This window comes from Streptomyces sp. NPDC016677, assembly GCF_055562815.1.
In genome coordinates, this window is sequence record NZ_JBVHEO010000010.1 from 57,672 (window position 1) to 173,014 (window position 115,343).

76 protein-coding genes and 1 pseudogene (2 of these 77 cut by a window edge) are annotated in these 115,343 nt (G+C 73.4%); 41 read left to right on the top strand and 36 right to left on the bottom strand.

Annotated elements, in window-relative coordinates; all coding sequences use genetic code 11:
- The 4 genes from ACZ3IG_RS24755 to ACZ3IG_RS24770 form a co-directional block, all read right to left on the bottom strand.
- Window positions 1-627, bottom strand: partial view of an SDR family NAD(P)-dependent oxidoreductase gene (locus tag ACZ3IG_RS24755; protein ID WP_467434719.1) — the start only. It extends 5,817 nt beyond the left edge of the window; only the first 627 of its 6,444 coding nucleotides appear in the window; its start codon is at window positions 625-627; its stop codon lies off the left edge, out of view.
- Between the two features lie 18 nt (window positions 628-645).
- The gene (locus tag ACZ3IG_RS24760) at window positions 646-6,168 is read right to left on the bottom strand and encodes a type I polyketide synthase (protein ID WP_467434931.1); all 5,523 of its coding nucleotides are present in this window, start codon (window positions 6,166-6,168) and stop codon (window positions 646-648) included.
- 127 nt (window positions 6,169-6,295) lie between these two features.
- The gene (locus tag ACZ3IG_RS24765; protein ID WP_467434721.1) at window positions 6,296-12,913 is read right to left on the bottom strand and encodes a type I polyketide synthase; all 6,618 of its coding nucleotides are present in this window, start codon (window positions 12,911-12,913) and stop codon (window positions 6,296-6,298) included.
- Window positions 12,914-12,941: 28 nt separating this feature from the next.
- Entirely contained in the window at window positions 12,942-29,087 is a 16,146-nt protein-coding gene (locus ACZ3IG_RS24770) for a type I polyketide synthase (RefSeq protein WP_467434722.1), read from the bottom strand.
- A 199-nt stretch (window positions 29,088-29,286) separates the two neighbouring features.
- On the opposite strand from ACZ3IG_RS24770, the gene mhpA reads away from it, so the two are divergent.
- Window positions 29,287-30,894, top strand: coding sequence for a bifunctional 3-(3-hydroxy-phenyl)propionate/3-hydroxycinnamic acid hydroxylase MhpA (gene mhpA / locus ACZ3IG_RS24775; RefSeq protein ID WP_467434723.1), 1,608 nt, complete (start codon window positions 29,287-29,289; stop codon window positions 30,892-30,894).
- Here mhpA and ACZ3IG_RS24780 read toward each other — a convergent pair.
- Window positions 30,860-33,772, bottom strand: a complete 2,913-nt coding sequence (locus ACZ3IG_RS24780; protein ID WP_467434724.1) for a helix-turn-helix transcriptional regulator — start codon at window positions 33,770-33,772, stop codon at window positions 30,860-30,862. The genes mhpA and ACZ3IG_RS24780 overlap by 35 nt on opposite strands.
- Window positions 33,773-34,217: 445 nt before the next feature.
- Window positions 34,218-34,847: a malonic semialdehyde reductase gene (locus ACZ3IG_RS24785; RefSeq protein ID WP_467434726.1), complete on the bottom strand. Its 630-nt coding sequence runs from the start codon at window positions 34,845-34,847 to the stop codon at window positions 34,218-34,220.
- 262 nt (window positions 34,848-35,109) lie between these two features.
- On the opposite strand from ACZ3IG_RS24785, the gene ACZ3IG_RS24790 reads away from it, so the two are divergent.
- The 3 genes from ACZ3IG_RS24790 to ccrA all read left to right on the top strand — a co-directional run bounded on the left by ACZ3IG_RS24790 (window position 35,110) and on the right by ccrA (window position 38,362).
- Window positions 35,110-36,054, top strand: coding sequence for a zinc-dependent alcohol dehydrogenase (locus ACZ3IG_RS24790; RefSeq protein ID WP_467434727.1), 945 nt, complete (start codon window positions 35,110-35,112; stop codon window positions 36,052-36,054).
- Window positions 36,055-36,114: 60 nt separating this feature from the next.
- Complete coding sequence (locus ACZ3IG_RS24795; RefSeq protein WP_467434728.1) at window positions 36,115-36,918, top strand: thioesterase II family protein; 804 nt, start codon at window positions 36,115-36,117, stop codon at window positions 36,916-36,918.
- A gap of 82 nt (window positions 36,919-37,000) precedes the next feature.
- Window positions 37,001-38,362: a crotonyl-CoA carboxylase/reductase gene (gene ccrA / locus ACZ3IG_RS24800; protein ID WP_467434932.1), complete on the top strand. Its 1,362-nt coding sequence runs from the start codon at window positions 37,001-37,003 to the stop codon at window positions 38,360-38,362.
- Between the two features lie 126 nt (window positions 38,363-38,488).
- On the opposite strand, the gene ACZ3IG_RS24805 is transcribed toward ccrA, so the two are convergent.
- Complete coding sequence (locus ACZ3IG_RS24805; RefSeq protein ID WP_467434729.1) at window positions 38,489-39,415, bottom strand: alpha/beta fold hydrolase; 927 nt, start codon at window positions 39,413-39,415, stop codon at window positions 38,489-38,491.
- A 353-nt stretch (window positions 39,416-39,768) separates the two neighbouring features.
- On the opposite strand from ACZ3IG_RS24805, the gene ACZ3IG_RS24810 reads away from it, so the two are divergent.
- Entirely contained in the window at window positions 39,769-40,374 is a 606-nt protein-coding gene (locus ACZ3IG_RS24810; protein WP_467434730.1) for a TetR/AcrR family transcriptional regulator, read from the top strand.
- 295 nt (window positions 40,375-40,669) lie between these two features.
- Here the strand turns inward: ACZ3IG_RS24810 and ACZ3IG_RS24815 are convergent, their stop codons facing one another.
- A complete protein-coding gene (locus ACZ3IG_RS24815) occupies window positions 40,670-41,236 on the bottom strand; it encodes a DUF2690 domain-containing protein (protein WP_467434731.1) in 567 nt (188 codons plus the stop codon).
- Window positions 41,237-41,676: 440 nt separating this feature from the next.
- On the opposite strand from ACZ3IG_RS24815, the gene ACZ3IG_RS24820 reads away from it, so the two are divergent.
- On the top strand, window positions 41,677-43,416 hold the full coding sequence (locus tag ACZ3IG_RS24820; protein ID WP_467434732.1) for a subtype B tannase: 1,740 nt from the start codon (window positions 41,677-41,679) through the stop codon (window positions 43,414-43,416).
- 66 nt (window positions 43,417-43,482) lie between these two features.
- Here the strand turns inward: ACZ3IG_RS24820 and ACZ3IG_RS24825 are convergent, their stop codons facing one another.
- The gene (locus ACZ3IG_RS24825; RefSeq protein ID WP_467434734.1) at window positions 43,483-44,505 is read right to left on the bottom strand and encodes an SMP-30/gluconolactonase/LRE family protein; all 1,023 of its coding nucleotides are present in this window, start codon (window positions 44,503-44,505) and stop codon (window positions 43,483-43,485) included.
- A 171-nt stretch (window positions 44,506-44,676) separates the two neighbouring features.
- Between ACZ3IG_RS24825 and ACZ3IG_RS24830 the strand changes: the two genes are divergently transcribed.
- The 4 genes from ACZ3IG_RS24830 to ACZ3IG_RS24845 all read left to right on the top strand — a co-directional run bounded on the left by ACZ3IG_RS24830 (window position 44,677) and on the right by ACZ3IG_RS24845 (window position 50,765).
- The gene (locus ACZ3IG_RS24830) at window positions 44,677-46,494 is read left to right on the top strand and encodes a flavin-containing monooxygenase (protein ID WP_467434735.1); all 1,818 of its coding nucleotides are present in this window, start codon (window positions 44,677-44,679) and stop codon (window positions 46,492-46,494) included.
- Window positions 46,495-46,563: 69 nt separating this feature from the next.
- Window positions 46,564-47,718 (top strand): sensor histidine kinase, encoded by a 1,155-nt coding sequence (locus ACZ3IG_RS24835; RefSeq protein ID WP_467434736.1) that lies wholly within the window; start codon window positions 46,564-46,566, stop codon window positions 47,716-47,718.
- Window positions 47,706-48,362, top strand: coding sequence for a LuxR C-terminal-related transcriptional regulator (locus tag ACZ3IG_RS24840; RefSeq protein WP_467434738.1), 657 nt, complete (start codon window positions 47,706-47,708; stop codon window positions 48,360-48,362). The genes ACZ3IG_RS24835 and ACZ3IG_RS24840 overlap by 13 nt, the downstream gene beginning before the upstream one ends.
- Window positions 48,363-48,545: 183 nt before the next feature.
- Window positions 48,546-50,765 carry an MMPL family transporter gene (locus ACZ3IG_RS24845; protein ID WP_467434739.1) on the top strand — a complete coding sequence of 740 codons (2,220 nt, stop codon included), beginning with the start codon at window positions 48,546-48,548 and terminating at the stop codon, window positions 50,763-50,765.
- Window positions 50,766-50,992: 227 nt separating this feature from the next.
- Here the strand turns inward: ACZ3IG_RS24845 and ACZ3IG_RS24850 are convergent, their stop codons facing one another.
- The 3 genes from ACZ3IG_RS24850 to ACZ3IG_RS24860 are packed head-to-tail and all read right to left on the bottom strand — an operon-like array spanning window position 50,993 to window position 54,324.
- The gene (locus ACZ3IG_RS24850; RefSeq protein WP_467434740.1) at window positions 50,993-52,015 is read right to left on the bottom strand and encodes a TolB family protein; all 1,023 of its coding nucleotides are present in this window, start codon (window positions 52,013-52,015) and stop codon (window positions 50,993-50,995) included.
- 43 nt (window positions 52,016-52,058) lie between these two features.
- Complete coding sequence (locus tag ACZ3IG_RS24855) at window positions 52,059-53,414, bottom strand: MFS transporter (RefSeq protein ID WP_467434742.1); 1,356 nt, start codon at window positions 53,412-53,414, stop codon at window positions 52,059-52,061.
- Window positions 53,415-53,439: 25 nt separating this feature from the next.
- Entirely contained in the window at window positions 53,440-54,324 is an 885-nt protein-coding gene (locus ACZ3IG_RS24860; RefSeq protein WP_467434743.1) for a glycosyltransferase family 2 protein, read from the bottom strand.
- Window positions 54,325-54,672: 348 nt separating this feature from the next.
- On the opposite strand from ACZ3IG_RS24860, the gene ACZ3IG_RS24865 reads away from it, so the two are divergent.
- From ACZ3IG_RS24865 to ACZ3IG_RS24900, 8 genes are all read left to right on the top strand, one after another.
- Complete coding sequence (locus tag ACZ3IG_RS24865; RefSeq protein WP_467434744.1) at window positions 54,673-56,112, top strand: sugar transferase; 1,440 nt, start codon at window positions 54,673-54,675, stop codon at window positions 56,110-56,112.
- A 214-nt stretch (window positions 56,113-56,326) separates the two neighbouring features.
- A complete protein-coding gene (locus tag ACZ3IG_RS24870) occupies window positions 56,327-57,376 on the top strand; it encodes a Gfo/Idh/MocA family protein (RefSeq protein ID WP_467434745.1) in 1,050 nt (349 codons plus the stop codon).
- A gap of 37 nt (window positions 57,377-57,413) precedes the next feature.
- Window positions 57,414-58,388 (top strand): NAD-dependent epimerase/dehydratase family protein, encoded by a 975-nt coding sequence (locus ACZ3IG_RS24875; protein WP_467434746.1) that lies wholly within the window; start codon window positions 57,414-57,416, stop codon window positions 58,386-58,388.
- Complete coding sequence (locus ACZ3IG_RS24880) at window positions 58,385-59,527, top strand: DegT/DnrJ/EryC1/StrS family aminotransferase (RefSeq protein ID WP_467434747.1); 1,143 nt, start codon at window positions 58,385-58,387, stop codon at window positions 59,525-59,527. Before ACZ3IG_RS24875 ends, ACZ3IG_RS24880 begins: the two co-directional genes overlap by 4 nt.
- On the top strand, window positions 59,524-60,231 hold the full coding sequence (locus ACZ3IG_RS24885) for an acetyltransferase (protein ID WP_467434749.1): 708 nt from the start codon (window positions 59,524-59,526) through the stop codon (window positions 60,229-60,231). The genes ACZ3IG_RS24880 and ACZ3IG_RS24885 overlap by 4 nt, the downstream gene beginning before the upstream one ends.
- Window positions 60,228-61,346, top strand: a complete 1,119-nt coding sequence (locus ACZ3IG_RS24890; protein WP_467434750.1) for a DegT/DnrJ/EryC1/StrS family aminotransferase — start codon at window positions 60,228-60,230, stop codon at window positions 61,344-61,346. Before ACZ3IG_RS24885 ends, ACZ3IG_RS24890 begins: the two co-directional genes overlap by 4 nt.
- 22 nt (window positions 61,347-61,368) lie before the next feature.
- Window positions 61,369-64,977 carry a DUF4082 domain-containing protein gene (locus tag ACZ3IG_RS24895; protein WP_467434751.1) on the top strand — a complete coding sequence of 1,203 codons (3,609 nt, stop codon included), beginning with the start codon at window positions 61,369-61,371 and terminating at the stop codon, window positions 64,975-64,977.
- A gap of 14 nt (window positions 64,978-64,991) precedes the next feature.
- On the top strand, window positions 64,992-66,038 hold the full coding sequence (locus tag ACZ3IG_RS24900) for a glycosyltransferase (protein WP_467434753.1): 1,047 nt from the start codon (window positions 64,992-64,994) through the stop codon (window positions 66,036-66,038).
- Window positions 66,039-66,067: 29 nt separating this feature from the next.
- Here ACZ3IG_RS24900 and ACZ3IG_RS24905 read toward each other — a convergent pair whose 3' ends face one another.
- The gene (locus ACZ3IG_RS24905; RefSeq protein WP_467434754.1) at window positions 66,068-66,733 is read right to left on the bottom strand and encodes a hypothetical protein; all 666 of its coding nucleotides are present in this window, start codon (window positions 66,731-66,733) and stop codon (window positions 66,068-66,070) included.
- A 74-nt stretch (window positions 66,734-66,807) separates the two neighbouring features.
- On the opposite strand from ACZ3IG_RS24905, the gene ACZ3IG_RS24910 reads away from it, so the two are divergent.
- Complete coding sequence (locus ACZ3IG_RS24910) at window positions 66,808-68,832, top strand: O-antigen ligase family protein (protein WP_467434755.1); 2,025 nt, start codon at window positions 66,808-66,810, stop codon at window positions 68,830-68,832.
- Complete coding sequence (locus ACZ3IG_RS24915) at window positions 68,829-69,728, top strand: glycosyltransferase family 2 protein (protein ID WP_467434757.1); 900 nt, start codon at window positions 68,829-68,831, stop codon at window positions 69,726-69,728. The genes ACZ3IG_RS24910 and ACZ3IG_RS24915 overlap by 4 nt, the downstream gene beginning before the upstream one ends.
- 3 nt (window positions 69,729-69,731) lie before the next feature.
- On the opposite strand, the gene ACZ3IG_RS24920 is transcribed toward ACZ3IG_RS24915, so the two are convergent.
- From ACZ3IG_RS24920 to ACZ3IG_RS24965, 10 genes are all read right to left on the bottom strand, one after another.
- Complete coding sequence (locus ACZ3IG_RS24920; RefSeq protein ID WP_467434758.1) at window positions 69,732-70,523, bottom strand: glycosyltransferase family 2 protein; 792 nt, start codon at window positions 70,521-70,523, stop codon at window positions 69,732-69,734.
- Window positions 70,524-70,534: 11 nt separating this feature from the next.
- Window positions 70,535-71,593, bottom strand: coding sequence for a hypothetical protein (locus tag ACZ3IG_RS24925; RefSeq protein WP_467434759.1), 1,059 nt, complete (start codon window positions 71,591-71,593; stop codon window positions 70,535-70,537).
- Window positions 71,590-73,155 (bottom strand): oligosaccharide flippase family protein, encoded by a 1,566-nt coding sequence (locus tag ACZ3IG_RS24930; RefSeq protein ID WP_467434760.1) that lies wholly within the window; start codon window positions 73,153-73,155, stop codon window positions 71,590-71,592. Before ACZ3IG_RS24930 ends, ACZ3IG_RS24925 begins: the two co-directional genes overlap by 4 nt.
- Window positions 73,115-74,041 (bottom strand): YveK family protein, encoded by a 927-nt coding sequence (locus ACZ3IG_RS24935; protein WP_467434762.1) that lies wholly within the window; start codon window positions 74,039-74,041, stop codon window positions 73,115-73,117. The genes ACZ3IG_RS24930 and ACZ3IG_RS24935 overlap by 41 nt, the downstream gene beginning before the upstream one ends.
- A 51-nt stretch (window positions 74,042-74,092) precedes the next feature.
- Complete coding sequence (wecB, locus tag ACZ3IG_RS24940; RefSeq protein ID WP_467434763.1) at window positions 74,093-75,241, bottom strand: non-hydrolyzing UDP-N-acetylglucosamine 2-epimerase; 1,149 nt, start codon at window positions 75,239-75,241, stop codon at window positions 74,093-74,095.
- Between the two features lie 4 nt (window positions 75,242-75,245).
- Window positions 75,246-76,505 carry a nucleotide sugar dehydrogenase gene (locus ACZ3IG_RS24945; protein ID WP_467434764.1) on the bottom strand — a complete coding sequence of 420 codons (1,260 nt, stop codon included), beginning with the start codon at window positions 76,503-76,505 and terminating at the stop codon, window positions 75,246-75,248.
- Entirely contained in the window at window positions 76,505-77,275 is a 771-nt protein-coding gene (locus ACZ3IG_RS24950; RefSeq protein ID WP_467434766.1) for a WecB/TagA/CpsF family glycosyltransferase, read from the bottom strand. Before ACZ3IG_RS24950 ends, ACZ3IG_RS24945 begins: the two co-directional genes overlap by 1 nt.
- Window positions 77,272-78,438, bottom strand: a complete 1,167-nt coding sequence (locus tag ACZ3IG_RS24955; RefSeq protein ID WP_467434767.1) for a hypothetical protein — start codon at window positions 78,436-78,438, stop codon at window positions 77,272-77,274. The genes ACZ3IG_RS24950 and ACZ3IG_RS24955 overlap by 4 nt, the downstream gene beginning before the upstream one ends.
- 289 nt (window positions 78,439-78,727) lie before the next feature.
- Window positions 78,728-79,327, bottom strand: coding sequence for an acyltransferase (locus tag ACZ3IG_RS24960; protein ID WP_467434768.1), 600 nt, complete (start codon window positions 79,325-79,327; stop codon window positions 78,728-78,730).
- A gap of 78 nt (window positions 79,328-79,405) precedes the next feature.
- On the bottom strand, window positions 79,406-80,473 hold the full coding sequence (locus ACZ3IG_RS24965) for a glucose-1-phosphate thymidylyltransferase (protein WP_467434770.1): 1,068 nt from the start codon (window positions 80,471-80,473) through the stop codon (window positions 79,406-79,408).
- A 218-nt stretch (window positions 80,474-80,691) separates the two neighbouring features.
- Between ACZ3IG_RS24965 and ACZ3IG_RS24970 the strand changes: the two genes are divergently transcribed.
- The gene (locus tag ACZ3IG_RS24970; RefSeq protein ID WP_467434771.1) at window positions 80,692-81,336 is read left to right on the top strand and encodes a YceI family protein; all 645 of its coding nucleotides are present in this window, start codon (window positions 80,692-80,694) and stop codon (window positions 81,334-81,336) included.
- Window positions 81,337-81,456: 120 nt separating this feature from the next.
- Here the strand turns inward: ACZ3IG_RS24970 and ACZ3IG_RS24975 are convergent, their stop codons facing one another.
- Window positions 81,457-82,512, bottom strand: coding sequence for a hypothetical protein (locus tag ACZ3IG_RS24975; RefSeq protein ID WP_467434772.1), 1,056 nt, complete (start codon window positions 82,510-82,512; stop codon window positions 81,457-81,459).
- Between the two features lie 167 nt (window positions 82,513-82,679).
- The gene (locus tag ACZ3IG_RS24980; protein WP_467434773.1) at window positions 82,680-83,204 is read right to left on the bottom strand and encodes a hypothetical protein; all 525 of its coding nucleotides are present in this window, start codon (window positions 83,202-83,204) and stop codon (window positions 82,680-82,682) included.
- Between the two features lie 244 nt (window positions 83,205-83,448).
- On the opposite strand from ACZ3IG_RS24980, the gene ACZ3IG_RS24985 reads away from it, so the two are divergent.
- From ACZ3IG_RS24985 to ACZ3IG_RS25035, 11 genes are all read left to right on the top strand, one after another.
- Window positions 83,449-84,723 (top strand): flavin-containing monooxygenase, encoded by a 1,275-nt coding sequence (locus ACZ3IG_RS24985; RefSeq protein ID WP_467434775.1) that lies wholly within the window; start codon window positions 83,449-83,451, stop codon window positions 84,721-84,723.
- Between the two features lie 10 nt (window positions 84,724-84,733).
- Window positions 84,734-85,213 (top strand): RidA family protein, encoded by a 480-nt coding sequence (locus ACZ3IG_RS24990; protein WP_467434776.1) that lies wholly within the window; start codon window positions 84,734-84,736, stop codon window positions 85,211-85,213.
- Complete coding sequence (locus ACZ3IG_RS24995; protein WP_467434777.1) at window positions 85,210-85,875, top strand: DUF1028 domain-containing protein; 666 nt, start codon at window positions 85,210-85,212, stop codon at window positions 85,873-85,875. Before ACZ3IG_RS24990 ends, ACZ3IG_RS24995 begins: the two co-directional genes overlap by 4 nt.
- Window positions 85,875-87,023, top strand: a complete 1,149-nt coding sequence (locus tag ACZ3IG_RS25000) for a M20 family metallopeptidase (RefSeq protein WP_467434779.1) — start codon at window positions 85,875-85,877, stop codon at window positions 87,021-87,023. Before ACZ3IG_RS24995 ends, ACZ3IG_RS25000 begins: the two co-directional genes overlap by 1 nt.
- Entirely contained in the window at window positions 87,020-87,289 is a 270-nt protein-coding gene (locus ACZ3IG_RS25005; protein ID WP_467434780.1) for a hypothetical protein, read from the top strand. Before ACZ3IG_RS25000 ends, ACZ3IG_RS25005 begins: the two co-directional genes overlap by 4 nt.
- A 67-nt stretch (window positions 87,290-87,356) precedes the next feature.
- Window positions 87,357-88,703 (top strand): MFS transporter, encoded by a 1,347-nt coding sequence (locus tag ACZ3IG_RS25010; protein ID WP_467434781.1) that lies wholly within the window; start codon window positions 87,357-87,359, stop codon window positions 88,701-88,703.
- 53 nt (window positions 88,704-88,756) lie between these two features.
- Entirely contained in the window at window positions 88,757-89,674 is a 918-nt protein-coding gene (locus ACZ3IG_RS25015) for a LysR family transcriptional regulator (protein WP_467434783.1), read from the top strand.
- 52 nt (window positions 89,675-89,726) lie between these two features.
- On the top strand, window positions 89,727-90,371 hold the full coding sequence (locus tag ACZ3IG_RS25020) for an RNA polymerase sigma factor (RefSeq protein ID WP_467434784.1): 645 nt from the start codon (window positions 89,727-89,729) through the stop codon (window positions 90,369-90,371).
- Window positions 90,368-91,468, top strand: a complete 1,101-nt coding sequence (locus ACZ3IG_RS25025) for a CU044_5270 family protein (RefSeq protein WP_467434785.1) — start codon at window positions 90,368-90,370, stop codon at window positions 91,466-91,468. Before ACZ3IG_RS25020 ends, ACZ3IG_RS25025 begins: the two co-directional genes overlap by 4 nt.
- Before the next feature lie 145 nt (window positions 91,469-91,613).
- Complete coding sequence (locus ACZ3IG_RS25030; RefSeq protein WP_467434787.1) at window positions 91,614-92,108, top strand: DUF4396 domain-containing protein; 495 nt, start codon at window positions 91,614-91,616, stop codon at window positions 92,106-92,108.
- 184 nt (window positions 92,109-92,292) lie between these two features.
- A complete protein-coding gene (locus ACZ3IG_RS25035; RefSeq protein WP_467434788.1) occupies window positions 92,293-92,892 on the top strand; it encodes a TetR/AcrR family transcriptional regulator in 600 nt (199 codons plus the stop codon).
- Window positions 92,893-93,038: 146 nt separating this feature from the next.
- On the opposite strand, the gene ACZ3IG_RS25040 is transcribed toward ACZ3IG_RS25035, so the two are convergent.
- The 6 genes from ACZ3IG_RS25040 to ACZ3IG_RS25065 form a co-directional block, all read right to left on the bottom strand.
- Window positions 93,039-94,832 carry an ABC transporter ATP-binding protein gene (locus tag ACZ3IG_RS25040; protein ID WP_467434789.1) on the bottom strand — a complete coding sequence of 598 codons (1,794 nt, stop codon included), beginning with the start codon at window positions 94,830-94,832 and terminating at the stop codon, window positions 93,039-93,041.
- A 9-nt stretch (window positions 94,833-94,841) separates the two neighbouring features.
- A complete protein-coding gene (locus tag ACZ3IG_RS25045; protein ID WP_467434791.1) occupies window positions 94,842-95,915 on the bottom strand; it encodes an LLM class flavin-dependent oxidoreductase in 1,074 nt (357 codons plus the stop codon).
- Window positions 95,912-96,346 carry a lasso peptide biosynthesis B2 protein gene (locus ACZ3IG_RS25050; RefSeq protein ID WP_467434792.1) on the bottom strand — a complete coding sequence of 145 codons (435 nt, stop codon included), beginning with the start codon at window positions 96,344-96,346 and terminating at the stop codon, window positions 95,912-95,914. Before ACZ3IG_RS25050 ends, ACZ3IG_RS25045 begins: the two co-directional genes overlap by 4 nt.
- Complete coding sequence (locus ACZ3IG_RS25055) at window positions 96,343-96,600, bottom strand: lasso peptide biosynthesis PqqD family chaperone (protein WP_467434793.1); 258 nt, start codon at window positions 96,598-96,600, stop codon at window positions 96,343-96,345. The genes ACZ3IG_RS25050 and ACZ3IG_RS25055 overlap by 4 nt, the downstream gene beginning before the upstream one ends.
- A complete protein-coding gene (locus ACZ3IG_RS25060; protein ID WP_467434795.1) occupies window positions 96,597-98,426 on the bottom strand; it encodes an asparagine synthase-related protein in 1,830 nt (609 codons plus the stop codon). The genes ACZ3IG_RS25055 and ACZ3IG_RS25060 overlap by 4 nt, the downstream gene beginning before the upstream one ends.
- Window positions 98,427-98,542: 116 nt before the next feature.
- Window positions 98,543-98,668 (bottom strand): lasso RiPP family leader peptide-containing protein, encoded by a 126-nt coding sequence (locus ACZ3IG_RS25065; protein WP_467434796.1) that lies wholly within the window; start codon window positions 98,666-98,668, stop codon window positions 98,543-98,545.
- Between the two features lie 249 nt (window positions 98,669-98,917).
- On the opposite strand from ACZ3IG_RS25065, the gene ACZ3IG_RS25070 reads away from it, so the two are divergent.
- From ACZ3IG_RS25070 to ACZ3IG_RS25095, 6 genes and pseudogenes are all read left to right on the top strand, one after another.
- Window positions 98,918-99,703, top strand: coding sequence for a hypothetical protein (locus ACZ3IG_RS25070; RefSeq protein WP_467434797.1), 786 nt, complete (start codon window positions 98,918-98,920; stop codon window positions 99,701-99,703).
- A gap of 83 nt (window positions 99,704-99,786) precedes the next feature.
- Window positions 99,787-100,281, top strand: a pseudogene (locus tag ACZ3IG_RS25075) (MFS transporter); the annotation flags it as partial.
- 268 nt (window positions 100,282-100,549) lie between these two features.
- Window positions 100,550-102,013 carry a 4-hydroxyphenylacetate 3-hydroxylase family protein gene (locus ACZ3IG_RS25080; RefSeq protein ID WP_467434799.1) on the top strand — a complete coding sequence of 488 codons (1,464 nt, stop codon included), beginning with the start codon at window positions 100,550-100,552 and terminating at the stop codon, window positions 102,011-102,013.
- Between the two features lie 285 nt (window positions 102,014-102,298).
- A complete protein-coding gene (locus tag ACZ3IG_RS25085) occupies window positions 102,299-103,477 on the top strand; it encodes a glycosyltransferase (RefSeq protein ID WP_467434800.1) in 1,179 nt (392 codons plus the stop codon).
- 148 nt (window positions 103,478-103,625) lie between these two features.
- Window positions 103,626-105,794 (top strand): RNA polymerase recycling motor ATPase HelR, encoded by a 2,169-nt coding sequence (gene helR / locus ACZ3IG_RS25090; protein ID WP_467434801.1) that lies wholly within the window; start codon window positions 103,626-103,628, stop codon window positions 105,792-105,794.
- 177 nt (window positions 105,795-105,971) lie between these two features.
- Entirely contained in the window at window positions 105,972-106,421 is a 450-nt protein-coding gene (locus ACZ3IG_RS25095) for an ATP-binding protein (protein WP_467434803.1), read from the top strand.
- 53 nt (window positions 106,422-106,474) lie between these two features.
- Here ACZ3IG_RS25095 and ACZ3IG_RS25100 read toward each other — a convergent pair whose 3' ends face one another.
- Complete coding sequence (locus ACZ3IG_RS25100; RefSeq protein ID WP_467434804.1) at window positions 106,475-107,650, bottom strand: PP2C family protein-serine/threonine phosphatase; 1,176 nt, start codon at window positions 107,648-107,650, stop codon at window positions 106,475-106,477.
- A gap of 499 nt (window positions 107,651-108,149) precedes the next feature.
- On the opposite strand from ACZ3IG_RS25100, the gene ACZ3IG_RS25105 reads away from it, so the two are divergent.
- The gene (locus ACZ3IG_RS25105) at window positions 108,150-108,647 is read left to right on the top strand and encodes a DUF2975 domain-containing protein (protein WP_467434805.1); all 498 of its coding nucleotides are present in this window, start codon (window positions 108,150-108,152) and stop codon (window positions 108,645-108,647) included.
- Window positions 108,647-108,883 carry a helix-turn-helix domain-containing protein gene (locus tag ACZ3IG_RS25110; protein ID WP_467434806.1) on the top strand — a complete coding sequence of 79 codons (237 nt, stop codon included), beginning with the start codon at window positions 108,647-108,649 and terminating at the stop codon, window positions 108,881-108,883. Before ACZ3IG_RS25105 ends, ACZ3IG_RS25110 begins: the two co-directional genes overlap by 1 nt.
- 706 nt (window positions 108,884-109,589) lie before the next feature.
- Here ACZ3IG_RS25110 and ACZ3IG_RS25115 read toward each other — a convergent pair.
- The 4 genes from ACZ3IG_RS25115 to ACZ3IG_RS25130 form a co-directional block, all read right to left on the bottom strand.
- The gene (locus ACZ3IG_RS25115; RefSeq protein WP_467434807.1) at window positions 109,590-110,276 is read right to left on the bottom strand and encodes a hypothetical protein; all 687 of its coding nucleotides are present in this window, start codon (window positions 110,274-110,276) and stop codon (window positions 109,590-109,592) included.
- A gap of 211 nt (window positions 110,277-110,487) precedes the next feature.
- The gene (locus ACZ3IG_RS25120; RefSeq protein ID WP_467434809.1) at window positions 110,488-110,736 is read right to left on the bottom strand and encodes a hypothetical protein; all 249 of its coding nucleotides are present in this window, start codon (window positions 110,734-110,736) and stop codon (window positions 110,488-110,490) included.
- Window position 110,737: 1 nt separating this feature from the next.
- Entirely contained in the window at window positions 110,738-112,798 is a 2,061-nt protein-coding gene (locus tag ACZ3IG_RS25125) for an FAD/NAD(P)-binding protein (protein WP_467434810.1), read from the bottom strand.
- A complete protein-coding gene (locus tag ACZ3IG_RS25130; protein WP_467434811.1) occupies window positions 112,795-113,844 on the bottom strand; it encodes an amino acid ABC transporter permease in 1,050 nt (349 codons plus the stop codon). The genes ACZ3IG_RS25125 and ACZ3IG_RS25130 overlap by 4 nt, the downstream gene beginning before the upstream one ends.
- Before the next feature lie 703 nt (window positions 113,845-114,547).
- On the opposite strand from ACZ3IG_RS25130, the gene ACZ3IG_RS25135 reads away from it, so the two are divergent.
- On the top strand, window positions 114,548-115,343 hold the 5' portion of the coding sequence (locus ACZ3IG_RS25135) for an LLM class flavin-dependent oxidoreductase (protein WP_467434813.1). Its footprint extends 347 nt past the window's final position; the window shows 796 of its 1,143 coding nt (coding positions 1-796); it begins with the start codon at window positions 114,548-114,550; its stop codon lies beyond the right edge, outside the window.

Sequence of the window (115,343 nt, forward strand, 5' to 3'; positions counted from 1 at the left end):
CGAGGACGAGCACGCCGTGTCCACCGTCACCGCAGGGCCCTCGAAGCCGAGCGCGTACGACACCCGGCCGGTGAGCACGCTCGCCGAACTGCCCGTCATCAGGTAGCCCTCGACGCCGTCGGGAACCGCGTCGACACCGGTGGCGTAATCCTGGTTGAGGGTGCCGAAGTAGACGCCGACGTTCTCGCCGCGCAGGACGGTCGGGTCGATGCCGGCCCGTTCGAACGCCTCCCAGGACGTTTCCAGGAGCAGCCGCTGCTGCGGGTCCATGGCGAGGGCCTCGCGCGGGGAGATGCCGAAGAAACCCGCGTCGAAGTCGCCCGCGTCGCGCAGGAAACCGCCCTCGCGGACGTAACTGGTGCCGGGGTGGTCGGGGTCGGGGTCGAAGAGGTGGTCCAGGTCCCAGCCCCGGTCCTCGGGGAAGGCGCCGACGGCGTCGCCACCGGCCGCCACCAGGTTCCACAGGTCCTCGGGTGACGTCACGCCGCCCGGCAGCCTGCAGGCCATGCCGACGATGGCGACGGGTTCCGTGCGCGCGGCCTCGATCTGGTTGAGCCGCTGCCGGGTCTCGTGCAGGTCGGCGGTCACCCGCTTGAGATACCGGACCAGTTTCTCGTCATTGTCCACCGGGGGTCACCTTCCTCTTCACTCGTGGGCGCGGTCGGGGTCCGAGGGGTCGACGATCCCGAACTCCTCGTCGATGAAGGCCAGGACGTCGTCGACCGACGCTGTGTCGAGCGTCGTCTGGACGCTGTCGGTGCCGCCGGCCGGTCCGGGGGCGACCGTGCTGAGCCGGGCCGCCAGCACCCGGAGCCGGGCGGCGGCGACGGTGTCCTTGGCCCGGTCGGCCGGGCGGGCCGCCACCAGGTCCTCCAGCCGTGCCAGCTCGCTCAGCAGCGGGTCCTCCGCGGTGCCTGTGTCCAGCAGGGTGTTCAGGTGGTCGGCGAGAGCCACGGGTGTCGGGAAGTCGAAGGCGAAGGTGGCGGGGAGGCGCAGCCCGGTGCGGGCGAGGAGCCGGTCGCGCAGTTCGATCACCGTGAGCGAGTCGAAGCCGACGTCGGTGAAGGCCGCCCCGTGGCCGATGCGGCCGGCGGAGGTGTGACCAAGGACGTGGGCCGCTTCCTGCCGGACCAGATCGAGGAGGATCGCCTGCCGGTCGGCGGCGCCCACGCCGGCCAGCCGGGTGCTGAGCGCGTCCGCTCCGTCGGCCGATGCCCGCCCGGCCCGCTGCCGCCCGCGCCGGGGCCGGGGGACCAGACCGCGCAGCAGCGGGGGAACCGGTCCGCCGGCGGCCTGCGCACGCAGGGCGCCCACGTCCAGCTTCATGGGGAGCAGCACCGGTGTGCCGCCGCGCAGCGCGGCGTCGAACAGCTCCATGCCCTCGGCCGCCGACAGGGGTGTCATGCCGTCGCGGGCGAGCCTGCGGTGGTCGGTGGCGTCGAGTCCGGCCGTCATGCCGCCGTCCTGGGCCCACATGCCCCAGCCGAGGGAGAGCGCCGGGAGTCCTCGGGCGGCGCGGTGCTGTGCCAGGGCGTCCAGGTAGGCGTTGGCGGCGGCGTAGTTGCCCTGCCCCGAGCTGCCGAAGGTGCCGGCCGCGGAGGAGAAGAGGACGAAGGCGGAGAGATCCAAGCCGGCGGTCAGCTCGTGGAGGTGGCGGGCGCCGTCCGCCTTCGGGCGCAGCACCGTGTCCATACGGTCCGGTGCCAGCGCCGTCAGTACGCCGTCGTCCAGTACGCCGGCCGTGTGCACCACCGCCGTCAGCGGCGCGTCGGCCGGTACCCCGGCCAGCAGGCCGGCCACGGCCTCCCGGTCCCCGACGTCGCAGGCGAGCACGTGGACGCGAGCCCCGGCCGCCTCCAGTTCCGCCGCCAGGCCGGCCGCGCCGGGCGCCCCGGGTCCGCTCCTGCTGGCCAGGACGAGGCTGCGCGCCCCGTGCGTACGCACCAGGTGCCGGGCCACCACCGCGCCGAGCGACCCCGTGCCGCCCGTGACGAGCACCGTACCGTCGCCGATCGGCGTGCCGCCCGTCACGGGTGCCGCACCCGGAGCCTCGGCGCGCACGAGCCGGCGCAGGAAGCACCGTCCCTCGCGGATCGCGGCCTGTGTCTCGTCGGCGGCGAACAGGGCGGGTACGAGCGTGCTCAGTGCCGTGCGCGAGGACGGCGCGTCGTCGATGTCGACGAGGGCGACGCGTCCGGCGTTCTCCGACTGCGCGGTCCCGGCCAGACCCCACAGGGCGCCGAGCGCGGGGTCGACGTCCTCTCCCGGTGCCACGGCCACCGCGCCTGTGGTGATCACGGCCAGCCGTGTGCTGTCCAGGGCCGGTTCGGCCGACCACGCCTGGACGACGGCCAGCAGGCGGCCGGTCAGGTCGCGCAGGGCGCCGGGTTCCGTCAGCTCGACCGTCAGCGTGCCGGTGGGGCCGCCGCCGCGGGCGGCCAGTGCGCGGACGTCCGCCGCCGTGCCGACCGGCACCGTCACGGACTCCGTGTCGTGGCCCGGGGCGGACGGCGCCGCCGACGTGGTCTCCTCCCAGTCCGGGCGCAGCAGGTGTTCGGCGGCCCGGCCGCCGGCGAACCGCGCGGGCTCGACCGGGCGGGACACCATCGAGCCCACGGACGCGACAGGGGCGCCGGCCTGGTCGGCCAGGTGCAGGGTCATGCTGTCCCCGCCGGTCGGAACCACCCGTACCCGCACGGCCGTGGCACCCGTGGCGTGCAGGGTGACGTCGCGCCACACGTAGGGCAGTGTCGTGTGCGCGCCGGTACGGTCGGCGCGGTGCTGGAAGTCGGCCGCGTGCAGGGCGGCGTCGAGGAGCGCCGGGTGCAGTCCGAAGGCCGCAGCCCGGTCCTCGTGGTCGTCGGGCAGGGCCACCTCGGCGTACACCGCGCCGTCCGCGCGCCAGGCGGCCCGCACCCCCTGGAACACCGGCCCGTAGCGGTACCCGGCCTGCTCCAGACCGTCGTACAGTGCCGCCACCTCCGCCGGGTCCACGGCGACGGCGCCCGCCGGCGGCCACACCGACAGGTCCACCGCCTCCGGCGTCGTACGCGGCGTCGTGCCCGGTGTCGTCTCCGGCGCGGATACCGGACGCAGCGTCCCGGAGACGTGGCGGACCCAGGCGGCGCCCGCGTCCTCGGCCCGCGAGTGCATCCGTACCGTGCGCCGGCCGTCCTCCCCGGCCGCCCCCACGCTCACCCGCAGCCGTACCCCGGTGCCCTCGGCCAGCGGCAGCGGTGTCTCCATGACCAGTTCCTCGACCGCGCCGCAGCCGACCTCGTCACCGGCGCGCAACGCCAGCTCCACGAAGGCAGCACCGGGCAGCAGTACCGCCCCGGCCGCGACGTGGTCGGCCAGCCACGGGTGGGCGGCCAGGGACAGCCGGGACGTGAACAGCACCTCCTCCGACTCCGGCACCTCCACCACCGCGCCCAGCAGCGGGTGACCCGATTCCTCCAAGCCCGCGGCCGTCACGTCGCCGGCCGCCGCGCCGTCCGCCGTCAGCCAGTAGGTCTCCCGCTGGAACCGGTAGGTCGGCAGGTCGACCGGGCCGGCGTCCGTCCGGCCCAGCAGCGCGGACCGGTCGACCGATACACCCCGGGTGTGGCAGACGGCCAGTGCCGTGAGGACGGCGCGCACCTCGTCGCCCTCGCGGCGCAGCGCGGGCACGAACACCGCCTGGCCCTCCGCACCGGAGTCGAGGCAGTCGCGGCCCATCGCGGACAGGGTGCCATCGGGGCCGAGTTCCAGATACGTGGTCACGCCGTATGAGGCCAGTGCCTGGATGCCGTCGGCGAAGCGTACGGTCGCGCGTGCGTGGTGGGTCCAGTAGGCGGGGGTGCGCAGTGTTTCGGGGTCGGCGAGTTGTCCGGTGGTGTTGGAGAGGAGGGGGAGGGTGGGGGTGTGGAAGGTCAGTCCTTCCAGTACGCGTTGGAATTCCTCCAGCATGGGTTCCATGCGGGCGGAGTGGAAGGCGTGGGAGACGGTGAGGCGTCGGGTGCGGATGCCTTGTGCGGCGAGTTCTTGTGCTGCTTTGAGTACGGGTTCTTCGTCGCCGGAGAGGACGGTGGAGGTGGGGCTGTTGACTGCCGCGATGTCCACACCCGGTGATGTGGGGATGTCGTGTTCGGGGGCGGCGACGGCGATCATGGCGCCGCCTTCGGGGAGTGCTTGCATCAGGCGTCCGCGGGTGGTGACCAGGGTTGCGGCGTCTTGCAGGGAGAGGAGGCCTGCTATGTGTGCGGCGGTGATGTCGCCGATGGAGTGTCCGCCGACGATGTCGGGTGTGATGCCCCAGGAGGTGATGAGCCGGTAGAGGGCGACTTCTACGGCGAAGAGTGCGGCCTGGGTGTACCTGGTCTGGTTGAGGCGGTCCGGGTTGTCGTCGAAGACGATGTCGCGTATGTCGTCGCCGAGGGCCGCGCACGCCTCGTCGAACGCCTCGCGGTATGCGGGGAACGCTTCGTACAGTTCACGTCCCATGCCGGCCCGTTGGGAGCCCTGCCCGGTGAAGAGCACAGCCAGTCGTCCGCGTGTCGTCGTGCCCGTCACGACGCCGGGTGCTGTTTCGCCTCGTGCCACCGCCTCCAGGCCCGCCAGCGCCTCGTCCCGGTCGCCGGCCAGGATCACCGCGCGGTCCGGCAGCGCGGCCCGGCCCAGGGCCAGCGCGGCGCCCAGCTCGGGCAGGTCCACCTCCGCGTGTGCCCCGGCGTGGTCCCGTACCAGCCGTGCCTGCGCCCGCAGGGCTGCCGTGCCGTGTCCGGAGAGGAGCAACGGCATCACTGGGAGGGCCGCCGGGCCGGGTGTCCGGGCCGGCTCCCGTTCCGGGGCCTGTTCCAGGATGACGTGGGCGTTGGTGCCGCTGACACCGAAGCCGGAGACGCCCGCCCGGCGCGGACGGTCCGCCTGCGGCCACTCCCGCTCCTCCGTCAGCAGTTCCACCGCGCCGGCCGACCAGTCGACCTGCGGGGTGGGGGCGTCGACGTGCAGGGTGCGCGGCAGGATTCCGTGCTGGAGGGCCAGTACCGTCTTGATGACGCCCGCGACGCCCGCGGCACCCTGGGTGTGCCCGATGTTCGACTTCAGCGAGCCCAGCCACAGCGGCCGGTCCGCGGGGCGGCCCTGTCCGTAGGTGGCCAGCAGGGCCTGCGCCTCGATGGGGTCGCCGAGGGCCGTGCCCGTGCCGTGTGCCTCGACCGCGTCGACGTCGGACGCGGTGAGGCGGGCGTCGGCCAGAGCCTGGCGGATGACGCGCTGCTGGGAAGGACCGTTGGGAGCGGTGAGGCCGTTGGAGGCGCCGTCCTGGTTGACCGCGCTGCCGCGCAGCACCGCCAGCACCCGGTGGCCCAGGCGCTGGGCGTCCGACAGCCGTTCGAGGAGCAGGACGCCCGCGCCCTCGGCGAAGATCGTCCCGTCCGCGGCGGCGGCGAACGCCTTGCAGCGGGCGTCGGCGGCGAGGCCGCGCTGCCGGGAGAAGCCGATGTAGGCGCGGGGGGTGCCGAGGACGGTGACACCCGCGGCGAGGGCCATGGAACAGTCACCCGCGCGCAGGGCCCGCGCCGCGAGGTGGAGGGCCACCAGGGAAGCTGAGCAGGCGGTGTCGACGGTGACGGCGGGACCCTCGAAACCGAAGGTGTAGGAGATCCGGCCGGACAGCACGCTGCCCGCCCCCGAGGTCATCAGATAGCTCTCCAACTCCTCCGGGAGTCCGGTGAGTTCGCTGCCGTAGTCGCTGCCCGCGAAGCCGGCGAAGACCCCGACGTCCGTGCCGCGCCACGCGGTCGGGTCGATGCCCGCGCGTTCGAAGGTCTCCCAGGACAGTTCGAGCAGGACGCGCTGCTGCGGGTCCATGGTGACCGCTTCGCGCGGGGAGATGCCGAAGAAGGCGGCGTCGAAGTCGCCCGCGTCGTGCAGGAAACCGCCCTCGCGGACATAGCTGGTGCCGTGGTGGTCGGGGTCGGAGTGGAAGAGGGAGTCCAGGTCCCAGCCTCGGTCCTCGGGGAAGGGCGTGATGCCGTCGTGGCCGCGGCGCACCAGGTCCCACAGTTCCTCGGGGGAGGTGACGCCGCCCGGGAGGCGGCAGGCCATCGCCACGACGGCGATCGGCTCGGACCGCTCGGCCTCCAGTTCGCGGACCCGCTGCTGGGAACGGCGGGCGTCCGCCAGCACGCGTTTGAGGTAGTCGCGCAGCTTCCCGTCATCTGCCATGAGAGTTCGCTCCTGATGGAAACGCGTCGGAGGTCGGTCGGGCCGGGGCCTGGGCCGAGCGGGGCCTGTGATCGAAGGTCGCGGTCGGTCAGGTGGTGCCGAATTCCCGGTCGATGAGGTCGAACATGTCCTCGTCGGTCGCGGTGTCCACGTCGAACTCCTCGACATCGGTACCGGTACCGGTGCGGGCCGGGTCCGCGGCCGTCCTCCACTGCTCGACGAGCGCGTTCAGACGGGTCAGGACGGTCGCGTGGGTCGACGCGTCGGGGCTGGTCCCGGCCAGCGTCGCGGCTACGGCGTCGAGTTCGGTCAGCAGCAGCTCGGCCGGGTCGGTCTCCTGGCCCAGCTCGGCGAGGAGGAAGCGGGCCAGGGCGGTGGGTGCGGGGTGGTCGAAGACGAGTGTGGCGGGCAGCCGGGTGCCGGCCCGGCGGGAGAGCCGGTTGCGCAGCTCGACCGCGGTGAGCGAGTCGAAGCCGATCTCCTTGAAGGGCTGGTGGGGGTCGATGGCGTCGGCGGAGGAGTGGCCGAGGACGGCGGCGGCTTCCTGCTGGACCAGGTCGAGCAGGATTTTCTCCTGCTGTCCCGCGGTCGCCCTGGCGAGCCGGCCGGCCAGGTCGTCGGTGTCCGCCGCCGTGTTGTCGACGGCCCGGCGCGGGGCCCGGACCAGGGAGGCGAGCAGCGCGGGCAGGGTGCCGGCGCCGGTCAGGCCGCGCAGCGCGGCGAAGTCCATGCGGGCGGGCACCAGGACGGCGGCGGGGGTACGCAGGGCGGCGTCGAACAGCTCCATGCCCTCGGGTACGGACAGGGCGAGCATGCCACCCTTGGCCATGCGCCGCTGGTCGGTGTCGTCGAGGTGGGCGCTCATGTCGGTGACCTGGCCCCACAGCCCCCAGGCGAGGGAGGTGGCGGGCAGCCCGGCGGCGTGCCGGTGACGGGCGAGCGCGTCGAGGAAGGCGTTGGCGGCGGAGTAGTTGCCCTGGCCCGGGGAGTCGAAGGTGCCGGCTCCGGAGGAGAAGAGGACGAAGGCGCTCAGCGGCAGCGTGGCCGTCAGCTCGTGCAGGTTGAGGGCGGCGTCCACCTTGGGCCGGAACGTCGCGGCCAGCCGCTCCGGTGTCAGGGCGGTGATCACACCGTCGTCCAGGAGTCCGGCGGCGTGCACCACGGCGGTCAGCGGGGCGTCCGGCGGGATCGAGGCGATCAGGGCGGCCGCCGCGTCCCGGTCGGCGACGTCGCAGGCGACGGTGCGGACGGTGGCGGCGCCCAGGGCGCGCAGCTCGTCCTCCAGCTCGGGCACGCCGTCGGCGGCCCGGCCGCGCCGTCCGGCCAGGACGACGTGGCGCACACCGTGCTCGGTGACCATGCGCCGGGCCACCAGGCGGCCCAGGGTGCCCGTGCCGCCGGTGACCAGCACGGTGCCGTCGGGGTCGAGGGGGCGCGGCAGAATGAAGACGTTCTTGCCGGTGTGCCGGCCCTGGCTCATGAACCGGAAGGCGGCCGGGGCCTCCCGTACGTCCCAGGTGTGCAGCGGAAGGGGACACAGGACACCCCGCTCGAAGAGGGCGGCCAGGTCCCGCAGCATCTCTCCTATACGGTCGTCGCCCGCCTCGTGGAGGGAGAACGCCCGGTAGGCGACGCCGGGGTGGGCGGCCGCCACCTCGGCGGGGTCGCGCAGGTCGCTCTTGCCCATCTCCAGGAAGCGCCCGCCGCGCGGCAGCAGCCGCAGGGAGGCGTCGACCAGGTCGCCGGCCAGCGAGTCGAGGACGATGTCGGCGCCGCGGCCCCGTGTGACGTCGAGGAAGCGGCGTTCGAACTCCGTGGTGCGGGAGCCGGCGATGCGGTCGGCGGGGACGCCGGTGGCGCGTACGGTGTCCCACTTGGCGGGGGAGGCGGTGGCGAGGACGTCGGCGCCCCAGTGCCGGGCCAGCTGCACGGCTGCCATGCCGACACCGCCGGCTGCGGCGTGCACGAGGACCGTCTCGCCCGCGCGCAGCCCCGCGAGGTCGCGCAGACCGTAGTAGGCGGTGAGGAAGGCCATGGGTACGGAGGCGGCCTGCTGGAAGGTCCAGCCGTCCGGGATCCGGGTGACGGTGCGCTGGTCGGCGACGGCGAGCGGGCCGACGGCATCGGGGAACAGGCCCATCACCCGGTCGCCGACGGCGAGTGCGGTGACGCCGGGGCCGGTCTCGGTGACGATGCCCGCGCCCTCGTTGCCGAGGGTGGCGTCGACCTTGTTCATGCCGAGCGCGACCAGGACGTCCAGGAAGTTCAGGCCCGCGGCCCGTACCTCGACGCGGACCTGCCCGGCGGCGAGCGGTTCGAGCGCGGCGGGGGAGGGGCGCAGCGCCAGTCCTTCGAGGGTGCCGTCACCGCCGGGCTCCAGCCGCCACGCCGCCGCGTCCGCGGGGGCGGTGAGCACGCCGGTGGTGTCGGCACGGGTGAGCCGGCGGGCGAAGCGGACGCCGTCGCGCAGGGCGAGCTGGGGTTCGGTGCCGGTGAGGACGGCGGGCAGCAGGGCGCGGGACGCCTGGGCCGCGTCGGTGTCCACGAGGGTGATCCGGTCGGGGTTCTCGGCCTGCGCGGACCGCAGCAGGCCGAGGGCGGCCGCGGCGGCGGGGTCGGTGAGTTCACGGTCGTGGTGCACGGCGACCGCGCCGTGGGTGAGGACCAGCAGCCGGGTGTCGTCCAGTTCGGGCGCGGCCAGCCAGGTCTGGAGCAGGTCGAGGACCCGGCCCGTGACGTCACGGACGGCGCCGGCGCTCAGCCCGCCGGCCGCCGCCTCCAGTTCGAGGAGCAGCGTCTCGGGGATGCCCAGGTCGGCGGTCTCGGCGAGTTCACGGATGTCCTCGGCGGTCGCCACCGGCACGGGGTGCGGCGCGTCCTCGACGGGGCCGTGCGCGGGGAGTTCGTCCCAGCCGACGCGGAACAGGCGGTCGCGGACGGGGGCGGTACGGGTGGCGGACAGGTCCGTGGTGAGCGGCCGGGACACCACCGAGCCGACGGTGGCGACGGGCGCGCCCGTGCCGTCCGCCAGGTGCAGGGCGACCTCGTCGGCGCCGTGCGGGGTGACGCGGACGCGCAGCGCGCTCGCCCCGGCGGCGTGCAGGGCGACGTCGCGGTAGGCGAAGGGCAGCGCGAGCGCGGCGTCGGCGCCGGCCGGGGCACGGAAGCCGATGGCGTGCATGGCGGAGTCCAGCAGCACCGGGTGCAGTCCGAACCCGTCGGCGGACAGCCCCTGGTCCTCGGCGAGCGCGACCTCGGCGAACACCTCCTCGCCCCGCGTCCACACCGCGCGCAGGCCCCGGAACGCCGGACCGTAGCCGTATCCGGCGGCGGCCATCTCCGCGTACGCCTCCGTCACCCGCTCCGGGTCCACCGGGACCGCCCCGGCCGGCGGCCACGGGGCCAGGGCCTGTGGCGGGGTGCCGGCGGCCGGTGTCAGGAAGCCGCTGACGTGCCGGGTCCAGGCCGCGCCGGGATCGCCGTCCGCGGGGCGGGAGCGTACGGACAGCGGGCGGCGGCCCTGCTCGTCCGCCTCGCCGACGAGGACCTGTACGCGTACGCCGTCGCCCTCGGCCAGCGGCAGCGGCGCCTCGACGACCAGCTCCTCCAGGGTGGGGCAGCCCACCTCGTCCCCGGCGCGCACCGCCAGCTCCACGAAGGCCGCGCCGGGCAGCAGCACCGTGCCCCCCGCCGCGTGGTCGGCCAGCCAGGGGTGGGTGCGCAGCGACAGGCGGGAGGTGAACAGCACGGAGCCGGAGCCGGAGCCGCCGGAACCGGAGCCGGATGCGGAGCCGGTACCGGAGACCTCGGTGACCGCGCCGAGCAGCGGGTGCCCGGCCGGTGTCAGTCCGAGGCTCGCGGCGTCGCCGTGGCCCTGCCCCTGGCCCGACTCCAGCCAGTAGTGCCGGTGCTGGAAGGCGTAGGTGGGCAGGTCGGTGACGGCCGGCAACTCCGGGCCGCCGGAGCCCCCGGTACCCCGTTCGCCCTCGGCGCCCCCGCCGGAGTCCGCCGCACCGGCGAGGACCGCGGACCAGTCGACGGGCAGCCCGCCCACGTGTCCCTCCGCGAGCGAGGCCAGCATCCGGGGCGCGCCGCCCTCGCCGCGCCGCAGCGAACCCACGGCGACCGCCTCGGCCCCGGCGTCCTCGAAGAGCTGCTGCATGGCGGTGACCAGCACGGGGTGGGCGCTGGACTCCACGAAGAACCCGAAGCCGTCGGCGAGCAGTTCGCGCACGGCGGCCTCGAAGTCCACCGGACGGCGGGCGTTGCTGAACCAGTACTCGGCGTCCAGACCGGCGGTGTCGAAGGCGCCGCCGGTGACCGTCGAGTAGAACGGGACGGCCGAGCGGCGCGGACGGACGTCGGCGAACATCGCGAGGATACGGTCGCGCAGCGGATCCACCTGGGCGCAGTGCGAGGCGACCGTGGAGCCGACGACACGGGCCCGCAGGCCGTCGGCCTCGCAGCCGGCCACGAACTCCGCGAGCGCCGCCTCCTCACCGGCGACCGCGGACGCGGCGGGCCCGTTGCGGCCGGCGACGGCCAGCCGCCCGTCCCACGCCGCGAGCCGCTTCTCCACCACGTCGGCGGAGGCGGCGACGGAGGCCACCGCGCCCTTGCCGACCAGCTCCTCGGCGAACAGGGCGCTGCGCAGCACGACGATACGGGCCGCCTCCTGAAGCGTCAGCGCCCCGGCGACGTACGCCGCCGCGATCTCCCCCTGGCTGTGGCCGACCACCGCCGCCGGCGCCACCCCGGCCGCCGTCCACACCGCGGCCAGGGACACGTGCACCGCGAACAGCGCGGGCTGGAGCACCTCGATGCGCTCCATGGACGGCGCCGACGCGGCGCCCCGGACGACGTCGGTGACGGACCAGCCGAGGTGGCGGCGCAGCGCCTGGTCGCACTCGGCGAACCGGGCGGCGAACACGGGCGAGGAGTCGAGGAGTTCGGCCGCCATACCGGGCCACTGGGAGCCCTGACCGGGGAAGACGAAGACGGTGTGCCCGGTGGCCGGGCCGCCGTCGCCCCGCACCACCTCCGGCGCCGGGGTGTTCTCGGCCAGCGCGGCCAGGCCGCGCAGCGCGGCGTCCCGGCCGGCGGCCAGTACGACACCGCGCTGTTCCAGCGCCGCGCGCCCGGTGGCCAGCGACCGGCCCAGATCCGTCAGCGCCACGCCGGGACGGTCCGACACGTACGATCGCAGCCGCTCGGCCTGGGCACGCAGCGCCGCCTCGCCGCGCCCGGAGACCAGCAGCGGCACGGGGGCGCCGGCCAGGAGCGGCTGCTCGGGAACCGCCTTGTCCACTGGACCGGTGGTGGCGGGGGCCTCCTCCAGGATCACGTGGGCGTTGGTGCCGCTGATGCCGAAGCCGGACACCGCGGCCCGGCGCGGCCGTCCCGTCCGCGGCCACGCCCGCTCCTCGGTCAGCAGCTCCACGGCCCCCGCCGACCAGTCCACCTGCGGCGTCGGCGCGTCCACGTGCAGGGTGCGCGGCAGGACACCGTGCCGCATCGCCATCACCATCTTGATGACGCCGGCCGCCCCGGCGGCTGCCTGCGTGTGCCCGATGTTCGACTTGACCGACCCCAGCCACAGCGGCCGTTCGCGGCCTTGGCCGTAGGTGGCCAGCAGCGCCTGCGCCTCGATGGGGTCGCCCAGCGCCGTACCGGTGCCGTGCGCCTCCACCACGTCCACCTCGGCGGCGGTCAGCCGGGCGTTGTTCAGCGCCCGCCGGATGACACGCCGCTGCGAAGGGCCGTTCGGCGCCGTCAGTCCGTTCGACGCGCCGTCCTGGTTGACCGCCGAACCGCGTACCACCGCCAGTACCGGATGGCCCGCCTCCACCGCGTCGGACAGCCGCTCCAGGAGCAGCACCCCGGCGCCCTCGGCGAAACCGGTACCGTCCGCCGCCGCCGCGAACGCCTTGCACCGGCCGTCGGGAGCGAGCCCGCGCTGCCGCGAGAAGCCGACGAACGCGTCGGACTCCGCCATCACCGTGACCCCGCCGGCCAGCGCCAGCGAGCACTCTCCCGCGCGCAGCGCCTGCGCCGCCAGGTGCAGGGTGACCAGCGACGACGAGCACGCCGTGTCCACGGTCACCGCCGGCCCCTCGAAGCCCAGCACGTACGACACCCGGCCCGACAGCACACTGCCCGCCCCGCCCGTGAGGAGGAAGCCCGCGAGTTCGTCGGGGACCTCGGGCAGCCCGGCGCCGTAGTCGTGGAAGGCGATGCCGGAGTACACGCCGACGTCCTTGCCGCGCAGGCTCGTCGGGTCGATGCCGGCCCGCTCCAGCACCTCCCAGGACAGCTCCAGCATGATCCGCTGCTGCGGGTCCATCGCCACCGCCTCGCGCGGCGAGATGCCGAAGAAGCCCGCGTCGAACATCCCGGCGTCGTGCAGGAAGCCGCCCTCACTGGCGTAGCTGGTGCCGGGGTGGTCGGGGTCGGGGTGGAACAGGTTGTCCAGGTCCCAGCCGCGGTCGGCCGGGAACCCGGTGATGCCGTCGCCCCCGCTGGACACCAGCTCCCACAGCTCCTCGGGCGAGGACACCCCGCCCGGCAGGCGGCAGGCCATGCCGACGACGGCGACGGGCGCGGTGGTGGCCGCGACCGCCTTGTCGTACTCGTGCTTCAGCCGGGCGTTGTCCTTCAGCGAGGCGCGCAGCGCTTCGACGATCTGTTCAGTCTGGCCGCTGCTCATGGCTGCTCCCACCGTGTCGAGTGCGCGATCACAACCGGTCCCCGTCCAGTGCTCGTTGGACCAGTTCGGCGACGTCCATTGCGTTGATCAGGTCGAGTTCCTCGGCGGCGGCCGTGGCGGACGGCGGCTGCCCGCCGTCGTCCGGTCCCTCCGCGCCGGCCGCCCGGGCGAGCTGCCGCAGCGCGTCCAGCAGCCCGGCCTCCCGGAACCGGCTGACCGGAACCGAGGCCAGCGTCCGGCGCAGCTCCTCCTCGTCCGCCTCGCTCAGCTCCTCGTCGGCCGCGTCCGCGAGCAGTTCGGTGCGCAGGTGCTCCACCAGCGCGGCGGGCGTGGGGTAGTCGAAGACGAGGGTGGCGGGCAGCTTGGTGCCCAGGGCGGCGCCGAGGGTGTTGCGCAGGCTGACCGCGGCGAGTGAGTCGAAGCCCATCTCCTGGAAGGCGCGCCCCGGCTTCACGGCCTCGGCGCCGCTGTGTCCCAGCGCCAGTGCCGTGTGCTCGCGGACCGCCTTCATCAGCGCGCGTTCCCGCTCGGCGTCGGAGGCCCCGGCGAGCTGCCGCAGGAACTCCGGGGCCGACCCGTCGCCGGAATCGTCCGCCGCCGCCAGACCGTCGACGATCTCCCGCACGCCCGGCAGGTCGCCGATCAGCGGGCTCGGCCGCAGCGAGGTGAAGGCGGGCACGAACGCCGCCCAGTCGACGTCCGCCACGGCCACCCGCGTGTCGCCGCCCCGCACCGCGAGCGTGAGCGCCGCCATGGCCTCCTCGGGTGCCATCGGCAGCACACCACGCCGGCGCAACTGCTCCCGCGCGGTGGCGTCGGACGCCACACCGAACCCGTCGATCACACCCCAGGCCACCGAGGTGGCCGTCAGCCCCCGCGCCCGCCGCCGTTCGATCAGCGCGTCGAGCTGGGCGTTGGCGGCACCGATGAGTCCCTGCCCGCCGCCGCCCCACACACTGGCGACGGAGGAGAAGACGACGAACAGGTCAAGGTCCCGTCCGGTCAGCAGGGCGTCGAGGTGCCACAGCCCGTCGACCTTGGCCGCCAGCGTCTCGGCCAGTTCCTCGGTGGTGGTGACGTCCGCCTGGGCGACGCGCGCGAGGTCGGCGGTGTGCACGACACCGCAGAGTCCGGGCGCGGCGGCGGGCCCGGCAAGCAGCCGCGCGAGCGCCTCCCGGTCGCCGAGGTCGACCTGACGAACGGTGATCTTCGTGCCGTGCGCGCTCAGCTCGTCACACACCTTCCGCACCCGCGGCGCCTCCGGGTCCGACGCGACGGTCAGCACCAGGTGCTCGGCACCGGCCTCGGCGAGCCAGCGCGCGGCGTGCCGGCCCAGGCCCTCGGTGCCGCCGGTGACCAGCACGGTGCCGCGTGGCCGCCACTGCGGTCCCGCCGTCGCGCCCGGGAGCAGCGGACGGCCGCTCATCCTGCGCACCAGCGCGCCCGTGGGCCGGATGGCGAACTGGTCCTCACCGTCCGGGGCGGCCAGCACCCCGAGCAGGGTGCGGGCGGCCCGCTCGTCGAACACCTCGGGCAGGTCGACCAACCCGCCCCAGCGCTCCGGCTGTTCCAGCGCCACGGCGAGCCCGAGCCCCCACACGGCCGCCTGCTCGGGGGCGTCGATGCCGTCCGTGCCGCCGACGGCGACCGCGCCCCGGGTGGCGCAGTACAACCGGCGCCCCGAGCCCAGATCGCCGAGCGCCTGCACCAGCGCCAGGGTCGCCGCGACGCCCTCGGTGAACGTGGCACCGCCCGGCCGCGGACGCCGGTCGAGCGCGAGCAGCGACAGGACGCCGCCGACGTCGTCCACTCCCGCCAGCGCGCCCCGCAGCGTCTCGGCCAGCCCGCCCCGGTCGGCGGCAGCCCCGGCCCGTACGACGACAGTGCGCAGCCCCTGCCGGTCCAGCGCCGGCGCGACCCGCTCGGCGTACTCCTCGGCACCGCCGCTGTCCGGCACCACGACCAGCCAGGTGCCGGACGGCACCCCGGACGCGGCGCCGGGCAGCGGCTTCCACAGCACCTCGTAGCGCAGCCGGTCCGCCGCGGCCCGCTCGTCACGCCGGCGCCGCCACGCCGACAGCACGCCCAGCGCCCCGCCGACGGCGTCCAGCTCCGCACCGTCCCGCACGCCCAGCGCCTCACCCACGGAGCCGAGGTCCTCACGCTCGACGGCATCCCAGAAACGGGCGTCGTCGGCGTCATTGGCGGCACCGGGGCCGCCCTCGCCGGTCAGCCAGTAGTGCGCGCGCTGGAAGGCGTAGGTCGGCAGCTCGGGAAGGTGAACGGGCGGGAGGGACACACCGAGGTCGACGGGGACGCCGGCGGTGTGGAGGTGGGCGAGGGCGGAGGTGAGGGTGCGGGTTTCGTCGCCGTCGCGGCGCAGTGCGGGGATGAGGGTGGTGACGCTGTCGGGGTCCAGGTTCTCGCGGGTCAGGGCGGTGAGGGTGCTGTCGGGGCCGAGTTCGAGGTAGGTGGTGACGCCGTGTGCGGCGAGGGCTTGGATGCCGTCGGCGAAGCGTACGGTGGCGCGTATGTGGCGGGTCCAGTAGTCGGGGGTGCACAGGGTCTCGGGGTCGGCGAGTTGTCCGGTGGTGTTGGAGAGGAGGGGGAGGGTGGGGGTGCTGAAGGTCAGGGTTTCCAGTACGTTCTGGAATTCGGCGAGCATGGGTTCCATGCGGGCGGAGTGGAAGGCGTGGGAGACGGTGAGGCGTCGGGTGCGGATGCCTTGTGCGGCGAGTTCTTGTGCTGCTTTGAGTACGGGTTCTTCGTCGCCGGAGAGGACGGTGGAGGTGGGGCTGTTGACGGCGGCGATGTCGACGCCGGGGTGTGCGGGGATGTCGTGTTCGGGGGCGGCGACGGCGATCATGGCGCCGCCTTCGGGGAGTGCTTGCATCAGGCGTCCGCGAGCGGTGACGAGTGTCGCGGCGTCTTGCAGTGACAGGACGCCTGCTACGTGTGCGGCGGTGACTTCGCCGATGGAGTGTCCGCCGACGGCGTCCGGTGTGATGCCCCAGGATGTCATGAGCCGGTAGAGAGCGACTTCCAGGGCGAACAGCGCGGCCTGTGTGTACATGGTCCGGTCGAGGCGGTCCGGGTTGTCGTCGAAGACGATGTCGCGTATCTCGTCGCCGAGGGCGGCGCACACTTCGTCGAACGCCTCGCGGTAGGCGGGGAACGCTTCGTACAGTTCACGTCCCATGCCGGCCCGTTGGGAGCCCTGCCCGGTGAACAGTACAGCCAGTCGCCCACGCCGCACCGATCCCGAGTGCACACCGGCCGCCGTCTCGCCCCGCGCCACCGCGCCCAGGCCCGCCAGCGCCTCGTCCCGGTCAGCGGCGACCACGACCGCCCGCTCCGGCAGCCCCGCCCGGCTCGCGGCCAGCGCGCTGCCCACCGCGGTGAGGTCGAGTTCGGGTCGCTGTCCCAGGTAGGACAGCAGTCGCTGTGCCTGCGCGCGCAGGGCGTCCTCGCCCCGTGCGGAGAGGGGGAGGAGCGTCAGGCCACCGTCCGGGCGTGCCGTCGTGACCGGCGCTGCACCGGCCTCCGGGGCCTGTTCCAGGATGATGTGGGCGTTGGTGCCGCTGACGCCGAACGCGGAGACGCCGGCGCGGCGCGGCCGTTCGACCTCGGGCCAGGGCTGCTGTTCCGTCAGCAGGTCCACCGCGCCGGCCGACCAGTCGACCTGCGGGGTGGGGGCGTCGACGTGCAGGGTGCGCGGCAGGATTCCGTGCTGGAGGGCCAGTACCGTCTTGATGACGCCGGCCACCCCTGCGGCGGCCTGGGCGTGTCCGATGTTGGACTTCAGCGATCCGAGCAGCAGCGGGCGTTCGCGGTCCTGGCCGTAGGTGGCCAGCAGGGCCTGGGCCTCGATGGGGTCGCCCAGTGCCGTACCCGTCCCGTGTGCCTCGACCGCGTCCACGTCACCCGGCTTCAGCCCCGCCTCCGCCAACGCCCGCCGGATCACCCGCTGTTGGGAGGGTCCGTTGGGAGCGGTCAGGCCATTGGAGGCGCCGTCCTGGTTGACGGCGCTGCCGCGCAGCACCGCCAGCACCCGGTGACCCAGGCGTTCGGCGTCCGACAGCCGCTCGACCAGGACCACGCCCGCGCCCTCGGCCCATCCGGTGCCGTCCGCCGAGGCGGCGAAGGACTTGCAGCGGCCGTCCGCCGACAGGCCCCGCTGGCGGGAGAACTCCACGAACGCCTCGGGCCCGGCCATCACCGTCACGCCACCCGCGAGGGCCATCGAGCACTCGCCGGAGCGCAGTGCCTGCGCAGCCAGGTGCAGGGCCACCAGCGACGACGAGCACGCCGTGTCGATGGTCACCGCGGGTCCCTCGAAGCCCAGCGCGTACGACACCCGGCCCGACAGCACACTGCCCGCCCCGCCGGTCATGAGGTACCCCTCGGAGCCGTCGGGGGCCGTGCGCAGGCGGCTGGTGTAGTCGTGGTTGACCATGCCGGCGAAGACACCGACGTCCGTGCCGCGCAGGGCGGTGGGATCGAGGCCGGCCCGCTCCAGCGCCTCCCAGGACGTTTCGAGGAGCAGCCGCTGCTGCGGGTCCATCGCCAGGGCCTCGCGCGGGGAGATGCCGAAGAACTCCGCGTCGAACTCGCCCGCGTCGTACAGGAAACCGCCGCGCCGCGTGTAGCTGGTGCCGGCGTGGTCGGGGTCCGGGTCGAAGAGCGAGTCCAGGTCCCAGCCGCGGTTCGTCGGGAACTCGCCGATGCCCTCCTCCCCGGCCCGCAGCAGCCGCCACAGGTCCTCCGGGGACGCCACGCCGCCCGGCAGCCGGCACGCCATGCCGACGATGGCGACCGGCTCGCCGGGACCGGCCGCCCGCCGGGCCGGGTCGTCGCGTCCGGCGGTGTCGTCGCCGAGCAGCCGGGCGCGCAGGAACGACGCGAGCGCGGCCGGTGTCGGGTGGTCGAAGGCGAGGGTGGTGGGCAGGTCGGCGCCGGTCAGGTCGTGCAGGCGGTTGCGGAGCCGGACCGCGTTCAAGGAGTCGAAGCCGAGGTCCTGGAAGGGCCGTTCGGGGTCGATCGCCGACGCGTCGTCGTGTCCGAGCACGGCGGCGGCGCTGGTCAGCACCAGGTCCAGCGGTGTGTCGCCGGCCGATCCGGGCACCGGCCGCGGCTCGGGCACCGGCCGCGGTACGGGCACGGGCACCGGCTGCGACGTGGGTGCCGGGTGGGCCGTCGGGTGCGGGGCGTCCGGCCAGTACCGGCGGTGCTGGAAGGCGTAGGTGGGCAGGTCGTGGAGCGCGCGGTGCGGGGCCGCCGGGAGCAGGGCGGAGAAGTCGACGGGGACGCCGCGGACGTGCAGCCGGGCCAGCGCGGTGACGGCGCCGATCCGCTCGTCCTCGGCGTCATCGTGCAGCGTGGGCACGAACATCGTCGGCTCGGCGCCGGGGCCGGACGCCTCCTGGGCCATCGCGGTGAGGACGCCGCCGGGGCCCAGTTCGAGGAAGGTGGTGACGTGTTGCGTGTGCAGCGTGCCGATGACGTCGTGGAAGCGGACGGTGCGGCGGACGTGGTCGACCCAGTAGTGCGGGGAGCACAGTTGCTCTGGGGCGGCCGGCTCGCCGGTGACGCCGGAGACGACGGGAATCGCCGGGAGCGAGTACGACAGTCTGGCGACGACCTCGCGGAACGCGTCGAGCATGCCGTCCATGTGCGGGGAGTGGAAGGCGTGGCTGACCCGGAGGTGCTTGGTGCGGTGGCCGCGGGCCGCGCACGCCTCGGCGACGGCCGTCACGGCGTCCCGGTCGCCGGAGACCACGACGGAGGCGGGCCCGTTGACCGCCGCCATACCGACGGTGCCCGGCGCGTCGGCGAGCAGGGGCCGCACGACGGACTCGGGGGCGTTGAGCGCGGCCATCGCCCCGCCCGGCAGGGCCTGCATCAGCCGTCCGCGCGCCGCCAGCAGCGTCGCGGCGTCGGGGAGGGACAGCACACCCGCCACGTGCGCCGCCGTCACCTCGCCGACGGAGTGCCCGGCGAGCCGGTCGGGGCGGACGCCCCAGGACTCGTAGAGCCGGAACAAGGCTACTTCCACGGCGAACAGACCGGCCTGCGCGAACACCGTCCGCTCCAGCTCGGCCGGGTCGTCGCCGAACACCACGTCCCGGACGGACCGGGTGACGTGCCCGGCGTCCAGCAGGTGCCGGTCCAGTTCGCCGCAGGCGGCGTCGAAGGCGTCACGGAACACCGGGTAGTGCTCGTGCAGGCGGCGGCCCATGCCGGTGTACTGGCTGCCCTGGCCGGTGAAGAGCACCGCGAGCTTGCCGGGACGCGCCACTCCGCGGGCGTGCCGGGGGTGGGCGAAGGCGTCCAGACCGTCGAGCAGCGCGGTGCGTCCCGCGCCCACGACGACGGCACGGTGTTCGAACGCCGCCCGGGTGGCGAGCAGCGCGTGGGCGATGTCGGCGGGGTCGGCGTCCGGGTGCCGTCCGGCCCACTCCGCGAGCCGGTCCGCCTGCCCCCGCAGCGCCTCGGGGCTGCGGGCCGAGAGGACCCAGGGGACGACGGCGGGCACGGCCGCGGGCGTGGGCGTGTTTTCCGCACCGGTGTCCGTACTGGTGCCCGCACCGGTGTCCGTACTGATGTCCGCACCGGTGTCCGTACTGGTGTCCGGGCCAGGTGCCTGCTCGACGATGACGTGGGCGTTGGTGCCGCTGACGCCGAACGCGGAGACACCCGCCCGGCGCGGTCGCCCGGTCTCGGGCCAGGGCCGCTGCTCCGTCAGCAGTTCCACCGCGCCCGCCGACCAGTCCACCTGCGGGGTGGGGGCGTCGACGTGCAGCGTGCGCGGCAGAAGGCCGTGCCGGATGGCCATGACCGTCTTGATGACGCCGGCCACGCCCGCGGCGGCCTGCGCGTGCCCGATGTTGGACTTCACCGAGCCCAGCCACAGCGGGCGGTCCGCGGGCCGGTCCTGACCGTAGGTGGCGAGGACGGCCTGCGCCTCGATGGGGTCGCCCAGCGCCGTGCCGGTGCCGTGCGCCTCGACCACGTCCACGTCGGCACCGGTCAGCCCGGCGCTGCTCAGCGCCTGCCGGATGACGCGCTGCTGGGAGGGGCCGTTGGGAGCGGTGAGGCCGTTGGACGCGCCGTCCTGGTTCACCGCGCTGCCGCTGACGAGGGCCAGCACCTGGTGGCCGTTGCGCCGGGCGTCCGACAGCCGCTCCACGAGCAGTACGCCCACACCTTCGGCCCACCCGGTGCCGTCCGCCGACGCGGCGAACGCCTTGCACCGGCCGTCGGCCGACAGGCCCCGCTGCCGGGAGAAGTCGACGAAGGCATCCGGCGCGGCCATCACCGTGACCCCGCCGGCCAGCGCCATCGAGCACTCGCCCGCCCGCAGTGCCTGCGCCGCCAGGTGCAGGGCCACCAGCGACGACGAGCACGCCGTGTCGATGGTCACCGCGGGCCCTTCGAGACCGAGGGTATAGGCCACCCGGCCGGACAGCACGGCCGAGGAGATTCCCGTGATGCGGTGCCCCTCGACCTCCTCGGCCACCTCGCGCAGGCGCAGCGCGTAGTCCTGGGTGTTCATGCCGGTGAACACACCGATGTCGCGGCCCGCCAGGGTCGTCGGGTCGATGCCGGCCCGCTCGAACACCTCCCAGGACGTTTCCAGGAACAGCCGCTGCTGCGGGTCCATCGCCAGGGCCTCGCGCGGCGAGATGCCGAAGAAGCCCGCGTCGAACCCGGCGGCGTCCGTCAGGAACGCACCGTGCCGGGCGTACGACGTGCCGGGGTGGTCGGGGTCGCTGTCGTAGAGCGCGGACAGGTCCCAGCCGCGGTCGTCCGGGAAGTCGCCGACCGCGTCACCGCCCTCGCTGATGAGCCGCCAGAAGTCCTCCGGGCTCTCCACGCCACCGGGGAAGCGGCAGCTCATCGCGACGATGGCAATGGGGTCGTCGGACGTCCCGCGCGGGGTGGCGGACGGTGCCGCGGGGGCGTCGGCCTCCGTCAGGAGTTCCGCGAGCAGGTGCCGGGTGAGGGCGTCCGGGCTCGGGTGGTCGTAGACCAGGGTGGCGGGGAGCCGGAGTCCGGTGTCCGTGGCGAGCCGGTTGCGCAGTTCTACGGAGGTCAGCGAGTCGAAGCCCGCTTCACGGAACGCCCGGCCGGGGGCGACGGCGTCGGCGGACGGGTGCCCGAGGACGTGCGCGGCACGGTTCCTGACCAGGTCGAGCAGCGTCTCGTGCCGCTCGTCGGGCGTCAGTGGTGCCAGCCGTCGTACCAGGTCCGTGCCGCCGGCCGCCGCCCGGCTCGCGGCCCGGCGCCGTACCGGCCCCACCAGCGCGCGCAGCAGCGGAGCGACCGGGCCGCCGTCCGGCTCGGCACGCAGCCGCCCGAGGTCGAGCCGGGCCGCCACCAGCGCCGGGACGGTGCTGCGCAGCCCGGCGTCGAACAGCGCGAGGCCGGTCTCCTCGTCCAGCGCCGCCATCCCGAACCGCCGGGAGTGCTGCCGCAGGTCGGAGTCGGTGAGGTGGGCGGTCAGCTCGCTGGTGGCCGCCCAGTGGCCCCAGGCGAGCGAGGTGGCGGGCAGCCCCGCCGCCCGGCGCCGCGCGGCCAGCGCGTCCAGGAAGGCGTTGGCCGCGGCGTAGTTGGCCTGCCCGGGGTTGCCGAGGACGCCGGCCGCCGAGGAGTACAGCACGAACGCCGCGAGGCCGGTGCCCCGGGTCAGCTCGTCCAGCAGGAGCGCCGCGTCCGCCTTGGGCCGCAGGACGGCGTTCAGCCGCTCCGGGGTGAGGGCGGTGACCACGCCGTCGTCCAGCACACCGGCGGTGTGGACGACCGCGGTGAGCGGTGTCTCGCCGGGGATCGACGCCAGCAGGCCGGCCAGCGCGGCACGGTCGGTGACGTCACAGGCGACGGTGCGCACGGTGGCGCCCAGCGCGCCGAGGTCGCGCTCCAGCTCGGGCACGCCGTCGGCGGCAGCACCGCGCCGGCTGACCAGCAGCAGGTGGCGTACGCCGTGCTCGGCCACGAGATGCCGGGCGAGCAGGCGGCCCAGGGTGCCGGTGCCGCCGGTGATCAGAACGGTGCCGTCGGGGTCGAGCGGCTCTACGGCGTCGACGGTGCCGTCGGGGTCGAGCGGTCGAATGGCGCCGGCGTCCGCCGCCCGCACCAGCCTCGGTACGGTGACCCGGCCGGCGGTGAGGGCGAACTGTGGCTCACCGGTGGCGACGGCGGCGGGCAGCAGCGCCTCGGAGGCGGCGTCCCCGTCCACGGCGGCCAGGACCAGCCGCTCCGGTGCCTCCGACTGCGCCGAGCGGACGAGCCCCCAGACAGCCGCGGTGACCGGGTCGCCGACGTCCCCCGTCACGACGACCAGCCGCGCATCCGTCACCGGCAGCGCGAGCCACGCCTGGACCCACGCCAACGCCCGCGAGGCCAGCGCCCGCACCCCCTGGGCGGTGTCCGTCAGATCCACGCGCACATCACTCCGAGCGGCCGACGCCGACAGCTCATCGGGGTCGGCAACGGTGACCAGTTGCCGCGCCCGGTCCGCCACGGCCTCGACGGCAACCGGCACCCAGTCGACGCGGAACAACGCGTCCAGCGGGTCCACGCCGCCCTGAGCAGCCGCCGACACCAGCTCATCCGCGGTGACCTCGCGCGAGACGACCGACCCGAAGCTGCCGACCGCGCGGCCGGAGGCGTCCGCGAGTTCCAGCGCAGTACCGCCACTGCCGTCCGCAGCGACACGCGCCCGCACGGAGGTGGCCCCGGCCGCTGCCAGGGACACGGCACGGTAGGCGACGGACAGCGCGGAGGTACCACCGCCGGCCCGGCCCACGGCTTCGAGCAGCGCGGGATGCAGCCCGAACCGCTCGGCGTCGTCCCGCTGCTCCTCGTCCACCTCGGCCTCGGCGAACACCTCCTCGCCACGCCGCCACGCCGCGCGCAGCCCCGGCACCGCCGGATCCACCTCGACGGGTACCGCCCCGGCCGGCGGCCACACCGACAGGTCCATGCCGGGGACGGCGTCCGGACGGCCGGCCAGTGTGCCGGTGGCGTGCCGGGTCCAGTCGGGGGCACCCTGACGCCGGGAGTGGACGGTCAGCCGGCGCCGTCCGGAGCCGTCCGCCGCGCCGACGGCCACCTGGAGCCGCACGCCCGGCCCCTCACCGAGCACGAGCGGCGTCTCGATCAGCAGTTCCTCGACGACACCGCAGCCGACCTCGTCCCCGGCACGCACCGCCATCTCCACGAACGCCGCCCCGGGCACCACCGCGACTCCGTGCACCGTGTGTTCGGCCAGCCAGGGGTGGCTGCTCGACGACAGCCGGGCGGTGAACAACACCCCGCCCTCGTCGGGCAGTTCAACCCAGGCGTCGAGCAGGGGGTGCCGGGCGTCCGTGAGCCCGGCGGCGGCCACGGCACCTGCGGAGGGCACGCTTGTGAGCCAGTAGTGCTGGTGTTGGAAGGGGTAGGTGGGGAGATTCCAGGCGGTGCCTCGGCCGAGGTGGGTGGTCCAGTTGATGGGGAGGCCGCGGGTCCATGCGTGGCCGAGGGAGGTGAGGAGTTGTCGGGTGTTGCCGTGTTCTCGGCGGAGGGTGCCGGTGATGAGGACGGGTCCCGATTCGGTGTGTTCGGCTGTGGCTTCGATGCTTGGGGTGAGGACGGGGTGGGGGCTGATTTCGATGTAAGTGGTGAAGCCTTGGGTGAGGAGGTGGTGGATGGCGGGGGCGAATTGGACGGTGTTGCGGAGGTTGCGGTACCAGTAGGTGGCGTCGAGGTGGGTGGTGTCGAGCCAGTCGGCTGTGACGGTGGAGTAGAAGGGGGTGTGGGAGGTGGTGGGGGTGATGTCGGCGAGGATGTGTATGAGTTCGTCTTTGACGGTTTCGACGTGGGTGGTGTGTGAGGCGTAGTCGACGTCGATGGTGCGGGCGCGGATGCCGGCTTGGTTGCAGGTGGTGGCGAGTTCGGTGAGGGCTTGTGGTTCGCCTGCGACGACGACGGAGGCTGGTCCGTTGAGGGCGGCTGTCTGGATGCGGTGGCCGTAGGGGGCGGTGAGTTCCTGGGCTTGGGGTGGGGTGAGGGCGAGGGACATCATGGCGCCGTGTCCGGAGAGGTGGGCGGCGATGGCCCGGCTGCGGCGGACGACGATTTTGGTGGCGTCCGTGAGGGACAGCCCGCCGGCCACGTGTGCTGCCGCGATCTCGCCTTGGGAGTGTCCGATGACGGCTGATGGTTTGATGCCTGCGCTTTGCCACATGCGTGCCAGGCTGACCATGACGGCGAAGGAGACGGGCTGGATGATGTCGACGCGGTCGAGGGGGAGGTGTCCGTGGATGGTGTCGAGGAGGGACCAGCCGGTCAGTTGGTCCATGATCGCCGCGCATTCGTTCAGTGCTTGGGCGAATACGGGGGAGGTGTCGGCGAGTTCGGCGCCCATGCCCTGCCAGTGGGTGCCCTGGCCGGGGAAGACGAACGCCACCCGTCCTTGTACGTCGGCCCGGTTGCTTCCGGTGCCTTCGGCTATGGCTTGGAGTCCGGCGAGTGCTTCGGGCCGGTTGTCGGCCACCACAACCGCACGGTCAGGCAACCCCGCCCGACCGGTCACCAGCCCTGCGGCGATCGCGCCCAGATCCAGTTCAGGACGTGTGCGTATGTACTCGGCCAGTTGTCGTGCCTGGGCGCGGGTGGCCTGGTCGTCGGCTCCGGAGAACAGCAGGGGGTGGGGGCCGTGGGAGGACGGTTCGGGGGTGGGGGAGGGTTCGGGGACGTGTTCGAGGATCACGTGGGCGTTGGTGCCGCTGACGCCGAAGCCCGACACCCCCGCCCGCCTGGGGCGTCCCGTCTCCGGCCACTCCCGTTCCTCGGTGAGCAGTTCCACCGCGCCCGCCGACCAGTCCACCTGGGACGACGGCGCATCCACGTGCAACGTTCGCGGCAGGAGGCCGTGCCGCATCGCCATGACCATCTTGATGATGCCGGCCACTCCGGCGGCGGCCTGCGCGTGCCCGATGTTCGACTTCAGCGAGCCGAGCCACAGGGGTTGTTCACGATTCTGACCGTACGTGGCCAGCAGGGCCTGCGCCTCGATCGGGTCGCCCAGTGCCGTGCCCGTGCCGTGCGCCTCCACCGCGTCCACGTCACCCGGCGTCAGCCCGGCCTGCGTCAACGCCCGCCGGATCACCCGCTGCTGGGACGGTCCGTTGGGGGCGGTGAGGCCGTTGGAGGCGCCGTCCTGGTTGACGGCGCTGCCGCGCACCACCGCCAGTACCCGGTGCCCCAGCCGTTCCGCGTCCGACAGGCGCTCCACCAGCAGCACGCCCACGCCCTCCGCCCAGCCCGTGCCGTCCGCCGAGGCGGCGAAGGACTTGCAGCGGCCGTCCGGAGCCAGGCCCCGTTGCCGGGAGAACTCCACGAACGACTCGGGCCCGGACATCACCGTCACGCCGCCGGCGAGCGCCAACGAGCACTCCCCGGCCCGCAGCGCCTGGGCGGCCAGGTGCAGGGCGACCAGCGACGACGAGCACGCCGTGTCCACCGTCACCGCGGGGCCCTCGAAGCCGAGTACGTAGGACACGCGGCCCGACGCCACGCTGGCCGTCGTCCCGGTCATGAGGTGGCCTTCGAGATCGCCGGTGGCGCCGGCACCGTACCCCTGGTGCATCATTCCGGTGAAGACGCCGATGTCCTCGCCGCGCAGGGCGGTCGGGTCGATGCCGGCCCGTTCGAACGCCTCCCAGGACGTCTCCAGGAGCAGCCGCTGCTGCGGGTCCATCGCCAGAGCCTCGCGTGGGGAGATGCCGAAGAAGGCCGCGTCGAAGTCGCCCGCGTCGTGGAGGAAGCCGCCCTGGCGGACGTAGCTGGTGCCGGGGTGGTCGGGGTCCGGGTCGAAGAGGTGGTCCAGGTCCCAGCCCCGGTCCGTCGGGAAGGGACCTGTGCCCTCGCCGCCGGCCCGTACCAGCTCCCACAGGTCCTCCGGGGAGGCGACACCGCCCGGCAGGCGGCAGGCCATGCCCACGATGACGACGGGGTCGTCGGCCGCGCGCGGGAGCGGGGCGGCGCCGGCCGGGGCGATGTCGGCCGGGGTGGTGGTGCCGGACAGTTCACGGCGCAGCAAGCCGGCCAGGGTCTGCGGGGTGGGGTGGTCGAAGGCGGAGGTGGCGGGGAGGCGGAGTCCGGTGGCCTCGGTGAGGCGGTTGCGCAGTTCGACCACGGTGACCGAGGTCAGGCCCAGGTCGGTGAAGGGGCGCCCTGGCTGGACGGCCTGCCTGCCGGTCAGGCCGAGCAGGTCGGCGACCTGGTCGCGGACCACGTCGGTGAGGAGCCGGTCGCGGTCGGCGTCCGGAACGTCGGCGAGGCGCTCGCGCAGGACGTTCGTGACGGCCTCGTCCGCGGTGGCGGTCCGGGCCGGCGCGTCGATCAGGTCGTGCAGGAGCGGTGAGCCGGGAGCGGCGGACGGGTCGAGTCTCACCACGACGAGCTGGGCGTCGTCCACGGTGAGGGCGGCGTCCAGGGCGGCCATCGCCTGCCGCTCGGTGAGCGCACCGCTCGTCGCACCGCTCGCCGTGTCACCCTCACCCTCCCAGGGGCCCCAGGCGAGGGACCGGGCCGGGACACCCTGGAGGCGCAGGTTCTGGGCGTAGGCGTCGAGGAAGGCGGCCGAAGCGGCCTCGGTGGTCTCGCCGGCCGCGCCCAGCAGGCCCTTGGTCGAAGAGGACAGCACGAAGGCGGTGAGGGCGGCGTCGCGGGTGAGGTCGTGCAGGGTGCGGACCTCGGCGGCCACGCGGGTCTCGGAGGGCTCGTCCACGGCGTCCCAGGCGTGGACGACCAGGGTCAGGGGAGAGGGAGCCTTGGCCAGCGCTCGCTTGAGTTTCGCGCGGTCGTCGAGGTCGGCCTCCGCGAGCCGGACCTCCGTGCCCTGCCGGGTGAGGCGGGCGCGCAGGCCGGCCGCCGCGGCGCCCTGTCCGGGCGGGGTGATCAGCAGCAGGCTGCGGGCGCCGTGGGCGGTGGCGAGGTGGCGGGCGATCGCCGTGCCGCGCCGGGTGTCGGCTCCGGTGACGACGACGGTGCCCGCGCGGTCGAAGGCTTGGTCCGGCTGGGCGACCGTGTCCGTCGCGGTGTCGAGGGTCACGCGTTCCAGCCGGGGCAGCAGGACGACACCGTCGCGGACGGCGCTCTGCGGTGCGCCGGACGCCACCGTGGCGGCCAGGGCGGCCGCGGCCGCGTCGTCGTCCCCGTCGGCCGCGTCGGCCGCGTCGTCCAGGTCCACGACGGCGACGCGGCCGGGACGGGCGGCCTGGAGGGAGCGGACCAGGCCCCACAGCGCCGCCTGGCCGAGGTCCCGCACCGCCTCGTCCGGGTGGGTGGCCACGGCGCCGCGGGTGAGCACGACCAGCCGGGGGCCGGCCGGGCCGGCGGACGTCAGCCAGGGTTCGGCCGTACGCAGGAAGTCGTCGACGCTCGTGCCCGCGGGGACCGGCAGCAGCGCCACGGAGGGCGTGTCGCCGCTCAGGTCGGTGCCCAAGGCCCGGAGACGGTCGGCGAGGGCGGTGCCGGGGTCACCGAGGAGCGTCCAGTGGCCGCTGGCCGGCGCGGGCGCGGACGGCTGGGGAACCCAGTGGGTGCGGAAAAGGGTGTCATGGTGGGCGTTGCCGACCGCGCGGAGCCGGGCGGGACCGTCCAGGAGCCGGTGCCGGGTGACCTTGCCGGTGGCCGTGCGCGGGATGCGCTCGATCTCGTACAGCTCCTCGGGGACCTTGAAGTACGAGAGCCTCTCGCGGCACAGGGAGAGCGCCTGCGCCGGGTCGAAGCCGCCGGGATCGGGGACGACGAAGGCGACCGGCACCTCGCCGAAGACGTCGTGCGGCTTGCCGGCCACGGCGGCGTCGGCGACGCCGGGGACCTGGCGCAGCACGTCCTCCACCTCGCCGGGGTGGATGTTCTCCCCGGCGCGGATGATGAGTTCCTTGAGCCGTCCGGTGACGGTCAGGTAGCCGGCGCGGTCGCGGACGGCGAGGTCACCGGTGTGGAACCAGCCGTCGCGCAGCGCCTCGGCGGTGGCGTCGGGCTGGTCGTGGTAGCCGGCCATGATGTTCGGGCCGCGCACCCAGACCTCGCCCTCGGTGCCGTCGGGCACGTCGAGGCCGGTGCGGTGGTCGACGATCCGCAGCGCGAGGCCTGGCACGGGAAGGCCGCAGGACCCTTCGACGCGGGCGCCGGTCGGCCAGTTGATGGCGATGGAACCAGAGGTCTCGGTGGAGCCGTAGGCGTCGATGAGGGGGGCGTCGAAGGTCTCCTCGACCGAGCGGCGCAGCGCGGCGCCGAAGACGGCGCCGCCGACCAGGCCGACCCGCAGTGGGGGCACGGTGGAACCCGGGGCCCGCGCGGCGCGGACGAGATAGTGGTAGAGCGTGGGGACACCGGCGAGGACCGTGGACCGGTCCTGTTCCCACAGGTCGAGCACGTCGTCGGCGGAGTGGCCGTCGGTGATGCGGGCAGTGGCTCCGACGGCTGTCACGGCCAGCACGCAGACGATGTGGGACAGACTGTGGAACAGCGGCAGCGGCCACAGCACCCGGTCCTCGGCGGTGAGGCCGAGCGCGGGGACGTAGGCGGCGGCGACCGACCACAGACAGTTGCGCTGGGTGGCGAGGACGCCTTTGGGGCTGCTGGTGGTGCCGGAGGTGAAGAGCATCCAGGCGACGTCGTCGAGCCCCTGGTCGTCGCGGGCCGGAGTGGCGGGGTCGGTGGTGGCGAAGTGCTCGTAGGCGAGGCACCCGGCGGGGACGGGTCCGTCACCGTCCACCACGATCACGGTCAGCGGGCCGGTGCGGGGGGCCAGCCGGCGCACCGCGGGCACGTGGGCGGCGTCGGTGATGACGACGCGGCTGCCGCTGACGGTGAGCAGGTGCTCCAGCTCCGCGGCGGCCAGGTGCGGGTTGACCGGGACGCCGACGCCGCCGGCGCGGACGACCGCGAAGTAGCTCTCCACCGTCTCGACCCGGTTGCCGAGGAACATCGCCACCCGGTCGCCGGGCAGCAGGCCCAGTCCGGCGAGGTGCCCGGCGAGGCGGCGGGTACGGGCCTCCAGACCGGCGTAGCTGACGGCGCGCCGGGCGTCGAGGTAGGCGGTCCGGTCGCCGAAGCGCCTGCTCTGTTCGGCGAGGAGTTCGTGGACCGGACGGATCAACTCGGCACGCAGCATGCTGACTCCACACTCCTGTTTGCTGAGGCACGCGTGCCGCTGCGGCGGCTTCGGCCACGTCCAGCTTCACCCGTGCCGGGCGTCGGCGATCCCCTGAATCACCCCCTCAACGCCCCTTACTTGTGACCGGCGCGGCTTCCTCCGCGGTGTGCGGCGGAACGCCGTTGGTAGGTTCGCCGCACGTCCGGAGGGAGGGCCGATGCGCACGTCGCAGGCGGATGTCCTGATCGTCGGGTACGGGCCCGTGGGTCAGGTGTTGTCGGTGCTGCTGGCCGAGCGGGGCCGGCGCGTGACAGTGGTCGAGCGGTGGGAAGCCCCCTACACGCTGCCACGGGCGACCAGTTTCGACGGCGAGACGGCGAGGACGCTGGCGGCGCTGGGGGTGGGTGACGCGTTCGCGGAGATCGGACTGCCGGCCGACGCCTACGACTGGCGCAACGCCGACGGCGCGTCGCTGCTCCGCGTCGAGCTGGCGCGGCGGGGCGCGCACGGCTGGCCGGAGACGACGACCATGCACCAGCCCGCCCTGGAGGAGGCACTGTCCGCCCGCGCGCGGCGGCTGCCCGGGATCGAGGTGGTGCGCGGGTGCACGGTGACGGAACTGTCCGACGACGGGGACCGGGTGGAGGTGACGGCGGCCGACGCGGCGGGGCGGGAGCGGCGGTGGACGGCGTCCTGGGTCGTCGGGTGCGACGGCGCGAACAGCTTCGTACGGGAGCGGCTGGGGGTGCGGTGGAACGACCTGGGCTTCTCCTACGACTGGCTGCTGTGTGACGTGACGCTGGACGTGCCGAGGGAGTTCTCACCGCTCAACGTGCAGTTCTGCGATCCGGCGCGGCCGACGACGGCGGTGGGCAGCGGACCCGGCCGCAGGCGCTGGGAGTTCATGCGGCTGCCAGGGGAGAGCGTGGCCGAGCTGAACCGGGAGGAGACGGCGTGGCGGCTGCTGGCGCCGTTCGACGTGACCCCGGCCAACGCCACACTGCGGCGGCACAGCGTCTACCGCTTCCAGGCGGCCTGGGCCGAACAGTGGCGGCGCGGCCGGGTGCTGCTCGCGGGAGACGCGGCCCACCTGATGCCGCCCTTCACCGGCCAGGGCATGTGCGCGGGCGTCCGGGACGTGCTGAACCTGTCGTGGAAACTGGAGCTGGTGCTGAGCGGTGACGCCGGTGAGGAACTGCTGGACACCTACGGCCCCGAGCGCGCCGGACACGTGCGGGAGGCGATCGGCACGGCGGTGCGGCTGGGCAAGGTGCTCTGCGTGACCGACGCGGCCGCGGCGGCGGCCAGGGACGCCGCGCTGCTGGCGGGCGCGGACACCGGCCGGGGCGGCGGCGCCGGCGCGCCGCTGCGGACCGGGCTGCTGTACACCGGGGCCGGCGCGGAACCGGTGCCGCCGGCCGGGGAGGTGGTGCCGCAGGGCCGGGTGCGGCTGGGAGGTGTGACCGGGTACTTCGACGAGGTGGTCGGCGCCGGTCCGGTGCTGCTGGGGTCGGCCGCCCCGGCGGCGGCGCTCGACGGACCGCGGCTCGCCTTCCTCACCGGGCTCGGCACCCGGATCGTGCACCTGGTGGCGGACGGGGCGCCGGACGCCGGGGCCGCGCCGGACGCCGCCGTGGACGTCGACGGCGTGTATCTGCCGCTGCTGCGGGCGGCTCGGGCGCGGTACCTGCTGGTGCGCCCGGACCACCACGTCTACGGCCCGGCCCGTACCTCACGTGAACTGGCGGCGCTGGTCGACGCGTTCCGTTCGGGGCTGACCGGCCGGCCGGTCACAGCAGGTAGGGCAGGTCCTGGCGCCGTTTGACGTTGACCTTGCGGAAGACGCGGGTGAGGTGCTGCTCGACGGTACTGGCGGTGATGTACAGCTTGGCGGCGATCTCCCGGTTGGTGTACCCCTTGGAGGCCAGTGCCGCGATCTTGCGTTCCTGCCGGGTCAGCGAGGAGACGCCGTCGGGGCGTTCCTCCGCGTCGGCGGCGGGCGCGGCCTCGGAGCCGGCCGGGTCGAGGGCGGCCTTGCGGCACAGGTGTTGGGTGCCGGTCTGCTTGGCGAGGTGCCAGGCGCGGTGGGCCACCCGGCGGGCGTTGCGCTGGTCGCCGGCGTCGTGGAAGGCGGCGCTGAGGTCGATGAGGGCGCGGGTGAGTTCGTAGTCGTCGCCGCTCTCCTTGAGCATGTCGACGGCCTCGGTGAGCAGTTGCGGGCGGCGGGTGACCCGGCTCACCGCGGCCAGGGTGCGCAGGCTCTGCCCACGTTCCCGGGAGGGGCCGGGGAGCAGCCGGGCGAGCTGTTCGCGTACCAGGCGTTTGGCCTGTTCCTGGTCGTTCTGCGCGAGCCAGGCCTCGGCCGCGCTCAGGCGCCAGGGGACCACGTCGGCACCGGGCCTGCCCCAGGTCTCGGCGAAGCGGCCGCAGGCGAGGAAGTCGGCGAGCGCGGCCTGCGGATGGTGGGTGGCGAGCCGGAAGTGGCCGCGGGCGTGCAGGTAGGCGGCGCCGTGGCGGCTGTGCAGGGCGTGTTCGGGCAGCGGCAGCGCCACGTACTTCTCGGCCGCCACCAGGTCCCCTGAGCGGGTGGCGGCCAGAATGGCGCAGGCCAGAACGCCGGCGAGGCCGACCCCCCAGCCCTGCGGCGGGACGAGGGACAGGGCGTGGGCGGCCAGGTCGCGGGCGCGGGTGAGGTCGCCGCGCCGCAGATGGGCCTCGACGCGCACGGCGAGGAACCGGGCCTGCGAGGCGACGGCGTGGTGGGCGGCGGTCTCGGCCTCCAGTTTCTCGCACCAGGCGACCACCTCGTCCAGCCGGCCCGCGTGGCAGAGGCCGCGCAGGGCCAGCACCCCCGACTCCACGTTCCACAACGAGTCGTGGTCGAGGTGGTAGGTGCTCAGCAGGAGTTCGGCACGCTGGACCAGCTGGTCGTCGCGCCCGTCGACGTAGTCGTCGGACAGGGCGACCGCGGAGGGCAGCCACGGGTCGTGGCAGGGGACGGCCGCGGGGGTGGCCGCGGCGACGGAGTGGGCGAGTCTGCGCAGGCCGGTGTGGAGGGGGTAGGCCATCGCCGCCCAGCTCGTCAGGGAACGGATGTCCTCGGTGCCGGGGCCGGGCCCGGTGTCCTGCCGGTACCGGGTGCGCAGGACGTCGAGCAGGGCGGTCAGGTCGTGCAGGGCGCCGGTGTCGGCGAGACCGAGGACGAGGTCGGAGACGCCCCGCCGGTCCAGGCGGCCGGCATGGAAGTCGTCGAGCTGGGGGCGGAGGTGGCGGACGGCCGCCTGCGGTTTCAACTGCCGTTCCAGGCGGCTGAGCCGGGTCCGGACGTGGGCGGCGGTGGTGCCGTCGGTCCGGGTGCGCCGGGCGAGGCCGAGACACCCGAGGGCGGTGCCGACGTCGCCGGCCGCCAGTGCCTCCTGGGAGGCGGTGAGCAGTATGTCGATGCCGTCGTCGATGCCCGCGTCCCCGGCGCTCGTGAGCTGCCGGGCGACCGTCAGCGCGGAGGCGCCGTTGTCCCGCAGCAGTTCCGCGGCGGTGTGGTGCAGCGCGGTCCGGTCGGCGGCGGGCAGGTCGTCCAGGACGGCGGCGGCACCCGCCGGATGCCGGAACGCGTACCGCTCGGCGCGCGCCGGTGCCGCGACCTGGGCCGCCGGCACCATGGCGCCGTCACCGGGCAGGCCCGCGTGGGCGCTCGGCACGGGGGCGTGGGCGCTCAGCATGCCCGCGTCGGCCAGGGCCCGCAGGGCCCAGCGGGTGGTCTTGGTGTCCTGCCCGGCCAGCGGCGCCACGTCGGCCGGCTCCGGGGCGCCGCCGAGCACCGCGAGGGAGCGGACCACGGCCGGTATCGGCGGCCGGGCGTGGGCCACGAGGTCGAGGAGCGCCTGTCCGTACCCTTCCGGGTGGCCGGTGCCGCCCGCCTGCTGATCGACGATCAGAGCACGTACGGCCAGCGGGTTGCCGCCGCTGACGGCGTACAGGTCGGCGGTCAGCCGGGGGGTGGCGGTGTGCGGTCCGAGGAGCCGGGTGGCGAGGCTGTGCACGGAGGCTCGGCTGAGCGGGGCCACAGGGACGCGGCGGACGTGCGGGCTCGGTGCGAGCCCGCCCAGCAGCGGTGAGCGCGGCCGGCGCATGGTCGGGTCGTCGGTGACCAGCACCAGGATGCGGGTGGAGTGCAGCCAGGCGACGACGCCCGCGAGGAAGTGCAAGGAGGGGGCGTCCACGTAGTGGGCGTTGTCGACGCAGATCACCAGGGGGGTGTTTTCGGCCAAGTGAGCCAGTTCCACGGTGAGTTTCTGGAACGCGTCCGCGATCCGGGGGTCCGCGGCGTCCTGGGAGCCAGGGGCGGTGCCGCCGTGGAGGAGGGCGTGCTCGACCGCCGCGGCGAGCAGGGCGCGGAACGTCTCCCGGCGGGCCGGCGGGATGGCCAGGCCGTGCGAGAGCTGGGTCAGCACTCCGAACGGCAGCGCCTCTTCGCGCAGCGACGCGGTGGCCCGCAGGACGCGCGCGGCGCCGGGTTCCAGGGTTTCGAGGAACTCGTGGAGCAGTCTGCTCTTGCCGCTGCCGAGCGGTCCCTCGACGACGACCAGCCGTCCTTTGCCGCCGACGGCGTCCGTCAACGACGCGCGCAGCGCGGTCAGTGCGGCGTCGCGCTCGACCAGATCACGTCGTCCGGTGACGGCGGCCGTGGAATCGCGGCATTCCAAAAAACTTAATGACATGCCAGCTCCCGACATTGCCTAGTGTTGTGCGGCCGGGCGAAGGGAACACCGCCGCTCGAACTGCTTGACGTACGGGCAGACGACAGCCGTGACGTTTCACGTCACGGCGAGAATGATGAAGGGAAAAAAGACACCGTTTCAAAAGAACAGGTAAAACCGAAGTCTTTTGTGGTGACGGTGTGTGGTCAAGGCGCGGAGGGGCGCGCACCGAATGTGTGGGGGCTTCGAGCGGGTGGGGGAGCCGAATGGGTGGGGGCAACTCTCCGCATCATGCATAAATCGCCGCGCACCGCAATGTCAAGCGATTGAGTCGTACGTCACGGAGTGCTCCGGCTTCGCGCGCGGGCCGGGCGTGGCGAGGGAACGGGGCACTCGCTCCGAGCGCCCCGTTCCCCCCGGAATGTCGGAGTCGTGCCGAGCCGATCCGCTGTCAGGCCAGTCGTACGGCCTGCTCGTAGGAGAGCCGCGCCCCCCGCTCGCGGAACGCGTTTTCGGCCGGGTGGCCGATGTTGACCAGCAGGACCGACTTCCACCGGCCGTCGGGGAAGAACTCCTCGTCGACGGCGCGCGCGTTGAAGCCGCCCATCGGGCCCGCCGCCAGGCCGGCGGCCCGCACGGCCAGCACGAAGTAACCGGCCTGGAGCCTGGCGTTGAGGTCCATCTGGGTCACCCGCAGGGCCTCGTTGGACTCCAGCATCTCCCGGAGCTGGGGGTTGGACGGGGCCAGGAAGGGAACGTACTCCGCGAACTGCGTGTCCGCCGCCAGTACCGCGGTGACCGGGGCCGACGCGGTCTGCTCACGGTTGGGCGGTGCCACGCCGTCGAGGAGCCGGCGCTTGCCGTCCTCGGTACGGACGTAGAGGATCCGCAGCGGGTTGATATTCGCCGAGGTCGGGGCCCACTTGAAGAGTTCGTAGATGGCCTGCAGACGGTCGTCGCCGACCGGCTCGTCACGGAAGCCGTAGGCCGTCTTCGCCTCGGTGAACAGCAATGCCTGTCCCTCGGGGGAAAGCGCGTACAAGCTCTGGTCCACTTCGGAGACCAGGGTGCTGTCCGACATATCGAAATACTCCTCTTTCGCGGTACACGCGGTGCCTGATTGCCTGGCACAGCGTACGCGTTCCAGGAGCCCGCCCACAGGCCGAAACCGCTGTTGTGGAGGGATATTTGACCACCGCCGGAAGAGAATGGCGCAAGGGCGTCGGTGCGGTCTACCGCCGGGCTGAGCACATGTGGCAGGCTTCACGCATGCGCCCGCCGACGATCCGCCGCCGCGACGAATGGGCGGTCCTTTGAGGGCCGCCGTGCTGACGGAGCCCGGCGTGCTGTCCGTGACCTCCGTACCGGACCCCGCGTGCGGTACCGGAGAGGTACTGATCAGGATGCGCGGCACCGGCCTGTGCGGCTCCGACCTCGCGGTGTACGCGGGACGGCGGCCCGCGCCGCGCCGGCCGTGGATCCTGGGCCACGAGGGCGCCGGCCGCGTCGCCGGGATCGGTGCCGGGGTCGAGGGCCTGACGATCGGTCAGGACGTGGTCGTCGAGCCGGACTACTGCTGTCTGTCGTGCCCGCCGTGCCGGAAGGGGCGGACGTCGGCCTGTGCCGGCCGGGCCGCGGTCGGGCTGACCGTGCCGGGGCTGCTGAGCGAGTACGCGGTGGCGCCGGCCAAGTTCGTGTGGCCGGTCGCGCCGGACGTGCCGCTGGAGGACCTGGTCTGCGTGGAGCCGGCGACCGTGGCATGGGCGGCGCTGCGCCGCTCGGGCATCGCGCCCGGCCTCTCCTGCCTCGTGACCGGTGCCGGCTCGCAGGGCCTGCTGCTGTGCCGGGCACTGGTCGAGCACGGGGTGACGGTGTACGTCCAGGAGCCCAACGCGGCCCGCCTGGAACGGGCTTGTTCCCTGGGCGCGCTTCCGGCGCCGCCGGGCGGTGAGTCGTTCCCGTACCTCTTCGAGACCTCCGGCGCCCCCGGAGCCGTCGAGCAGGGGCTGCGGCGCCTCGCCCCGCACGGCACCGCCGTACTGATCGGCCTCGGCACCGCGCCGCTCGACCTTTCTCCCCGCGACCTGGTGGCCGGGCAGGTCACCCTCATCGGCAGCATGGTCTACGACCACCCCGGGGACTTCGCCCGCACCGTCGGCGCGCTGCGCTCACCGTCATCGTCCCCCCTGGGTGCGGTGGTCAGCGACGGCTACCCCCTGGACGACGTCGAGGAGGCGTTCGCCGCGGCGGCCACCGCGTCCGGCAAGGTGTGGGTCGACCTCCGGTAAGTGTGACGCAAGTGTTCCCAGCGTGCTCCGTGGTGTCCGTGGAAGGGACTTCTCAGCGACATGACCGGCAAGACCGAGCGGAACAGCGCGTGGATCCGCCGCTACCACCCCCGCCCCGACAGTGACGTCAGGCTGGTCTGCCTGCCCCACGCCGGCGGCTCCGCCTCCTTCTACCACCCGGTCTCGGCGGCGATGCCGCCCTTTGTCGACGTCCTGGCCCTGCAGTACCCGGGCCGGCAGGACCGGCGCGCCGAGCCCTGTGCGACCAGCATCGCCGAGCTGGCCGACGCGGCGGTGGCGGAACTGCTGCCCTGGGCGGACCGGCCACTGCTCGTCTTCGGGCACAGCCTCGGAGCGACCCTCGGCTTCGAGATCGCGCGCCGGCTGGAGAACGACCACGGCATCGTCCTGGCCGGCCTGTTCGTCTCCGCCCGGCGCGCACCGTCCCGCGTCCGGGTGGAGACCGTGCACCTGCGGGACGACCAGGGCGTCCTCGCGGAGATACGCCGGCTGAACGGCACGGACGCGGGAATCCTCGCCGATCCGGAGGTGCTGCGGATGGTGCTGCCGGCGATCCGCGCCGACTACCGGGCCATCGAGACCTACCGGTACGGGCCGGGGCCGAGGCTGCGGTGCCCGGTGGTGTGCCTGATCGGTGACGACGATCCCAAGGTGACCCCGGAGGAGGCGCGGGCCTGGGCCGAGCACACCGAAGGGCCGTTCGCACTCCGGGTCTTCGACGGCGGCCACTTCTACCTGTCGGCGCACCAGGCGCCGATCATCGGACTGATCGCGGGGCACGCCGCGACGGCCGTACTCCCGGACACCCCTCACTCCGCGGGGCGGGGCCCGACGACGGTGTAAGGGGGGTCCCCCTGCACGAGGGCCCGAGAATCTGGGGTTCCCGCGCTGACCTCGTCACTTTAGGGTGCGGTACGTGGAAGACATGACCAGCGCGCTCCTTTCCGAGGACGTCACCCGGCAGGACTGGGCCGGTGTCCGGATTCCCGATTCCTTCCGCGGCATCGTCACCCGCAAGGACGAGACCGACCTCTTCGAGGGGGTGGACTCGGCCGACAAGGACCCGCGGAAGTCGCTCCATCTGGCGGAAGTGCCGACCCCGTCGCCCGGCCCCGGCGAGGCGCTGGTGGCCGTGATGGCCTCCTCGGTCAACTACAACACCGTGTGGTCGGCCGTCTTCGAACCGCTGCCGACGTTCCGCTTCCTGGAGCGCTACGGCAGGCTCAGCGCGTCGGCCCGCCGGCACGACCTGCCCTACCACGTCCTGGGATCGGACCTGGCGGGCGTGGTGCTGCGCACCGGTCCGGGCGTCAACGCCTGGAAGCCCGGCGACGAGGTCGTCGCGCACTGCCTCAGCGTGGAACTGGAGTCCGCCGACGGCCACGGCGACACCATGCTCGACCCCGAGCAGCGCATCTGGGGCTTCGAGACCAACTTCGGCGGCCTGGCGGAGATCGCGCTGGTCAAGTCCAACCAGCTGATGCCCAAGCCCGCGCACCTGAGCTGGGAGGAGGCCGCCGCTCCCGGCCTGGTCAACTCCACGGCGTACCGGCAGCTGGTCTCCCGCAACGGCGCTCAGATGAAGCAGGGCGACAACGTGCTGGTCTGGGGGGCGAGCGGTGGCCTCGGCTCGTACGCCACGCAACTCGTGCTCGCCGGCGGCGCCACACCGGTCTGCGTGGTCTCCTCGCCGCAGAAGGCCGAGATATGCAGGAGGATGGGCGCCGAGGCCGTCATCGACCGCGACGCCGAGGACTACCGCTTCTGGCGGGACGCCCACACCCAGGACCCGAAGGAATGGAAGCGGTTCGGCGGGCGCATCCGTGAGCTGACCGGCGGCGAGGACGTCGACATCGTCTTCGAGCACCCCGGCCGTGAGACGTTCGGCGCCAGTGTGTACGTCACGCGCAAGGGCGGCACCGTGGTCACCTGCGCGTCGACCTCCGGCTACGAGCACGTCTACGACAACCGGTACCTGTGGATGTCGCTGAAGCGGATCATCGGCTCCCACTTCGCCAACTACCGCGAGGCGTGGGAGGCCAACCGGCTGATCGTCAAGGGAAAGATCCATCCCACCCTGTCCAAGGTCTACTCCCTCCAGGACACCGGTCAGGCCGCCTACGACGTCCACCGCAACCTGCACCAGGGCAAGGTCGGCGTGCTCTGCCTGGCGCCCGAGGAGGGCCTGGGCGTGCGCGACGAGGAGACGCGGGCCCGGCACATCGAGGCCATCAACCGCTTCCGGGTCGCACAGGACCCGCCGCCGGAGGAGACGGCCATCCCCTGACGACGGGTGCCCGCTGACCCGGCGATCGCCCTCGGAGGGGCGCCGTCGCAGACGGCTTGGCCGTTCAGGTGGTCGGAGGCGGCGTGGTCCCGCAGGCCGTGGACGAGGGGCACTTCAGTGGCGGCGTCAGTCGCCGTCGGCGATGAAGCCGGCCAGCGCGGCAGCGACGGCTTCGGGCTGCTCGTCGGGGATGAAGTGCCCGGCGCCGGGCACGATCACTCCGGTGGTGTGGTCGGCCCAGGGGCTGAGGGAGGCCGCCATGTCCGGGATGGAGCCGTGGCTGCCGGATATCCCGAGGACGGGCAGGGTCAGGCGCCGCCGTTCCAGTGCCTGGTGGTTCCCGCGGGCCGACTCGGCGGCGTCCCGGTAGTAGGCGAGGGAGGCGCGGAGGCCGCCGTCGGCGGCGAGGGCCGCTGCGTAGTGGTCGATGTCGGCGTCGTCGAAGGTGCCGGGAGTGCGGGCCTTCGCCTTCAGGAACCAGTCGACGTACTCCCGTTCGCGGCCGGTGAGCAGGGTCTCGGGCAGGTCGGGCACGAGGTGGAACGCGAAGTGCCAGGTCTTCCACGCCCGCGCCGGGTCGGTGGGAATCGTCTCCGGGAGGGTGATGCCGGGGATTCCGGCGTCGAGCAGGGCGACCCCGCGCAGTTGACTCTCGTGGCCGAGGGCGAGGGAGAAGGCGACCCAGGCGCCGATGTCGTGGGCGGCCAGCCAGTAGGCCGGCACTCCGAGCGCCTCGACGGCGGCGTGGACGTGGGCGGCGACCGTGTGGGTGTCGTAGCCGCGTTCCGGGCGCTCGGAGTGGCCCTGGCCCGGCAGGTCGATCGCGATGACCCGGAACCGGCCGGCGAGCGCGGGCATGACCTTGCGCCAGGCCCACCAGGTTTGTGGGAACCCGGCGAGCAGGACGACAGCCGGTCCGGCCGGCCGGCCGCCTTCGACGGCATGGAGGCGGATGCCGTCCGCGTCGACCCAGCGGTGGGTGAATCCGGCCAGGTCGTGCAGGGGCAGGTGACGGACGGGGTTGCTTGCGGAGACGGTCATGGGGTCCTCCATCGGTGTTGGGGTGCGCCGGCCCGGCGGTTCGCCCGGGGGCCGGGCCCGCGAGGGCGACGCGGATGACGAGGGCGGCCGACGCGGTGCTCGGGATCCGGGTCGCAGGATGGCCGGCGGTGCGATGAACCGAGCCGGCAGTGCGCTGATGAACGGGATCCGGGCGATTGCGCGGATGCGGGCCGGATCGATGTGCCCACGGCAGGGTTGCGTGGTGCGTCTGCCGCGCCGTCCCGGTTCGCGGGGACGCCCGGTCACGATCATGCCTGGAGGCTAACACATCTTGAAACGGTCAGTTCAAGATAGGATGGCGGGGCAGTGACCGGAACACCGACACACCGGCAAGGAAGTGCCACGTGGCAGGCAAGAAGCAGTTCGACATGGACACGGTGCTCGACGCCGCGATGATCCAGTTCTGGCGGGCCGGCTACGCCGACACCTCGGTCGACGACTTGTCCCGGGCCACCGGCCTGAACCGCAGCTCGATCTACTCCTCGCTCGGCGACAAGGACACGTTGTTCCTGCGCTGCCTGGATCGCTACGCCGCGCGCTACGGCGACAAGTACGACGCCGCCCTGTCGTGCGCGGTCTCCGAGCCCGTTGCGGCTGTCCGCGCGTTCTTCGACGTCACCCTTGAGCGCATCGCCGATCCCGAACTGCCCGACGGATGCCTGATCGCCCAGTCGGCCATGGCGATCCCCGTGCTCAGCCCGGCCGTCGCGGCGCACACCAGGCAGGCGCTCGGCTTCCAGAGCCTGCGCCTGCGCGCCGCGCTGAAGGCCGGCCGCATGACCGACCAGGACGCCGAGGCCTTCGCTGTACACCTGGCGGCCGTGAACCAGTCTCTGGCTGTCATGAGCAGGGCCGGGGCAAGCCCGGAACAGCTCCTGGCCATAGTGGACGTGACCGTCGACGCGCTCTCGCGGGCGTTGCGCGCGCGCAACCGGGCCGGGGGACTGTGAAGCGGGCCCTCGCCACCCCACCGGAGGGGGGTCATGCCGCCTTGTTCTCCGTGTGCACGGGCGGTGCGGGCGGGCGCGTCCCAGGGGGCAGATCCTGCTCCGCTCCCTGGACGACGGGTCCGGCGCCGCCGCGGAGCCGGCGATGGCGGCCCCGGCCGTCGCCGCCGCCGCGCTGGTGGAACTCGCCGATCGTCACGGGCCGACGCCCCGGGAGCTGCGCCGGGGCGTCGGCTCCGGTGTCAGGGGCGGCGTGCTCCTGCTCGTCACAGGCCCGCTGGTCGTCCTCGGCGTGCGCTCACTGCCACGCGGTCGCCTCGGTTCCGTGCACGCAGTAGTAGTCGTACGTGCTCGCGCCGCCGGCCTTGGGGACCGCGCAGGCGGTGACCTCGAACTCGCCGTCGCCCACCCGCACCATGTGGGTGTACTGGTCGTCGCCGTAGTCGATCTCGGCGGTCCGCTTGGCGCCCCCGGTCGCCTCGACCGTGACGAGGTCCCCCTTGCTGCCGCGCTCGATCTTCGCCCACACCGCCTGGCACTCCTCGCTGTAACGGAGTTGCAGCTCGGCGGGGTTTCCGGCGGTCGGCTCGAAGGTGCGCGCGTCGCCGTCGCAGCCCTGCTTGCCGGGGTTCTTCCCGTCGCATGCCTCACCCGGGCAGGCCGGTTCCTCCAGGAACGTGTTGATGACGTGCTCCCCCAGCGGGGACAGGAGGGCAGCCGCCACGGCGCTGACGATCGCCACGGCGTAGGCCACGGTGGTCGCGCTGTTCCACCTGCGCCCGCCCTCGGGTCGGCGGTCGGACGGCTGGGTGGCCGGCTCGGGGGGCGTTGCGGAGGAGTTGTCGTCGGTGCTGCTCGTCGTCATGGGACCGCCTTGTTGCTCTGGACGGGGGGAGAGGATCACCCCGCGGTGTCACGGGGGCGGCGCGGATCGGGATGCGCGGCATGCGTGGCTCGCGCGTTCCCCCTGCTCACGCGCCTCTTGTCTGGGCAACGACCCTCGCCGTACCGGGTAACGGGGCGCGCGGTCGCCCCGCGAGGTGTGAAGCAGGGCCATGACCCCCGGGCACGACACCCTGGACGCCCGGCGCACGGCCCGTCCGCTCACCCCGTTCGGCCGCCAGAAAAAGTCTGGGATATTGCTGTGCATATTGTTAACAATCTTGTAGCGTGCGTCTCGCCTCGACCCCGAGGCATCGGCGAGGCACTTGGTGCTCGATGAGGGGAGACTCCATGCAGCCGCACTCCGTGTCCACCGGACACGAGGCACTCACCCACCCGAGAGGGCCGCGGGAAGGACGCCCCGTGGCCCGCACCCCTCTCCTGAGGGGCATGGCACTCGCGGGCGCTCTCGCGCTCACGGCCGCCGTGGTGCCGGGCTCCGTCGCGGCGGCCGCCACCGGCGCGTCCGCCGCGCGGCACCGCGGCCACGCCGCGGACCCCGAGGACGCCGCGCTGGACTTCGACTCCGCCGCCTACACCACGATCACCGTCACGGTCGACGGCCGGCCGATGAGTGTGCGCTGGTACAAGGAGATCTGCTACGTCGCCGACCCGGTCGCGGCGGCGGCCCGGCAGCCCGGCGGTCCCGGTGGCGGCGGCACCACGATCCCCAACACCGCGTGCGGCTACCAGAGCATGAACGTGTTCGTTCCCGAGAGTGCCTTCGAGGACCAGCGGGCGCCGGTCTACTTCGCCGTCAACAACAGCGGCTGGAAGGCCAGCTACGTGCGGGCCGGCGTCACCGCCGGCGCCTCTTACAACAGCTCGACCAGCAATGCCGGCGCCGCCCTGAAGGCGGGTTACGTCTTCGTCGACGTCGCCAACCGCAGTCGCGGGCTGGCCGGTGCCGACGGCTCGGCCCCCGGCAAGGCCCCCGCGGCGGTGGTCGACGCCAAGGCCGCCGTGCGCTACCTGCGCCTCAACGACGCCGCGATGCCCGGCAGTGCGGAGCGGATCGTCATCAACGGGACCAGCGGCGGCGGGGCGCTGGTGTCGATCCTGGGCGCCTCCGGCAACAGCGCCGAGTACAACTCCTACCTCGCCGCGATCGGCGCCGCCGGCATCGACGCCAAGGGGCGCAGTACCCTGCGCGACGACGTCTTCGCCGTCAACGCGTACTGCCCGATCACCGACCTCGGCAACGCCGACATCGCCTACGAGTGGCTGTACAACACCCTCGGTACCCGCGACGCCACCGGCTCCAACGCCTCGCCCGAGGCGGCCACGGAGTTGGCGGCCCGGTTCGCGGCGTACGAGAGGAGCCTCGGGCTGCGCAACCCGGACGGCTCCCGGCTCACCGCCGCGACCCTGCTCGACACCATCGAGCAGGAGGTCGTCCGGTCCGCCGAGACCTACCTGAAGGCCGACCCCGCCCACACCATCCCGCCGCTGGGCGGCACGTTCGAGATCACGTCCGGCGCCCCCGGCGGCTCGCCCACCACGAAGTCGTACGTCAACGACTGGATCGACGTCGACACCGCCACCCGCACGGTGCGCTCCGTCGACATGGAGAAGTACCTCTCCTTCGTCGCCACCCAGGCCACGCTCAAGACGACCCCCGCCTTCGACGCCGTCGGCGTCGACGGGAACACCACCAGCGGCACCGAGACCGACCTCTTCGGCCCGCCGACGCAGAAGTACATGAACTACACCGAGTACAGCTGGAACCACAACGACGTCACCGGCGACGGCAGCGGTCTCGACGACACCGGCCTCACCTGGGATCAGTACACCGCCGAGAAGAGCACCGCCGTCGACGACCAGGTCCACCTCGTCAACCCGATGGACTTCGTCGGTACCAGCGCCGACACCGCGCCGAACTGGTACGTGCGTCACGGCACCCGCGACCGGGACACCGCGTTCACCGTCTCGGTCAACCTCGACCGCGCGCTCGCCTCCGACCGGCAGGTCAAGAACCTGGACTACCTGCTGGCCTGGGACCAGCCGCACGCGGGCAACTACGACGTGCCCGAGGCCATGGCCTGGATCGCCGGCGTCGTCCGTGCGGCCGGTGACCCGCTTTCCTCCGGCCACCGCCCGTAGCCGGCACGACCGCCGAGGACCGGTGCGGCGGGGCGGTCGGCCGGGGAGCGGGCGCGGACGGTGGCGTCAGCCGCCGTTGGACTGCCGGACCCCTTCCGCGAGGGCGTCGAAGGTGTACAGATAACCGCCGTCCGGCCCGCTGACGGTCATGTACGCTTTCCGCCCGCCGGGGACGATGGCGACGTTGGTCGCCGACTCCAGGCCCTCGGCGGCGCGGGCCGGCACCTCCACGGTGGCCAGGCGGTCGCCGTTCTCGCTGTAGACCGCCATCGCGGGGCGGCCGTGCAGCCCTTGGTAGAGGTTGCCGTCCGCGTCCACCGCGATGGAGTCGGTCTGGGCGACCCCGCCGTCGACCCGGACGGCGGTGTGCCGCGACGCCACCGCGCTCTCGCCGTCGAGGAGCAGGTAGGAGATGCGGTTCTGGGTCAGTTCGCTGAACCAGAGCCCGCGGTAGTCCGCGTCGAAGGAGATGCCGTTCGGGGCGGCGAGTCCGTCGGCGAGGACGGTGGCGTTCTGCCCCGCGCGGTCGATCCGCACCACGCGGCCCTTCGCCTCCCCCTCGGGCATGCCGCGCGAGTCGCTGACGTACAGGTTGCCCTCCTGGTCGAAGGCGAGGTCGTCGGGGTTCATGCGCGCGCCGTCGACCTCGCCGGAGAAGAACGTCCGAGGATCACCGCCGTCCGGGGCCAGGCTCACGATGTCGCCGTGCGCGAAGTCGGTCAGGTAGATCCGTCCGTCGTACGGGCTGAACTGGGCCGAGGTGTAGGCGCCGCGGTCGTCGGTGTGCACCTGCTCCGAGGTCTTCTTCCGGACGTCGACGCGCAGCAGCTTCGGCTCGCCGGCCGGCGCGGTGACGTCGACGACGAGCAGCTTCCCGTCCTCGTCGAAGACCGGGCCCTCCAGCAAGGTCATCCCGGTCTGCTGGTGCGTCTGCGTCAGCCGCATGACCTGCTGCGCGCGAAGGGTGCGGTCCGCCCCGGCGCCGCCCGGGTCCGCCGTGGACCCGCTCGTCTGCGTACCGCAGCCCGTGAGGGTCAGCGCACCGGCCGCGGTGAGACCGGCGAGAGACCGGATCGGAAACCGTCGCATGCGAATCACTCTTCCTGTCCGAAAGTGTGCGGAAGCAGCCACAAGCCCACCGGACAACACTGTCCGGTTGTTGTTACGGTAGTGCATGGCTGCTCAAGTCATGCGACTCCGTGCCCAGTTCATGGGCGAGGCGACTCCTCGGCAGCGAACCGGACGGAATGAGGCCCCCACATGGAACAGTCACCCGCCCTCTCCGGCGAGGAGCTCGCCGCGCTGCGGGAGCGGTACCGGCTCGAACGGGAGCGACGTGTGCGCCCCGACGGCGTACGCCAGTACCTCGGCGCCGACGCGGAGTTCGGCTACTACGCCGCCGACCCGTACGCGGGAGAGCCCGCCGAGCGCGAGCCGGTGCGGGACCGGGTGGACGTCGCGGTCGTCGGCGGCGGCTTCGGCGGCATCCTCGCCGGCGCGCGACTGCGCCAGAAGGGCGTGCGGCGGGTCCGCGTCATCGAGAAGGGCGGTGACTTCGGCGGGACCTGGTACTGGAACCGGTACCCGGGGATCCACTGCGACATCGAGTCGCACGTGTACCTGCCGATGCTCGACGAGACCGGCTACGTGCCCGAGTGGAAGTACGCGCCAGGTGAGGAGATACGCCGGCACGCGGTGCGGATCGCCGAGAAGTCCGACCTTCGCGCCGACGCGCTGTTCTCCACGGCGGTCACCTCACTGACCTGGGACGACACCTCCGAGACGTGGATCGTCACGACCGACCGGGGCGACGAGTTCCAGGCCACGTACGTCGTCACGGCCACCGGCACCCTCTCCGAGCTGAAGCTGCCCGGCATCCCCGGCATCGAGACGTACCGGGGCCACACCTTCCACACGTCGCGCTGGGACTACGGCTACACCGGCGGCACCCCGGACGGCGGACTGACCGGCCTCGCGGACAAGCGCGTGGGCGTGGTCGGCACCGGCGCCACCGGCATCCAGGTCGTCCCGAAGCTCGCCGAGGACGCCGGACACCTCTACGTCTTCCAGCGCACCCCCTCCACGGTGGACGTGCGCGCCAACCGCCGCACCACCGCCCGGGACGTCGGGGCCGACCGACCGGGCTGGGCGAGCGAGCGCCGGGACAACTTCCTCAGGATCGTCTCCGGCGAACGGGCCGACCGGGACCTGGTGGCGGACCGCTGGACGTCCTCGGCCGGCCTGCTGGAAAAGCTCGTGCCGAGCTTCCGCCGCCAGGGCGACCGGGAGGCGTTCGAGGCGGCCTACGAGGCGGTGGACGCCACCAAGATGAACGAGATCCGCGCCCGGGTCGACGAGACGGTCACCGACCCGGAGACGGCGGAGAAACTCAAGCCCTGGTACCGGTACGCGTGCAAGCGCCCGACCTTCTCCGACCTGTACCTCCAGGCGTTCAACCGGGACAACGTCACCCTCGTCGACACCGCCGACACCCACGGCATCGAGCGGATGACGGAGCGCGGCGTGGTCGTCGGCGACACCGAGTACGAGCTGGACTGCCTTATCTTCGCCACCGGCTTCTCCGTCGGCGTCTCCGGCGTCTTCTCCGGCCGGCTGCCCGTCACCGGACGGGGCGGCGTCCGGCTCCAGGACGCCTGGCGCGCCCACGGCCCGCGCACCCTGCACGGGTGCACCAGCAACGGCTTCCCCAACCTGATCCAGCTCGGCGGCACGCAGAGCGCCCCCAGCGTCAACTACACCCACGTCCTGGACGAACACGCCGTCCACGCCGCCGCGTTGATCTCCGCGGCCGAGGCCAGGGGCGCCCTCGTCGAACCGTCCCGCGAGGCCGAGGACGCCTGGCTCGCCGTGTGCGCCCAGGACGCCCCCGACCACGAGTGGTTCCACGCCGAGTGCACCCCCGGCTACTACAACGCGGAAGGACGCGGCCGGCCGAACGGCCCGACCGCCTACCCGCACGGCGCGGCCGCCTTCCACGACCTGCTCGAGCGGTGGCGGAACGAGTCCCTGGACGAGGTGCTCCGCGCCAGGGCCGCCACGGAGGACGGGAAGGTGTAGCCCGCTGCACCCCGCGCGGTGGAGCGGACTCTCCCGCCCGGCGTGTCCCGTCCGCCTAATGTGAGCGGCATGGGGAAAGCGATCGTGCGGGCCGCACGGGCCACCGTCCACCTGTGCAGGTCGATGGCGCTGGTCTTCGCCATGTGCCTGTTCATCAGCGTGATCTGCGTCGCCGTGGCAGGGACACTGATCGGCGCGGGTGTCTGGCTGATCCCCGAGACGGTGCTCCTGATCCGCCGTGTCGCAGGCGCCGAACGGTACTTGACCGGCCTGTGGACGGGCGACGAGGTCGCTCAGGCCTACCAGCCGATCACCGGCCCTCTCCGGCAGCGCCTGCGCGCCGCGCTGCGCGACCCCGGTACCCGCTCCGACCTGATCTGGGCGGCGGCCTTCTACGTCTACGGCTGGATGGGCCTGCTGGCCCTCCCGCTGTGGCCGCTCGGTCTGCTCGTCGACGGAGTCTGGTGCGGCCTGCTGCGCCGGCACCCGGTCGTCCTGCCGCTGATCAGCCGGCTCGCGGACCTGGAGGCCGCCTGGTCGACGGCCCTGCTGGAGCCATCCCCGCAGGCACGGCTGGCGGCCCGGGTCGACGAACTCACCCAGACCCGAGCGGGTGCCGTCGCCGCGCATGCGGCGGAACTGCGGCGCATCGAACGCGATCTGCACGACGGCACACAGGCCCACCTGGTGTCCCTGTCCATGCGGCTGGGACTCGCCCTGCGCGCCTACGACAGCGCCCCCGGGACGGCACGCGAACTCCTCGTCCAGGCGCGGGACCAGGCAGAGCGGGCCCTGACCGAACTGCGCCACGTGGTACGCACCATCCAGCCCCCGATCCTGTCGGACCGGGGGCTGGCCGGGGCGGTCCGGGCCCTGGCGGCCGGCAGCGGACTCGACGTGGCCGTCGACATCGAGGGCCTGGCCGACGACGGCCCCCGCGCACCCGCCGCCGTGGAGGCGGCCGCGTACTTCGCCGTGGCCGAGGCCCTGACCAACGCCGCGAAGCACAGCGGCTCGTCCCGTGCCCGCGTCCGGCTGGCGCGGGTGCCCACCGGCCTGCGGCTGACCGTACGGGACGACGGCGCGGGCGGCGCGGACGAGACCGGCGGCACCGGGCTGCTCGGCATCCGCCGCCGGGTGGCCGCGCTGGACGGTACGGTGACGGTGAGCAGTCCTGCAGGAGGACCGACCGTCGTTGCCGTGGAGCTGCCGTGCGTGTGGTGATCGCCGAAGACAACGCGCTGCTGCGAGAAGGTCTCGTCCTCCTGCTCACGTCCTGCGGACACGAGGTCGCCGCCGTCGTCGGCACCGGCCCGGAGATCCTGCCCGCCCTGCTGGAACACCGGCCCGACGCCGCCGTACTCGACGTACGCATGCCGCCCGCTTTCCGCGACGAGGGACTGCGCGCGGCACTCGCGGCCCGCGAACACCTCCCGGACCTGCCCGTACTGGTGCTCTCCCAGTACGTCGAGGAGTCCTACGCCGCCGAACTGCTCAGCGGCGGCGGCAGCGGTGTCGGCTATCTGCTCAAGGACCGCGTCGGACGCGTCGACGAGTTCCTCGACGCACTGGAGCGGGTCGCCGCCGGCGGCACGGCCCTGGACCCCGAGGTCGTCACCGAGTTGCTGACCCGCCGCCGAGACTCACCGCTCGACGCGCTGACACCGCGCGAACGCGAGGTGCTGAAGCTGATGGCGGAGGGGCACGACAACGGCACCATCGCCAGGACCCTGGTGGTGACGGAACGTTCGGTGAGCAAGCACATCGGCAACGTCTTCCTCAAGCTCGGGCTGCCGCCCGGCGACAGCGGCCACCGCAGGGTGCTCGCGGTCCTGACGTATCTGAAGGACCCGCGCTCGGCCGTGTGACCTGCTCGACGGTGTAGGCAGCTGCACCATCGGTCCGGGAGGGCACTCCCTCGTCGCGGCGCTCGCCGGACGGGATCGTGGAGAGCACACCAGGACACGCCGCCCCCGGCGTCCGCCACGCCGGACGCCGGGCGCCGCTCTGTCCGGTGCTCCGTTCCGCTGATGTGGAGGCGTCTTTCCGCCATGGCAACTTTCCTGTACCGAACCGGCCGTTGGGCCTTCCGGTGGCGCCGGCTCGTCACCTTCCTGTGGCTGGCCGTCCTGGCCGGCACCGGCTTCGCCGCCGCCCAGGCGCCGGCCGCTCCTGACGACGGGTTCGCCCTGCCGGGCCTGGAGTCCCAACGGGCGTACGACCTGATGGACGAGCGCTTCCCGGGCTCGGGCGCGGACGGCGCGAGCGCCCGGCTGGTCCTCGTCGCCCCCGACGGGCAGAAGGTCACCGCCACGCGGCACAAGGCGGCCATCGAGAAGCTGGTCGACGAAGCCGGTGACGGTACGCAAGTGGTCCAAGCCGTCGACCCGTTCCGGGCGAAGGCCGTCAGCGCGGACGGCTCCACCGCGTACTCCACCGTGACCTTCGAGGCGGAGGCCACGGACCTGACCGAGGCGAGCAAGGAACACCTGGAGCGGGCCGTCGCCCGGGCCCGGGACACCGGCCTGACCGTCGAGACCGGCGGTGACGCCCTGGCCACCCAGCCCGCGGAGGGCCGGTCGGCCGAGGTGGCCGGGCTCCTGGTGGCCTCGGTGGTCCTGCTGGTCACCTTCGGCTCCATCGCCGCGGCGGGACTGCCGCTGCTCACCGCGGTCATCGGTGTCGGCATCGGCATGACCGGCGTCATGGCCCTCGGCAGCACCTTCGGCCTCTCGCCGACCACCGGCACGCTCGCGTCCATGCTCGGACTGGCGTGCGGCATCGACTACGCGCTGTTCGTCGTCTCCCGCTACCGCGAGGAGCGCGGCAGGGGACACGTCCCACAGGAGGCCGCCGCTCTCGCCACCGGCACCGCCGGTTCGGCCGTGCTCTTCGCCGGGCTGACCGTGGTCATCGCCCTCGCCGGGCTGACCGTGGCGGGCATCCCGATGCTCACCAAGATGGGCCTCACCGCCGCGGGGGCGGTCGTCGTGGCCGTCCTGATCTGCCTCACCCTGGTGCCGGCCCTGCTGGGCTTCTGGCCCGACGCGGTCCTCGCCCGCCGGACACGGAGGAAGGCGCGAGGCGCGAAGGGCGTCGAGCGGAACCACGGCGGAGCGGGGGACGACCGCGGCAGCCGCTGGGCCCGCCTCGTGGTGCGCCGCCCCCTTCCCGTGCTGCTGCTGGGGGTGATCGGCCTGGGCGCGCTGGCCGTCCCGGCGACCGGTCTGCGGCTGGGCATGCCCGGTGCCGAGGCCAAGCCCACGTCCACCACCGAACGCCGCGCCCACGACGCCCTGGCCGACGGCTTCGGCCCCGGCTTCAACGGCCCGCTCTCCATCGTCGTGGACACCGAGGGCACCGACGATCCCGAAGCCGCCGTGGAGTTGATCTCCCGGAGGATCGCCGCCACCGACGGGATCGTGTCCGTCTCCCCGGCCCGGTTCAACGAGGCCCGCGACGCGGCCGTCGTCACCGCCGTCCCGTCCACCGCTCCCACCGACGCGGCCACGATCGACCTGGTGAACACCCTCCGCGGCGACCGTCCGGCCGTGGAGAGGCGGGCGGGCGCCACGTACCGGATCACCGGCAGCACCGCGGTGAACATCGACTTCGCGGAGAAGTGCCGGTCGGCGCTGGTGCCCTACCTGACCGTCGTGGTGGGCCTGGCCGTCGTGCTCCTGCTGCTGGTCTTCCGCTCCCTCCTCGTCCCGCTCAAGGCGGCGCTGGGCTATCTGCTCTCGGTCCTGGCCGCGCTGGGCGCCGTGGTCATGGTCTTCCAGCACGGGTACGGCGCCGAACTGATCGGCCTGGAACAGACCGGCCCCATCATGAGCATGATGCCGGTCTTCCTGGTGGGCATCGTCTTCGGACTGGCCATGGACTACGAGGTGTTCCTGGTCTCCCGGATCCGTGAGGCGTACGTCCACGGAGAGCGGCCCGGTCAGGCCGTCGTGTCCGGCTTCCGCTCCAGTTCCCGGGTGGTGGTCGCCGCCGCGCTGATCATGACCGCGGTGTTCTCGGGCTTCATCGGATCGGCCGAGTCCATGATCAAGGTGATCGGCTTCGGTCTCGCCGTCGCGATCCTCTTCGACGCCTTCGTCGTCCGGATGGCCATCGTTCCCGCGGTGCTCGCCCTGCTGGGCGACCGGGCGTGGCGCCTGCCGCGCCGGCTGGAGCGGCTCCTGCCCGACCTCGACGTGGAGGGCGAGCGGCTCACCCGGCAGCACCCCAGCGCGGTGCCGTCGCCCGATCTGACCCCGGTGAGGTGAGGACGTTCCCGCGCACGGCCGAGTACTTCCCGGGCAGCACCACCATCGAGGCGGAACCCGGGAAGACCGCGGCGGCCGTCCTGGTCACCACCGACCTGGCCGCCCGGGTACTGGTGCCGCCGGCCGGAGATCCCGGCCGGCGCGCGACCGCGCCGGCCGGCGGACCGTACCCGCTGTGGCTGCTCGGCCGCGGGGCGGGCAGCCGACGGGCAGCCGGGCACGGGCGCCTACAGCGGGGCGGGCGACGAGGCCCCGGTGATCAGCCGCCGGGGGCTCCCCGTGCCGTCCGCGGGCACGCTCCACAGGTCGCTGCTGCCGACCTCGCCGTCGGTGGGCAGCGCGTAGGCGAGGGTGTCGTCGTCCAGCCAGGTGGCCTGGTCGTCGACGCTGTGGCGTTCGGCGAGCGGTGTCTCGCGCAGGGTGCGCAGATCGAGGACGTACTCGCGCCACAGGTCGGTACGGGACAGCACCCGCTTCTTGAAGGCGACCCGGGTCCCGTCGGGGGAGAGGGAGGGGCACTCCACGTTCTCGGTCAGGGTGGTGACCGACTGCCCGGAGACCGAACCGCGCACCAGGTACGTCTTGTCGGCGGTGTTGAGGGTGGCGTAGAACGTGTCGTCGTCGGCCGCGAAGGTGACGCCCCAGAAGTTGACGTCCGCGGCGCGGTAGGACTCGCCGTCCAGCGTGATGGCGAACGTCTCCAGGCTCGGGATCAGCCGCCCGGTACGGGTGTCCAGGATCGAGGTCCGGGTGGAGAAGAAGGTGGACGCGTAGGACTCGCCGGAGACGAAGACGGTCCAGGCGGCGAAGCGGCCGCTGGGTGACACCCGGGCCCGGCTGGGCGTCCCCGCCAGCGCGAACGTGCGCCGGGTGCGCAGCCGCGAGTCGAGCAGCAGGGCGCGGTTGCCCTGCTTGAGCACACCGGGGTCCGACTGGAGGCAGACGCCGGTACCGGCCGCCGCGTAGAAGCGCACGCAGTCGAGGTCCGAGGCGGTCCGCTCACCTCCGGGGTCCGTGGACGGCACCGAGGCGACCGCCGAGCGGTGCGGGCCGGCGGTCTGGTTGACGAAGGCCAGCCGGTCCTTCTGCCCGAGTGTCACCGTGCCGGCGCGCACGGCGGGGTCGCCCGACCGCGGCCGGTCCGCGCGGTCGGCGCGGTCGGCGGCGCGCAGCACCATGCCGGTCGCCGTGCCCGCGAGCACCAGGACCGCCGCGGCGAGTATGAACAGGCGGCGGCGCAGGGATGTCATCGGTGTCTGTGTCCTTCTCGCGTCTCGGGTGTCGCGGTGGTGGTCAGCGCGGCCGGCGGGCGGGCCGCAGCACCAGGCCGGTGACGGCCGCACAGCACAGCAGGCCGATCGCCGAGCCGGCCAGCGCCGGGCCGTCGCCCCACATCGTCCAGGCGGCGCCGAAGCCCAGCGAGCAGCAGAACCGGGCCAGGGCCTGGCTGGTGCCGACGATGGCCAGGCCGCTGGCGCGCAAATGCTCGGGCACGATTCCGGCCAGCGCGGCCGGAAGCACCCCGTCGGTGGCGGCGTAGAACGCGCCGTGCAGGGCGAGGACGAGCGGGACGAGCAGCCCGGTGTCCGGGGCCCACAGCAGCAGGGCGTAGGCGGTGAGCAGGCCCAGGTGCCCGGCGACGAACACGCGGTGGCGGCCGATCCGGTCGGCCAGCGCGCCCATGGGCACGGCGAGCAGCAGGAACACCACGGCGGTGCCCAGCGGCAGCAGGGTGAACCACTCCTCGCCGACGCCCGCGCGGCGTTGCAGGAGGAGGTGGACGAACGCGTCGCTGACGGTGGTCAGTCCGAGCAGCGCCGCACAGCCGGCGAGGGCCCGCAGGCGCGGCAGGCGCAGCAGGGCCAGTGCCTCGCGGACGCGGACGGGAGGCCGGGCGGCGCCGGCACCCGGCGCGCTCGGGCCGGCGGTCGCGCCTGCCCCTTGCGGCGCGCTGGTCCCGGATGCCTCACCGGGCCCGCTGGTCCTCTCCGCCCCATCAGTACCAGCCCTCGTACCCGCACCTCGCCCGGGCACGAACAGCACCAGCACGAGCACCCCGAGCACGGCCACGCACGCGCTCACCCCGAACACGGCGTCGTAGCCGTCGGCCGCCGCGCTCAGGATGAGGAACGCGGCCAGCGGGCCGAGCATCGCGCCGGTGGTGTCCATCGCCCGGTGCACACCGAACGCCCGGCCCTGGTGCGCGACCGGCGTGGACAGGGAGATCAGCGCGTCGCGCGGCGCGGTGCGCAGCCCCTTGCCGGTGCGCTCCAGCGCCAGCACCGTGCCGAGCGTGCCGACGCTGCCGGCGAGCAGCAGCAGTGGCTTGCACAGCGCGGACAGCCCGTATCCGAGGCCCGCGAGGAGTTTGTGGTCGCGTACGCGGTCGGCGAGGTGGCCGCCGGTGAGCTGGACCAGCGCGCCGACGCCGTTGTAGACGCCGTCGAGGGTGCCGAACGCCAAAGGGCTGAAGCCGAGCGTGGTGACGAGGTAGAGCGGGAGGACGGCGGTGACCATCTCCGAGGAGACGTCGGTGATCAGGCTGACCGTGCCGAGGACGAGGACGACCGGCGCGACCCGGGGCCGGGGGCCGCGTCTTCGGCCCGGCCCGGTGTCCGCCGGCGGGGCGGAACGGTCGGTGAGGTACATGCGCGTGACTCCCGGTGCGGTGGGCTCAGTCCTGCCGGCTGCTGTCGTCCCGCAGCCAGGTGCCGAAGTCCTGGGCCCGGACGGCCTTCCGGGCCCTGCGGCGGGCGACGACCGCCGCCGCGACGAAGACGGCGACGCTCACGAGCAGCTTCGGCTCCGCGCGGACGAGGGCCCGCAGATCGGCGACGCTGGTGCGCGCCGAGGCGTCCTGTGGCCCCTGCCGCTGTTCGACCTGGGCGGTGGACACCGCCGCCCGCACCCGCCGTTTCAACAAGTCCGCCCAGGTGCGCGGCGGTTGGACCACGACCTCGGCCGCGCCGACCACGAGCCGCTCGCGCGGGGTGAACGCCAGGGACGCCGCCAGGTCGTCCGCCATCAGCGGGGGCAGTGCGGCGACGCGGGCGTGCCCGGCCCTGGAGACCGCGATGACGCCCCGGCCGAACAGCCCCTCGCGCACGGCCGGCAGGCGTTGCCACACCCGGTAGTACGCCCGTACCGGCCAGGCGCAGGAGGCCAGTGGGATCCGCCGCTCGGGAGCGGTGGCCAGGACGCCGGAGCCGTCGTCGGCCAGGGGCTCGGTCAGGGCGCGTACCCCGGCGCGCGTGATCACGACATCGGCGTCCACGTAGAGCCGGGGGAAGCCGAGGGCGTGGTCGTCGCCGGCGCGCAGGGCGGCGTGCTTGGAGGGGACGGGGATCTCCACGACCCGGACGCGGGGGCCGCGTCGGGCGGCGATCCGCGCGGTGTCGTCGGTGCAGCCGTTGCACACGACCACGATGTCGGTCTCGTCGTCGGTGAAGTCCTCGGCGGGGTTCTCGGCGGAGTTCTCGGCGGGGCCGGCCAGCAGTGAATCGAGGAGCCGGCCGATCACACGCGCCTCGTTGTGTGCCGGGATCACGATGCTCGTCACCTGGGCAGTATGCCGTCGGTGTCACCCTTGTGAGGCGTGTTTCGTCCAACTGTTCCCGTGGCTGTGTTCCATGGTCTAGATTGACGTCCGCCGGGTCGGTGATGAGGGAGGGGAACGTGTCGCTGAGGGCATGGCGGACACGACCATGAACTCCGGTCCGGTGGCAGAGCAGTGACCAACGAGCAGGCGCTATGAAGCGGTTGGGGAACCGCTGACGGCTTTTCGAACGTCCGGTGCCACCGTGTGAGGAGACACGTCGGCGCCGATTCAGCCCTGGCCGCGGACCAGTGACCGTACAACCCGTGTGTGCGCGGTCGGGGACAGTTGCGCGTGTGGTGGTGGGGGGCCATGGCCATTGAGGTCACGCACGAGCCGGTGGATGTGGAACGTGGGCGTCCGCGGGCTCGCCGAAGACCCTGGGACCGTAAGTACCGGACGGTCCTGCTGATCACGGACGCTCTGGCGGCCGCCGTCGCGGCGTTGGCGGTCCACGGTGCGTACGGCCGGTGGGCGGTGGCCCTGGTGCTGCCGCCGGCCTGGATCGCGATCATGCTCGCCCACCGGTCCTACGACCGAGGTGCCCTGGGGCTGGGTACCGAGGAGTACCGGCGGGTGGTGCGCGGCGCCGTGGCGCTCCCGGCCCTGTCCGCGGCCGTCTACTGGCTGTTCACCCATGACGCGGACCTTCTTCATGACATGATCATGTCCGCTGTGCCGGTGGCCGTGACCGGCACGGCGGCCCGGTACGCGCTGCGCCGCCGGCTGCACCGGCGCTGGGCGCGGGACCGGGGCCGCAGCCAGGCGCTGCTGGTCGGGCCGGCGCGCGACATCCTGGAGCTGGTCACCGTGCTGCGGCGCGAGGGCGTCCAGGAACTGCGGGTCGCCGGGGTGTGCCTGAGCGACCCGGAGAACGCCACGGAGATCCGCCGAACGGGACTGCCCGTGCTCGGCGGTGTCGACGACATGAACGACGCGGTCGGCGCCCTGGGCGTCGGCACCGTGGTGGTGCTCCCCACACCCGGTCTGCACGCCTCCGTCCTGCGCCGGATGTCCTGGACGGCGGCCGCGCGGGGCGTCGACTTCCTGCTGGTCCCGATGGTCTCCGACATCTCGGCGGCCCGGCTGGCGGTCCGGCCCGTGGGCGGAGTGCCGCTGGTGCGGATCCAGGCGCCCAACCTCTCGCGGACCGCCCGGCTGCCCAAGGAACTGCTGGACCGTTCCCTCGCCGCCGTGCTCCTGCTGCTGCTCGCGCTGCCCATGCTGGTCGTCGCTCTCGTGGTCCGTCTCGACAGTCCCGGGCCGGCGTTCTTCCGCCAGCAGCGCGTGGGCCGCTACGGCGACCACTTCACCATGCTCAAGTTCCGCACCATGCGGCCGGATTCGGAGGCCCTGCGGGCGGAGCTGCGCCATCTCAACCAGAACAGCGACGGGCTGCTGTTCAAGGTGAAGCAGGACCCGCGCGTCACCCGCGTCGGCTCGTTCCTGCGCCGCAGCTCCCTCGACGAACTCCCGCAGCTGCTCAACGTCGTACGGGGCCACATGTCACTGGTCGGCCCCCGCCCCTCGCTGCCGGAGGAGGTCGAGGAGTACTCGCCGGACATCAAACGCCGGCTGCTCGTCAAACCGGGCCTCACCGGACTGTGGCAGGTCAGCGGCCGCTCCGACCTGCCCTGGGAGGAGGCCGTCCGGCTCGATCTCGGATACGTGGACAACTGGTCGATGAGCCTCGACCTGTCGATCCTGCTGCGGACCGGGTCCGCGGTGGTGCGGGGGACGGGGGCCTACTGATGGACGGGGCCCCGGGGAGAGGGCGGGCGGCCCGCGGCCGGACCGGGAACCACGAACCACGGAACGACCGCGGGTCCGCGGACAGATCGAGGCCCGTGGACGGATGGGGCCCGTCACCGGACCCGCGTCCGCGGACGGAGCGGGAATCACTGATGGACCGGGCACTACGGACGGACCGGGGGGTCTGCTGATGGACCGAGGAAAGAAGACAGCCGTGCCACGGCAGCCGCTGGGGGTCGCCGTCGTCGGCGCCGGCTACTGGGGGCCCAACCTCGTACGCAACTTCCAGGCCAGCGACCGCTTCCGGCTGCGCTGGCTGTGCGACCTCGACGTGGAGCGCGCCCGGCGGGTCCTCGGCGGCTACTCGACCGTCCAGGCCACCGCGGACTACGCGGCCGTCCTCGCCGACCCCGAGGTGGCCGCCGTGGCCGTCGCCACGCCCGCCGGCACCCACCTCGACATCGCGCTGGCCGCCCTGCGCGCGGGCAAGCACGTCCTCGTCGAGAAACCCCTCGCCGCGACCTACGCCGACGGGACACGCCTGGTGGCCGAGGCGCGGGAGCGCGATCTGACCCTGATGTGCGACCACACCTACTGCTACACCCCCGCCGTGGGCCGCATCCGGGAGGCGGTCCGTTCCGGCGAACTCGGCGAGATCCACTTCGTCGACTCGGTCCGCATCAACCTCGGCCTCGTCCAGAAGGACATCGACGTCCTGTGGGACCTCGCCCCGCACGACCTGTCGATCCTCGACTTCATCCTGCCCGACAACGTCGAGCCGGTCGCCGTCGCCGCCCACGGCGCCGACCCGATCGGTGCCGGACAGGCCTGCGTCGCCTATCTGACGCTCCAGCTCAACACGGGGGCCATCGCCCACGTGCACGTCAACTGGCTGTCGCCGACCAAGGTCCGCACCACCATGGTGGGTGGCGCCAAACGCACCCTCCTGTGGGACGACCTCAACCCCCTGCAGCGGGTGGCGATCTACGACCGCGGTGTGGACCTCGCCTCGCCCCAGGAGATCGGCGCGGACGAGCGGCGCGACATGCTCGTCTCCTACCGCTCCGGGGACATGGTCGCGCCCGCCCTCACCGAGAAGGAGGCGCTGCGCTCCATGGTCGACGAGTTCGCCGACGCGATCCGCGATCGCCGGGCGCCGCTGACCGACGGCCGGGCGGGGCTGCGGGTGCTGGACATCCTTGAGGCGGCGTCCCGGAGCCTGGAGTTCAAGGGCGCCGTCGTCGGCCTGCGCGCCGGGCGCTGACCGGCCGTTGTTCCACCACACTGAGAGGGCACAGCAGTTGAGCACCGTACGCGGCAAGAAGATCCTGGTCACCGGGGGAGCGGGCACCATCGGCTCGCACCTCGTCGACCTCCTGGCTGAGGGCGGCGCCCGCGAGATCGTGGTCCTGGACAACTTCGTCCGGGGCCGGCGGGCCAATCTCGCCCGGGCCCTGACCGGCGGCGTCGTGGAGATCGTCGAAGGCGACGTCCGGGACGCCACCACCGTACGGAAGGCCACCGAGGGCGCCGACCTGGTGTTCCACCTCGCCGCCATCCGCATCACCCAGTGCGCGGAAGAACCCCGGCTGGCCAACGAGGTCCTGGTCGACGGCACCTTCAACGTCCTGGAGGCGGCGGCCGAGGCCGGCGTCTCCAAGGTCGTCGCCTCCTCCTCGGCCTCCGTCTACGGCATGGCCGAGACCTTCCCCACCACCGAGCGCCACCACCCCTACAACAACGACACCTTCTACGGCGCCGCCAAGGCCTTCAACGAGGGCATGCTGCGCAGCTTCCACGCCATGTACGGCCTGGACTACGTGGCGCTGCGCTACTTCAACGTCTACGGCCCCCGGATGGACATCCACGGCCTCTACACCGAGGTCCTCATCCGCTGGATGGAACGGATCGAGGCGGGCGAGCCGCCCCTGATCCTCGGCGACGGCACCCAGACCATGGACTTCGTCGACGTCCGTGACATCGCCAGGGCCAACGTGCTGGCCGCCGAGTCGGACGTCACCGACGAGGTGTTCAACATCGCCAGCGGTACCGAGACCTCCCTGAAGGAGCTGGCCCAGGGCCTGCTGGAGGCGATGGGCGCCCAGGGCCTCGATCCGGTGCACGGGCCCGCCCGCTCGGTGAACGGCGTCGAGCGGCGCCTCGCGGACACCTCCCGGGCCGCCGAACGGCTCGGGTTCACCGCCCGGATCGACCTGCGCACCGGCCTCGGCGACCTGGTGCAGTGGTGGCGCGCCGAGCGGGAGGCGGCCCAGTGAGCGGCACCGACCGTATCCCGGTGATGATCCCGTGGCTCGGCGAGGAGGAGGCCAGGGCCGCCTCCGAGGCCGTCCTGTCCGGCTGGGTCGCCCAGGGACCCCGGGTCGCGGCCTTCGAGCGGGCCTTCGCCGAGCGGGTGGGCGCCGAGCACGCCGTCGCGGTCAGCTCCTGCACCACCGCCCTGCACCTGTCCCTCGTCGTCCTCGGCATCGGACCGGGCGACGAGGTGGTGGTCCCCTCGCTGTCCTTCATCGCCACCGCCAACGCCGTGCGCCACACGGGCGCGGAACCCGTGTTCGCCGACGTCGACCTCGCCACCGGCAACCTCACCCCGGCCACCGTGGACGCGGTCCGCACCCCGCGTACGAAGGCGGTCCTGGCGGTCCACCAGGGCGGCGTACCGGCCGACGTACCCGCCCTGCGCGCCGCCTGCGCCGACTGGGACCTGCCCCTGGTGGAGGACGCGGCCTGCGCCATCGGCTCCACCGTCGGCGGCAAACCCGTCGGCCACGGCGCGCTGCTCGCCGCCTGGTCCTTCCACCCCCGCAAGCTGGTCACCACCGGTGAGGGCGGCATGGTCACCACCGACGACGCCGAGTGGGCGGCCCGGCTGCGCCGACTGCGCGAACACGGCATGAACGCCTCGGCGGCCGAACGCCACGCGAGCGGCCGGCCCGTACTGGAGAGCTACCTGGAGGTCGGCTTCAACTACCGGATGACCGACATCCAGGCCGCGGTCGGCCTCGTCCAGCTCGGCCGGCTCGACGCGCTGATCGCCCGCCGCCGCGAACTGGCCGCCCGCTACGGACAGCTGCTGCGCGACGTCCCCGGTCTGACCCCCGTGAGCGACCCCGGGCACGGACAGGGCAACTTCCAGTCCTACTGGGTCCTCCTCGACGAGGACTTCCCCGGCGGCCGGGACGGCCTGCTCGGCGCGCTCGCCGACGCCGGCGTCTCCGCCCGGCGCGGCATCATGGCCGCCCACCTCGAACCCGCCTACGCCGGCCACCCGGCCGCCCCCCTGCCGGTCACCGAACGGATCAGCCGCGACTCGCTGATCCTGCCGCTGTTCCACACCATGACCGAGGACCAGCAGGACCGGGTCGTGGCGGTACTGCGCGAACGGGCGCCGGCATGACCACCCCACTGGTGATCGTCGGCGCGGGGGGATTCGCCCGGGAGACCGCCCAGGCGGTGCTGGCCGCGGGCGAGTTCGAGCTGCTCGGACACCTCGACGACGACCCGGCCCTGCACGGCACCGAGACGGACGGCGTGCCCGTCCTCGGCGGCTGCGACCTCGTCCACGGCCTGCCCGAGGCCCGGGTGGTGATCTGCGTGGGCAACCCCCGCGACTACGCGGCCCGCGCCCGCCTGGTCCGCCGCCTCGGCCTGCCCGAGGAGCGCTACGCGACCGTCGTCCATCCGACGGCGGCGGTCTCCGCCACCTCGACCATCGGGTCTGGCTCGGTCCTGCTCGCGCACTGCGCGCTGACCGCCGCGGTACGGGTGGGCGCGCACGTCGCGGTGATGCCGCAGGTGGTGCTCACCCACGACGACGTGGTCGAGGACTTCGCCACGCTCGCCTCCGGCGTGCGGCTCGGCGGCGGCGCACGCCTGGCGAGGGGCGCCTACGCGGGGTCCGGCGCCCTGGTCAGGGAAGGCACGACGGTCGGCGCCTGGTCGCTGATCGGCATGGGGAGCGGTGTGCTCGGTGACGTGCCGCCGGGCGAGGTCTGGGTGGGGAGCCCGGCCCGACGGCTGCGCGCCGCGCCGCCGCCCGCGCTCGCCGAAGCCGCACTCGACACACGGACCGAGCCCGCACAGGGGGGACCTGTCAGATGAACCGGATACCGCTGGTGGACCTCAAGGCGGCCCACGAGGAGGTCGCCGACGAGGTACGGGCCGGATTCGACCGCGTCCTCGCGCAGACCGCCTTCGTCGGCGGCGAGGAGGTCCGCCTCTTCGAGCGCGAGTACGCCGGCTTCGGCGGCGTCGCGCACTGCGTGGGCGCCGCCAACGGCACCGACGCCCTCGAACTGGCCCTGCGCGCCGTCGGCGTCGGCCCGGGCGACGAGGTCGTGGTGCCCGCCAACACCTTCATCGCCACGGCCGGAGCGGTGGCCCGCGTCGGAGCCCGCCCGGTCCTCGCGGACTGCCTGCCCGACAGCCACCTCCTCGACCCCGGGGCGGCGCTCGCGGCGGTCGGCCCGGCCACCCGCGCGGTCGTCCCCGTCCACCTGTACGGGCAGATGGCCGACGTCACCGCGCTGGCGGACCGGCTGCCCGCGCACGTCCGGATCGTCGAGGACGCCGCGCAGTGCCAGGGCGCGGCCCGCGACGGCCGTACCCCGGGCAGCGGCCACATCGCCGCCACCAGCTTCTACCCGGGCAAGAACCTGGGCGCCTACGGCGACGCGGGCGCCGTCCTCACCGACGACGCGGAGACCGCCGGCCTGGTGCGCGCCCTCGCCAACCACGGCGGCGTCGCCAAGTACCGCCACGACGTGCCCGGCTTCAACAGCCGCCTCGACGGTCTCCAGGCCGTCGTCCTGCGTGCCAAACTGGCCCGCCTCGCCGACGGCAACGCGGCCCGCCGCACCGCCGCCGCCCGCTACGACACCCTCCTCGCCGGCCTCGCGGCGGCCGGCCGCGTCGTCCTCCCCGTGACGGAACCCGGCAACACCCACGTGTGGCACCTGTACGTCGTCCAGATCACCGGCGCCGACCGCGACGACGTCGTCGGCAAGCTGAACGCCGAGGGCATCGGCGCCGGGGTGCACTACCCCACCCCGGTCCACCTCACCCCGGCCTACCGCCACCTCGGCCACGCCCGCGGCGCCTTCCCGAACGCCGAGCGGGCGGCGGACCGGATCCTGTCCCTGCCGCTCTACCCGCAGATCACCCCCGACCAGCAGCAACGTGTCGTGGACGCGCTCGCCCACGCGCTCGACGGCTGACGCGGCACGCTGAGAGGTGCACATGAACAGATGGAGCAGACGGGTCCGGGGCGTCCGCCTCGCCGTCGTGGCGGCGTTGATCTGGGCGGCGCTCCCGCAGGCCGGGGCCGCGCAGGCGGCCGCGGACCCGTGCGGCGCGGACTCGAACCCGGTCGTGTGCGAGAACTCCAAGGCGGGCACCCCGAAGTCCGAGTGGTTCGCGCCCAACGCATACGGCGACATCAAGGGCTTCTCCACCAAGGAGAGCGTGCGGGCCGGTGACACCGTCCAGTTCAAGATCCAGTCGCCGGTCCCGTACCAGGTGCAGATCTACCGCCTGGGCTGGTACGGCGGCGACGGCGCCCGGCTGATCTCGACCGAGGCCGAGGCGTCGGCCGTCCACCCGGCCAACTACACCACCGAGCCCGCCGACTGCGCCACCAGGAGCGCCACCGGCCTGGTCGACTGCGGCAACTGGCCCGTGAACGTGACCTGGACCGTGCCCGCCGACGCCGTCTCCGGCCTGTACATCGCCAACCTCGCGCAGACCGACGGCGACGGCCTGATGCCGTACCCGTTCGTCGTCCGCGACGACGACTCCACCTCCGACATCGTCGTGCAGACCAGCGACCAGACCTGGCAGGCGTACAACGACTACGGCGGCCAGGACCTCTACGGCGGCGCCGGACCCGCGCCCGACGGGCGTGCCTACGAGGTCAGCTACAACCGGCCGCTGGACATCGGCGGCGACAACGGCATCTACGGTTCCGAGTTCATGATGCTGGCGTGGCTGGAACGCAACGGCTACGACGTCAGCTACCTCTCCGGCGTCGACGTGTCCGTCAACGGCGACACCCTGCTGAAGAAGCACCGGGTGTACCTGTCCTCCGGCCACGACGAGTACTGGACGCAGAGCCAGTACACCAACGTCCTCGACGCCCGCAAGACCGGCGTCCAGCAGGGCTTCTTCAGCGGCAACGAGGTGTTCTGGCAGACCCGGCTCACCCCGAGCATCGACGGCACCGGCACCGACAACCGCACCCTGGTCTGCTACAAGATGACCAAGATGGCCCAGGACAACGGCGTCGCCGACCCCAGCGGCACCTGGACCGGCACCTGGATGGACCCGGCCAGCACCCGGTACGGCCAGGACTACCAGCCGCCCAACATCCTCACCGGCTCCATGTTCACGGTGAACGGCTACCGCGCCGACGCCATCACCGTCCCCGGCTCGTACGGCAAGAACCGCATCTGGCGGGACACCTCGATCGCGGACCTCAACGCCGGCCAGACCGCCACCTTCCCCACCGGCACCCTCGGCTACGAGTGGGACAGCGACATCGACAACAGCACCCGGCCCGCCGGCGCGATCAACCTGTCGTCGACGACCGTGGACATCGACGACGGCAAACTCCGCCTGGACTGGGGCAACACGTACGGCAACGGCACGGCCACCCACAGCCTCGTCGCGTTCCGCGACCAGGACTCCGGGGCCCTGGTCTTCGGGGCCGGTACCGTGCAGTGGTCGTGGGGGCTGACCGACGTACCCACGTACCACCCCGAGGACACCGTGGTGACCGAGGACGCCCGGATGCAGCAGGCGACCGTGAACGTCCTCGCCGACATGGGCGTCCAGCCGCTGACTCTCCAGAGCGACCTGGTCACCGCCACGGCCTCCACCGACACCACCGGCCCGGCCGTCACCGCGACCGCCCCCGTCGCCGGGGCCACCGTCCCGGCGCTGAAGCCGGTCACCGTCAAGGGCACCGCCACCGACTCCGGCGGCGGTGTGGTGGCCCGCGTGGAGGTCTCCACCGACGACGGAGCGACCTGGCAGGCCGCCACCGGACTGACGTCCTGGACCTACGGCTGGACCCCGACCACGCCGGGGCCCGCGACCCTCAAGGTCCGCGCCGTCGACGACAGCGTCAACATCGGCACCGTCACCACCATCCCGGTGACCGTCGGCCCCCAGACCTGCCCCTGCACCGTCTGGCCGGCCTCGGCCGTACCCGGCACCGTCAACGCGGGCGACGGCAGCGCGGTCGAGCTGGGCGTGAAGTTCCGCACCACCACCGCCGGTTCGGTCACCGCCGTCCGCTTCTACAAGTCACCCGCCAACACCGGCACCCACACCGGCAGCCTGTGGACCGCCTCCGGCACCCGCCTGGCCACCGGCACCTTCGGCAACGAGACGGCCTCCGGCTGGCAGCAGCTCAACTTCGCCACCCCGGTCAGCGTCAAGGCCGGCACCACTTATGTCGCCTCCTACTTCGCACCCAACGGCGGATACTCCTACGACGCCGGCTACTTCGCCGGCCAGGACGCGGGCCTGGCGCCGCTGACCGCCCCGAAGTCCGGCACCTACGGCGGCAACGGCGTCTACCGGTACACCTCCGCCAGCGCCTTCCCGTCCACCCAGTCCGACGGCAGCAACTACTGGGTCGACGTGGTGCTGGACACCTCGACGGCCACCACCGTCCCGCCCACCGTCACCTCCACCTCCCCGACCTCCGGGGCGGCCGACACCTCGATCACCGCCTCGGTGTCGGCCGTGCTCAGCGCGTCCGTCGACCCCGACGAGGTGTCGTTCACCGTGCGGGACCCGAGCGGCGCCACGGTCCCGGGGACGGTGACCGTGCCCGCCGCGGACAAGGTGACCTTCACCCCGTCGAGCCAGCTCTCCCTGCGCACCACCTACACCGCCTCCGTACAGGCTTCCGACGTCTGGGGCAACGCGATGACGGAGCCCGTGACCTGGTCGTTCACCACCAGCTCCACCCCGCCCCCGGTCACCTGCCCCTGCACCCTGTGGGGCCCCTCCGCCACGCCGGCCGTCACCGACATGACCTCCGACACCAACTCCGTGGAGCTGGGCACCCGGTTCACCTCGTCGGCCGACGGCTGGATCACCGGCGTCACCTTCTACAAGGGCGCCGGCAACACGGGCACCCACACCGGCAGCCTCTGGTCCGACGACGGCACGCTGCTCGCCGCCGGCACCTTCACGGGCGAGACGGCCTCCGGCTGGCAGACACTGGTCTTCGCCACCCCGGTGAAGGTCACCGCCGGCACCGCGTACGTCGCCTCGTACCACGCGCCGGACGGCCGGTACGCCGTGGACGGCGGCTACTTCGCCTCCGCCCACCAGTCCTATCCGCTGACCGCCACCGCCGACACCACGGCCCACCCCAACGGGCTCTACAAGTACGGCTCCGACCCGGCCTTCCCCACCGCCTCCCACGGCTCCGCCACCTACTGGGTGGGCCCCGTCTTCACCGCCGACGACCCCAGCGCCTCGATCACGGCGGAGGGCTCCGCCGAGCCGACCACGTCCACGGTGACGTACACCGCCGACGCGGTGGACCCGCTCACGGTGACCCTGCCGGACGACGCGCGCCCGTCGTCCGTCCGGGCCACCCTGGAGGTCCTGTCCGGCGCCGGCGACGAGGCCGCCGCCGAGCGGCTCGGCGTCCGGCCCGTCACCCACTACGACGGGGCCACCGGCAAGGCGTCCGTCCACCTGACCGCGCCCCTGCCGGACGGCACCCGGTTCCGGATCACGGTCACGGCCGTGGACGAGGACCGCCGGACGGCCGGCTCCCGGAGCTGGACCCTGACCGCCGACTCCGTCCGCCGCCCGAAGAACTGATTGGCTTCCCCACGATGAGCAGCGTCAGTGTTGTCATTCCCTGCTACAAATACGGCCACTTCCTCGCCGACTGCGTGAGCAGCGTCCTCGACGAGCAGGACGGCGTCGACGTCCGGGTGCTCATCATCGACGACGCCTCGCCCGACGACTCGGCGCAGGCGGCGCGGAAACTGGCCGCCGCCGACCCGCGGATCGAGGTCCGGGTCCACGAGACCAACAAGGGCCACATCGCCACCTACAACGAGGGCCTCCTGGAGTGGGCCGACGGCGACTACGTGGCCCTGCTGTCCGCCGACGACCGGCTGGTGCCGGGCGCCCTGGTCCGCGCCGCGGCCCTGCTCGACGCCCACCCGGAGGCCGGGTTCGCCTACGGCCGGCCCCTGCGCTTCCGACACGGTGGTCCGCTGCCGAAGGCCCGCACCCGCAGCACCGGTTCGGCCGTCTACCCCGGGCGGTGGTGGCTGGAGCGCCGGTTCAGCGAGGGCACCGGCTGCATCACCTCACCCGAGGTCGTCGTCCGCACCAGCCTCCAGCGGACGGTCGGCGGCTACGATCCGGCCCTGCCGCACGCCGGCGACATCGAGATGTGGATGCGGCTCGCCGCCCACGCCGACGTCGGCTACGTACGCGGCGCCGACCAGGCCTTCTACCGGGTCCACGGCGACAACATGTCCACCACCGACTTCGGCGGCCAGCTCGACGACCTGCGCCAGCGGCTGGTCGCCTTCGACTCGGTGCTCGCCAAGTGCGGCGACCGGCTGCCGCACGCCGACCGCCTCGCCGACCAGGTGCACACCCGCCTCGCCCGCTTCGCCCTGCGCCGCGCCTACCGGGCCTACGACCGGGGACGCACCGGGGTCGTACCGGTCGAGGAGTGCGTGGCCTTCGCCGGGCAGTGCCTGCCGGGCTACCGGGCGCTGCCCGAGTACCGCGCGCTGCGGCTGCGCCGGCGGATCGGCCCGGCCGTGATGCCGTACCTCCAGCCGCTGGTGTGGTCGGCCGTGGCCGAACGCGCCCGGGAACGGCTGTGGTGGGAGTCGTGGAAGCGGCGCGGAATCTGATGGGGCGCCGGTTCCACCCGGTGCGCGTCTCAGTGGGCCGTGGCCACCGGAGCGGCGTGCGGACGGCGGCCGTGCGCGGCGGCCGGCCGGCGGCCCGTCAGCAGGCGGTCCAGCCACAGCGCGCCGAGCACCCCGCCGGCCGTGCCCAGCAAGGCCGTGCCCGCCAGGCCGCGGACCCTGTCACCCTGGACCGGGGCGGCGCTCGGGGACGTCAGCACGGACGGGGTGATCCGCGCCCCGGCCGGAACGCCCTGCGCGGTCTGGAGCCGTTCGACATGGGCGGCGTACACGTCGATGACCCGGCGCACCGTCGTCACCGCGGTGTCCCGGTCCGACGCCTGCGACTGCACCTGCAGGGACGGAATCAGATACTGGGGCATCGCGCTGGTGCCGCTGTTGCGCGGCACCAGCTGGTAGCCGCCCCGGACGCCCGCCGCCCGCAACTCGTCCTTCCCGGACGGGGAGCGCAGCTGCCGGACGACCGCGTAGGAGACCGCGGCGAGCGGCGGCTGGAGATTGGTGAGCTGGTTGGGCTGGTTCCGGGTCACCGGCGGCTTCAGGACGACCACCGCGGACCCCGTGTACCGGGCGTCGGGGCGGACCACCTGGTAGGCTCCGGCGGCCGTCAGCAGCAGCGCCACCACCACGACGTACCAGCGGCGCAGCAGCGCGTCGGCGACGTTCCCAGGCGACATCACGCATTCCTTCCGTCCCTCCCGATACTGGCAGGGCGCGCCGGGCGACGCCACCGAATCGAGGGGGACGGTACGTGAGCCTTGGCGAGATATGGGCCATTCTGCGCAGGCGGTGGTACTTCATGGTGCCGCTCACCCTGCTCAGTCTGCTCGGCGGCACCTACCTGTACGCGACCGTCCCCGTCTCCTACCAGTCGCAGAGTTCGGTCGCGCTCCTCGACTCCTCGGCCGTGGCCCGGCTGGCCCCCACCTTCGGCAACCCCATCTCGAACGCGGGCGGTTCGCTCATCGTCACGGCCGACGTCCTGATCAGGACCCTCGAATCCGGCGACGCCGCCGCGGAGTTGTACAGCCGGGGCGTCACCGACCCCTACACGGCCGGGTTCGCCCCGGGCAGCGAGAGCCCGCTGCTCCAGCTCAGCGTCACCGGCACCGACCGCGAGAAGGTCCTGGAGGAGACCGACACCCTGACCGCCTTCGCCGGTGAGCAGCTCACCGCTCTCCAGGAGGCCGCCGAGGTCCCGCCCGCCTACCTGGTGGAGACCGCGCCCGTCGTCCTCCCGCAGACGCCGGTGGCGCAGTCGAAGAGCCGCTACCAGGGCGTCGCGGCCGTGGTCATCCTCGGCGTCGTCAGCGCCTTCCTGCTGTCCATCCTGATGGAAGGCGTCGCGGTGGTACGCCGCCGCGCGCCGGCCGGGCCGCGACAGCACCGGCAGCGCGCCCCGAAGCCGGTCCGGGCGGGACCGCCGGGCCGCCGGATCGACGCCACCGCGATCCTCACCGTCTACCTCGTGCTGGCCTTCTTCGTCCCGTCCAACCTGGCGCTGCCCGCCCTCGGCGGCGTCGGCACCCCCGCCAACGTCTTCGCCCTGCTCGGACTGTTGTGGTACCTCGCGACCTGGCTGGGCGGCCGGATCCTGCCCGCGCCGGGCACCCGGCCCGTACGGATCGTGATGTGCCTGCTGGGCCTGGCCGTCCTCGCCGCCTACCTCGCCAACAGCGTGCGCGGCAGCTCCCACCAGGAGGTCCTGGGAGCCGACCGCGGCCTCATCGGCTTCCTGGTGTGGGTCGCCCTGGTCGTCCTGGTCTCCGCGGGAGTGCGGGAACGCGGCCGGCTCGACGTACTGATGCGCCGCATGGTCGTCATGGGGTCCGTGGTCGCCGCGATCGGCTTCTACGACTTCTTCGCCGCCACCAACATCGCCGACTCCATCCACATACCCGGCCTGCGGACCAGCGTCGCCCAGGTCTCCGTCATGGACCGCGGCTCCTTCACCCGGCCCCGGTCCACCACCGCCCAGCCGCTGGAGTTCGGCGGCATGCTGGCGATCCTCCTGCCCTTCGCGATCCAGCAGGCCCTCGACCCGGTCCGCCGCCACCTGCCCGCCCCGCGCCGCTGGGGGCCGGTGCTGCTCATCGGCGGCGCGCTGCCCCTGACGGTGTCGCGGACCTCGGTGCTCGGCCTGCTGCTGGTCGCCCTCGTGATGGTGCCCCGCTGGCAGCCGGCCCGCCGCTGGGCCGCCATCGGGATCATGGCGGCCTCCGTCGCCGTCTTCAAGGTGCTCGTGCCCGGACTGATCGGCACCATCACGGAGCTGTTCGCCTCCTTCCTGTCCAACTCCGACAGCAGCACCCAGGCCCGGACCGTCAAGTACAGCGCGATCGTGCCGTACCTGAAGGAACACCCGCTGTTCGGCCGGGGCTTCGGCACCTTCACCCCGGACCTGTACTTCTTCACCGACAACCAGTACATGCTGACCGCCGCCGAGACGGGACTGCTCGGCATCGTCGCCCTGTCCGCCCTGTTCCTCACCGGCATCCACCACGGCGGCGCCGTGCGGCGGCTGGCCCGCACCGACAGCGACCGCGAACTGGGGCAGGCGTTCTTCGCCTCGGCGCTGGTCGCCCTCGTCATCAGCGCCACCTTCGACTCGCTCAGCTTCCCGATGTTCGCCGGCATCTTCTTCCTGACCCTGGGCGCGGGAAGCGGCTACCTGGGATTCGTCCGGCGCGCGGCGGCGGGCGCCGCCGGCCCGGAGCCCCGCAGGACCGCAGAGACCGCAGAGACCGAGCTTCCCCGACCCGCGGAGTCCCGATGAGCACCGTCGCCGTCATCGTCGTCACCTGGAACAGCGCCCCGGTGCTCCCCGGGTTCCTCGCCGCGCTGGAGGACGGCATGGCCGGACTCGACTGGCGGCTGGTCGTCGCCGACAACGACTCCGCCGACGACACCGTCGAGGTCCTGCGGACGCTGGCCCCCGCCGCCACCGTCGTGCGGACCGGCCGCAACGCCGGGTACGCCGCCGGCATCAACGCGGCCGTCGCCGCCGCCGGTGACTTCGGCGCCGCCCTCGTCTGCAACCCGGACGTGCGGATGCGGCAGGGCTGCGCGAAACGGCTCGTGGACCGCCTCGGGGACGGCACCGGGATCGCCGTCCCCCTGCTGTACGAGGAGGGCCGGGACACGCCCCACCACTCGCTGCGCCGCGAGTCCAGCGTCACCCGGGCCCTCGGCGAGGCCCTCATCGGCAACCGCAGGGCCGGGCGGTTCCCGGGGCTGAGCGAGATCGTCACCGACCCGGCCGCCTACCGCCGGCCCACCCGCGCCGACTGGGCCACCGGCGCGCTGATGGCCGTGTCGGCGGACTGCCGGGCCGCCTGCGGCGCGTGGGACGAGTCGTTCTTCCTCTACTCGGAGGAGACCGAGTACTGCCTGCGCGCCCGGGACCGGGGATACGCCACGCGGCTGGAGCCGACCGCCGAGGCGGTGCACCTGGGCGGCGACTCCCGGGTGTCGCCCCGGCTGTGGACCCTGCTCACCCTCAACCGGGTACGGCTGTACGGGCGGCGCAACGGGCCCCTCGCCACGGCCTGTTTCCGGGCCGCCGTGTTCCTGCGCGAGGCGTCCCGGGCCGCCCTCGGCCGCGAGGCCAGCCGCGCCGCCGCCGCGGCCCTGCTGCGGCCGGGCGCGCTGAAGGCCACGCCCGGACCGTGACGCTCACCCGGACCACGTCGTGTAGAAGCTGCCCGGGTTCACCAGGTACCGCACGGTGGGGTGCGGGACATGGCGCACCCGGTGCCCCCGGCCGTACCGGCGGATCAGCTCCCAGTCCTCCCGCGGCAGCACCCGCGGTGTCCGGCGCAGCCGGCTGAAGTACAGGGAGCCGTCGCGCCGGGCGACGAACGCGTTGGTGTCGAGGAAGGACTCCCGGGCCGCCCGGCGCCGGTCGAACGGCACGGACAGCACGTCCCGTTCGGTGCCGTCCGGCAGCACGCGGCGCAGCGCCGTGTACACGCCGTCGGGCCCGCCGGGCGCCTCCAGCACGGCCAGCGCCCGCTCCAGGTGGTCGGGCTCCCACAGGTTGTCGTCGTCCAGGAACGCCACGTACCGCGACCGCGTCAGCCGGATGCCCACGTTGCGCACCACCCCGGCCACGCCGGTGTTGCGGGACAGCGACACGGCGAACAGACGGGGGTCGTCGGGAAGCTCGGGGAGCCCGGCGCCGTCGTCGACCACGACGACGACCTGGTCCCGCACGGTCTGTGCCAGCGCCGAACGGACCGCCGCCCGCAGTTGCCCGGGCCGGCGGTGGGTGGCGATGACCGTCGCCACCAGGGCGGCCGGCGGAGGAGCGAGGGCCGCCGCCAGCCGACGGGTCTCGGCGTTCTCCAGACGGCGCAGGCGCAGCGCGGAGGGCAGCAGCAGGACCTTGTTGCGCAGCTCGAACAGGACGATCCAGCCGAAGGCGTGCTTGAGCAGCTCCCACGGGGCGCGGACGATACGTCGCATGATCCTCTTCCTCAGCCGGACGGCTCGGGGACGACCGGGGTCCCGTCGGAGAACCGGTTCCCGCGCCAGACATTGCCCGCGCCGCCCGCGTTCCAGGCGGTGACCGGTCCGTAGAAGCCGCTGTGCGGGTGGTAGCGGGTGGAGAAGACGTTGTCGGTGACCGTGATGCCGGTGGCGCCCTCGCCGCCGCCGTACAGGGCGTACGCCCCGCCCGCCAGGAGGTTGCCGTCGATCACCGTGTCGGAGACCTGGCCGGTGTCGGCGAACAGGCCCACGGCGGCCGACGCCCCGCGGTCCACGGGCACGGGGTTGAGCAGCGTGTTGTGCCGGATCACCAGCTCGCCGTCGTTGCCGCCGCCGCTGATCACCGCGTCGAGGTGCTGCCACTCGCCGCCGTTGTTGCGGAAGGGGACGAGGTCGTGGACGTAGCTGTCGTGGATGTGCCCCTGCCCCATGGACAGGGCGTTGCCGAACACGGAGATGTCGCACCAGCCGACCTCGATGGAGCTGGTGCCCATGTTGGACACGGCGTAGTTCACCCCGCCGTTGTCGGGGCCCTCGCCGGGGACCGCGGTGATGGTGCTGTGCAGGATCCGCAGCCCGTGGTGGCCGGGGCGCAGGTTGACGCCCCACCAGTTGGTGGAGGTGATCCGGGAGTCGACGATGGTGACGTCGTCCGCGTAGATGTCGAGCGAACCGGTGATGTCCTGCCCCCTGATGACCGCCCCGTCGGTCCGCACGCTCAGGTCGCCCGTGGACTTCGGCGTGAGCCGGACGCGGGGCCCGGTGCTGCGCGCGTTAGGGAACGCGGCCTCCACGGGTGCCGCCGAGGTGGAGGGCGGGGGGACCGGTGACGAGGGACCGCGCGTGGCCGCCGGCGGGGAACCGGTCGCCGAGGGGGCCGCGGAGACGGCGGACGGCGCGGTGGAGGAAGGGGCGCGGGCGGGGGGCGGGGAACCGGTCACGGCCGGTCCGCTCGCCGCGGGGCCGTCCGTCCGCTCGGGCCCCGAGGAGCAGGCGGCGGTCAGCAGCAGAGCCAGGCAGGCCGTCGGACGGCGGCGCCTCGTCATACGGTCTCCGGGGTCTTGGAGCCGAGCAGGAAGCGTCGGCCGGGCAGCACGCACACCACGTAGCAGGCCAGGGCGCTCGTGCCGATGACGAACAGGGCGAGGGTGCCGTCGCCGAGCAGCCGCCGCCCGGCGAGGACCACCAGGGTCATCACCGCCCCCGCGAGGAACGGCCAGGCACAGGCCCGGCCGACGGCGGCGAGCCCGACCCCGGCACGGCCGAGGGCGTACAGGAAGACGGGGACGATCAGCCCGGCGGCGACCAGGACGTGCCCCTGCGCGACACCGACGATGCCGTCCAGCCGCGCACCCGCGATGAGGACGGGAACGAGCGCGGCCACCCACAGTCCCTGTACGAGGATGAGGGAACGGCGCTGTCCGGCGGCGACCAGGCAGTCGTAGGCGAGTTCGCAGCCGATGCGGATCAGGCCCAGGGCCATCAGCCACGGCAGCGCGGCGGCGGCCGGCACCCAGGTGCTGCCGTAGACCAGCTCGACGACGGGCGCGGCGAGGCCGCCGAGCAGCACGCACAGCGGCACGGTGCCGGCCACCAGGACGCCCAGCGCCCGGCTGAAGCCGTCGGCGAGGGCCCCCGGGGAGTCGGCGAGCCGGGAGAACCCGGCGAAGGAGACCCGCCGGGCCGCCTCGGAGATGACCCGGACCGGCCACCCGGACATGTTGAACGCCAGTACGTAGAAACCGAGCCAGACCCCGCCGAGCGTGGAGCCGACGACCATGGTGTCCATGTTGACGACGGCCAGGGCGAGCAGGCTGGCACCGGCCAGCGGCAGCCCGAACCGCAGGAGGGCGCGCGCCTGTACGGGGTCCCAGCCGAACCGCAGCGTGCCGGGCGCGGCCACGGCGCAGCCGACGAGAGCGGCGACGTTGCCCGCCACCGCGCCCCACGCGAAACTCATCGCGCCCCAGCCGGCGAAGGCCAGCAGCAGGGTCACCGCGGTGCTCAGGACGAAGTTCAGCGCGTCGACGACCATGCGCTTGCCCTGGGCGAACTCCCGCGTCAGGAAGTTGGCCGGCACCTGTGCCACCCCGTCGATCACCAGACACAGGCACATCACCCGCAGCACGCCGGTGGCGTCCGGCGAGTCCAGTAGTCCGGCCACCGTCGGCGCCGTGACGAACAGGCCCGCGTAGAGCAGCACGCTGGACGCGGTGGCCAGGGTGAGCACGGTCGGCGCGAAGCGGCGCGGATCGCCGTCCCAGCGGACGACGGCCAGGCTGACGCCGAGTTCGTTCGCGGAGAGCAGGACCAGCAGGACCGTCTGGGCGATGCCGTAGACACCCCACTCCGCCGGGCCGAGCGCGAAGCGCGCCAGCACGATGCCGGTGGCGAAGTTGCCCAGGCGCATGACCACGGTGTTGGCCAGGCTCCAGCCCGCCGCGGAACGCACCTTCCGGCTGAGGGAGCCGACGCCCGGGGTGTCCGCGGCGGGGGTGTCCGCGTCGGGAGTGCCCGCGGTGCGGGTGTGCGGGCCGGCCGTGTCCACGGCGGGGGTGCCGCTCGGGTCAGCGGCGGTCCCGCTGTCCGGTGGGCGAACGCTGTCCATGGGTCGGCTCCTCGTCGAGCGGCTCGGCGGCGGGCGTCACGGCCGCGCGTCCCGCCTTCGGCTCCGGGGTCCGGCGATCGGTGGCCCGGGACCAGGCGGGCGGACGCCTCAGGGCGATGGTCCGGTCCGCGACCGGCTCACCGGGCCGGTGGGTGCTGTCCGGTTCCGGGGCGTCGTCCCGCTCCGGCGTGTCCCGGTCCGAAACGTCCCGCTCCGGCTCCGGTGTTTCCCGGTCCGGTCGCGCGGTGTGGTCGGGTTCCGGGGCGCGGTCCGGTCGCTGCGGCGCGTGCGGCCGGCGGCGCGCCTCGACCCAGAACACGGCGACCAGGCTCAGCACCAGGCCCAGCCCCCCGGCCATCACCAGGTACTGGAGCCGCGTTTTGGTCTGCGCCACCGGCTGCTGCGGGGCCACGACCGTGGTCATCCGGATCATGGCCTTCGGGTCGACCGACTGCTGCTGCTGGAACTCCTTCAGCCGCTCCCCGGCGTACGCCGTCAACAGCTTGTCGGAGGCCAGTACGGCCTTCTCGTCCGTGCCCGTGACGGTCAGCCACATCAGCGGCCCCTGGGCGTTGTCGGCCAGCTTGGCCTCGAACGTGCCCGTGGCACCACGGGACTTCAGCTCCCGCACGGAGCTGTCGGAGTTGAGGTTGCGGGCCAGGCCGTCGGCCATACCGGTGAGCGAGGTCTGGGTGCTCAGGAACGGGTTGCCGTCGTAAGCGACCGTGGCCTTCTGGGAGTTGAGGAGCACCACCGTGCTCTGCGACTGGTAGGTCACCGGGACCAGCAGGGCCACGGCGGCCAGCAGTACGGCGGTCAGCAACAGCCCGGGCAGCAGGACGTACCAGCGCCTGCGCATGACCCGGAAGATCTCCGCGAGATCCATGGTGGTACCCCCTGGCGACCCGGCGTTCGACGAACGTATGCGGCAAGCGGATCATATGGGGAACATCGGTCCCGTGGGCCCTGGCTGGTCGGTGGCGGGCCGGTCGGTGGGCCGTGGCCGGGTGCGCGCGGTGCCGCCGCTCAGCAGCACCTCGGCGATACGGTCGCTCGCCCGGCCGTCCCACAGTGCGGGCCGGCGCGGCGCGGGAGGAGCGTCCAGCACCCCGTGCACGGTGCTCACGACGCGCGCCGGGTCCCGCCCGGCGAGCACGTTGGTGCCCTCCTCGACGGTGACGGGCCGCTCGGTGTTGTCCCGCAGTGTCACGCACGGCACGCCCAGGGCGGTGGTCTCCTCCTGCACCCCGCCCGAGTCGGTCAGCACGACCCGTGCCGCGTCCTGGAGCGCGATGAAGTCCAGGTAACCGGCGGGCGGTACGAGCCGGACGCCCGCCGGGACCCCCAGCTCGGCCAGCCGGCCGGACGCGCGCGGGTGGGCCGGCAGTACCAGCGGGCAGCGGCCGGCGATCTCGCCCAGCGCCTTCAGCAGCCCGGCGAGCACCTCCGGGTCGTCCACATTGGCGGGCCGGTGCAGCGTGACCAGGCCGTACCCGCCCCTGGTCAGCCCGAACCGGTCGAGGACGTCCGAGGCCCGGGCCCGCTCCAGGTTGGCCAGCAGCGTATCGATCATGACGTTGCCGACCAGGTGGATCTGGTCCTCCCGGTACCCCTCGGCGCGCAGGTTGCCGGCCGCGTCCGGGGAGGGGGCCAGCAGATAGTCGCTGACCCGGTCGGTGGCGACCCGGTTGACCTCCTCCGGCATGCTCCAGTCCCGGCTGCGCAGTCCGGCCTCGACGTGTGCCAGCAGCGGGCCGGCCTTCGCGGTGACCAGGGCGCAGGCCAGCGTGGAGTTGATGTCGCCGACCACGACGACGAGGTCCGGGGACACCTCGCCGAGCAGTGGCTCGAACGCGGTCATCACCCGGCCGGTCTGCTCGGCGTGGCTGCCGGAGCCGACGCCGAGGAAGCGGTCCGGCGGGCGGATGCCGAGGTCGGTGAAGAACACGTCGTTCATGGCCGGGTCGTAGTGCTGGCCGGTGTGGACGAGGAGCACCTCGGCGCCCCGGCGCTCCAGTGCGTCCATCACCGGTTTGATCTTCATGTAGTTGGGGCGTGCCCCGGCGACACAGATGATGCGCGGCATTGCTTCAGAGCACCTCGATCGTGGGTCCGGACGGCAGCCGTCGGCGGCAGTCGAGGACGAAGGGGGCGTGTTCGGCGACGAGTCCGTAGTCGAAGGAGTCGTGGTCGGTGAGCAGGACCACCACGTCGGCGGCCTTCAGTTCCTCCGGTTCGAGATCGACCCGCACCAGCCGGGAGTCCATCGGCAGGCTCTCCACGACATGCGGGTCCGCCGCCCTGACCTGCGCCCCCATGTCGAGCAGGAGTTGGGAGATGCGCAGCGCGGGCGACTCGCGGGCGTCGCCGGTGTTCTTCTTGTAGGCGAGCCCGAGCAGCAGGACGCGGGAACCGTTGACGGACATGCGTCGGGTGTTGAACAGGTCGGTGATCCGCCGTGTCACGTACTCGGGCATGTGGTTGTTGACGTCGTTGGCCAGTTCCACGAAGCGGAAGTTCTGGCCGAGTTCGCGCTGCACCCGCCAGGACAGGTAGGAGGGGTCGATCGGCAGGCAGTGCCCGCCGACCCCCGGTCCGGGCGTGAACTTCATGAACCCGAAGGGCTTGCTGGACGCGGCGTCGATGGCCTGCCAGACGTCGATGTCCAGGTGGTGGGCGAACATCGCGATCTCGTTGACCAGCGCGATGTTCACGTGCCGGAAGGTGTTCTCCAGGAGCTTGGCCAGTTCCGCTTCCTTGGGCGACCTCACCGGCACGGTGGTGTCGACGAGTCGGCCGTAGAAGTCCTGGACCGCCTTCAGCGAGGCCGCGTCGACGCCGGAGACGACCTTCGGGGTCTCCTTGAAGCCCCACACCGCGTTGCCGGGGTCGATCCGCTCCGGGCTGTAGCCGAGCCGGAAGTCGCTGCCCGCGGTGAGGCCCGACCCCTCCTCCAGCAGCGGCCCGAACAGCTCCTGGGTGGTGCCGGGATAGGTGGTCGACTCCAGGACGACCGTGGCCCCGGGGCGCAGATAGCGGGCGAGGGTGACCGCCGACTCCCTGATGTACCGCAGGTCGGGGGTGCCCTCGTGGAGCGGGGTCGGTACGGTCACGACGGCGACGTCGAAGCCGCCGCAGTCCCGCGCCGACTCGCTCGGCCGGTAGGTGCCGTTGTCCAGGGCCGCGCGGACCCGCTCGGAGGAGACGTCCTCCACGAAGGACTCGCCCGAGCCGAGGCTCTTGATCCGCCGGGTGTCGACGTCGTAGCCGATCACCTCGTGTCCGACCTCGGCGGCCCGGATGGCCAGCGGCAGGCCGACGTATCCCTGTCCGACCACGACGACACGCATCAGTGACTCCTGTTCGCGGGAGCGGTCGACGGGGTGAGCCGGATGCGCTCGCGGACCGTCATGAGGACGAAGGCGGCATTGGTGGTGAGGTAGCGCCGGCCCAGGCGGCGCGGTTCCTGCAGGACCCGGTAGAGCCACTCCAGTCCCCGCCGCTGCCAGGACTCGGGGGCCCGCCGGGTGATGCCGGCCAGGATGTCGAAGGAGCCGCCGACCCCGTGCACGACCCGGGCGCCGGTGCGCGCGCCGTGGGCGGCGGTGAAGATCTCCTTCTTTGGTGAGGTCATGCCAAGGAAAAGCATGTGGGCGCCGCTCTCGGCAATGGATTTCGCGATCGTCTCCTGCTCGGAGTCGTCGAAGTAGCCGTTCCGGTGGCCCGCCACCTTCAGTCCGGGGAACCGGACGGCGACCCTTCGCAGCATCTCCTGGAGCACCTCCTGCCGGGCACCGAGGAAGTACACCGGGATGCCGGCCTTCTCCGCCTCCGCCAGCAGCCTCAGGAACAGGTCGATCCCGGCCACCCGCTCCGGCAGCGGGGCGCGCAGCACCCGCGCGGCCCAGACCACCGCCTGCCCGTCGGCGAGGACCAGGTCGCAGCCGGTCACCGCCTCGGCGAGCCGCGGGTCGCGCCGCATGTTGACCAGCTTCGCCGCGTTGACCACGCCGATCTCCAGCTGCCGGCCCTCCCGTACCGCGGCGAGGCAGCGCTCGACGGTCTGGTCCATGGTCAGCGGGTCCAGCTCGATCCCGAACAACGACCTGCGCCCGCTCATATCCGGCCCCCCTGCCAGGCGTAGAGCATCCAGCCGAACTCGTACGGCCGGCATTCGCGGTCCACGGACAGCGGGCGGTACACCCGGTCCAGGGTCCTCAGCCGCAGCCCCGCGGCGGCCCGCGTGGACAGTCCGCGCACCGCCCGTACGGCCTTCTTCGGGTCGCCCCGGTAGACCTTGCGCCAGGTCACGCCCAGCTCGTCGAGGATCAACGGCTCCTGGGCGGAGGGGTGTCCGGCCAGCTCCGGTACGTCCGTCATCCAGCGCAGGCCCTTGCGGAGGGCCGGGCCGAAGTCGTCGCCCCCCGCCTCGGTCAGGTCGAACAGGGCGGTCGGCGCCATCGCGTGCTGGTGGACGCTGTAGACCGGGTACCCCTCCACGACACCGCCGGTGCGCGCGTCGTAGTGCCACCACCACTGTCCGCCCTCGCCCTGGAGTTCGCAGATACGGGCCGCACACGCCTGGGCCGCGGCCAGCGCCTCGGGATCGCCGGGGCCGCTGGCGTGGGCGCGGGCCAGGGCCTGGAGCGGGTACGTCTGGTCGGCGAAGCAGCTCACGTGCGCCCGGTACCAGGGGAGCAGTCCGGGGCCGGTGGCGTGCGGGAAAAGCGGGCCGCCGGCGGTCCGGGAGCGCAGCAGACGGTCGCGGGCCGCGGTGAGGTGCTCCTCCACATCGGCCGCGTCGCGGGCCGCGGCCAGCGCGGACAGCACCCACGCCGCCTCGACGGTGTACTGCGGCCGGCGGTGGTCGTCCAGCGCCGTCACCCGGGCCAGGGCGTCGGACAGTTTGGGGTGCCCGGTCTCGGCGGCGGCCCAGGCGATGAGCGCCGCGTCGCCGAGGTCGGTCACCGACGGCAGCGACTCCACCAGCAGGCCGGTGAACTCCTGGGCGGTACGGCCCGCGAGCACCGTCCGCTGGCGGTCCTCGGGCAGGTGATGGACGCCGAGCGCGGTGATGGCCGCGTACCGCCTGCTGGTCCCGCGCTGCTCCACGCGCCAGGAACCGTCGGGCGCCCGCGTCCCGGCCAGGGTGAAGGCGAAGGCCTCCTTGCCCGGCAGCAGCATCGAGGGCAGGCCCGACTCGGCCAGGGACAGCAGCCGTTGTGCCAGCGGCAGCAGCGACGGTTCGTCACGACCGAGCGCCGCCAGACGTGAAGTGGTCATCTTTCGGACACACCAACCCCCCTGTGGGTCCTGTGTTCAACAGACTGTGTCCGTCGGGCCGTGACCGGCCGGACGGTGGAAAGGCAGACGTCAGACGCCGGATGGGCAGGTGCCCCCGGCTTTGGACACAGGTGTCCCCATCACCCCGTAACCCCCCCTGGGCACGACTGGTTCGTGTGCTCATTGTGCTCGGTCTGCACACTTCGTACACATGTTATGCCGGTAAGTGTTCGAGGCATCGGGCTTTGCGGGAAACAGCTGAAAACAACTGGGAGCGCCGGGACCGGCGTCAGGCGCGCTCCACCAGTTCCCCGTCCTTCTCGTCGTACAGCGCCCCCGTCCCGGGGCACTCCCAGGTGCCCGGCGTGCCCGCGCACTCCACCAGCCGGACTCCGGCCCGGCCGACCCAGCCGATCCGCCGGGCCGGAACGCCCGCCACCAGCGCGAAGGCGGGTACGTCCCGGGTCACCACGGCACCCGCCGCGACCAGCGCCCAGCGGCCGACGCGCACCGGGGCCACGCAGACCGAACGGGCCCCGAGCGAGGCCCCCTCCTCCACCACGACCGCCACGGCCTCCCAGTCGCCGCCCCGCTTCAGCCGGCCCGTCACGTCCACCGACCGGGGGAAGTGGTCGTTGGTGAGCACCGCCGCCGGGCCGACGAACACGCCGTCGGCGAGTACCGCGGGCTCGTAGACCAGCGCGTAGTTCTGGAGCTTCACGTTGTCGCCGATCCGCACCCCGGGGCCGACATAGGCCCCCCGGCCCACGACGCAGCCGCTGCCGAGCCGCGCGTCCTCCCGGATCTGGGCCAGATCCCAGACCGCCGACCCGTCGCCGACCGTGGCGGAATCGTCGACCTGGGCGGTCGGCTGAACCCTGAAGCTCATGTGGTGGAACCTTTCTGCCGAGGCGGGAGGCCGGGGTGTCCTGGGACATCCCGGGGTGTCCCGGGATGTCCTGGGGGCCTACGAGGAGATCTGCACCTTGCTGTGGTCACCGAGCACGAACCGGTGCGCCGACGGGTTGCGCGGGGCGGGTGTGACCTCGACGTCGCGCCCGATGAGCGAGGCCTCCACCCGCCGCACGCCCGTCACCGACGAGCCGCGCAGCACGATGGAGTACTCGATCTCGCTGTCCACGATCCGGCAGCCCTCGGAGAGCGAGGTGAACGGGCCGATGTAGGCGTTCTCGACGACGACGCCGGCGCCGATGACCACCGGGCCGACGATCCGGCTGCGCACCACCCGGGCGCCCTCCTCGATCCGCACCCGGCCGATGATCTCGCTGTCCGCGTCGACCGTGCCCGCCCGGAGCGGTTCCACGGTCTCCAGCACCGACCGGTTGACCTCCAGCATGTCGGTGACGTTGCCGGTGTCCTTCCAGTAACCGGAGACGGTCGTGGAGCGGACGTCACGCCCTTCGTCGATCAGCCACTGGATGGCGTGCGTGATCTCCAGTTCCCCGCGCCAGGACGGCCGGACGGCGCGGACGGCCTCGTGCACGGCCGGAGTGAAGAGGTAGACGCCGACGAGCGCGAGGTCGCTCTTGGGTGTCCTCGGCTTCTCCTCCAGCCCGACCAGGCGCCCCTCGGCGTCGAGTTCGGCCACGCCGAACTGTCCGGGATCGGGGACCTTCGTCAACAGCACCTGAGCGTCCGGCCGTTCCGCGCGGAAGCTGTCCACCAGGGGCGTGATCCCGCCCACGACGAAGTTGTCGCCGAGGTACATGACGAAGTCGTCCGCACCGAGGAACTCGTGGGCGATCAGCACCGCGTGGGCCAGACCCAGCGGTTCCTCCTGCGGGATGTAGGTGACATCGAGACCGAACCGCGAACCGTCACCGACCGCCTCCCGGATCTCCGCCGCGGTGTCTCCGACGATGATGCCCACCTCGGTGATCCCGGCGTCCGCGATCGCTTCCAGGCCGTAGAAGAGCACCGGCTTGTTCGCGACGGGCACCAACTGCTTGGCGGACGTGTGGGTGATGGGACGCAGACGAGTACCGGAGCCACCAGACAGCACGAGTGCCTTCATGCGGAGCACCCTACTCATGCCCGACCGGTCGACGGAGACATTCCGCGCACACCTTCGACTGCGGCGTCGGGCGCCGAAACGGTGTCACAGACACGGGGAACTTGTGCAGCTTTGCGGTCGGCGGCATGGAACCCGGACGAGGCGGCCCATTTCGCCGTCCCTCGGCCGCCGACTCCGTGATAGCACGGAGCGATCGAGTCGAAAGGGCTTACGACCTCATGGGTATCTTCAGCCGTCGCCAGAGCGCGACCGCCGAGCAGGCGTCACCTGTCGACTTCGCGCCGGTGGAGGAGGTCACGCCCGCCGGTGTCGCGCTCGACCCCAGGCTGCGCGCGCTGACCGGTGAGTGGACCATCGACCGTCCGCACAGCCGCATCGGGTTCTCCGTGCGGCACGCGATGGTGACAACGGTACGGGGCTCCTTCGCCGACTACGACAGCGAGCTGTACTTCGACGGGGCCCGGCCCTCCCAGTCGCGGGCGCACCTCGTCATCAAGGTGGCCAGCGTCGACACGGGCGTGGAGCAGCGCGACGCCCACCTCGTCGGCGCCGACTTCTTCGACGCGAGCCGCTACCCGGAGATGGTGTTCCGCAGCACGTCCACCGTGCACGAGGGCGGGGAGAACTTCCGGATGACGGGCGACCTGACCATCCGCGGCATCACCCGGCCCGTCGACCTCCAGCTCGACTACCTGGGCTCGGTCATGGACCCCTTCGGCTACGAGCGCGCCGGTTTCGACGGCACGACCACGATCGACCGCACGGAGTGGGGCCTGGTCTACAACCAGCGCCTCGAAGCGGGCGGGGCGATGGTCAGCGAGAAGATCCGGCTGCAGTTCGACATCTCCGCCATCCGGGCGTGAGGTGACGCCGGGCCGGGTGTGACGCCGGGCCGGGCGGTGACGCCGGGCCCGGGGCGACGCCGGAGGTCGCTCCGCCGGCGCCGCCGCCTCTGCTTCATCGATCCGTACCTGGGCGTCGAGTCACTCGCCCCCGCCTCCGCCGTCACCGCCCCCGCCGTCGCCGCCGCCCCCGTCTCCTCCGTCCGAGCCCCAGCCGTCGCCCCCGCCGGGCTCGTTGTCCGGGCGTCCCCTGCCGAGGTTGCTGTACCAAGGACGGCCCCAGGCGTCGTCGTCGGCGGCGGTGGGCTCGCCCCGGTACACCGGGCGCCCCCGTTCCGCGCGGAACCGTGCCGAGCCCGTCGTGTCCCCGAGCCCGAAGGCGGCGGCGCAGAGCTGGGCCATGACGGCGTCCAGCGGGTCACCGCTCGCGTAGTGCACGGGAGCCAACGGCAGCAGCACCGTGCCCGGTTGGTGCGTGAGCCGGCGCGGCAGACGGGTCAGCAGGGCGACGGGCCGGTCATTGCACAGCAGCCGTGAACTCGTCGTGTTCTCCCGCCGCAGGACCCAGTGCCGCCCCGGGATCCGTACCTCCACGAGGCTGCGGGACTTGCGCCAGTTCCTCAGGAGGCCGAGGCCGGCGGCCGTGTCGGCGACGGTCAGCCGCAGGCCCTTCGACGGCTCCGGGGCGTCCGGACGGAAACCGTACGGTGCCCGCAGCCGCAGGACGGGAGCCTGTGGTCCCCAAACGTCCACGCGCACCAGGCGCCGTTCCACCGCGACGGCGATCTGCCCGACGGGCCCCGGCGCGAACCGCCGCGCGATCCACAGGGGAACCCCCTCCGCCCGGCTCCGGGCGGACAGGGCGGCCACCTGCCCGGGCCCGCCGCACCGCAGGACCGCGAGGTTCCCCAACTCATGGGCGAACCGGGCGGCATGCCGGGCCCTCACCGGGGTGCAGGAACCGGTGACGCGGGTGACCGGGACGATGCCGGCCCCGTCCGCCAGCGTGTGCAGCGGGCGCTCCGTGCCACCGCCGCCGAGCCAGCGGCCCCGCTGGTACGCCTCGGCCATGGCGCCGAGGTTCAGCTCGTGCAGGGGAGTGGCCCTCGGGCCCACCCGCAAGCGGTCCTCGGTCAGTTCCACGGTCCGGGACAGCGGATTGCGTGACCGTTCGCCATAGAGCACCTGGTTCACCACGACCCCCGTACCTCGTGCGGCCCCGCCCGGCCCGCCGGACGCGGGTGTGCCAGGTCCACGGAGCCACTGCCACTACCCCTCTCAGACCGCGCCGGCGTCCTCCTGGTTCCACGGGGCGCCGGCAGGTCGAGGGCGTGACGGCCAGGGAGTCTGAGCGGGGCGGCTCCCTAGCCGATCCACTTCCGCAGGAGCGCCTCCCGCTCCGTCTCCCGGGGCGAGCCCCCTTCCCACGCGCGACCCCACTCCGACATGGCCGCCAGGGTCGTGGTCATCGTCGCGGCGCCCTCCGCGAGCCGGGCGAGGAGGGCGCGGGAGAGGTCGGTCTCGGCCTGGGAGTAACCGACGGCCGCGGCCACGTAGGCCGCCAGCTCATGGTCGCCGTCGGCTGTGCCGACGCGCAGCGTCATCAGCCCCGGGGCGTCGTCCGCCCCGCCCGAGCCCGGGTCCACGAGGTTCAGCACCGTGGTCCACGCCATGCCCGTGACCGCGCCTACCCGCCGCATCACGGTCTTCACGGGCACGTCCGCCACCGTCAGACTCCGTACGTCCTCCCACAGGTGGAGGCCGGACTGTCCGTCCCCGAGGGCCACGACGCCCTCGGGGGACAGGCGTACCCCGGGAGCCAGACCGGACGGCTTCGCGCCCACGTACACATCGCCCTCGGCGATCCAGAACAGGCCCACCATGGCCATGGGTTGCTCACTTCCCCCGACGACGGCGCCGCCGTCGTGTCTCACAGCAAAACGATCAAGTCGCTCTCCGCAACGCGTGAAGCCGGCCGGAAGTTCCCGACACGCGCCCCGATTCACATCTGTAAAACCGATTGCCTACAACGGAAACATCTGTTGGACAGGATTTACGAGGGCCGCTGAGGATGTCCGTGCGGTAGCACAGTCAACGCGACACCGGATGGACTGCCGCACGAGCGGAGGCGAAATGCCGAGTGAACAGACTGAAGTGGTCGTCGTCGGGGCGGGCCAGGCCGGCGTGGCGGTGAGCGAGCACCTGGGGGCCCACGGCATCCCGCACCTCGTCCTGGAGCGGCACCGGGTGGCCGAGCGATGGCGCTCCGAGCGGTGGGACTCCCTGGTCGCCAACGGGCCCGCCTGGCACGACCGCTTCCCGGGGATGGAGTTCCCCGACGTCGACCCCGACGCCTTCGCCTCGAAGGAGCAGGTCGCCGACTACTTCGCCGCGTACGCCGAGAAGATCGGCGCCCCCGTCAGGTGCGGTGTCGAGGTGACCTCGGTGCGCAAGCACGCCGGACGGCCCGGCTTCCGGGTCGAGACCTCGCGGGGATCCATCGACGCCCGCTTCGTCGTGGCCGCGACGGGGCCGTTCCAGCGGCCCGTGATCCCGCCCCTCGTCCCGGACGGCACCGTCCCCGTACAGCTCCACTCCAGCGGGTACCGCAACCCGGAGCAACTGCCCGAGGGCGCGGTCCTCGTCGTCGGCGCCGGTTCCTCGGGCGTCCAGATAGCCGACGAGCTGCGCCGCTCCGGCCGCCGGGTCCTCCTCTCCGTCGGACCGCACGACCGTCCGCCCCGCCGGTACCGGGGACGTGACTTCTGCTGGTGGCTCGGTGTGCTCGGACTCTGGGACGCCCAGACGCCGCCCGAGGGTGCCGCCCACGTCACCATCGCGGTCAGCGGCGCCCGCGGCGGCCACACCGTGGACTTCCGGGCCCTGGCCGCCACCGGCGTCGAACTCGTCGGCATGACCGCGTCCTGCGCCGACGGCGTCCTGCGCTTCGCGCCCGACCTCGCCGACAACATCGCGCTCGGTGACTCCAAGTACCTCGCGCTGCTGAGGGCGGCCGACGAGTACGCGGAACGCAACGGCCTCGACCTCCCCGAGGAGCCGGAAGCCCACGTCCTCGGGCCCGATCCGGAATGCGTGACCGACCCCCGCCTGGAACTCGACCTGGCCGCGGCCGGCGTCACCTCGATCGTCTGGGCCACCGGCTTCGCCGCCGACTACGGATGGCTCCAGGTCGACGCGTTCGACGAGCGCGGCTGGCCGGACCAGCGGCGCGGAGTCTCCCGCGAGCCCGGCGTCTACTTCCTGGGCCTGCCCTGGCTGTCCCGCCGCGGGTCCAGCTTCATCTGGGGTGTCTGGCACGACGCCCGGTACGTCGCCGACCACATCGCGACCCGGCGCGCCTACCTCGCGTACGGCAGCGCACCCGCACCCGCGACCCCGCAGAACTGAGGAGCCCCACATGACCTCCACCAGCGAGGGCCGTCCGGCCAAGGCCCCGATCACCGCCGGCGGACACACCCGCGTCCGCCCGTTCAACACCCGCGACACCTACCCCGAGCAGAACCTCGACAACGACCTCTGCCAGGCCGTCGTCGCCGGCCGCACCGTCTACGTCCGGGGCCAGATCGGCCAGGACCTGGACACCAGCGAGTCCGTGGGCATCGGTGACGCCGAGGCCCAGGCCGAGCGGGCCATGGCCAACATCAAGACGCTGCTCGACGAGGCGGGCAGCCGGATGGAGCACCTGGTCAAACTGACCATCTACCTCGTCGACCCGCGCTACCGCGAGGCCGTCTACCGCACCGTGGGCCGCTGGACCAGGGGCGTCCACCCCATCTCCACCGGCCTGGTGGTCTCCGCCCTGGCCCGCCCGGAGTGGCTGTGCGAGATCGACGCGATCGCCGTGATCCCCGCATCGTCCGAGGAGGCAGGGGCATGACGTTCTCCCTGGTGGTCCGTGACGGTGAGCGGTTCGGCGTCGCGGCCGCCTCGTCCAGCCCGGCGGTCGCCGCCCGGGTCGTCCATCTGCGGCCCGGCGCCGGCGCGGCGACCTCGCAGAACATCACCGACCCCAGGCTCGGCACCGCCCTGCTGGAGCGGCTCGCCGCACACGGCGACGCGGAGCGGGCGCTGCGGGAGGTCACCGAGGGCAGCGCCGGCATCGCCTACCGGCAGCTGACCGTGCTGGGCCGCACCGGCCCCGGGTACGCCTACAGCGGCTCGCACACCCTCGGCACGCACGCCTCGGCCACCGCCGACGGCGCGGTCGCCGCCGGCAACCTGCTCTGCGGCGAGCACCTGCCCGGCGTACTCCTCGACGCGTACGCCGCCGCCACGGGGGAGCTGGAGGAGCGGCTGCTCACCGCCATGCGGGCGGCCGTCGCCGCCGGCGGCGAGGAGGGGCCGGTGCGCTCCGCGGGCCTGGCGGTCGTCGCGGACGTCGGCTGGCGGGTCACCGACCTGCGGGTGGACTGGGCCGAGGACCCCGTGGACCGGCTCGGCGACCTCGTCGACGTATGGCTGCCGCAGCGGGACGACTATGTGCGGCGCGGACTCGACCCCGCGACCTCACCCTCGTACGGCGTTCCCGGGGACCTGTGATGGGGGGCGCGCTGAAGGAGGCGGTCCGGCGGGCGGTCGCCCGGCACGCCGAGGAGCTGACCGGCCTGTCCGAGCGGCTGCACGCCGATCCGGAGACCGCCTGGGAGGAACACCGGGCCGCTGCCCGCGTGCCCGAGCCGCTGGACCGCGCCGGATTCGACGTCACCGCCGCCTACCTGGGACTGGACACCGCCTTCCACGCCCGGTTCGGCAGCGGGCCGGTGCGGATCGCGCTGTGCGCCGAGTACGACGCGCTGCCCGGCCTCGGTCACGCGTGCGGGCACAACCTCATCGCGGCGAGCTCGGTCGGCGCCGCGCTCGGCCTCGCCGCCGTCGCCGACGACGCGGGCCTCACCGTCGAGGTCTACGGCACCCCGGCCGAGGAGGGCGGCGGCGGCAAGATCGAGATGCTGGACCGGGGCGCCTTCACCGGCGTCGACCTCGCGATGATGGCGCACCCCGCGCCGGTCGACGTCGCCGAGGCCCGCCCCTTCGCGGTCAGCCACTCCAAGGTCTCCTACACCGGGAGGTCCGCGCACGCCGCCGCCTATCCGGAGGCCGGGATCAACGCGGCCGACGCCTTCACGGTGGCCCAGGTCGCCATCGGGCTGCTGCGTCAGCAGTTGCCGGCCTCGGCGCGGGTGCACGGTGTGGTGACGCACGCCGGTGACGCCCCGAACGCCATCCCGGAGCGGGCGACCGGACGCTGGTACGTACGGGCCGAGTCACTCGCCGAACTGGCCGAGCTGGAGCCCCGGGTCCTGCGGGCCTTCGAGGCGGGTGCCCTCGCGACCGGCTGCGACCTGGAGATCGAGCCGGAGAGCAAGCCGTACGCGGAGTTCCGTACGGACGAGTGGGCCCTCGGGCACTACCGGGCCAACGCCCTCGCGCTGGGGCGGGAGTTCGCCCCGCCCGGCCAGGCCGCCCGGATGAACCGCGCCTCCACCGACATGGGCAACGTCTCGCAGGTGGTGCCGGCCATCCACCCCTACATCGGCGTCGGCTCCCTGCCCGCCACCAACCACCAGCGCGAGTTCGCCGCCCACTGCGTGGGCGGCACGGCCGAACGGGCCCTGCTCGACGCGGCCCTCGCGCTGGCCTGGACCGGCGTGGACCGCGCCACGCGGGCCGGGAACGCCACGGCATGACGACGGCGACAGCGGGACACGACCGCGGCCGGCCGGCGCACGTCCGTGGCCGGCACCGGAGCGGGCACGACACATCCGGCCACGCCGACGCCGTGGCGGGCGCCCGCCACGGGGCCCGCGCCGTCCGGGCGCCGGCCGGCTCCCCGCCCCGCCACACCGCCCGGCCCGGTCCCGCCCCGACGCTCCGCGAGCCCGCGCCGCTGACCGAGGCGGAACTCCGCGAGCTGACCGGCCCCACTCCCCTGACCGGCCTGCCCTCGCCCTGAGAGCACGGCGCCGGCGGCACCCGCACTGCTCCGGCTTCTCCACCCCTTTTTCCCCAAGGAGGCGCGTATGCCCACGCGTGACAGCAGTGCCACGATGACGACCGGGGCCGAGCCGGCCACCGACGTCGTAGCGCTGCGCAGGAGTGTCGCCGCGGGAGCCGTCGGCGTGTTCGTGCATTGGTTCGACTGGGCCGCCTACGCCTATCTCGCCGGTACCGTCGCGACCGTCTTCTTCCCGGCCGAGGACAGCACGACCGGACTGCTCGCCGTGTTCGGCGTCTTCGCCGTGTCGTTCGGCATCCGGCCCGTCGGCGCCCTGGTCTTCGGACCGCTCGGCGACCGGATCGGCCGCAAGCGCACCCTGTCCCTGGTCATCTTCATGATGTCCGGCGCGACCCTGACCATCGGACTGCTCCCCGGCTACGACGCGATAGGCATCGCCGCCCCGATACTCCTGGTGGTGCTGCGGCTGGTCCAGGGCTTCGCGGCGGGCGGCGAGTTCGGCAGCGCGGCCAGTTTCCTCGCCGAGAGCGCGCCGCGCCGCCGCCGCGGGTTCGGCGTGAGCTGGCTGGAGGTCGGCTCCCTGCTCGGCTTCCTCGCCGGTTCGTTCGTCTTCCTGCTGCTGTCCGCGGGGCTCGACGAGAACCAGCTCACCGCCTGGGGCTGGCGGGTGCCCTTCCTGGTCGCCGCGCCCCTCGGGGTCATCGGCTACATCATCCGCGACAAGATCGAGGACACCCCCGAGTACCGGGCGCTCGAAGCCCACGGCACCGTGCCCAGCAGCCCCGCCCGCGAACTGCTCCGCTCCCACAAGCGGGAGCTGCTCCAGGCGGCCGGTCTGATGGCCGCCATGCACGTCCCCTTCTACGCCGTACTGACCTACCTCGTCACCTACGAGACCGACCACCTCGGCCACTCCGCCGACAGCGCCGCCCTGCTGTCCACCGTCATCTCCCTGCTGGGCCTGGTGCTGGTGCCGCTGTTCGGCAGGCTCTCCGACCGGGTGGGACGCAAGCCGGTGTTCGTCGGGGCGACGGCGGCGCTGCTGGTCCTGTCCACCCCTGCCTTCCTCCTGATGCGGACCGGACTCACCGGCACCTGGATCGCCGGACTGATCCTCGGCGCGATCCTGGCGGCCATCCTCGGCACCTACGCGGTGTGGTCGGCGGAGATCTTCCCCACCCGTACCCGGCAGAGCGGACTGTCCGTCGCCTACAACATCACCGCGGCGCTGTTCGCGGGCACCGTGCCCTACCTGATGACCGTGCTCATCTCGGCGACCGGCTCCACCCTGGTGCCCGGCCCGTACCTGATGGTGTTCGCCGTGGGCGGCCTGGTCGCCGCCCTCTCCCTGAAGGAGACCGCCGGCCGCCCGCTGCTGCGGCCCGAGGACGTGCCGTCCGAGCGGGTCTAGGCGCCGCCGATACAGTCGGCGCGGACACGGTTCACCGCGCACAAGGGCCTCGCATGACGTCACCGCTGGGTTTCACCCTCGTACAGCTCCGCTACTTCCTGGTCGCCGCCGACCGTGGGTCGATGACGGAGGCGTCGCAGGAACTGCACATCGCTCAGTCCGCCGTGTCCGCCGCCGTCTACAACCTGGAACGGGACCTCCGGGTACAGCTGTTCATCCGGCGCCGGGGCCGGGGACTGACCCTGACCCCCGCCGGGGAGCGGCTCCAGCAACAGGCCCGGGACCTGCTGGCCCGCGCCCGCGAGGTCGAACGGGAGGCCAGGGGAGAGGGCGGGGAGCTGGCCGGACCGGTCACCGTCGGATGTTTCGTGACCCTCGCCCCGTACTACCTGCCACCTCTGTTCAGCGAGTGCACCGAACGCCATCCGGGCATCGAGATCGACGTGGTCGAGGCCGAGACGGACCAGCTCGTCCAGGCCCTGACGGCCGGACGCATCGACTTCGCCCTCACCTACGGCCTCGGCCTGTCGGCCGCCCCGGAACTGCGCGCCGAGACGATCGCCCTCGCCCCCGCCTACGTCCTCGTCCCGGCCGGCCACCCCCTGGCCGGCCGGGACAGCGTGGAACTGAACGAACTGTCCGCGGAACCGCTCGTCCTGCTGGACCTCCCGCACAGTCGCGACTACTTCCACTCCCTGGTGGCCGCCACCGGCACAGCCCCCGACGTCCGCTACCGCACCCGCAGCTACGAGACCGTACGCTCCCTGGTCGCCCGCGGACTCGGCTACTCCGTGCTCAACCAGCGGCCGGCGACCAGCCAGACCTACGGCGGCGGCGAGGTCGCCGCACTCCGGCTCCGGGACGGCGGCCCCCCGCTCGAAGTCAAGATCGCCTCCGTGGACGGCATGACCCAGACCGCCCGGGCCCGAGCGGTGATGGACCTGCTGCGCCGGATCGCCGCCCGGCCATGACGGTGTGACCCACCTCACCGCAGCGCGGGCGGCGCGGCGGACAGGGTGAAGTGTGGAGATGTCACTGCGCGCTCGGGTGCGCGCCGGAGACCCCGACGCTTTCGGGGAGCTGTTCGACGAACACGCGGCGGTGGTCCACCGGCACGCCGCGCGGCTGACCGGTAACCCGGGCCTGGCCGAGGACCTCGTGTCGCTGACCTTCCTGGAGGCGTGGCGGCTGCGGGAACGGGTGCTCCCGGGAGACGACGACCTGCGCCCGTGGCTGCTGGGTATCGCGACCAACGTCACCCGCAACACCGCGCGGGCCGCGCGCAGACACCAGGCCGCGCTCACCCGGCTCCCGCCGCCCGCCCCCGTGCCGGACTTCGCCGACGAGGTGACACAGCGCCAGGCCGACGCCGAGGAACTGGCCGCCGCGCAGCGGGCGCTGGGCAGGATGCGGCGCGGGGAGCGGGAGGTGTTCGCGCTCTGTGTCTGGGAGGGCCTGGACGCCGCCACGGCGGCCGAGGCCCTGGGCGTGGCCGTCGGCACCGTGCGCTCCCGGCTCTCCCGGGCGAGGAAACGCCTGCGCGACCTGACCCGGCTCGAACTCCGGGACGGCGTCGACGAGATCCGGATGCAACGCCCGGCCGCCGTCGGACAGATACCGGGCAGCCGCCCACAGGCGGCTCGGTCCACGCAGGAGAAGAGGCGATGAACACCAACCCGCGACGTGATCAGCCCGACTTTCAGGAACTGGCCGAGTTGTTGCCCGCCCCGGGCCGTCCGGAACTCGCCGGGGACCGCCACCGCGCTCTGAGGGAGAACCTGATGCGGCACATCACCCACGAGACGACTTCCGAATCCCCCGCGCGCCGGCGCCCCGGACGGCGCCTGGTGCTCGTCGCGGCACCGCTGGCCCTGGCCGCCGTCGTGGCCCTGGGCGCGGTGGCGGTCGACGGCGCCCAGGACACCGGGGGCACCGGCGTCAGCAGCGCAGCCGGCGCCACGGGAACCACGGGAACCACAGAAGCCACGGGTACCCCTGTGCCCCGTCACCTGTCGGCCGCGCGGTTGCTGGACCGGATCGCCCTTGCGGCGGCCGGCCGACCCGCGGTGACCGTGCGCGACGACCAGTACGTCTACACCAGGTCCCAGGGCTCCTCGGACATCTGGGACGGCCCCTCGGAGACCGTACGGAACGCCAAGGGGGAGATCACGGGCCTGAAGACCTACGAGGGGGAGGTCCGCAGCGAAGAGTGGACGTCCGTGGACGGCAGCCGCGACGGCCTCCGGCGCCTCGTCGCGCTCACCTCGGAGGGCGAACCCGACGGGTCCCGTACGGAAGACGTGACGATGGAGGACACGCCCTATCTGACCTACCGTCAGCTCGAAGCGCTGCCCACCGACCCCGACGCCCTGCTGAAGGAGCTGCGGGGCGGCGACGGGGTGGTGGAGTCCCGGCTGACGGAGACCGTCTTCGAGAACGTCGGCGCCATTCTCGACGCGGCCACCCTGCTGCCCGACCTCAGTTCCGCCCTCTACCGCGCCGTGGCCGAGCTCCCCGGCGTCCGCGTGGTGGAGAGCGCCGAGGACGGGGCGGGGCGGACGGGCATCGGCCTCACGTACACGGCCTCCGACGGCTCCGACGGCTCCGACGGCTCCGACGGCTCCGGCGGCTCCGGCGCGAAGGGCGCGAGCGGTTACTGGGTGTTCGACGCGAAGAGCCTGGCCTACCTGGGCACCACCGAGAGCGCGCTCCTGGAGGTCGGCGTCGCGGACGGCAAGGGCGAGGCGGCGGCCGACCCGTCCTGAACCGTGCGGCGGAGGACGACCGTACCGGTGGACGCCCTCCGCGTGTCCTCGGTGCGGGGAGGCTGGGAATACCCTAGGGGGGTATATGGTTGGAGTGTGTGAAGCTCCGATAGCGGGGACGCCGGACGGGACAGGGATGACGGTCATGGTCCACAGCACGCACCACACCGGACACCACGGTCCGCACGACGGCCCGCACACCGCCGCGGCGTCCTGGCCCATGGCGGTGAAGGCGACGCTGCACTGTCTGACCGGCTGTGCCGTCGGCGAGATCCTCGGCATGGTCATCGGCACCGCCCTGATGTGGGGCAACGTCCCGACCATGACGCTGGCGATCGCGCTCGCCTTCGTGTTCGGCTACTCGTTCACGCTGTTCGGCGTCCGCCGCTCCGGCCTGAACCTCAGAGCCGCGATCAGGGTCGCGCTCGCCGCCGACACCGTGTCCATCGCCGTGATGGAACTCGTCGACAACGGCATCGTCGCCCTGGTCCCCGGCGCCATGGACGCCCACCTGTCGGACGGGCTGTTCTGGTCGGCGTTGCTGGGCGGTTTCGTCGTCGCCTTCCTGGTCACCACACCGGTCAACAAGTGGATGATCGGCCGCGGCAAGGGCCACGCCGTGGTCCACGCCCACCACTGAGGCGCCGGCCTCCGGAGCGGTTCCGGGGGCCGGCCTGTTCACCGGCGCGGGCGGACCAGGACCCGGTACAGGTCACACAGCTCGACGTCGAAGGTCTCGGCCGTGGTCCGCCGCGGCCCCGCGTTCCGGCAAGGTCGCCGGGCCCGGTCCCGGTGGGGCCTTGCGCGGCCGGTATTCTTCGGGGGTGACGCAACACCCCGGGCCGGACGAACGGCGGTCCTCGAACCCCGGTCCGAAAGCCGCCGCCCGCAACCGGGCGGCCCTGATCGCCGCCGCCCGGGAGATCTACGCGGAGGCCGGCCTCAACGCCCCGTTGTCCGCGATCGCACGCCGGGCCGGCGTCGGACAGGGCGTTCTCTACCGGCACTTCCCCGACCGGGCCGCCGTCGCGGCCGCCGTGCTGGAGGAGAACGTACGGCAGGTCGAGCAGGCGGCGGCGGCCGAGGGCGCCACCTTCGAGGACGCCCTGGGTGTCCTGTCCTGGCACCTGACGGAGTCGTCGGCCTTCATCAGCCTGCTGCACGCCGACGAGGCCGACCGGCGCTCGGGGACCTCCGCGACCCACGCGTACGCCCGCGCCCTCTCCGAACGGGTCGAGCGCGCGCTGCGCGGCCGGCTGCCGCCGGGGCACCGGCTGGCCGCGGCCGACGATCTGACGCTCGCCGTCGCCATGGTCTCCGGTGCCGTCATCGGCCCGACCCACGAGGAGCGGACCGCCCGGGTACTGGCGGCCTGGCGGCTGCTCGGCGTCGAGGTGGGGCCGGTGCGGCCGTTCGACGGGTGAGCGCGGACGGGGCGCAGCCGCCGCCGGACCGGCGGACGCGCACCTCGGCAGGCCTGGCCGCGCAGTGATCGTTCCCGCGTACATGCGGGACCTCCTGCCTCCGCCGGCTCCCGCCCCACCGGAACCGCGGGCGTCCCCTCCGCGCCTCAGGGCACCAGCAGCTGGCCGGCCGCCAGGGCACGGTACAGGGCGTCCCCGGCGAGCAGTTCCTCATGGGTGCCGGTCGCCCGTACCCGGCCGGCCTCCATCACGACGATGCGGTCGGCCGTGGTCACGGTGGACAGCCGGTGCGCGATGACCACGACCGTCGTCTCGCGCGCCACCTCCACGACCACGTCGCGCAGGGCGCGTTCGTTGGCGGCGTCGAGCTGGGACGTGGCCTCGTCCAGCAGCAGCAGCCGGGGCCGGCGCAGCAGCGCCCGGGCGATGGCCACCCGTTGGCGTTCGCCGCCGGACAGCCGCGTGCCCCGGTGGCCTACCGGTGTGTCGAGCCCCTGGGGCAGGGCGCGCGCGAACGCGTCGAGACGGGTGCGGACGAGCACCTCGCCGATCTGCTCCTCGGTGGCGTCCGGTGCGGCGAACAGCAGGTTCTCCCGCAGCGTGCCGGAGAGCACGGGCGCGTCCTGCTCGATGTAGCCGATGCCGGCCCGCAGGTCTGCCAGGGGGATGTCGCGTACGTCCCGGCCGTCTATCAGCACCCGGCCGGAGGCCGGCTCGTAGAACCGTTCCAGCAGGGCGAACACGGTGGACTTCCCCGCCCCGGACGGGCCGACCAGGGCGGTCATCCGGCCGCCGGGCGCGGTGAAGTCCACCGCCCGGTGCACGTCGGGCAGTTCGGGCCGGTAGCGGAAGGAGACCTTCTCGAAGGTGACGGTGGCCGGGGGACCGTCCCGCCCGCCCGCGCTCACGGCGCGGCTCTCTGGCCGGGCCTCCGGGACGGTGTCGGTCTCCAGGAGGTCGATCTCCCGCAGCCGGGCCACCGCCGCCGCCCCCACGTGGAACTGGGTGGTCGCCTGGACCAGCTCGGACACCGGCTGCGTCAGGTAGAAGAGCAGCATCAGGAAGGCCACCAGCACCGAGACCTCGACGGTCCCCGACGCCACCCGGGCGCCGCCCACACCCAGTACGCACAGGAACGACAGCTGCACGGACAGGCCCGCCGAGGTGCCCATCAGCGCCTGCCAGCCGGCCGCCCGGACACCGCTGCGCCAGGCCTCGTCGGCGGTCCGGTGCACCGCGGCCGTCTCCCGGTCCTCGGCCCCGGACGCCTTCACCGTCCGCAGGGCGCCCAGGGCCCGTTCCAGTACGGCGCCCATCTCACCCACCGCGGCCTGGGCCCGCGCGGTGGCCCGCGCGATCCGGGGCATGGTGACGGCCAGCACCGCGCAGGTGAGCGCGATGACACCGGCGGTCACGCCGAGCAGTACCGGGTCGAGCAGCCCCATCGTCACGGTGACCCCCGTCAGGGCGAGCGTGCTGGTGACGGCCGAGACCAGTGACTGGGTGGTGACCTGCCGCAGCAGCGTCGTGTCCGAGGAGACCCGCGACAGGAGGTCACCGGGTTCCAGCCGGTCGAGTTCGGTGATCCTCAGACGCAGCAGCCTGCTCGTGATCCCGCGCCGGGCGCCGCGCACCACCGTCTCGGCGGCGCGCGCCAGGACGTACTGGCCGAGCGCCCGCAGCACGGCGCCGAGCACGACGAGCACCGACAGGGAGGTCAGGGCGCCGGTGACGGGCCGCCGGTCGCCGAGACCGTCGATCAGCTCCTTGGCCGCGAGCGGCTGCACCAGCATGGCCGCCGTACCGGCGAGACCCAGCAGCCCGCCGCAGACGATCCGCGGCAGCTGACCGCGGGCGTACCGCAGCAGGACGCGGCCGGTGGTGCGCAGCGTCAGGGAGGCGGCGGGGAGCGGTGGGGCGGCGGGCGGCCGGGCGGGCACGGCGGGCTCTCAGCGGGCGGCCGGGGCCGGGCGGGAGCCGACGCGGCGCCGTACCGCCGGGAAGACCCGCGTCGCGAGCCGCTCCAGCTGGGCCAGGGTCTCGTCCGTCCCCTCCGCTCCCTCCACCTGGCACATGACGCGGGTGCAGCCGGAGACGCCGATGTGGTGCGTCAGCCGCTCCACGCAGGTCTCCACCGGCCCGACCGGGTGGTGGGCGAGGATCCGGCCCGCCAGCGTCGCGACGTGCTCCTCGGTCACCGGCGGGGCGGCCGGCAGCGACGGGTCGGGCGGCAGACCTCGGTGCTGGTTGAGCGCGAGGATGAACCGGGCCCGGTCCCGCATCAGCCGCTCGGCCTCCCGAGGGGAGCCGGTCACCCGGGTGAACACGGCGAACGCGTGCCCGCCCACGGGCTCGCCCGCACCGGTGGCGCGGACCCGCCGGGCGTGGAGGGCCACCATCTCCGCCTTCGCCTCGGCGCTCTTGTCGAAGAACAGCATCAGCGGCAGCCCCCGGTCGGCGGCCAGTTCGATCGAGGCGGGGGAGCCGGCCGCCACGTACACCGGCGGGTGCGGTGAGGTGCGCGCCGCGGGCAGCGGCCGCACCGACGGCGGGGCGGGTGCCGCGAGGCCCGTGGGCACCTCGCCGCGCAGCGCGTCGAGCAGGCGGTCCAGCGGCGGGCCCAGCCCGGCCCGCCAGTCACCGATCCCGCCGCCCAGCACCTCGTACTCGACGCCCGGGACGCCGCGCCCCACCCCGAGGACGAACCGGCCGTCCGACACCTGGTCGAGCAGCGCCGCCTGCTCGGCCGTGTGCACCGGGGAGTGCAGGGGCAGTACGGTCACCGCCGTGCCGACGTGGACGCGCTCCGTCCGGCCCAGCAGGTACGCCGCGAGGGCCAGCGCCGACGGGTTGACGGCGGAGTCGAGGAAGTGGTGCTCGGTCAGCCACACGTCGTCCAGACCGAGCGCGTCGGCGCCCCTGGCCACCGCCACCGTACGGGCGAGCACCTCGGAGTCCGTCCGGCCCGGGTACCGGTCGGTGGTCAGCAGGACGCCGAACCGCACGCCGTCGTCCGCCGTCATCGTTCCGCCCGGTCCGCCGCGGGCACGGACACGCGCTGCAGCGGGCGGAACAACTCGACGCCCCCGCCCTCGCCGACGGGACGGCCGTCCACCTCCACCCAGGCGTGCGCGCGGAACGGCTCGGTGCGCACACCGGTGCACCAGTCCGGCCACTGCCCCCGCACCCGGCACAGCAGCACGGTGGCCACCGAACGCTGCAGACACCCCTGCCCGGCGCAGGTGCGGCTGACCGACACCACCGCCCGGCGGCTGCGCAGGGCCTGTGCCTCGGCGCAGGGACGGGCGCCGCGGGCGACGGCGCGCAGCACCCGGCGCAGCCGGCCGGGCGACAGCCGGATCAGCAGCCAGGCCGCCGTCACGGCGAGCCGGGCGAGCAGCGCGTCACCCCGGGAGAGCGGGGCCCGTGCCTCGGGTACGACGGGAAAGGTCATGCCGTCACCAGCCGGGCCCCGAGCAGGTGTGCCATCAGCGCGTCGACGTCCGCCGCCACCCGTTCCCGCTGTCCGGGGAAGGACGCGGCGATCTCCTCGACGATCTCCGGTGGGCCGAGGCCGTCCCGCAGCAGCCGGACGACGGTGGCACCGGTGCGGTTGAGCATCCAGTAGCGGCCGGTGGACTCGTGCAGCAGCACCATGCCGTCGTCGGTCTCGGCCGCGGTCACATCGGGGGCGAGTGAATAGCTCATCGGGTTCCCTTCGCGGCACCGGTCCGCTCCCGTGCCGCCTCGACCGAGCGCAGCCACGACTCGCAGGCCAGCGTGGAGACCATCGGGATGAAACTCCGGGGGGTGGGGTGCGGGGCGAGGAGCACGGAGCGGACCGCGACCGGGTCCACCAGGCCCAGCCGGGCCAGCCGCATGTCCTCGCCGAGCTCCAGCAGTTCCCGCCGGTGACGCCGTACACCGGCGTACACGTCGGCGCTGAACTCGCCCTTCGTGGTGCGCTCCAGGACCGGATCGGGGACGGTGCCGCGCAGCGCGGCCGTCAGCAGCGGCTTGGTCAGCCCCGGACGGGTGCGGTCGGTGAGCCGCAGGGTGAGCGCCGCCTGAAGCACCTGGTCGTCGAGGTACGGGGCGTGGTACGAGACGCCGGAGCGGGAGGTGAGACGGTCGGTCAGACGGACGCTCGTCCCGCAGCGGCGTACGGCCTGGACGACCTCGTGCTGCGCGGGATCGGGGGAGTGGGGCTCGGCCCCCCGCTCCGCCGCGTCCCGGAGCAGCCGGCGGCAGACGTCGGCCGCCGGGGCGGTCACCCAGAACGGCAGCCGCGGGTGATGGCCCCAGCCGGTCAGCGGTTCGCGGGGTCCCCGGATGGGCGTGGTGAGGGACTGTGACGCCGCGTGCAGCCACTGGCCGTACGACGGGTCGCGCAGCAGGTTGCGCACCAGCGCGCCGAGCGGCCAGCGGTACATGCTGCGGGCCACCCGCAGGTCGGTGAGGGACCGCAGCGGCGCGCGGCGGGCCAGGGCGTGGAAGAAGGACGGCGCGGTGTGGAAGAGTTCGTCGCCGCCGTGGCCCGTCAGGTGGACGGACACGTCACGGGCGGCCAGCCGTTCGGCCACGTAGGTCATCGCCGCCGTCGTCCGCCACCAGGCGTACGGCGCCTCCAGGTCGTCCTCGGGGACGGGGCGGCCGGCGAACGAGTGCGGCACCTGCGACCAGGGCAGCACGAGGGATTCGGCGTCCGGCAGGTACCCGGCCGCCTGCCGTGCCCACCAGGCGTCGTCGTTGGCGGGGTCCACGGCGTCCTTGCGCACGGTCACCAGCCTCCGGCAGCGCTCGTCCCCTGCGGTGAGCAGGGCCAGGCTGGTGGAGTCCAGGCCGCCGGACAGGTCGCAGCCGACGGCCCCGGACCGCGTCCGCGCGGCGACCGCGCCCCGCAGCGCGGTCAGCACCTGCCGGGCGCTGCGCCCGATCGGCTGGTCGGCCGGGGGAGGGGACCACCAGCGGACCGTGTGGTGGCTGCCGTCGCGACGCACCCGGAGCCAGTGGCCGGGCGGCAGGCAGGACACCGAGCGCCATGCCGTGCGGCCGGTCAGCGGCCAGGGCGGCTGTGCCAGGAGATGGCAGACGACCGTGGTCTCGTCGACCTCGCCGCCCGTGAGGGCCGCCAGGGTGTCCGGCCGGTCGGCCGCCAGGGTGAGGCCGTCGACGGTGGTGTGGAAGATCTCGCGGACGCCCGAGAGGGAGCCCTGAGCGCGCGTCTCACCGGCGAAGGAGGCCAGCGTGTGGTAACTGCCCGGGATCGCCCGCAGGGCGTCGCCGAGCCGGTCGAGGGTCGCACAGCGTTCGACCACGCGCGCGAGCTCCTCGGGGGTCGCCGCGAAGCAGCCGAGGAGGGCGACGCGGCGGGTGCCGGCGGAGGCGGTCAGGATCTCGTCGTCCCCCCAGGAACCGACGACCCAGGGACGCCCGGAGGCGTGGGTGAGTGTGCCGTCCGGTTCCCGGTGGCGCGGCGGCACACCGGCGGCGACCGCGCCCAGCCGGTGGTCGGGCAGAACGAGAAACCGCATGAGTCCTCCACTGGTCCACCGGAGCGAGCCGGTCCGACATCGACGAGCGGCGCACGTGCCGGCTCCCCCCTGCCACATGGTCACCATGGGCTGGTCGGGGAGCCGGCACGGTGGGCTCAGCAGCCCAGCCACCAGCACAGGTCGATGGCGTCCCAGCCCCAGACGCCCGTGTCCAGGGTGAGTTCCCTGAAGCCTCCGACCTCGACCAGGGCGGGCGGCTCGTACACGGTGTTCTCGCTCATGTCGTTCACCTCCCCTCGCATTCGCGTTCACTGCCGGCGGAATGCCGCAGTGCTGCCCCCGTTCGCAATTCATGCCGGGCAGGTGGGTGCAAATGTAGGGACGTGCCGGTCCCGGGCGCCCGAGCGGAACGTCCCGGTGAAGTCCCCTCTCTGTCCTGGTACATGGACAGCGCGATGAGCGAGCCTGAAAACTGGCCGGACGGCTCGCAGGGGCCGGCTCACCGAGGACGGCGGGAGGGACGGATCCGGATGCATTCCGTTCGGGGGACCCGGTACGGCAGGAGACGAGTGCTGCGCGGCGCCCTGGGCGTCGCCGGCGCCCTGGCGCTGGGGACGGCGGCTTCCCGCTCCCCGGCGCGGGCCGCCGTCGGACGCCGGGGCGGCCCCGTCCTCCCCGAGGTGCCGGGCATGCTCGGCGACCGGCTGGCGAACGAGTTCTGGTACCAGTTCGACGAGGCGACCTATTTCCAGCAGTCGCCGCGGCTGCGGGAAGCCTATGCGGAAATGGCCCGCTACCTCGGCGGGAACGCGTTGACCGGTGTCCGCGACGCGTGGGTGAGAACCGGGAGGGAACCCGGATATCCGGAGACGTACGCCGCCTTTCTCGAACCGGTGCGCGAACCGCTCCGGGTGATTTCCCGCGCTCAGGTCGAGGTCTTCGACAGGTATTACGGCCGGCGTCCCGACGGCATTCTCGACGCGATGTCGTACTTCGCCCAAGGGGTGCTGTTCGATCCGCGCAGGGCGCCGCAGGAGTCGGAAGTGCACACCATGAACGGGGACCCGCCGCTCGCCTACCACACCTGGCACGCCTACCAGTACGCGAGCGTCCTGCTGGACGTCGACCGACGGTTCTGGACCGCGATGATTCCCGTCAACGGGTTCGCGTGGGCGCTGCAGTTGGTGGCGAAGCCGGACACCCGGACCGTCAACCCTCCGCTGCCCCGGACGACGGTGGCACGGGTGGCCGCGTCCTGGCTGCCGCGCGGCCCGCGGCGGACCGACGCGGATCTGCTGGCGTTCCATCACCGATGACGCGAAGGGGCGGGCGTACCGGCCGGAGCCCGCCGGCCCGCCCGCCCGGCCCCGTAGCCCGGCCCCGTCGCCTGGTCCGGCCGATGATCGTCTCCCCGCTGGGCGGCAAACTCATCAACTCCCGCGGCCCCAAGCCCGCCCTGATCCTCGGCGCGCTGGTGATAGCCGTCGGGTACGGCCTCGCCCTCCCGCTGATGGGGACCGCCTGGGGTCTGATGGTCGCCGGCATCGTGATCGACAGCGGGGTCGCCCTGGCCCACGGTGCCATGCCCGCGCTGATCATGAGCGCGGTCCCGCTCTCCGAGACGGCGGCGGCCAACGGCTTCAACGCCCTGATGCGCTCGCTCGGCACGACGATCGGCTCGGCGGTGATCGGCGTCGTCCTGGCCCAGATGACCGTCACCCTGGGCGGCTGTTCGCTCGCCTCGGAGGACGGCTTCCGTACGGGGCTGCTGATCGGCTGCGGTGTCGCGCTGGTGTCGGCCGCCGTGGCGTGCCTGATCCCCGCCCTGCGCACGGACAGCGGTGAGGCCGTGGACGAGCAGACCCCGGCCGAGAAGGCGCCGACCCGCGCCTGAACCGGCACGGGCGCCCGGTGCTCACCGGGCGCCCGCCGGGCCCGGCAGCGGGAAACGGGGCCCCGCCGAAGGCGTGAGCCGGCTGCCCGACGCACGCGTCGCACGGCCCCGCACCCGCTCCGCGCGGCCGCACCGGCCCCGCACACCGCCCCGCTCCGTTCACGGCCCGGCCGGACCGGGCATGCCCTCCGCGAGTCCGCCGCAGCCGGAGGGCGGGAACCCGACCGCCGGTTCCCAGCTCCCGGCCCCGCGACCGAGGAGGCCCCGCATGATCCGTACCGGCCAGCAGTACAAGGAATCCCTCTCTTCCGACCGGCAGATCTGGATCGACGGCGAACGCGTCAAAGACGTCACCGCACATCCCCAGTTCGCCCCGATCGTCGGCATCCGCGCCCGTATCCACGACCTCGCCCACGAGGCCGCCACCCAGGACGTCATGTCCTACGCCGATCCGGAGACCGGCGAGCGCCACAGCGTCGCCTGCAGGCCGCCGCTCACCCAGCGGGACTGGCACGACAAGCGCGCCGCCGTCGACACCGTGCTGGACGAGGCGCGCGGCGTCGTCACCCGGGTCGGCGACGAGACGGTCGGCGAGATGTGGTCGCTCCTCGACGGACAGCGGGTCCTCGACGAACTGGACCCGCGGTTCTCCGGGAACATCCGGCGCCATGTCGCCCGTTCGGTGACCGAGGACCTGTTCCATGTCTCGGCCGACACCGACCCCAAGGGCGACCGGTCCAAACGCCCCCAGGACCAGGACCCCGACCTGCTGCTGCGGGTGGTCCGCGAGACCGACAGCGGCATCGTCGTGCGCGGCGCCAAGTACGAGACCGCGGCGGCCTACGCGAACCAGGCGTTCGTCAAACCGGCCGTCGCCGACTGGGGCGGCACCGAACTGTCGGAGTACGCCGTCGGGTTCATCGTCGACATGAACACCAAGGGCCTGAAGTTCCTCTGCCGCACCGGGTTCGCCGGCCGCGGCAAGCCCGAGGACTACCCCCTGTCCCACCGCGTCGACGAGATCGACACCCTGGTGGTCTTCGACGACGTCGAGATCCCCTGGGAGGACGTGCTGTTCCACCGGCACACCAAGGCGGCCGCCCTGCTCCGCACCACCCTGCACCGCTACTCGGCGCTGCCCTTCACCCACCGCGCCCTGCGCCTGGCCGACCTCATGATCGGCGCCGCGCTGTGGAACGTACGGCAGACCGGGCTGGAACGCCGCCCGGCGGTGCGGGAGAAACTGGCCCAGCTGGCCTGCTACCGCGAGAGCGTCAACGCCCACCTCACCGCGGCGATCGCGATGGGCACGACGTCACCCGGCGGACTGTTCATGCCGGACCAGTCCCTGCTGCACACCGGCCGGGTGCTGGCCTGCTCCCAACTGCCGCAGATGACACACCTCGCCCGTGAGCTGTGCGGCGGCCAGATCTGCGTCACCCCGGACTCGGCGAGCTTCGCCGACCCCGAGGCGGGCCGCTGGCTGGAGAAGTTCTACTCGATCGACGAGAACTGGGTGGCCGACGACCGGCGCAAGCTCCTCGCCTTCGCCCGCGACCTGCTCAACTCCGACTACGCCGGGCACCGCCTCACCTTCCAGCTCTTCGCGCAGGGCCCGCCCTTCGCCCAACTGGCCGCCGTCTACCACGCCTTCGACTGGAGCGGCCCGCTGGACCTGGTCCGGGACGCCGCCGGACTGTCCGACCGCGTACGGGGCCCGGAGCGGGACTGACGAACACCGCCGTACGGCACCGGCCCGGCCGCCGGTGCCGTACGCGCACGACGCGGCTCGGAACGCCCGAGGGGGAACGGCGGGGGGAAGGGGACGGCGGGGGACGTACCCACTCCCCGCCACTCTCAACGTATAGCGCACGGGGGGCCTTGCGGCAAGGCCCCCGTCGTGCCGCAGAATGACCGGCCTGAGCCCAGGACCAGCCAAAACGGGAGCCGCCGAGTGCGTGTGTTGTTGTCGACGTATGGGTCGCGGGGGGACGTCGAACCCTTGGTGGGGCTGGCCATGGCGTTGCGGGACCTCGGCGCCGAGGCGCTGGTGTGCGCGCCGCCGGACGAGGACTTCGCGCGGCGGCTGGCCGGTGCCGGTGTGCCGCTGGTACCGGTCGGCCCGTCGGCGCGCGCGCTGACGAAGGCCGCGCCGGCGCCGTCGTCCCTGCCCGAGCGCGCGGCGGCGTTGATCGCCGCCCAGTTCGAGGTGGTCACCGAGGCCGCCGAGGGCTGCGACGTGCTGGTGGCGACCGGCGTGGTGCCGGCCGCGGCCGGCGCGCTGTCGGTGGCCGAGAAACTCGGCATCCGCTCCGTGTCCGTGACCTTCCAGCAACTGACCCTGCCGTCCCCGCTGCGCCGGCCGCTGGCGTACCCCGGCCGGCCTCTCCCGCCGGAGGTGTCCGACCACCGGAAGCTGTGGGAGCTGGACGCCGAGAGCATCGACGTCCTGTTCGGGGAGGCGCTCGACACGAGCCGGGTCTCCCACGGACTGCCCCCGGTGCGGGGCGTCCGTGACTACGTCATCGGCGACCGGCCGTGGCTGGCGACCGACCCGGTCCTGGACCCGTGGCAGGGGACCGAGGACCTCGGCGTCGTACAGACCGGCGCCTGGATCGCCCCCGGCGTCCGCCCGCTCCCGGCCGCGTTGACGGCGTTCCTGGAGGCCGGCGCGCCACCGGTGTACGTGGGTTTCGGCAGCATGCCCCTGCACACGGCGCCGGACGCCGCCCGGGTGGCGGTCGAGGCGGTCCGCGCCCACGGACGCCGGGTGGTGCTGGGCGGTGGCTGGGCCGGCCTGACCCGGTCCGACGACCGGGACGACTGCTTCCTCGTCGGCGAGGCCGACCACCGGGCGCTCTTCGGCCGGGTGGCCGCCGTCGTGCACCACGGCGGCGCGGGCACCACGACCACCGCGGCCCGGGCCGGCACGCCCCAGGTGGTGGTACCCCAGGCCGTGGACCAGCCCTACTGGGCGGACCGGGTCGCCGGCCTCGGCATCGGCGCCGCGCATGACGGCCCGACCCCCACCGTCGCCTCCCTGACCGACGCCCTCGGGACGGCCCTGGCGCCCGGAACCGCGGCGCGGGCACGTGCCGTGGCCGCCACGGTGCGCACCGACGGGGCGACGGTGGCGGCCAAGCTGCTGCTCGGCCTGGCCGACGCTTCGAAACCGCGCGGATCAGCGCGAACATGAAACCCACGACGGAACGGAGGACACCCGTCCCCGGACCGTCCCCGGACCCGGACCCCAGCCCGGACCCGGACCCGAGCCCGGACCCGAGCCCGGCCCCCGCAACGCGCCTTGGTCGCGAGCGACCCACACATCGGAGCTGAGACAAACCGTGAAACCCCTGACCACCAGCGCGTTCGACCTCCCCGACCGGCTCTCGGCCAAGGCCGGCCCGGCGCTGATCGCCGAGGACGAGCGGCACTTCGCGGCCCTGGCGGCGTGCCTGGAGGAGTCGATCGCCGAGCTGTCCGACCGTCTCGCCGCCGCCCGCAGGGCCCCCGGCGGCCTGGGCCGGCACGCGATGGACCGGGACGCGGAGATCCACCGGCTGACCGCGCGGCTGCGCGCCCTGCGCCGCTTCGGCCTCGACCTGTGCCTCGGACGCATGGTCGGCGCGGACAGCCCCGAGCCGGTGTACATCGGACGGCTCGGCCTCACCGACAGCACGGGGCGCCGGCTGCTGGTCGACTGGCGTTCCCCCGCCGCCGAGCCGTTCTTCGGCGCCACCCACGCCCGTCCGATGGGGCTGGCGAGCCGCCGCCGGTACCGCTGGACCGACGGCCGGATCAGCGACTACTGGGACGAGGTGTTCACCCCGGACGGGCTGGCCGGACACGCCGCGCTCGACGACCAGTCCGCCTTCATCGCCAGCCTCGGCTCCACCAGGACGGCACGGATGCGGGACGTCCTCGGCACCATCCAGGCCGACCAGGACGCCGTCATCCGCGCGGGCTCCCGCGGCACCCTCGTCGTGGACGGCGGTCCGGGCACCGGCAAGACCGTCGTCGCGCTGCACCGTGCCGCCTACCTCGTCTACTCCGACCCGCGTCTGGGGCACCGCAGGGGCGGTGTCCTGTTCGTCGGCCCGCACCGGCCCTACCTCGCCTACGTCTCCGACGTCCTGCCCAGCCTCGGGGAGGAGGGCGTGCAGACCTGTGTCCTGCGCGACCTCGTCGCCGAGGGAGCCGGAGCGGGCGTGGAGGCCGACCCGGAGGTGGCCCGGCTCAAGTCGTCCGCCGACCTGGTGAAGGCGATCGAGAAGGCCGTCCGGTTCTACGAGGAGCCGCCCGCCGAGGGCATGACGGTCACCACCCCCTGGTCCGACATCTGGCTGAGCGCCGACGAATGGGCCGCGGCCTTCGAGGCGGCGGCCCCCGGCACCCCGCACAACGAGGCCCGCGACCAGGTCTGGGAGGAACTGCTCACCATCCTGACCGACAAGCACGACGGGGACGCCCCGGAGGAACTGCTGCGCAGGTCGCTCAACCGGAACCGGGAACTGCGCACCGCCTTCGACCGCGCCTGGCCGCTGCTCGAAGCGGCCGACCTGGTCGGTGACCTCTGGTCGGTCCCCGCCTACCTGCGGCTGTGCGCGCCCTGGCTCGACCGGGACGACGTACGCAGGCTCCAGCGCGCTGACCCGGCCGCCTGGACCGTGTCCGACCTGCCGCTGCTGGACGCGGCGCGGCAGCGGCTCGGCGACCCGGAGGCGGCCCGGCGAAGGCGCCGGGACCAGGCCGCCCTGGCCGCCCAGCGCGACCGCATGGACCGGGTCGTCGACAACCTGGTCGCGGCGGTGGCGGACTCCGGCGCCGACGGTGACGACGGAGAGGGCCTGGTACGGATGCTGCGCGGCCAGGACGCCCGGGTCAGCCTGGTCGACGAGAGCGAACTGGCCACCGTCGAACCGGACTTGCTGGCCGGTCCGTTCGCCCACGTCGTCGTCGACGAGGCCCAGGAACTGACCGACGCGGAGTGGCAGATGCTGCTGGTCCGCTGCCCCTCGCGCAGCTTCACCGTCGTCGGGGACCGCGCCCAGGCGCGGCACGGGTTCACCGAGTCATGGCGGGAACGGCTCGAACGGGTCGGCCTCGACCGCATCGGCCTGGCCTCCCTGAACATCAACTACCGGACGCCGGAGGAGATCATGGCGGAGGCCGAGCCGGTCATCCGGGCCGCCCTCCCGGACGCCAACGTGCCCACCTCCGTCCGCAGCGGCGGCGTCCCCGTCGTCCACGGCGCCACCGCGGACCTGGAGACGGTCCTCGGCACCTGGCTCGCCGCACACGACGAGGGAACCGCCTGTGTGATCGGCGACCCCGCGTTCCGGGCGACGTCCCGCGTCCGCTCGCTCACCCCCGAACTGGCGAAGGGACTCGAATTCGACCTGGTCGTCCTCGTCGACCCGGACCGGTTCGGCGAAGGCGTCGAAGGAGCCGTCGACCGTTACGTCGCGATGACCCGCGCGACCCGGCAACTCGTCGTCCTCACCAGTCCCTGACCTCGGCGGGCGACGCGACGGCCGGTGCACGGGACCGGTCGTCCGTAGCCGGACGAGCGGGTCGGCGGAGCGTGCCGGAACGCGGCGGGAACTATCGTAGGTCCGACAAGTGTTCTGGTCGCGCGGGACGACGGCGGTGTCCCGCGTTCCACGGGGGAGTCGGACGGCGGTGGCGGAATGGGTGAAGACGGAACGGACGGCGTGACCGGCGCGGGGACGTCGTCCGGGGGCGGTGCGCGCGGGCTGTCGGTGACGTTCGAGCCCGGCGCGTTCCGCGTCGCGGACGCGCGTCGTGTCGCGGTCCGGTACCTGGCCGCGTCACGGGACGAGCGGGCCGAGCCGTGGCCGGACCGGGTCGTGGAGGCGGCGCAGCTGGTGGTCAGCGAACTGGTCACCAACGCGGTCAAGTACGGGTCGGGCCCGGTGCGGCTGTCCCTGTCCGTCGCCGACGGCATGATGTCGGTGACCGTGCGGGACGGCGAGACGGCCCTGCCGGTACCGCGGCCGGCCGACCCCGGCCGGGTGGGCCAGCACGGCCTGGAGATCGTCGCGGCGCTGAGCCAGCACCTCGACGTCCGGCGTGAGCCGACCGGCAAACGGGTCACGGCCCGCATCGCGCTGCGCTGAGCGCGCCCACCGCTGCGGCGAGGACATCGGCGGGCGGGACCGGTCCCGCCCCACTACGGGAGCCGCGGACTCCGGTCGCCGTACCAGTCCAGGCACAGGACGGTGGCGTCGTCCCGCAGCCGGCCCCGGCAGGCGTCCTGGACGGCGCCGACCAGGGTGCGGACCACCTCCCTGGGGTGGAGGGCGCGGGAGTCGCGGAGCAGGGCGGGCAGATCGACCCCGGACGCGCCGCGCTCCTGCATGCCGTCGGTGAGCAGGACCAGCCGGTCGCCGGGGCGCAGTTCCAGGTACTGAACCTGGTGGGGCACGGGGGAGGCGACACCGAAGGGCAGGTTCGCGGTGAGCATCAGCTCCCGTACGGTGCCGTCACGCAGCAGCAGGGGGCGCGGATGGCCGGCGTTGACCAGCTGGACGGCGCCGGTGCTGAGCTGGACGCACAGCAACTGACCCGTGGCCAGGCCCCGGTTGTGGTGGAGCAGGGCATGGTGCGCGCGTCTGGCCTGTTCCGCGATGCCGCATCCGGTGCGGCGGGCGCCGCGCAGTGCCCCGAGGAGCAGGGTGGCCAGCAGCGCCGAGTCGGTGTCGTGGCCCATCGCGTCGGTGATGGACAGATGCAGCACGTCCCGGTCCAACGCGAAGTCGTAGGTGTCGCCCCCGATGTCGTCGGCCGGTACCAGACCGCCGGCGATGGAGAACTGCGCGGCCTCGCAGGCCGAGGCGGACGGCAGCAACTGGTGCTGGATCTCGGCGGCCAGACTGGTCGGTGTGGTGCGCCGGCCCCAGTGGTAGAGGTCGGTGAAGCGCCGGTCGGTGACGATGATGTAGGCCAGGGCGTGGGCCGCCTGGTCGACCTTGCGCAGGACCGACGGGTCGTCGTGCGGAAGGGTCACCTCCAGGACCCCCACGCAGTCCCCGCGGTTCGTGACCGGTGAGATCACCCGGTGGCTTCCGTCACCGTCCGGTTCGACGCGTCGGCGCTGCGACCGCAGCACCTGCTCGTAGACGCTGCCGCGCAGCGCGATGTGCGTCGCCCCGTGCCCGTCCAGCACGCCGTCGGCGGTGGTGATCCGTACCAGTTCCTCCTCGATCAGATCCAGGAAGAGGAAAGAGACGCTGGCCGCCGCGAACCGCTTCTGGAGGTTGCGCGCCACGACGTCGACCGATTCCACAGGCGAGGCATCCTCGGCGTCGGCGAGCAGGTCTCCCAGCTCCAAGGTGTTGCCGTCCATGGTCCGCTCCCTCCACGGTCGTGATGTGATGTCCTGCCATCACGGAGGGTTCATCTGCCCGGTCACGGCCCGCACATGCCCGGAAGATCCCGCGTCGAGCGCGGTCGTGCGGGTGTGCGGAGACGGAAACACGGGAGAGTGACAGCCGGGTTCGCACCCATGGCGCACGGGGAACGCGGGTACTCCTCAGTCAGGTCAGCCGAGCGAGAGGTGACTCATGCTCTTCACGCTGTGCACCGCGGGGCCGCTGCTGCTCGCCCTTCTCCTGGTCCATCAGAACACCGACCGGCGCGCACCGCGCCACAAACGCCACGGTCCGCCCGTCCGCTGACGTCACCCGCCCGGTCACCTCGGCCGCCGCCTTCGCCCAGTGGGCGACCGGCCTGGTGCCCGGCGAGGGCCCCGGCGGCGATGTGTGGGTCCGCGCTTTGCGCTGATCGCTTTGCGTTGATCACCGTAATCGATTGACTTTCGATCGATGTCAATCGAGAATCGATACATGCCTCGCTTCCTCATCACCATTCTGCGCGTCGGTATCGCAGCGTCGATCATGTTCGGTCTCTTCGGCCAGATCGTGGTCATCCCCACCGTGGCGGCCGACGAGGTCGACCGGTTCCCGGCCTACGCCCCGTTCGCCACGCCCTACGTGACCGTCGCGATCACCGGCGTCGCCTGCGTCCAGGTCGTCCTCGCCGCCATGTGGATGCTGCTCGACATGGTCGAACGCGATGTGATCTTCACCGAGCGGGCCTTCCGCTGGGTCGACATCATCATCGGCGCCGCGATAGTGGCGACCCTGCTGGCGTTCGGGGTCACCGGCCACTTGCTCCTGGCCGAGATCCCCTCGCCCGACGACGGCATGGAGATCGACAGCGCGCTCGCCGCCGCGGCCGTCTGCGTGGCCGTGGGCGCGGCGTTCGCGATGCTGATGGTGATCATGCGGGGCCTGCTGCACAAGGCGACGGTGCTGCGGGCCGAGATGGCCGAGGTCGTCTGATGGCGATCGTCGTCGACCTCGACGTCCTGCTCGCCCGACGGGGGATGTCGGTCGGTGCGTTCGCCGACGCCGTCGGCATCACCCCCGCCAATGTCGCCGTACTGAAGAACGGCCGTGCCAAGGCGGTGCGGTTCACGACGCTCGACGCCATCTGCCGCACCCTCGGCTGCCAGCCCGGCGACGTGCTGCGCTGGGTGCCCGACGACGGTACGGGGGAGTCGGGGACCGGGGCGTGAAGGTGCCGGTCCCGACGGTCGTGACGCGGACACCCAGGAATCGCACGTGCCCGGTGGATATCCGTTGTTGCGGTCCGGTTTCGAGCCGGCGACGGCGGGTTGCCCGCCCGGGCGCCGCGCGTTGTCCAGGTATGGAGACCCCCTACGCGGCACTGAACGGCGCCTACTGGCTCGACGACGACCTGGCTCCCTGCCCGGACTGTTCACGCTTGCTGGACACCCCGCCGGCCGGCGACGCCGGACGAGTCCGGAGCGACGGTGACCGGCCTGTCCCCGTGGTGTGGCGAGCCGTCAGCGGCGTCACCTCCGCGGCGCACGCGGCCCTGTCCGCGCTGAGCCCGCGAGCCGGACGCCGGCGGAGGTCCCGGCGGGACGGTACGGGGACGCGCTGCGGCTCTGAGCAGTGATGCACCGCCGCCGGCCCCGTCGTGCGACCGGGGCTCACGGCCGACGGGAGCGGAGCGGGTCGATGAGACCGTCCGCCCGGCCGGTGGAGCGGCGGGCCGATCTCCCGTGGGCGTTCGCACTGCCGTCTCGCCCCGTCGAGCACCCGGGTGAGGCCCGTCCAGCCGCGCGGGACCGGACGCCCTGAACTCTCCGCCGGTGCGTCGCCATGCCCACCGCACAACGGTGGTTGGCGTCACCGGTGCTGACGCGCGGACCGCCGCCCGGCCTCCGGGAGTCACCGCGCGGCCTGCGGCAACCGCTACTCGGCCTTCTCGGACGGTGCCTCGTCCGCCGGCGCCGCGGCCGGAGCGGCCTCGGACACGGTGTAGAAGACGGAGGAGCCCTGCTTGGTGCGCTGCACCTGGTTCCTGGCCACCAGGTTCTCCAGAGTGTTGCGCACGACCGTGGTCTTGACCGTCCGGTCGGCGTGGGCCTCGCCCAGCGCGGTGGCCACCTCCGCGGCGGAACGCGGCTCCGTCTGCTCGGCCAGCACACCGAGGATCAGCTCGCCCAGCGTCGGTGCGGCCGGCTTCTTCGCCGCGGTCTTGGCCGCGGTCTTGGCGGTGGTCCTGGCAGCCGGCTTGGCCGCGGACTTGCCGGCCGACGGGGCCTTCTTCTCCGCCTTGCGCTGCTGCGGAGCGGACTTCTTCGCCCGGGTCCGCTTGCCGCCGGTGCCCTCGGCGGGTGCCGGCTTCTTGCGCGGCGACGGCACGGCCGCCGTGTCGGGCGCGACCGCCTCCTCGGCCGGGGCCCGCGTCGAGCCCAGTGCCTGCTGGATGTTGACCAGCACACCGTGGTCGCGCTGCAACGCGGCGAGCCGCTCCTGCAAGGTGGTGATTTCCGAGCTGAGGCGCTCCTGCTCCTTGGCGTTGCGCTCCAGATCGCCGGTCACCTGCGCGGCGTACTGCGAGGCGAGTTCGGTGGCGGTGGACGCTGTCTCCGACATGGTCGGTCACTCTCCTTGATGCTGACGGTCGTTGCTGTCGGCGGGCAGCAGCCGGGTGCCGACGGACGGCGGGCCGCCCTTCCGGCCACGCGTGACACCCGCGCGGGCCTCGACTGCTGCGTATGCCCTGAGGTGGAGATACTACGTACAACTAGTGCCACTTGTTCCTCTCGGGTCGATTTCCGCTCGGACGAGAGTGACTGACACACCATCAGGCGGTGGTCAGGAGATGCCGTACGACCGCGTCGAACAGGTACTCCCGGGTGTGCCCGGCGTTGTCGGCGGTGAGTGTGCGGCCGGCGGCGTCCGGGACGGGAGTGGAGGTGTGGTTGTGGACGGAGAAGCGCTCCTCGGGGGTGTGGCACTGCCCGGCGCGGTGGCCGCCGTGGTGGGTGGGGCGAGGGCGACAGGAGTGGCTCCGACGGTCGCGGGCGGACCCGGCGGGGCGCGGGGGAGGCACCTCAAGAGTGTGCACGAGGTGTTGCCCCACGGGGTTCGGGGACGTCGGAGACCAGGGCGGGTTCGGACGCCTCCCGGCCTGGCGAGGAGCCGGCCGTGGGCAGGGAGCCCTCCCGTGCGCTCAGGGCACGCAACACGGCGCGGGCCACGGCGTCGTTCTGGCGGAAGGCCGGGGCGTCGGTGCGGGGCCGGGCGAAGGCGGCGACGGCACGGCTGTCGGTGGGGGCGCCGAGGGCGATCCGGCGCGGGTGGGGGCCGCCGAGGAGCGGGTCGAGCACATGGGCGTCGGCGGGGGAGACGGTGAGCAGCCCGGAGCGGTGGGTGTGCGAGGGGTCGGTGACGACCTCCTCGGCTATCTCCCCGGCCCGGTACAGGCGCCGCAGCAAGGGGTCCTCGGTGCGGTCGAGCGCGTGACGGGGCAGATACGCCTCGATCAGGGCGGTCGCGCGCACGGTGTGCCCGGGCACCGTCGGGCTGGTGGCGGTGAAGGTGCCGGTGGCCTCGTCCGTGCCGATCCTGAGGTCCGCGCCGGTGAAGCGGACGATCCCGGCCCGGGACAGGGCGTGCAGCTGGCGCAGCCGGAACCCGGGCGGGCCGGAGGCGAGGAAGCTGAAGAAGCCCTGCCACCAGCCGTCCACCCCGTCGGCCACCGAGCGGGCGGTCAGGCGTCCCGACGCGACCAGCCGGGGCAGCTGGCCGTAGACGGAGAGCAGGGCGAGGAACGCGCCCAGGTCCGCGCTGTGGTCCGGGTCCTCGCGGCGGGCCACGTCCCGGACGATGTAATCGCGCAGGTGTTCCTGGAAGGCCTCCGGGGTGGTGAAGGTGACACCGGCCAGCGGCCGGTCCAGGGCCTCGAAGTCGAGCCGGTCCGCCGGATCGGGGACCGACGCGGCGACGAGGGCGGCCATGTCACCGGAGTACCAGTCGAGACGGTCGTAGGCGGCGCAGAACGCGGACCAGGTCCGGGTGGTGCGCCCGGGATGGGCGTGGAACAGCTCGTGGTAGTGGCCGAACCCGATCTCCTTGGCCATCAGGGGCCACACGTCGCGCCGCAGGTCCAGTGGCCGTCCCCCGGCGAGCAGGGCGTCGACCGCCTCCGGCCCGAAGTGGCGCGGCAGCGGCGGACGGGGACCCTGGAGCCGGTAGCCGGTCTTGGAGTGGTAGGGCACGCCGCGCCGCGACCCCACGTGCAGGACCGGCTCACGGCCGGACGGCAGATAGCCGAGTGTCCCGTCCGGTTCGGTGCGGTACCTGCCGCCGCGGCCCTCGGTGAGCAGGACGGCCAGGTCGACGAAGGCCAGCCCGAAGCCGCGCAGCACGACGTGTTCACCGGGTCGCAGCGCCGAGAGGTCGGCGTCGGCGGAGAAGGCGGGCGGCAGGTGGAAGCGGCCGTGGCGGCGGGCGAAGGCGGCCAGGGCACGGTGCTCGGCGGAGGGCGCGGAGCCCAGGTGGCCCTGGGCGAGCACCACCAGGTCGGCGGTGAGCGGCGTGTCGCTCCCGGCCAGGTGCACCCGCTGCGGACCGTCCGGGGGACCGGAGACAGCGGTCGCGGTGGCGCGGTGCCAGGTGACGGTGACGGACGGCGGCAGCGCGGCCAGCGCCGCGCGGAACACCCAGTCCAGATAGGCGCTCTGGGCACGCCGGGTCGGGAAGTCGGTGGGCGCGAGCGCGCGGAGCTCGCCGAGCACCTCCGGGTCGGCGGGTTCGGCGTAGGGCGCGTACCGGGGACCGTCGCCGGAGAACTGGGCGGCCCACTCGGCGAGCGAGGGCCCCGGCCGAACGGGTCCGTCGATGACGGAGGAGTCGTCGGTGAACATGGTCACGTCCTCGGCCATGGAGTTCATCCGCAGCAGCGGTGACTGCTCGTGCCGCCAGACCCGGCCCGGACCCGGCGGGTGCGGATCGATCAGATGGATGCGCAACGCCCGCTCACCGGTCCAGAGTTCACCGGAGTTGGCGGCCAGGCGCTCCAGCAGACCGGTGGCCCGCGGTCCGGCACCGACGACGGCCAGTACGGCGGCGGTGGCGGAGGCGGAAGCGGTGGCGGAAGCGGTGGCGCTCACTTGTCACCGCCGGTCACGGGCCGGGCGTCGGCGGACGTCGCGGCACTCAGCCGGGAGCGGACGGCGCCCAGCCACTCCCGCAGCCGCCGCACCGGGGTGGGCGGCAGGGCGCGGGAGGTGCCGCGCGCGTAGTGCCGTTCCACATAGAACTGGCCGACGCTGAGCACCGTGGTGACCGCGATGTACCACAGGGTGGCCACCAGCAGCAGCGGGATCACCTGGTAGGTCTGGTTGTAGACCAGCTGCACCGAGTACAGCAGGTCGTGCACGGCCAGCACACTGACGATGCTGGTGCCCTTCAGCGTGCCGATCAGCATGTTGCCGGCGGTCGGCACGATGGAGCGCATCGCCTGCGGGATCACGATCCGGCGCAGCGTACGGCGCCTGCTCAGGCCGAGCGCCTGGGCGGCCTCGGTCTGCCCGGCGTCCACCGACAGGATGCCGCCGCGCACCACCTCGGCGGCGTACGCGGCCTCGTGCAGGGTGAGGCCGACCACCGCGGTGAGGGTGGGCCCGAACAGGTCGACCGTCTTGACGGTGACGAACTCCGGACCGAACGGGACGCCGAGCCCGAGGGTCGGATACAGGGCGCCGATGTTGAACCAGAACAGCAGCTGCACCAGCAGCGGCGTGGACCGGAAGATCCATACGAACCCCCAGCTGAGGGTCCGCAGCACCGGGTTGACCGAGAGCCGCATCACGGCCAGCGGCGTACCCAGCAGGAAGCCGAGCACCATCACCGCGGCGGTCAGCCAGAGGGTGAGCAGCAGTCCGTCGAGGACCGCGCCGGTGGTGAAGTACCGGCCGACGACGCCCCACTGGAACGCGTCGTTGCGGACGACCGAGTTGAGGACCATGGCGAAGACCAGCAGCGCGCCGGCCGCGGCCACCCAGCGGCCGGTGTGGCGGCGCGGCACGATGCGGGGCAGGTCCGCACCGGGTGAACCGGGTCCGTCTGGTGCGTCAGGTGTGGCAGGTGTGTCGGGGGTGCGGACACGGCCGGTGGTGACGGTGGAGGGAGTGGTGACGTCGGAACGTGTGGCCATCGGGGGCTCTCCGGGGGAGGGATGCGCAAGCGTCGGTGACCACCCGGCGACACCGGCGGCAGGGCGCGGCGCGAACGCCGTACGGGGCACGGTGCGGCCGGGAGGCCGGCGTCATCACACTTGCCGCGTCCCTCAACGCGGCCGGAGGGCACCGCACAGGGCGGGGCCGATCCGTGTCGATCGTATGTGCCCATGGCCTCGCCGTGTCAACAGGGCCTCGGCGGGGCGGTGTCGGGCCTCGGGAGGGCGGTACCGGTATGCGGTCGCCGCTTGACGAGCCGCGTGATGTCCTGCTCAATTAGTCGCATGGACGCCCAGCAGCGCTTGGTCTCGCGTGACCACATCGACTTCGGTCGGGTGTGGTCCGCGGCGTGTCGCGGCTGACTCCGCGGCGGAAAGCCCGACCGGTCCTTCCCTCCCTCGGCGATCCCTCGATCCCTTGATCTCTCGATCCCGTGATCTCCTGATTCCGTGATCTCCTGATCCGGTGATCTCCTGATCCCGTTGCGGGCCGAGTCCTCCTTCGCGCTCGTCCGCGCCGCCGCCTCCCGTTCCTCCCCGCCACTCGGCGTCATCACGTCTTCCAGGACCGCACCGGACACCGCGGTCCTGACAGCCCTTCACGCTTTCGACCGCCGGCGGTCGCCGACCCCGTACGCGTGCGGCCGGCGGCCCCTGCCACCCTGCCCGAAAGGCCCTTGCCATGCCCGTGGAATTTCTCGGCATAGCCGCCACCAACGACGGCTCGGAGACCACTCCTCGCTCCGGCGCCGCCTTCGACAAGGAATACACGCTCCGGCTCGCCCGGGCGCACGAGGACCACGGCTGGGACCGGGTGCTGTTCGCCTACGGCTCCGGGGCACCGGACCCCGCCCCGGCCGCCGCCTACATCGCCAGTCGGCTGGACCGCCTCCAGCTCCTGCTGGCCCACCGGCCCAACGTCTCCTACCCGACCTTCGCCGCGAAGACCTTCGCCACCCTCGACCGGATCAGCGAGGGACGGCTGACCGTCCACTTCATCACCGGCGGCAACGACCACGAACAGGGCCGCGAGGGCGACACCCTCACCAAGGACGAGCGCTACGCCCGCACCCGGGAGTACATCCGGATCGTCAAGAAGATCTGGACGACGCGCGAGCCCTTCGACCACGAGGGCGAGCACTACCGCTTCCACGACTTCGTCAGCGATGTCTTCCCGGTGCAGCAGCCCCGGCCGAACGTCTCGTTCGGCGGTTCGTCACCCGCCGCGTACGCGGCCGGCGGCGCCGAGGCCGACATCTACTGCCTGTGGGGCGAGCCACTGGCGCGTACCGCCGAGCAGATCGAGAACGTCAAGGCCGCCGCGCGGGCCGCGGGACGCACGGACGTCCCGCGCATCCAGGTCGCCTTCCGCCCGATCATCGCCCCGACGGAGGAACTGGCCTGGGAGAAGGCGCACCGCACGGTCGGCGCCATCCGCCGGCGGCGCGGGTCGGGCGTGGTACGCCACCACCGCCGCG

Bases quoted from the DNA above. Each gene is read 5' to 3' on its own strand.
- ACZ3IG_RS24950 (WP_467434766.1), bottom strand. From the start codon at position 77,275: ATGAGCGGGCGCAGGTCGTTGTTCGGGATCGAGCTGGACCCGCTGACC.
- ACZ3IG_RS25030 (WP_467434787.1), top strand. From the start codon at position 91,614: ATGGTCCACAGCACGCACCACACCGGACACCACGGTCCGCACGACGGC.
- ACZ3IG_RS24930 (WP_467434760.1), bottom strand. From the start codon at position 73,155: ATGGACAGCGTTCGCCCACCGGACAGCGGGACCGCCGCTGACCCGAGC.
- ACZ3IG_RS24900 (WP_467434753.1), top strand. From the start codon at position 64,992: ATGAGCAGCGTCAGTGTTGTCATTCCCTGCTACAAATACGGCCACTTC.
- ACZ3IG_RS25065 (WP_467434796.1), bottom strand. From the start codon at position 98,668: ATGAGCGAGAACACCGTGTACGAGCCGCCCGCCCTGGTCGAGGTCGGA.
- ACZ3IG_RS25085 (WP_467434800.1), top strand. From the start codon at position 102,299: ATGGCGTTGCGGGACCTCGGCGCCGAGGCGCTGGTGTGCGCGCCGCCG.
- ACZ3IG_RS25095 (WP_467434803.1), top strand. From the start codon at position 105,972: ATGGGTGAAGACGGAACGGACGGCGTGACCGGCGCGGGGACGTCGTCC.
- ACZ3IG_RS25010 (WP_467434781.1), top strand. From the start codon at position 87,357: ATGCCCACGCGTGACAGCAGTGCCACGATGACGACCGGGGCCGAGCCG.
- ACZ3IG_RS24835 (WP_467434736.1), top strand. From the start codon at position 46,564: ATGGGGAAAGCGATCGTGCGGGCCGCACGGGCCACCGTCCACCTGTGC.
- ACZ3IG_RS24990 (WP_467434776.1), top strand. From the start codon at position 84,734: ATGACCTCCACCAGCGAGGGCCGTCCGGCCAAGGCCCCGATCACCGCC.
- ACZ3IG_RS25115 (WP_467434807.1), bottom strand. From the start codon at position 110,276: ATGTCGGAGACAGCGTCCACCGCCACCGAACTCGCCTCGCAGTACGCC.
- ACZ3IG_RS24905 (WP_467434754.1), bottom strand. From the start codon at position 66,733: ATGTCGCCTGGGAACGTCGCCGACGCGCTGCTGCGCCGCTGGTACGTC.
- ACZ3IG_RS24845 (WP_467434739.1), top strand. From the start codon at position 48,546: ATGGCAACTTTCCTGTACCGAACCGGCCGTTGGGCCTTCCGGTGGCGC.
- ACZ3IG_RS24970 (WP_467434771.1), top strand. From the start codon at position 80,692: ATGGGTATCTTCAGCCGTCGCCAGAGCGCGACCGCCGAGCAGGCGTCA.
- ACZ3IG_RS24815 (WP_467434731.1), bottom strand. From the start codon at position 41,236: ATGACGACGAGCAGCACCGACGACAACTCCTCCGCAACGCCCCCCGAG.
- ACZ3IG_RS24830 (WP_467434735.1), top strand. From the start codon at position 44,677: ATGGAACAGTCACCCGCCCTCTCCGGCGAGGAGCTCGCCGCGCTGCGG.
- ACZ3IG_RS25005 (WP_467434780.1), top strand. From the start codon at position 87,020: ATGACGACGGCGACAGCGGGACACGACCGCGGCCGGCCGGCGCACGTC.
- ACZ3IG_RS24785 (WP_467434726.1), bottom strand. From the start codon at position 34,847: ATGTCGGACAGCACCCTGGTCTCCGAAGTGGACCAGAGCTTGTACGCG.
- ACZ3IG_RS24915 (WP_467434757.1), top strand. From the start codon at position 68,829: ATGAGCACCGTCGCCGTCATCGTCGTCACCTGGAACAGCGCCCCGGTG.
- ACZ3IG_RS24850 (WP_467434740.1), bottom strand. From the start codon at position 52,015: ATGACATCCCTGCGCCGCCGCCTGTTCATACTCGCCGCGGCGGTCCTG.
- ACZ3IG_RS25055 (WP_467434793.1), bottom strand. From the start codon at position 96,600: ATGAGCTATTCACTCGCCCCCGATGTGACCGCGGCCGAGACCGACGAC.
- ACZ3IG_RS25105 (WP_467434805.1), top strand. From the start codon at position 108,150: ATGCCTCGCTTCCTCATCACCATTCTGCGCGTCGGTATCGCAGCGTCG.
- ACZ3IG_RS24890 (WP_467434750.1), top strand. From the start codon at position 60,228: ATGAACCGGATACCGCTGGTGGACCTCAAGGCGGCCCACGAGGAGGTC.
- ACZ3IG_RS24960 (WP_467434768.1), bottom strand. From the start codon at position 79,327: ATGAGCTTCAGGGTTCAGCCGACCGCCCAGGTCGACGATTCCGCCACG.
- ACZ3IG_RS24770 (WP_467434722.1), bottom strand. From the start codon at position 29,087: ATGCTGCGTGCCGAGTTGATCCGTCCGGTCCACGAACTCCTCGCCGAA.
- ACZ3IG_RS25000 (WP_467434779.1), top strand. From the start codon at position 85,875: ATGGGGGGCGCGCTGAAGGAGGCGGTCCGGCGGGCGGTCGCCCGGCAC.
- ACZ3IG_RS24895 (WP_467434751.1), top strand. From the start codon at position 61,369: ATGAACAGATGGAGCAGACGGGTCCGGGGCGTCCGCCTCGCCGTCGTG.
- ACZ3IG_RS24965 (WP_467434770.1), bottom strand. From the start codon at position 80,473: ATGAAGGCACTCGTGCTGTCTGGTGGCTCCGGTACTCGTCTGCGTCCC.
- ACZ3IG_RS25050 (WP_467434792.1), bottom strand. From the start codon at position 96,346: ATGACCTTTCCCGTCGTACCCGAGGCACGGGCCCCGCTCTCCCGGGGT.
- ACZ3IG_RS24865 (WP_467434744.1), top strand. From the start codon at position 54,673: ATGGCCATTGAGGTCACGCACGAGCCGGTGGATGTGGAACGTGGGCGT.
- mhpA (WP_467434723.1), top strand. From the start codon at position 29,287: ATGCGCACGTCGCAGGCGGATGTCCTGATCGTCGGGTACGGGCCCGTG.
- ACZ3IG_RS24995 (WP_467434777.1), top strand. From the start codon at position 85,210: ATGACGTTCTCCCTGGTGGTCCGTGACGGTGAGCGGTTCGGCGTCGCG.
- ACZ3IG_RS25070 (WP_467434797.1), top strand. From the start codon at position 98,918: ATGCATTCCGTTCGGGGGACCCGGTACGGCAGGAGACGAGTGCTGCGC.
- ACZ3IG_RS25015 (WP_467434783.1), top strand. From the start codon at position 88,757: ATGACGTCACCGCTGGGTTTCACCCTCGTACAGCTCCGCTACTTCCTG.
- ACZ3IG_RS24805 (WP_467434729.1), bottom strand. From the start codon at position 39,415: ATGGAGGACCCCATGACCGTCTCCGCAAGCAACCCCGTCCGTCACCTG.
- ACZ3IG_RS24935 (WP_467434762.1), bottom strand. From the start codon at position 74,041: ATGGATCTCGCGGAGATCTTCCGGGTCATGCGCAGGCGCTGGTACGTC.
- ACZ3IG_RS25130 (WP_467434811.1), bottom strand. From the start codon at position 113,844: ATGGCCACACGTTCCGACGTCACCACTCCCTCCACCGTCACCACCGGC.
- ccrA (WP_467434932.1), top strand. From the start codon at position 37,001: ATGACCAGCGCGCTCCTTTCCGAGGACGTCACCCGGCAGGACTGGGCC.
- ACZ3IG_RS24920 (WP_467434758.1), bottom strand. From the start codon at position 70,523: ATGCGACGTATCGTCCGCGCCCCGTGGGAGCTGCTCAAGCACGCCTTC.
- ACZ3IG_RS24885 (WP_467434749.1), top strand. From the start codon at position 59,524: ATGACCACCCCACTGGTGATCGTCGGCGCGGGGGGATTCGCCCGGGAG.
- ACZ3IG_RS24925 (WP_467434759.1), bottom strand. From the start codon at position 71,593: ATGACGAGGCGCCGCCGTCCGACGGCCTGCCTGGCTCTGCTGCTGACC.
- ACZ3IG_RS25080 (WP_467434799.1), top strand. From the start codon at position 100,550: ATGATCCGTACCGGCCAGCAGTACAAGGAATCCCTCTCTTCCGACCGG.
- ACZ3IG_RS25100 (WP_467434804.1), bottom strand. From the start codon at position 107,650: ATGGACGGCAACACCTTGGAGCTGGGAGACCTGCTCGCCGACGCCGAG.
- ACZ3IG_RS24980 (WP_467434773.1), bottom strand. From the start codon at position 83,204: ATGGCCATGGTGGGCCTGTTCTGGATCGCCGAGGGCGATGTGTACGTG.
- wecB (WP_467434763.1), bottom strand. From the start codon at position 75,241: ATGCCGCGCATCATCTGTGTCGCCGGGGCACGCCCCAACTACATGAAG.
- ACZ3IG_RS24855 (WP_467434742.1), bottom strand. From the start codon at position 53,414: ATGTACCTCACCGACCGTTCCGCCCCGCCGGCGGACACCGGGCCGGGC.
- ACZ3IG_RS24795 (WP_467434728.1), top strand. From the start codon at position 36,115: ATGACCGGCAAGACCGAGCGGAACAGCGCGTGGATCCGCCGCTACCAC.
- ACZ3IG_RS24945 (WP_467434764.1), bottom strand. From the start codon at position 76,505: ATGCGTGTCGTCGTGGTCGGACAGGGATACGTCGGCCTGCCGCTGGCC.
- ACZ3IG_RS24985 (WP_467434775.1), top strand. From the start codon at position 83,449: ATGCCGAGTGAACAGACTGAAGTGGTCGTCGTCGGGGCGGGCCAGGCC.
- ACZ3IG_RS25025 (WP_467434785.1), top strand. From the start codon at position 90,368: ATGAACACCAACCCGCGACGTGATCAGCCCGACTTTCAGGAACTGGCC.
- ACZ3IG_RS24955 (WP_467434767.1), bottom strand. From the start codon at position 78,438: ATGACCACTTCACGTCTGGCGGCGCTCGGTCGTGACGAACCGTCGCTG.
- ACZ3IG_RS25110 (WP_467434806.1), top strand. From the start codon at position 108,647: ATGGCGATCGTCGTCGACCTCGACGTCCTGCTCGCCCGACGGGGGATG.
- ACZ3IG_RS25045 (WP_467434791.1), bottom strand. From the start codon at position 95,915: ATGACGGCGGACGACGGCGTGCGGTTCGGCGTCCTGCTGACCACCGAC.
- ACZ3IG_RS24825 (WP_467434734.1), bottom strand. From the start codon at position 44,505: ATGCGACGGTTTCCGATCCGGTCTCTCGCCGGTCTCACCGCGGCCGGT.
- ACZ3IG_RS25060 (WP_467434795.1), bottom strand. From the start codon at position 98,426: ATGCGGTTTCTCGTTCTGCCCGACCACCGGCTGGGCGCGGTCGCCGCC.
- ACZ3IG_RS24765 (WP_467434721.1), bottom strand. From the start codon at position 12,913: ATGAGCAGCGGCCAGACTGAACAGATCGTCGAAGCGCTGCGCGCCTCG.